The sequence below is a fragment of the Vibrio sp. A1-b2 genome, assembly GCF_021726015.1.
Classification (GTDB): Bacteria; Pseudomonadota; Gammaproteobacteria; order Enterobacterales; family Vibrionaceae; genus Vibrio; species Vibrio diazotrophicus.
Window position 1 is genome coordinate 85,501 of record NZ_JAKKCI010000004.1, and the last position, 115,343, is coordinate 200,843.

100 protein-coding genes, 5 tRNA genes and 1 riboswitch (2 of these 106 only partly in view) are annotated in these 115,343 nt (G+C 43.9%); of the genes, 49 read left to right on the forward strand and 56 right to left on the reverse strand.

The window, feature by feature from the left end:
- The 4 genes from L3V23_RS10505 to L3V23_RS10520 form a co-directional block, all read right to left on the reverse strand.
- Window positions 1-58, reverse strand: a tRNA-Tyr gene (locus tag L3V23_RS10505); it reaches 127 nt to the left of the window's first position.
- 104 nt (window positions 59-162) lie between these two features.
- A tRNA-Tyr gene (locus L3V23_RS10510) sits at window positions 163-247 on the reverse strand.
- 104 nt (window positions 248-351) lie between these two features.
- Window positions 352-436 (reverse strand) — tRNA-Tyr (locus tag L3V23_RS10515).
- 104 nt (window positions 437-540) lie between these two features.
- Window positions 541-625: transfer RNA gene (locus L3V23_RS10520), tRNA-Tyr, on the reverse strand.
- A 286-nt stretch (window positions 626-911) separates the two neighbouring features.
- On the opposite strand from L3V23_RS10520, the gene L3V23_RS10525 reads away from it, so the two are divergent.
- The gene (locus L3V23_RS10525) at window positions 912-1,970 is read left to right on the forward strand and encodes an efflux RND transporter periplasmic adaptor subunit (RefSeq protein WP_237292311.1); all 1,059 of its coding nucleotides are present in this window, start codon (window positions 912-914) and stop codon (window positions 1,968-1,970) included.
- Window positions 1,970-5,077 carry a vibriobactin export RND transporter permease subunit VexH gene (vexH, locus tag L3V23_RS10530; RefSeq protein WP_237292312.1) on the forward strand — a complete coding sequence of 1,036 codons (3,108 nt, stop codon included), beginning with the start codon at window positions 1,970-1,972 and terminating at the stop codon, window positions 5,075-5,077. The genes L3V23_RS10525 and vexH overlap by 1 nt, the downstream gene beginning before the upstream one ends.
- Window positions 5,078-5,174: 97 nt before the next feature.
- On the opposite strand, the gene L3V23_RS10535 is transcribed toward vexH, so the two are convergent.
- Window positions 5,175-5,774, reverse strand: coding sequence for a YitT family protein (locus L3V23_RS10535; RefSeq protein WP_102953737.1), 600 nt, complete (start codon window positions 5,772-5,774; stop codon window positions 5,175-5,177).
- A gap of 347 nt (window positions 5,775-6,121) precedes the next feature.
- On the opposite strand from L3V23_RS10535, the gene glyA reads away from it, so the two are divergent.
- Complete coding sequence (gene glyA / locus L3V23_RS10540) at window positions 6,122-7,372, forward strand: serine hydroxymethyltransferase (RefSeq protein ID WP_102953738.1); 1,251 nt, start codon at window positions 6,122-6,124, stop codon at window positions 7,370-7,372.
- A 103-nt stretch (window positions 7,373-7,475) separates the two neighbouring features.
- Here glyA and L3V23_RS10545 read toward each other — a convergent pair whose 3' ends face one another.
- From L3V23_RS10545 to leuS, 13 genes are all read right to left on the reverse strand, one after another.
- Window positions 7,476-7,808, reverse strand: coding sequence for a hypothetical protein (locus L3V23_RS10545; RefSeq protein WP_042486494.1), 333 nt, complete (start codon window positions 7,806-7,808; stop codon window positions 7,476-7,478).
- 136 nt (window positions 7,809-7,944) lie between these two features.
- Window positions 7,945-8,910 carry a lipoyl synthase gene (gene lipA / locus L3V23_RS10550; protein WP_102940238.1) on the reverse strand — a complete coding sequence of 322 codons (966 nt, stop codon included), beginning with the start codon at window positions 8,908-8,910 and terminating at the stop codon, window positions 7,945-7,947.
- Window positions 8,907-9,575: a lipoyl(octanoyl) transferase LipB gene (gene lipB, locus L3V23_RS10555; RefSeq protein WP_237292313.1), complete on the reverse strand. Its 669-nt coding sequence runs from the start codon at window positions 9,573-9,575 to the stop codon at window positions 8,907-8,909. The genes lipA and lipB overlap by 4 nt, the downstream gene beginning before the upstream one ends.
- Before the next feature lie 190 nt (window positions 9,576-9,765).
- A complete protein-coding gene (gene ybeD / locus L3V23_RS10560) occupies window positions 9,766-10,044 on the reverse strand; it encodes a DUF493 family protein YbeD (RefSeq protein ID WP_042486486.1) in 279 nt (92 codons plus the stop codon).
- A gap of 269 nt (window positions 10,045-10,313) precedes the next feature.
- Window positions 10,314-11,489, reverse strand: a complete 1,176-nt coding sequence (locus tag L3V23_RS10565) for a serine hydrolase (RefSeq protein WP_042486485.1) — start codon at window positions 11,487-11,489, stop codon at window positions 10,314-10,316.
- An 88-nt stretch (window positions 11,490-11,577) separates the two neighbouring features.
- Window positions 11,578-12,366 (reverse strand): septal ring lytic transglycosylase RlpA family protein, encoded by a 789-nt coding sequence (locus L3V23_RS10570; protein WP_102953742.1) that lies wholly within the window; start codon window positions 12,364-12,366, stop codon window positions 11,578-11,580.
- Window positions 12,366-13,487, reverse strand: a complete 1,122-nt coding sequence (gene rodA, locus L3V23_RS10575; RefSeq protein WP_042486480.1) for a rod shape-determining protein RodA — start codon at window positions 13,485-13,487, stop codon at window positions 12,366-12,368. The genes L3V23_RS10570 and rodA overlap by 1 nt, the downstream gene beginning before the upstream one ends.
- A complete protein-coding gene (gene mrdA, locus L3V23_RS10580; protein ID WP_102953743.1) occupies window positions 13,487-15,370 on the reverse strand; it encodes a penicillin-binding protein 2 in 1,884 nt (627 codons plus the stop codon). Before mrdA ends, rodA begins: the two co-directional genes overlap by 1 nt.
- Window positions 15,371-15,376: 6 nt before the next feature.
- Window positions 15,377-15,847 carry a 23S rRNA (pseudouridine(1915)-N(3))-methyltransferase RlmH gene (gene rlmH, locus L3V23_RS10585; RefSeq protein ID WP_042486506.1) on the reverse strand — a complete coding sequence of 157 codons (471 nt, stop codon included), beginning with the start codon at window positions 15,845-15,847 and terminating at the stop codon, window positions 15,377-15,379.
- Window positions 15,848-15,849: 2 nt separating this feature from the next.
- On the reverse strand, window positions 15,850-16,167 hold the full coding sequence (rsfS, locus tag L3V23_RS10590; protein ID WP_042486474.1) for a ribosome silencing factor: 318 nt from the start codon (window positions 16,165-16,167) through the stop codon (window positions 15,850-15,852).
- Window positions 16,168-16,233: 66 nt separating this feature from the next.
- Window positions 16,234-17,259, reverse strand: a complete 1,026-nt coding sequence (holA, locus tag L3V23_RS10595) for a DNA polymerase III subunit delta (protein ID WP_237292314.1) — start codon at window positions 17,257-17,259, stop codon at window positions 16,234-16,236.
- An 8-nt stretch (window positions 17,260-17,267) separates the two neighbouring features.
- Complete coding sequence (gene lptE, locus L3V23_RS10600) at window positions 17,268-17,900, reverse strand: LPS assembly lipoprotein LptE (RefSeq protein ID WP_237292315.1); 633 nt, start codon at window positions 17,898-17,900, stop codon at window positions 17,268-17,270.
- 106 nt (window positions 17,901-18,006) lie between these two features.
- A complete protein-coding gene (gene leuS / locus L3V23_RS10605) occupies window positions 18,007-20,583 on the reverse strand; it encodes a leucine--tRNA ligase (RefSeq protein WP_237292316.1) in 2,577 nt (858 codons plus the stop codon).
- A 122-nt stretch (window positions 20,584-20,705) separates the two neighbouring features.
- On the opposite strand from leuS, the gene L3V23_RS10610 reads away from it, so the two are divergent.
- The gene (locus tag L3V23_RS10610) at window positions 20,706-21,176 is read left to right on the forward strand and encodes a zinc ribbon-containing protein (RefSeq protein WP_102940228.1); all 471 of its coding nucleotides are present in this window, start codon (window positions 20,706-20,708) and stop codon (window positions 21,174-21,176) included.
- A 63-nt stretch (window positions 21,177-21,239) separates the two neighbouring features.
- Here the strand turns inward: L3V23_RS10610 and lnt are convergent, their stop codons facing one another.
- From lnt to miaB, 5 genes are all read right to left on the reverse strand, one after another.
- Window positions 21,240-22,760, reverse strand: a complete 1,521-nt coding sequence (gene lnt / locus L3V23_RS10615) for an apolipoprotein N-acyltransferase (protein WP_237292317.1) — start codon at window positions 22,758-22,760, stop codon at window positions 21,240-21,242.
- Between the two features lie 44 nt (window positions 22,761-22,804).
- Complete coding sequence (corC, locus tag L3V23_RS10620; RefSeq protein WP_042486459.1) at window positions 22,805-23,704, reverse strand: CNNM family magnesium/cobalt transport protein CorC; 900 nt, start codon at window positions 23,702-23,704, stop codon at window positions 22,805-22,807.
- A gap of 73 nt (window positions 23,705-23,777) precedes the next feature.
- Entirely contained in the window at window positions 23,778-24,242 is a 465-nt protein-coding gene (ybeY, locus tag L3V23_RS10625) for an rRNA maturation RNase YbeY (protein ID WP_102965406.1), read from the reverse strand.
- Entirely contained in the window at window positions 24,239-25,345 is a 1,107-nt protein-coding gene (locus tag L3V23_RS10630) for a PhoH family protein (protein WP_237292318.1), read from the reverse strand. The genes ybeY and L3V23_RS10630 overlap by 4 nt, the downstream gene beginning before the upstream one ends.
- A 67-nt stretch (window positions 25,346-25,412) precedes the next feature.
- A complete protein-coding gene (gene miaB / locus L3V23_RS10635) occupies window positions 25,413-26,837 on the reverse strand; it encodes a tRNA (N6-isopentenyl adenosine(37)-C2)-methylthiotransferase MiaB (protein ID WP_042486452.1) in 1,425 nt (474 codons plus the stop codon).
- Between the two features lie 302 nt (window positions 26,838-27,139).
- On the opposite strand from miaB, the gene L3V23_RS10640 reads away from it, so the two are divergent.
- Entirely contained in the window at window positions 27,140-28,291 is a 1,152-nt protein-coding gene (locus L3V23_RS10640) for a 2-octaprenyl-3-methyl-6-methoxy-1,4-benzoquinol hydroxylase (RefSeq protein WP_237292319.1), read from the forward strand.
- Between the two features lie 109 nt (window positions 28,292-28,400).
- Here the strand turns inward: L3V23_RS10640 and crr are convergent, their stop codons facing one another.
- From crr to cysZ, 5 genes are all read right to left on the reverse strand, one after another.
- Entirely contained in the window at window positions 28,401-28,910 is a 510-nt protein-coding gene (crr, locus tag L3V23_RS10645) for a PTS glucose transporter subunit IIA (RefSeq protein WP_042486447.1), read from the reverse strand.
- Window positions 28,911-29,015: 105 nt separating this feature from the next.
- Window positions 29,016-30,740 (reverse strand): phosphoenolpyruvate-protein phosphotransferase PtsI, encoded by a 1,725-nt coding sequence (ptsI, locus tag L3V23_RS10650; RefSeq protein WP_042486444.1) that lies wholly within the window; start codon window positions 30,738-30,740, stop codon window positions 29,016-29,018.
- Window positions 30,741-30,880: 140 nt separating this feature from the next.
- Window positions 30,881-31,138, reverse strand: a complete 258-nt coding sequence (locus L3V23_RS10655; protein ID WP_042486442.1) for an HPr family phosphocarrier protein — start codon at window positions 31,136-31,138, stop codon at window positions 30,881-30,883.
- A 296-nt stretch (window positions 31,139-31,434) separates the two neighbouring features.
- Entirely contained in the window at window positions 31,435-32,403 is a 969-nt protein-coding gene (cysK, locus tag L3V23_RS10660; protein ID WP_042486437.1) for a cysteine synthase A, read from the reverse strand.
- 170 nt (window positions 32,404-32,573) lie between these two features.
- Complete coding sequence (gene cysZ / locus L3V23_RS10665; protein WP_237292320.1) at window positions 32,574-33,317, reverse strand: sulfate transporter CysZ; 744 nt, start codon at window positions 33,315-33,317, stop codon at window positions 32,574-32,576.
- 238 nt (window positions 33,318-33,555) lie between these two features.
- Between cysZ and zipA the strand changes: the two genes are divergently transcribed.
- The 5 genes from zipA (at window position 33,556) to cueR (ending at window position 39,328) form a co-directional block, all read left to right on the forward strand.
- Window positions 33,556-34,413 carry a cell division protein ZipA gene (zipA, locus tag L3V23_RS10670; protein WP_102953752.1) on the forward strand — a complete coding sequence of 286 codons (858 nt, stop codon included), beginning with the start codon at window positions 33,556-33,558 and terminating at the stop codon, window positions 34,411-34,413.
- A 63-nt stretch (window positions 34,414-34,476) separates the two neighbouring features.
- Window positions 34,477-36,486, forward strand: a complete 2,010-nt coding sequence (ligA, locus tag L3V23_RS10675; RefSeq protein WP_237292321.1) for an NAD-dependent DNA ligase LigA — start codon at window positions 34,477-34,479, stop codon at window positions 36,484-36,486.
- A 487-nt stretch (window positions 36,487-36,973) separates the two neighbouring features.
- On the forward strand, window positions 36,974-37,978 hold the full coding sequence (gene chiP / locus L3V23_RS10680; protein ID WP_042486426.1) for a chitoporin: 1,005 nt from the start codon (window positions 36,974-36,976) through the stop codon (window positions 37,976-37,978).
- 76 nt (window positions 37,979-38,054) lie between these two features.
- On the forward strand, window positions 38,055-38,861 hold the full coding sequence (locus L3V23_RS10685) for a hypothetical protein (RefSeq protein ID WP_237292322.1): 807 nt from the start codon (window positions 38,055-38,057) through the stop codon (window positions 38,859-38,861).
- Window positions 38,862-38,923: 62 nt separating this feature from the next.
- Complete coding sequence (gene cueR / locus L3V23_RS10690) at window positions 38,924-39,328, forward strand: Cu(I)-responsive transcriptional regulator (RefSeq protein ID WP_237292323.1); 405 nt, start codon at window positions 38,924-38,926, stop codon at window positions 39,326-39,328.
- A 63-nt stretch (window positions 39,329-39,391) separates the two neighbouring features.
- Here the strand turns inward: cueR and L3V23_RS10695 are convergent, their stop codons facing one another.
- The 5 genes from L3V23_RS10695 to L3V23_RS10715 all read right to left on the reverse strand — a co-directional run bounded on the left by L3V23_RS10695 (window position 39,392) and on the right by L3V23_RS10715 (window position 43,884).
- Window positions 39,392-39,841, reverse strand: coding sequence for an NfeD family protein (locus tag L3V23_RS10695; RefSeq protein ID WP_042486418.1), 450 nt, complete (start codon window positions 39,839-39,841; stop codon window positions 39,392-39,394).
- Window positions 39,838-40,767, reverse strand: coding sequence for an SPFH domain-containing protein (locus L3V23_RS10700; RefSeq protein ID WP_102962772.1), 930 nt, complete (start codon window positions 40,765-40,767; stop codon window positions 39,838-39,840). Before L3V23_RS10700 ends, L3V23_RS10695 begins: the two co-directional genes overlap by 4 nt.
- A 159-nt stretch (window positions 40,768-40,926) precedes the next feature.
- Entirely contained in the window at window positions 40,927-41,781 is an 855-nt protein-coding gene (locus tag L3V23_RS10705; RefSeq protein ID WP_102986587.1) for a co-chaperone YbbN, read from the reverse strand.
- Between the two features lie 342 nt (window positions 41,782-42,123).
- The gene (locus L3V23_RS10710; protein WP_237292324.1) at window positions 42,124-42,951 is read right to left on the reverse strand and encodes an SDR family oxidoreductase; all 828 of its coding nucleotides are present in this window, start codon (window positions 42,949-42,951) and stop codon (window positions 42,124-42,126) included.
- 18 nt (window positions 42,952-42,969) lie between these two features.
- Window positions 42,970-43,884, reverse strand: a complete 915-nt coding sequence (locus tag L3V23_RS10715) for a TIGR01777 family oxidoreductase (RefSeq protein ID WP_102965414.1) — start codon at window positions 43,882-43,884, stop codon at window positions 42,970-42,972.
- Between the two features lie 205 nt (window positions 43,885-44,089).
- Between L3V23_RS10715 and L3V23_RS10720 the strand changes: the two genes are divergently transcribed.
- Genes L3V23_RS10720 through yfcE form a run of 5 tightly spaced genes read left to right on the forward strand, consistent with a single transcriptional unit; the run spans window position 44,090 to window position 46,992 of the window.
- Entirely contained in the window at window positions 44,090-44,824 is a 735-nt protein-coding gene (locus tag L3V23_RS10720; RefSeq protein WP_042486403.1) for a DUF1538 domain-containing protein, read from the forward strand.
- Complete coding sequence (locus tag L3V23_RS10725; RefSeq protein WP_102965415.1) at window positions 44,821-45,630, forward strand: DUF1538 domain-containing protein; 810 nt, start codon at window positions 44,821-44,823, stop codon at window positions 45,628-45,630. Before L3V23_RS10720 ends, L3V23_RS10725 begins: the two co-directional genes overlap by 4 nt.
- Window positions 45,620-45,970: a P-II family nitrogen regulator gene (locus tag L3V23_RS10730; RefSeq protein WP_042486396.1), complete on the forward strand. Its 351-nt coding sequence runs from the start codon at window positions 45,620-45,622 to the stop codon at window positions 45,968-45,970. Before L3V23_RS10725 ends, L3V23_RS10730 begins: the two co-directional genes overlap by 11 nt.
- On the forward strand, window positions 45,967-46,374 hold the full coding sequence (locus L3V23_RS10735; RefSeq protein WP_042486393.1) for a CBS domain-containing protein: 408 nt from the start codon (window positions 45,967-45,969) through the stop codon (window positions 46,372-46,374). The genes L3V23_RS10730 and L3V23_RS10735 overlap by 4 nt, the downstream gene beginning before the upstream one ends.
- A 45-nt stretch (window positions 46,375-46,419) precedes the next feature.
- On the forward strand, window positions 46,420-46,992 hold the full coding sequence (gene yfcE / locus L3V23_RS10740) for a phosphodiesterase (RefSeq protein WP_237292325.1): 573 nt from the start codon (window positions 46,420-46,422) through the stop codon (window positions 46,990-46,992).
- Between the two features lie 41 nt (window positions 46,993-47,033).
- On the opposite strand, the gene L3V23_RS10745 is transcribed toward yfcE, so the two are convergent.
- Genes L3V23_RS10745 through L3V23_RS10755 form a run of 3 tightly spaced genes read right to left on the reverse strand, consistent with a single transcriptional unit; the run spans window position 47,034 to window position 48,737 of the window.
- Window positions 47,034-47,312 carry a SelT/SelW/SelH family protein gene (locus L3V23_RS10745; protein WP_102953763.1) on the reverse strand — a complete coding sequence of 93 codons (279 nt, stop codon included), beginning with the start codon at window positions 47,310-47,312 and terminating at the stop codon, window positions 47,034-47,036.
- Window positions 47,313-47,319: 7 nt separating this feature from the next.
- Complete coding sequence (locus L3V23_RS10750; RefSeq protein ID WP_042486386.1) at window positions 47,320-47,835, reverse strand: regulatory protein ToxS; 516 nt, start codon at window positions 47,833-47,835, stop codon at window positions 47,320-47,322.
- Window positions 47,832-48,737, reverse strand: coding sequence for a transcriptional regulator (locus L3V23_RS10755; RefSeq protein ID WP_102965418.1), 906 nt, complete (start codon window positions 48,735-48,737; stop codon window positions 47,832-47,834). Before L3V23_RS10755 ends, L3V23_RS10750 begins: the two co-directional genes overlap by 4 nt.
- A gap of 291 nt (window positions 48,738-49,028) precedes the next feature.
- Between L3V23_RS10755 and htpG the strand changes: the two genes are divergently transcribed.
- The 3 genes from htpG to hemH all read left to right on the forward strand — a co-directional run bounded on the left by htpG (window position 49,029) and on the right by hemH (window position 53,083).
- A complete protein-coding gene (gene htpG / locus L3V23_RS10760; protein ID WP_102965419.1) occupies window positions 49,029-50,933 on the forward strand; it encodes a molecular chaperone HtpG in 1,905 nt (634 codons plus the stop codon).
- Between the two features lie 345 nt (window positions 50,934-51,278).
- Window positions 51,279-51,923 carry an adenylate kinase gene (gene adk, locus L3V23_RS10765; protein ID WP_042486378.1) on the forward strand — a complete coding sequence of 215 codons (645 nt, stop codon included), beginning with the start codon at window positions 51,279-51,281 and terminating at the stop codon, window positions 51,921-51,923.
- Window positions 51,924-52,126: 203 nt separating this feature from the next.
- Window positions 52,127-53,083, forward strand: coding sequence for a ferrochelatase (gene hemH / locus L3V23_RS10770; protein WP_102965420.1), 957 nt, complete (start codon window positions 52,127-52,129; stop codon window positions 53,081-53,083).
- Between the two features lie 64 nt (window positions 53,084-53,147).
- Here hemH and L3V23_RS10775 read toward each other — a convergent pair whose 3' ends face one another.
- Window positions 53,148-54,536 (reverse strand): peptide MFS transporter, encoded by a 1,389-nt coding sequence (locus L3V23_RS10775; RefSeq protein ID WP_102962763.1) that lies wholly within the window; start codon window positions 54,534-54,536, stop codon window positions 53,148-53,150.
- 309 nt (window positions 54,537-54,845) lie between these two features.
- Here L3V23_RS10775 and rfaH point away from each other — a divergent pair, with 309 nt between their 5' ends.
- On the forward strand, window positions 54,846-55,343 hold the full coding sequence (rfaH, locus tag L3V23_RS10780; protein ID WP_042486358.1) for a transcription/translation regulatory transformer protein RfaH: 498 nt from the start codon (window positions 54,846-54,848) through the stop codon (window positions 55,341-55,343).
- A 62-nt stretch (window positions 55,344-55,405) separates the two neighbouring features.
- On the opposite strand, the gene asnB is transcribed toward rfaH, so the two are convergent.
- The 4 genes from asnB to nagA all read right to left on the reverse strand — a co-directional run bounded on the left by asnB (window position 55,406) and on the right by nagA (window position 61,345).
- Entirely contained in the window at window positions 55,406-57,070 is a 1,665-nt protein-coding gene (gene asnB, locus L3V23_RS10785; protein WP_102953769.1) for an asparagine synthase B, read from the reverse strand.
- 233 nt (window positions 57,071-57,303) lie between these two features.
- Window positions 57,304-58,890 (reverse strand): cation:proton antiporter family protein, encoded by a 1,587-nt coding sequence (locus L3V23_RS10790; RefSeq protein WP_102953770.1) that lies wholly within the window; start codon window positions 58,888-58,890, stop codon window positions 57,304-57,306.
- 101 nt (window positions 58,891-58,991) lie between these two features.
- A complete protein-coding gene (locus tag L3V23_RS10795) occupies window positions 58,992-60,206 on the reverse strand; it encodes an ROK family protein (protein WP_102953771.1) in 1,215 nt (404 codons plus the stop codon).
- A 2-nt stretch (window positions 60,207-60,208) separates the two neighbouring features.
- Entirely contained in the window at window positions 60,209-61,345 is a 1,137-nt protein-coding gene (gene nagA / locus L3V23_RS10800) for an N-acetylglucosamine-6-phosphate deacetylase (RefSeq protein ID WP_042486342.1), read from the reverse strand.
- Between the two features lie 480 nt (window positions 61,346-61,825).
- On the opposite strand from nagA, the gene nagE reads away from it, so the two are divergent.
- The 9 genes from nagE to purF all read left to right on the forward strand — a co-directional run bounded on the left by nagE (window position 61,826) and on the right by purF (window position 76,037).
- Window positions 61,826-63,400, forward strand: coding sequence for an N-acetylglucosamine-specific PTS transporter subunit IIBC (gene nagE, locus L3V23_RS10805; protein ID WP_042486339.1), 1,575 nt, complete (start codon window positions 61,826-61,828; stop codon window positions 63,398-63,400).
- A 238-nt stretch (window positions 63,401-63,638) separates the two neighbouring features.
- Window positions 63,639-65,309: a glutamine--tRNA ligase gene (gene glnS / locus L3V23_RS10810; RefSeq protein WP_237292326.1), complete on the forward strand. Its 1,671-nt coding sequence runs from the start codon at window positions 63,639-63,641 to the stop codon at window positions 65,307-65,309.
- A 233-nt stretch (window positions 65,310-65,542) separates the two neighbouring features.
- Complete coding sequence (locus L3V23_RS10815) at window positions 65,543-69,970, forward strand: FimV/HubP family polar landmark protein (RefSeq protein WP_237292327.1); 4,428 nt, start codon at window positions 65,543-65,545, stop codon at window positions 69,968-69,970.
- Between the two features lie 173 nt (window positions 69,971-70,143).
- Window positions 70,144-70,938, forward strand: coding sequence for a tRNA pseudouridine(38-40) synthase TruA (gene truA, locus L3V23_RS10820; protein ID WP_102962757.1), 795 nt, complete (start codon window positions 70,144-70,146; stop codon window positions 70,936-70,938).
- A gap of 209 nt (window positions 70,939-71,147) precedes the next feature.
- Window positions 71,148-72,074, forward strand: coding sequence for an acetyl-CoA carboxylase, carboxyltransferase subunit beta (accD, locus tag L3V23_RS10825; protein WP_042486327.1), 927 nt, complete (start codon window positions 71,148-71,150; stop codon window positions 72,072-72,074).
- A gap of 44 nt (window positions 72,075-72,118) precedes the next feature.
- Entirely contained in the window at window positions 72,119-73,384 is a 1,266-nt protein-coding gene (gene folC / locus L3V23_RS10830; protein WP_237292328.1) for a bifunctional tetrahydrofolate synthase/dihydrofolate synthase, read from the forward strand.
- Complete coding sequence (locus L3V23_RS10835) at window positions 73,385-73,936, forward strand: SPOR domain-containing protein (RefSeq protein ID WP_102953775.1); 552 nt, start codon at window positions 73,385-73,387, stop codon at window positions 73,934-73,936. It begins immediately after the preceding gene.
- A 62-nt stretch (window positions 73,937-73,998) separates the two neighbouring features.
- Window positions 73,999-74,490: a CvpA family protein gene (locus tag L3V23_RS10840; protein WP_042486318.1), complete on the forward strand. Its 492-nt coding sequence runs from the start codon at window positions 73,999-74,001 to the stop codon at window positions 74,488-74,490.
- A 35-nt stretch (window positions 74,491-74,525) separates the two neighbouring features.
- Entirely contained in the window at window positions 74,526-76,037 is a 1,512-nt protein-coding gene (gene purF, locus L3V23_RS10845; protein WP_042486316.1) for an amidophosphoribosyltransferase, read from the forward strand.
- A gap of 131 nt (window positions 76,038-76,168) precedes the next feature.
- Here purF and L3V23_RS10850 read toward each other — a convergent pair whose 3' ends face one another.
- Both L3V23_RS10850 and rnt read right to left on the reverse strand, forming a co-directional pair.
- Window positions 76,169-77,494: a Na+/H+ antiporter family protein gene (locus L3V23_RS10850; RefSeq protein WP_237292329.1), complete on the reverse strand. Its 1,326-nt coding sequence runs from the start codon at window positions 77,492-77,494 to the stop codon at window positions 76,169-76,171.
- 29 nt (window positions 77,495-77,523) lie between these two features.
- Entirely contained in the window at window positions 77,524-78,177 is a 654-nt protein-coding gene (rnt, locus tag L3V23_RS10855; RefSeq protein ID WP_042486311.1) for a ribonuclease T, read from the reverse strand.
- A gap of 258 nt (window positions 78,178-78,435) precedes the next feature.
- Here rnt and L3V23_RS10860 point away from each other — a divergent pair, with 258 nt between their 5' ends.
- Entirely contained in the window at window positions 78,436-79,320 is an 885-nt protein-coding gene (locus tag L3V23_RS10860) for an OmpA family protein (protein WP_102953776.1), read from the forward strand.
- Between the two features lie 82 nt (window positions 79,321-79,402).
- Here L3V23_RS10860 and gloA read toward each other — a convergent pair whose 3' ends face one another.
- The 8 genes from gloA to rsxA all read right to left on the reverse strand — a co-directional run bounded on the left by gloA (window position 79,403) and on the right by rsxA (window position 86,504).
- The gene (gloA, locus tag L3V23_RS10865; protein ID WP_237292330.1) at window positions 79,403-79,819 is read right to left on the reverse strand and encodes a lactoylglutathione lyase; all 417 of its coding nucleotides are present in this window, start codon (window positions 79,817-79,819) and stop codon (window positions 79,403-79,405) included.
- Window positions 79,820-79,853: 34 nt separating this feature from the next.
- On the reverse strand, window positions 79,854-80,489 hold the full coding sequence (gene nth, locus L3V23_RS10870) for an endonuclease III (protein ID WP_237292331.1): 636 nt from the start codon (window positions 80,487-80,489) through the stop codon (window positions 79,854-79,856).
- Between the two features lie 157 nt (window positions 80,490-80,646).
- A complete protein-coding gene (locus L3V23_RS10875) occupies window positions 80,647-81,351 on the reverse strand; it encodes an electron transport complex subunit E (protein ID WP_102953779.1) in 705 nt (234 codons plus the stop codon).
- A complete protein-coding gene (rsxG, locus tag L3V23_RS10880; protein WP_237292332.1) occupies window positions 81,351-81,980 on the reverse strand; it encodes an electron transport complex subunit RsxG in 630 nt (209 codons plus the stop codon). The genes L3V23_RS10875 and rsxG overlap by 1 nt, the downstream gene beginning before the upstream one ends.
- Before the next feature lie 9 nt (window positions 81,981-81,989).
- Entirely contained in the window at window positions 81,990-83,036 is a 1,047-nt protein-coding gene (rsxD, locus tag L3V23_RS10885; RefSeq protein ID WP_237292333.1) for an electron transport complex subunit RsxD, read from the reverse strand.
- Window positions 83,036-85,327, reverse strand: coding sequence for an electron transport complex subunit RsxC (gene rsxC / locus L3V23_RS10890; protein ID WP_237292334.1), 2,292 nt, complete (start codon window positions 85,325-85,327; stop codon window positions 83,036-83,038). The genes rsxD and rsxC overlap by 1 nt, the downstream gene beginning before the upstream one ends.
- Window positions 85,328-85,335: 8 nt before the next feature.
- The gene (rsxB, locus tag L3V23_RS10895; protein ID WP_042486242.1) at window positions 85,336-85,923 is read right to left on the reverse strand and encodes an electron transport complex subunit RsxB; all 588 of its coding nucleotides are present in this window, start codon (window positions 85,921-85,923) and stop codon (window positions 85,336-85,338) included.
- Entirely contained in the window at window positions 85,923-86,504 is a 582-nt protein-coding gene (gene rsxA, locus L3V23_RS10900; RefSeq protein WP_042486237.1) for an electron transport complex subunit RsxA, read from the reverse strand. Before rsxA ends, rsxB begins: the two co-directional genes overlap by 1 nt.
- A gap of 308 nt (window positions 86,505-86,812) precedes the next feature.
- Here rsxA and L3V23_RS10905 point away from each other — a divergent pair, with 308 nt between their 5' ends.
- Window positions 86,813-87,112 carry a PTS transporter subunit EIIB gene (locus L3V23_RS10905; protein ID WP_042486233.1) on the forward strand — a complete coding sequence of 100 codons (300 nt, stop codon included), beginning with the start codon at window positions 86,813-86,815 and terminating at the stop codon, window positions 87,110-87,112.
- A 21-nt stretch (window positions 87,113-87,133) separates the two neighbouring features.
- Here the strand turns inward: L3V23_RS10905 and L3V23_RS10910 are convergent, their stop codons facing one another.
- A complete protein-coding gene (locus L3V23_RS10910) occupies window positions 87,134-88,138 on the reverse strand; it encodes a substrate-binding domain-containing protein (RefSeq protein ID WP_042486231.1) in 1,005 nt (334 codons plus the stop codon).
- Between the two features lie 381 nt (window positions 88,139-88,519).
- On the opposite strand from L3V23_RS10910, the gene L3V23_RS10915 reads away from it, so the two are divergent.
- Window positions 88,520-90,637: an alpha-galactosidase gene (locus L3V23_RS10915; protein ID WP_237292335.1), complete on the forward strand. Its 2,118-nt coding sequence runs from the start codon at window positions 88,520-88,522 to the stop codon at window positions 90,635-90,637.
- A 95-nt stretch (window positions 90,638-90,732) separates the two neighbouring features.
- On the opposite strand, the gene L3V23_RS10920 is transcribed toward L3V23_RS10915, so the two are convergent.
- Window positions 90,733-93,057 carry a glycoside hydrolase family 9 protein gene (locus tag L3V23_RS10920; protein ID WP_237292336.1) on the reverse strand — a complete coding sequence of 775 codons (2,325 nt, stop codon included), beginning with the start codon at window positions 93,055-93,057 and terminating at the stop codon, window positions 90,733-90,735.
- Window positions 93,058-93,496: 439 nt separating this feature from the next.
- Here L3V23_RS10920 and L3V23_RS10925 point away from each other — a divergent pair, with 439 nt between their 5' ends.
- The 8 genes from L3V23_RS10925 (at window position 93,497) to fbpC (ending at window position 103,874) form a co-directional block, all read left to right on the forward strand.
- On the forward strand, window positions 93,497-94,195 hold the full coding sequence (locus L3V23_RS10925; protein ID WP_052404605.1) for a family 16 glycosylhydrolase: 699 nt from the start codon (window positions 93,497-93,499) through the stop codon (window positions 94,193-94,195).
- 249 nt (window positions 94,196-94,444) lie between these two features.
- Window positions 94,445-95,590: a glycoside hydrolase family 5 protein gene (locus L3V23_RS10930; protein ID WP_237292337.1), complete on the forward strand. Its 1,146-nt coding sequence runs from the start codon at window positions 94,445-94,447 to the stop codon at window positions 95,588-95,590.
- Between the two features lie 269 nt (window positions 95,591-95,859).
- Window positions 95,860-96,486: a response regulator transcription factor gene (locus tag L3V23_RS10935; RefSeq protein WP_102940170.1), complete on the forward strand. Its 627-nt coding sequence runs from the start codon at window positions 95,860-95,862 to the stop codon at window positions 96,484-96,486.
- Between the two features lie 2 nt (window positions 96,487-96,488).
- Window positions 96,489-98,051, forward strand: coding sequence for a signal transduction histidine-protein kinase/phosphatase UhpB (uhpB, locus tag L3V23_RS10940; RefSeq protein ID WP_102953786.1), 1,563 nt, complete (start codon window positions 96,489-96,491; stop codon window positions 98,049-98,051).
- Between the two features lie 92 nt (window positions 98,052-98,143).
- A complete protein-coding gene (gene uhpC, locus L3V23_RS10945) occupies window positions 98,144-99,466 on the forward strand; it encodes an MFS transporter family glucose-6-phosphate receptor UhpC (RefSeq protein ID WP_237292338.1) in 1,323 nt (440 codons plus the stop codon).
- Between the two features lie 103 nt (window positions 99,467-99,569).
- Window positions 99,570-100,604 carry an ABC transporter substrate-binding protein gene (locus L3V23_RS10950; RefSeq protein ID WP_102953788.1) on the forward strand — a complete coding sequence of 345 codons (1,035 nt, stop codon included), beginning with the start codon at window positions 99,570-99,572 and terminating at the stop codon, window positions 100,602-100,604.
- 106 nt (window positions 100,605-100,710) lie between these two features.
- Complete coding sequence (locus tag L3V23_RS10955; protein WP_102953789.1) at window positions 100,711-102,807, forward strand: iron ABC transporter permease; 2,097 nt, start codon at window positions 100,711-100,713, stop codon at window positions 102,805-102,807.
- Window positions 102,808-102,818: 11 nt separating this feature from the next.
- Window positions 102,819-103,874, forward strand: coding sequence for a ferric ABC transporter ATP-binding protein (fbpC, locus tag L3V23_RS10960; RefSeq protein ID WP_102953790.1), 1,056 nt, complete (start codon window positions 102,819-102,821; stop codon window positions 103,872-103,874).
- Window positions 103,875-103,968: 94 nt separating this feature from the next.
- Here fbpC and L3V23_RS10965 read toward each other — a convergent pair.
- A tRNA-Asn gene (locus L3V23_RS10965) sits at window positions 103,969-104,044 on the reverse strand.
- Window positions 104,045-104,670: 626 nt separating this feature from the next.
- Here L3V23_RS10965 and uvrB point away from each other — a divergent pair.
- The 3 genes from uvrB (at window position 104,671) to luxU (ending at window position 108,728) form a co-directional block, all read left to right on the forward strand.
- Complete coding sequence (uvrB, locus tag L3V23_RS10970) at window positions 104,671-106,701, forward strand: excinuclease ABC subunit UvrB (protein WP_042486208.1); 2,031 nt, start codon at window positions 104,671-104,673, stop codon at window positions 106,699-106,701.
- 270 nt (window positions 106,702-106,971) lie between these two features.
- A complete protein-coding gene (luxO, locus tag L3V23_RS10975) occupies window positions 106,972-108,372 on the forward strand; it encodes a quorum-sensing sigma-54 dependent transcriptional regulator LuxO (RefSeq protein WP_042486207.1) in 1,401 nt (466 codons plus the stop codon).
- Window positions 108,372-108,728, forward strand: coding sequence for a quorum-sensing phosphorelay protein LuxU (luxU, locus tag L3V23_RS10980; RefSeq protein ID WP_102965609.1), 357 nt, complete (start codon window positions 108,372-108,374; stop codon window positions 108,726-108,728). The genes luxO and luxU overlap by 1 nt, the downstream gene beginning before the upstream one ends.
- A 99-nt stretch (window positions 108,729-108,827) precedes the next feature.
- Here the strand turns inward: luxU and yvcK are convergent, their stop codons facing one another.
- Window positions 108,828-109,718 carry a uridine diphosphate-N-acetylglucosamine-binding protein YvcK gene (gene yvcK, locus L3V23_RS10985; protein WP_237292399.1) on the reverse strand — a complete coding sequence of 297 codons (891 nt, stop codon included), beginning with the start codon at window positions 109,716-109,718 and terminating at the stop codon, window positions 108,828-108,830.
- A 250-nt stretch (window positions 109,719-109,968) separates the two neighbouring features.
- A riboswitch (molybdenum cofactor riboswitch) is annotated at window positions 109,969-110,118 on the forward strand.
- On the opposite strand from yvcK, the gene moaA reads away from it, so the two are divergent.
- The 7 genes from moaA to udp all read left to right on the forward strand — a co-directional run bounded on the left by moaA (window position 110,106) and on the right by udp (window position 114,467).
- Window positions 110,106-111,095 carry a GTP 3',8-cyclase MoaA gene (gene moaA, locus L3V23_RS10990; RefSeq protein WP_237292339.1) on the forward strand — a complete coding sequence of 330 codons (990 nt, stop codon included), beginning with the start codon at window positions 110,106-110,108 and terminating at the stop codon, window positions 111,093-111,095. Its footprint overlaps the riboswitch before it by 13 nt.
- Before the next feature lie 77 nt (window positions 111,096-111,172).
- Entirely contained in the window at window positions 111,173-111,679 is a 507-nt protein-coding gene (gene moaB / locus L3V23_RS10995; RefSeq protein ID WP_102965440.1) for a molybdenum cofactor biosynthesis protein B, read from the forward strand.
- Between the two features lie 12 nt (window positions 111,680-111,691).
- On the forward strand, window positions 111,692-112,171 hold the full coding sequence (gene moaC / locus L3V23_RS11000; RefSeq protein ID WP_102962741.1) for a cyclic pyranopterin monophosphate synthase MoaC: 480 nt from the start codon (window positions 111,692-111,694) through the stop codon (window positions 112,169-112,171).
- Window positions 112,168-112,413 carry a molybdopterin synthase sulfur carrier subunit gene (moaD, locus tag L3V23_RS11005; RefSeq protein ID WP_102953795.1) on the forward strand — a complete coding sequence of 82 codons (246 nt, stop codon included), beginning with the start codon at window positions 112,168-112,170 and terminating at the stop codon, window positions 112,411-112,413. Before moaC ends, moaD begins: the two co-directional genes overlap by 4 nt.
- A gap of 1 nt (window position 112,414) precedes the next feature.
- Complete coding sequence (gene moaE, locus L3V23_RS11010) at window positions 112,415-112,870, forward strand: molybdopterin synthase catalytic subunit MoaE (protein WP_102965441.1); 456 nt, start codon at window positions 112,415-112,417, stop codon at window positions 112,868-112,870.
- A gap of 155 nt (window positions 112,871-113,025) precedes the next feature.
- Complete coding sequence (locus L3V23_RS11015) at window positions 113,026-113,442, forward strand: CBS domain-containing protein (protein WP_042486187.1); 417 nt, start codon at window positions 113,026-113,028, stop codon at window positions 113,440-113,442.
- Window positions 113,443-113,708: 266 nt separating this feature from the next.
- Complete coding sequence (gene udp / locus L3V23_RS11020; protein WP_042486185.1) at window positions 113,709-114,467, forward strand: uridine phosphorylase; 759 nt, start codon at window positions 113,709-113,711, stop codon at window positions 114,465-114,467.
- A gap of 81 nt (window positions 114,468-114,548) precedes the next feature.
- On the opposite strand, the gene L3V23_RS11025 is transcribed toward udp, so the two are convergent.
- On the reverse strand, window positions 114,549-115,343 hold the 3' portion of the coding sequence (locus L3V23_RS11025) for a hypothetical protein (protein ID WP_042486183.1). The gene runs 12 nt beyond the window's last position; the window shows 795 of its 807 coding nt (coding positions 13-807); its start codon lies beyond the right edge, outside the window; its stop codon occupies window positions 114,549-114,551.

A 115,343-nucleotide genomic window follows, 5' to 3' on the forward strand; every position in this document is an offset into this window, starting at 1 on the left:
CGAAGGCGGAGCCGGCAGATTTACAGTCTGCTCCCTTTGGCCACTCGGGAACCCCTCCAGGGTGTTTTCCTAATCTTTTACAAGAGAAGGCTTGAATGAAGTTTTCCCAACGCATCAATCAAGTTTTGCTCTCATGAGAACTTATCGTCGCATAAGAAAATATGGTGGAGGGGGACGGATTCGAACCATCGAAGGCGGAGCCGGCAGATTTACAGTCTGCTCCCTTTGGCCACTCGGGAACCCCTCCAGGGTGTTTTCCTAATCTTTTACAAGAGAAGGCTTGAATGAAGTTTTCCCAACGCATCAATCAAGTTTTATTCTCGAGAGAACTTATTGTCTCAAAAGAAAATATGGTGGAGGGGGACGGATTCGAACCATCGAAGGCGGAGCCGGCAGATTTACAGTCTGCTCCCTTTGGCCACTCGGGAACCCCTCCAGGGTGTTTTCCTAATCTTTTACAAGAAGAGGCTTGAATGAAGTTTTCCCAACGCATCAATCAAGTTTTGCTCTCACAAGAACTTATCGTCTCACAAGAAAATATGGTGGAGGGGGACGGATTCGAACCATCGAAGGCGGAGCCGGCAGATTTACAGTCTGCTCCCTTTGGCCACTCGGGAACCCCTCCAGGGTGTTTTCCTAATCTTTTACAAGATAAGACTTAACTGACGTTTTCCCAACACATCAATCAAGTGCGGAGCGCATATTATCAAACTCGGACTTTGTGTAAACCCTTTTTTTGTCTTTTTGAATTGAATGCTGGCTTTTTGGGCAAAGATGGCCGTAATTCCCCATTTTCTTTTTGAAATAGTGGTTTGAAAAGGAGATGGAAATATCAAATTTACGTTCCTTTACGTTTCCACGTGCTATAACTCGTTATAATAAAAGTTCTTTCTTATATGCTGATGTGGTTTATGAAAAACGTTTCGATTCTTTCTGCTGTTCTTGCTATTGCCTTATTAAGTAGCCAAGGCGCTGTCGCTGCGGGGCCAAGAAGTGCACCTGCTATCTCTGTCGTCACTGATTTAGTGCAAGTTCATCAAATCTCTCAATCACTTGCTTTAGTTGGCAAATTGGAAGCTGAACAGTCAGTCATTATTTCGCCAGAAGTGGCAGGGAAAGTAGACGTTATTGCGGTCAAAGCCAATCAGGAAGTAAAGAAAAATCAATTATTGGTGCAGTTATCTGACGAAAAAGCTCGTGCTTCTGTCGCCGAAGCAAAAGCGTATTTGCGTGATGAAAAACGTAAGCTGGCCGAATACGAGCGTTTGTTAAAGAGAAGCGCCATCACTCAGACTGAAATTGATGCTCAGAAAACCAGTGTTGATATTGCTCAGGCGCGCTTAGAAGCGGCAGAAGCGAACTGGAATGATCTTCATATCAAAGCCCCATTTGCTGGCACTGTAGGTTTTATCGATTTCAGCCGAGGTAAGATTGTCAGTACCAGTACTGAACTGATGACGTTAGATAACCTTTCATTAATGCAGTTGGATCTTCAGGTTCCTGAACGTTATTTGTCGATGCTTTCTAAAGGCATGAAAGTGGTTGGGACAACACATGCTTGGCCGGGCAAGACATTTGAAGGCGAAGTGGTTGGTATCGATACTCGTGTAAATACTGAAACGCTGAACTTAAGAGTGCGCATTCATTTTTCCAATGCTGGTGGCTTACTTAAACCGGGAATGTTGGTTTCAGCGAACTTAGCTTTCCCAGCAATTGAAGCACCGATTATTCCGGTTCAGGCTCTCGAATACTCTGGCACCAAGCGTTATGTTTATGTTGTGAACCAAGAAAACAAAGCGGTTCGAACAGAAGTGCTTCTAGGCGCTCGTGTTGAAAACCAAGTGGTGATTGAGCAAGGACTAGATATTGGTGAGAAAGTGGTTGTTCAAGGTATTGTTAACATGCGTGATGGCGCTAAAGTGTCCGAAGTGACCGCAGAGGGCCTGCCAGTGAACAAGGATGACAACTAATGTTGATCTCTGATGTTTCTGTAAAACGCCCAGTTGCCGCGCTAGTTTTAAGTATGCTGCTGTGCGTGTTTGGCTTTGTCTCTTTTACTAAGCTTGCTGTGCGAGAAATGCCGGATATTGAAAATCCGGTTGTTTCTATTTCAACCCGATATCAAGGCGCTTCCGCGACCATTATTGAAAACCAGATTACTTCTGTTCTGGAAGAACAGTTAACGGGTATCAGTGGCGTCGACGAAATTACATCAGTGACTCGTAACGGTTCGTCTCGTATTACGGTCACCTTCAACCTTGGTTATGACCTGAATACCGGCGTCAGTGATATTCGTGATGCGGTTGCGCGGGCTCAGCGCTCTTTGCCTGAAGGGGCGGATGACCCTCTGGTGTTTAAGAACAATGGTTCTGGCCAAGCTTCTATGTACATTAACTTGAGTTCATCGACGATGGACCGAACTCAGTTAACCGATTATATGGAACGAGTTCTGGTTGACCGCTTTAGCCTGATTTCGGGCGTCAGCTCTGTGGACGTCTCTGGCGGTTTGTACAAAGTAATGTATGTACGATTGCAACCAGAATTGATGGCGGGGCGGGGTGTGACCACTTCAGATATTTCAGCTGCATTACGTCGTGAGAATATCGAAAGCCCAGGAGGTCAAGTTCGTAACGATTCTACGGTGATGTCGGTTCGTACCGCTCGAACTTATCAAAAGCCGCAAGACTTCGAGTACCTAGTGGTTAAACGCGTTAACGGATCGCCGATTTATCTCAAAGATGTGGCTGATGTATTTCTAGGCGCTGAGAATGAAAACTCGACGTATAAAACAGACGGTGTCGTGAACGTGAGCATGGGGATTGTTCCTCAGTCAGATGCTAACCCGCTGGAGGTGGCGAAACGGGTTCATCAGCAGGTCGATAACATTCAGAAATTCCTGCCTGAAAACACCAAGTTGGTGGTGAACTACGACTCAACCATCTTCATTGAACGCTCTATCGAAGAGGTATACAGCACCTTATTTATTACTGGTGGTCTGGTTGTTTTAGTGCTCTATATCTTTATCGGTCAGGCTCGCGCGACATTGATCCCTGCGATTACTGTACCTGTATCCTTGATCTCTTCTTTTATAGCTGCCTATTACTTTGGCTTCTCTATTAACCTCATCACCTTGATGGCACTGATTTTGTCGATTGGTCTGGTTGTGGATGACGCTATTGTGGTGGTGGAAAACATCTTCCACCATATTGAGCAGGGCGAGAAACCTTTGCTTGCTGCCTATAAAGGCACACGTGAAGTAGGCTTTGCTGTTGTTGCCACGACCTTAGTGTTGGTGATGGTGTTCCTGCCAATCTCGTTTATGGATGGAATGGTCGGTTTGCTGTTCACTGAGTTCTCGGTGCTGCTGGCAATGTCGGTGATTTTCTCGTCATTGATAGCACTGACCCTCACGCCTGTGCTGGGCAGTAAGATTCTTAAAGCAAATGTGAAACCGAATGGTTTTAACCGCTTTGTTGATAAGTTATTCGCAAAACTGGAATCGGCTTATCGCACTATGCTGCGTTTTGCTTTGCGCTTTAAATGGTTTGCTCCTCTAGTCATTCTTGGCTGTATTGGTGGCAGTTACCAGTTTATGCAGAGTGTTCCCGCGCAACTGACGCCGTCTGAAGACCGTGGGGTTATCTTTGCATTTGTACGAGGCGCAGATGCAACCAGTTACAACCGTATGTCTGCCAATATGGACTTAGTGGAAGCTCGATTGAAACCTTTGCTTGGGCAAGGCTTCTTAAGATCGTTCAGTATTCAGTCGCCAGCATTTGGTGGTAATGCTGGAGATCAGACGGGTTTTGTCATTATGACGCTGGATGATTGGAATCAGCGCAGCATTACTGCTCAAAACGCACTGGGTGAGGTAAGAAAAGCATTAGCAGGCATTCCCGATGTCCGTGTGATTCCATTTATGCCCGGTTTCCGCGGCGGTTCCAATGAGCCGGTACAGTTTGTACTTGGTGGCTCAGATTATACTGAGCTCAAAGAGTGGGCTGAGAAACTAGAAGCGGAAGCGGAAAGCTCAACCTACATGACGGGCGTGGATATCAACTATTCGGAGAAAACGCCTGAGCTGGTGGTGACGGTTGATAAACAAAGAGCATCGGAACTGAATATCAGTGTGCAAGATATTTCGGATACGCTGGAGGTTATGCTGGGTGGTAAGGCGGTTACAACCTTCGTCGAGCGTGGTGAAGAGTATGATGTTTATTTACGCGGTGACGAAAACAGCTTCAATAATGCTGCGGATTTAAGCCAAATCTATATGCGTACTGGAAACGGCGATCTTGTCACTCTGGATACCGTCACCAAAATCGAGGAAGTGGCGTCGGCGATTCGCCTGTCGCACTACAATAAGCAAAAAGCGATTACCATTACTGCGAACTTAGCCGATGGGGCAACCTTAGGTCAGGCTCTGGACTTTATGGATCAAAAAGCTTTGGAAATATTGCCAATCGACATCTCCGTCAGCTATTCCGGTGAGTCTAAAGACTTTAAGGAAAACCAGTCGAGTGTTGCGGTTGTATTCGCACTAGCCTTGTTGGTGGCTTACTTAGTGCTTGCCGCTCAATTTGAAAGCTTTATCAACCCAATGGTAATTATGTTTACTGTACCTATGGGCGTATTCGGTGGTTTCCTCGGCCTATTTATTATGGGGCAGGGGATGAACGTATATAGTCAAATAGGTATGGTGATGCTGATTGGTATGGTGACCAAGAACGGTATCTTAATCGTTGAGTTTGCCAACCAGTTGCGTGACCGTGGAGTTGAGTTTGAAAAAGCGATTGTGGATGCTTCTGCGCGACGCCTTCGTCCTATTCTGATGACAGCATTTACAACTCTGGCTGGTTCTATTCCTCTGATTGTCTCTACTGGCGCTGGTTATGAAAGTCGTGTGGCTGTGGGTACGGTTATTTTCTTTGGTATGGCATTCGCTACCGTGGTTACCTTGTTTGTTATTCCTGCAATGTACCGTTTAATTTCAGCGAAGACACAAGCTCCGGGGCATGTTGAAGCGGAACTGAACAGAGAGTTGGGGCACGATAACAAAGGCCGAACAACTCACTAAGCCCGTTTCCTTGAAGCCAAAATCAAAAAGCCCGCAAAATAGCGGGCTTTCGTTTTTCAATTCTTGTTCAACTTCGTCTAATTGTCTTTCACGGTGTCTAGATATATTTCACCGAGTAACGCGAAGGCTTATGGTTCATCGCTAATACGATGTTGAGTACAACAGCACCTGCGATAGACAAGATAATAATTGACGGTGTTAAGAAGAACAGCGAAGTAAACACAATGATGCAATCTAAAACGAGTTGTGTTTTGCCCACCGAAATGCCGAACTTGTCCTGAATAAACAGACATAGCACGTTAAAACCACCCAAGCTTGAGCGGTGGCGGAACAGAATCAGCATGCCTAAGCCTGTCAGTAGGCCGCCAGCTAGAGCGCAGTAGGCGGGATCAACGTGTTCGATAGTGATGAAATTCGACAAGTGATCAGTAAAGACAGAAACCAAAGCGCAAGAGATAGCCGTGTTGATCGAGAACCTAACCCCAAAGCGTTTCCACGCAAGCAGGTAGAAGGGCATGTTGACGAAGAAGTAGAGTGCGCCGAAGCTCCAAGGGAATACATGCGTCAGTAAAAGTGCTAAACCCGCAGTACCACCTGTGATCAAATTGGCTGCTTTTAGAAAAAATAGTCCCTGAGACACGATAAAGGTGCCAGTGAAGATCGCTACCCAATCTTCCTTCCGTGAATGTGTTTCCATTTAAGATGCCATTAATTGCTAAAAAATAAGTAATTGGTAAAGAATAAGTGGATACTAATTAAAACCTGATTTTTTCGGTAGCTAGCGAACAAAAATTAGGGTAAACCTATGTAATCCCAAATTTACATAGTGTAAAGAAAATGTAGACACTCATCTTAAATGCGCAAAAGATGAGCGGTGTTGTCAATCAACATGAAAAAACTGCATGATAATTTCTGTAATTTGGGCTTTATGATATAAATCAAATTATGTAGAATGCGCGCCATATTACGGTGACGAAAACGTTTGCTTTTGGTCGTTGTGTGGTTTTTTGCTACTTTCAGTCAAATCTGAGTCAGGAGATACAGATGCTTAAGCGTGATATGAACATCGCTGATTATGATCCGGAGCTATACGCTGCCATTCAGGAAGAAACTCTTCGCCAAGAAGAGCACATTGAACTTATCGCTTCAGAAAACTACACCAGTCCGCGTGTAATGGAAGCTCAAGGTTCTCAGCTAACAAACAAATACGCTGAAGGCTACCCTGGCAAGCGTTACTACGGCGGTTGTGAGTACGTTGATAAAGCGGAATCTCTAGCAATTGACCGTGCATGCCAGCTATTTGGCTGTGAGTACGCTAACGTTCAGCCACATTCTGGCTCTCAAGCAAACAGCGCAGTGTACATGGCTCTTCTAAACCCAGGTGACACTGTTCTAGGTATGAGCCTAGCGCACGGCGGTCACTTGACTCACGGTTCACCAGTAAACTTCTCTGGTAAACACTACAACGTGATTCCTTACGGTATCGACGAAGCGGGTCAAATCAACTACGACGAAATGGAAGCTCTTGCTCTTGAGCATAAACCTAAGATGATCATCGGTGGTTTCTCAGCTTACTCACAAATCGTTGATTGGAAACGCATGCGTGAAATCGCTGACAAAGTCGATGCTTACCTGTTTGTTGATATGGCACACGTTGCTGGTCTGATTGCTGCGGGTGTATACCCAACGCCAATCCCACACGCACACGTTGTTACTACTACAACTCACAAAACACTAGCAGGCCCACGTGGCGGTTTGATTCTTTCAAACGCTGGTGAAGAGATGTACAAGAAGCTGAACTCAGCAGTATTCCCTGGCGGCCAAGGTGGTCCTCTAATGCATGTTATCGCTGGTAAAGCGGTAGCGTTCAAAGAAGCTATGGAACCTGAATTCAAAGCTTACCAAGAGCGTGTTGTTAAGAACGCAAAAGCAATGGTTGCTCAGTTCCAAGAACGTGGTTACAAAATCGTTTCTAACAGTACCGAAAACCACCTGTTCCTTGTTGACCTAATCGACAAAGACATCACAGGTAAAGAAGCGGATGCAGCTCTAGGTGCAGCGAACATCACTGTAAACAAAAACTCAGTGCCAAACGATCCTCGTAGCCCATTCGTCACTTCTGGTATCCGTGTTGGTACACCTGCAATCACTCGCCGTGGTTTCAGTGAGGAAGATGCGAAAGCATTGGCTAACTGGATGTGTGATGTTCTAGACAACATCAACGACGAAGCGGTTATCGAAGCAACAAAACAAAAAGTGCTTGATATCTGTAAGCGTCTACCAGTTTACGCTTAATCGCTTGAACATATGGAAAAGGCCTGCAATGCAGGCCTTTTTTACATCTTTAAACTGGCGAACTCATTGGCTATATAACATCGCCATAGAACTGTAGTTCGTTCTATTTAGCCATGCTGATCAAAGTGCCGGATTTGCATTTGAACATGTAGTATTTGTTGCTTTCGGTAAACTTACCTAAGCCTTCACCATCACAATATTCAATATTAATCTCACGCATCACTTCGAGTGTATCTTCACTTGCCAAAGCAAACTTAGAACCATCTGAACAGACAATGCGAACTTTGCCATCGTCGCTGACAGAGTAGATATCGACTTCTGTATTACATAACTCGAAAGAAGCTTCGCGGAAGTTGTCTGTCTGAGAGTTCGAAGAACAACCGGCTGTAATTGCTGCTGTTGTCAGAGCGAAAGCGAGCATCGTTAAATTTTTCATTATCATTGTCCTTCATGATTTAAGAGTCAGTGGTTAGCCTATAAAACTATTTGCATCTATTCAATCATAGACACAAAAAAGGCGACATATCCGAAGACATATCGCCTTTTCATTGATTTAGTTGTTCAAGTATTGATTACTTTACTTCTAAACCTTGCGCTTGCATATCTGCGTGGTAAGAAGAACGCACAAACGGACCACAAGCCGCGTGAGTGAAACCAAGCTCTAGCGCGATATCTTTTAGCTCATCAAACTCTGCTGGTGGAACGTAACGTTCAACCGGCAAATGGTGACGGCTTGGCGCTAGGTATTGGCCTAGGGTTAGCATAGTAACGCCGTGAGCACGAAGGTCTTTCATCACTTCGATGATCTCTTCTTTTGTCTCACCTAGGCCCATCATCAAACCTGATTTTGTTGGAATCTCTGGATGCTGCTCTTTGAATTTTTGTAGCAGTTGTAGTGACCACTTGTAATTCGCGCCCGGACGCGCTTTACGGTACAGGCGAGGCGCTGTTTCCAAGTTGTGGTTGAACACATCCGGCGGGTTGTCTTTCAACAAGTCCAGCGCTACATCCATACGACCACGGAAATCAGGAACCAAAGTTTCAATACGAATATTTGGATTCAAAGCGCGAATTTCACGGTTACAGTCAGCAAAGTGCTGTGCACCACCATCACGAAGATCATCACGGTCTACAGAGGTGATAACCACATACTTCAGTTTCATATCACTGATGGTTTTCGCTAGCTTTTTCGGCTCATCGGCTTCAGGAGCAACAGGGCGACCATGGGCAACATCGCAGAATGGACAACGACGTGTACAAATTGCACCTAAAATCATGAAGGTCGCTGTACCGTGGTTGAAACACTCAGCCAAGTTAGGGCAAGACGCTTCTTCACAAACAGAGTGCAGGTTGTTCTTACGCATTGCTGATTTGATGTCTTGGATACGTTGGCTGTCTGCTGGCAGCTTGATCTTCATCCACTCAGGTTTACGCAAGATTTCTTTTTGTTCTGTCGGCATGTTCTTTACAGGAATCAGTGCCATTTTATCAGCGTCACGGTATTTGACGCCTTTTTCCATTTGAATGGGTTTGCTCATACTTTGTTACCGATTGAGGGTGCTTCAGTGCTGAATTCGACATGCTCGTAGCCGAATAGCGGTACGAGTTCTTGGATTAATTGTTTTTCTACTTGGTGGATATCTGCCGGGCCAACTAAGTTGCTTACTTGTACCATTTCCATGCCTTGGTAACCGCAAGGGTTAATTCGCAAGAATGGAGTGAGATCCATATTGACGTTTAAAGCTAGCCCATGAAATGAACAGCCTTTACGAATTCGTAGACCAAGTGAGCAGATTTTTCTTCCGTCAACGTAGACACCCGGAGCATCCGGACGCGCTGCAGACGAAATATTGTAAGCTTTCAGAGTATTGATAACCAAATTTTCAATATCCGTTACCAGATCTCTAACACCTAATTTTTTGCGTCTTAGGTTGATCAAAAAGTACACCACTAACTGACCCGGACCGTGATAAGTCACCTGACCGCCACGGTCACTTTGTACAACCGGAATATCACCTGTGTTGAGCAAGTGTTCAGCTTTACCTGCCTGACCCTGTGTAAATACTGGGTTGTGTTCGACAAGCCAGACTTCATCACGAGTCTCTTCGTCACGCTGATCGGTAAATTCATGCATAGCCTGCCAAACTGGATGGTAGTCTTGTCGACCCCATTGTCTGACAACAAGCTGGTTATCTAGTGTCATATTCCGTCAGTGGTTGTGAAAATTTTGGTGATTATAAACGCCTTAAGAGCGAGGAACTACTCATAGAGGGCATTTTTTTGACCATAATTTAAGTAATGTTTTCTTAACGGTTTGATAAATATAAAGAAAGCAGCTTAATGCTGCTTTCAAAAATATTTTAATTGATATCGAATTATTTGATTTGGTTCAGTTAAAGAACCATGCGTACAATTTCAATATCACCCAGTTCTTTATACAGGGTTTCCACTTGCACGATAGAAGTGGCGGTAATGGTCACTGACACTGAGTGATAGTTACCTTTCGCACTAGGCTTAACTCGTGGGTTGTAATCGCCAGGAGCGTGGCGTTGAATTACTTCCAGTACAAGCTCAGGTAATTCTGGTTTTGCATGGCCCATCACCTTGTAGGTAAAAGAACAAGGGAACTCAAGCAGGTCTTTTAATTTTGCATCAGAGTTGATGGTCAACATATTGGAAACTCCAAGTTTGGCATTCGATTAAGCGGTGCGGAATATTACAGCCTATCGACGTGGATCTCAAGTGAACAAAAAAGCCGCATTACTCTTCCTATTTGAAACTGCAGTGGCGTTGGCCGCACTCGTTCGCCCCAATCACATAGTTATCTATGCTTATGGGGACTCACTTATTTGCCGCCTACCTGCAGTTCCAAGTAGTTTGAGTAAAAAGCAGCTTCCCTGTCAAATTACTAAAATACTATACCCAATTGCTAGAATTGGTATTAGAACAAGCCTTTGAATAGTAGAACAATGTAGTCCCATAGGCGGCTGAACAAGCTACCTTCATTCACATCTTCTAGAGCTAATAGAGGGTACTGAGCAACATCTTCATTGTCTACTTGGTAGTAAAGCTTACCAACTACATCACCTTTCTTAATTGGGGCTTTTAGCTCTTTTTCAAGTACAAAGCTTGCAGTTAGGTTTTTCGCTTGACCACGTGGAAGAGTTACATAAGTGTCTTCATCAACGCCTAGAGCAACAGTTGACTTGTCACCCATCCAGATTTGTTCTTCAACAAAGGTTTCACCTTTCTTATGTGGTGCAACGGTTTCGAAGAAACGGAAGCCGTAGCTTAATAGCTTCTTGCTTTCAGATTTACGAGCATTCGCATCTTTAGTGCCCATTACAACGGCTACAAGACGCATCTTACCTTCAGTTGCTGAGCTTACTAGGCTGTAACCAGCGTTCGATGTGTGACCTGTCTTGATACCGTCAACGTTCATGCTCTTATCCCATAACAGACCGTTACGGTTGTACTGAGTGATGCCGTTGTAAGTGAATTTTTGCTCAGAATAAAGTGCGTATTCATCTGGCACATCACGAATTAGCGCTTGACCTAGCAGAGCCATATCGTGAGGTGTTGAGTAGAGATTTGGATCGTCTAGACCGTGTACGTTCGCGAAATGCGTGTTGGTCATTTTCAGAGAACTTGCCCAAGCATTCATTAAGTCTACGAAAGCATCTTCTGAACCGGCGATATGTTCAGCCATGGCTACACAAGCGTCGTTACCAGACTGAATGATAATACCTCGGTTCAGGTCACTCACTTTTACCGTGGTGCCGACTTCGATAAACATCTTAGAAGAGTCTGGGAAATTTTTAGCCCACGCGTTTTTACTAATCACGACATCGTCATTAGGAGAGATATTTCCACGCGCGAGTTCTTGGCCGATAACGTAGCTCGTCATCATTTTGGTCAAACTTGCAGGAGACAGCTTTGTGTCCATCTCTTTTTCAGCCAGAATCTTACCTGAATGAAAATCCATCAGAACATAGCCTTTTGCGGCGATCTGTGGTGCGTCTGGCATAACTATAGGTGCAGCTGCGGCTGTGAATGAGATAAGAGTAGAAAGCGCAGTGGACGACGCCAGAACAGAATTTAGAATCAATTTTTTCATGGTAAATGCGTGTTATCTAGTTGGTTTTGTATATCTTAACAGAAACGACTATTCAAACCAGAGCCGATATGCCTTGGCTCGTCAGTCATTACTGTGCAACTTGGTACTTTTTAATAAATGCGGTTTCGTAACCTAAGGACTTTACACGCTCTAATGTTTCTTGAGTCAGCGTATAGTCAGTAAAAGGGCCTAAAACAGCCCTATGGCTACCATTACCACTATCGATAAAACTTTGCACCGATAAGCTTTGTCCCAAATTTTGCGATAAAGTTCGAACTCTTTCTTCACTTTGTGAAGAAGCGACTTGAATTATATATCGTGGATCTGATTTTTTAACTTGGTTTGTCAGTGGTTTATCTACTTTGATGACTTCTATCGAGACGTTAGCAGTGCCTGTTTTAATTACATCTAACTTGTAAGCCGCCGCATAGCTTAAGTCAATAATTCGACCAGAATGGAATGGCCCGCGGTCATTGACTCGAACTATGGCTGTTTTATTGTTATCAAGATTCGTCACCTTAACGTAGCTAGGTATTGGCAGTGTTTTATGTGCAGCACTCATTGAGTACATATCATAAATCTCGCCGTTGGACGTAAGGTGTCCATGAAATTTTTTACCATACCAAGATGCTTGGCCTTGTTCTTTAAAGCCATCGGTATTTTTAACTATCTGGTATTTTTGACCACGTAATGTGTAGTCCTTATTCCCGCCTCGGCTATAAGGCTCATATTGTGGGTGTGCATCTTCAATATGTTCTACCGAAATTGGGGTATTGGGTGCTACATCATCTTTAATATCGTAGCGGCCGCCGGAGCTCGAACAGCCAGCTAAGATCATCAACACTAACAGCGGGAAAAAGAACGCTTTTAATTTCATCAAGTCGCCTTTGAAAATGCTTTTCTGTGAGTGTGAACCGACATTAAGATACCGAAGCCAGCCATTAGGGTAACCATAGATGTCCCGCCATAACTAATCAAAGGAAGAGGAACACCTACCACTGGTAGAATGCCACTTACCATGCCAATATTCACAAACACGTAAACAAAGAAGCTAAGAACAACACTGCCTGCCATCATGCGGCCAAAAGCAGTTTGAGCATTGCTCGCCAAATAGAGACCTCGTCCGATAATAAATAGATATACAGATAGAAGTCCTAAGATGCCAATCATGCCCCATTCTTCGGCGATAACTGCAAAGATAAAGTCAGTATGTCGCTCTGGGAGAAATTCTAGCTGAGATTGAGTGCCGTGCAGCCAACCTTTGCCTGAAATACCACCAGAACCGATAGCAATTTTACTTTGGATAATATGATAACCCGCGCCTAGTGGGTCGGACTCCGGGTTGAACAGTGTTCGTACGCGGACTTTTTGATACTCCCGCATCAGGAAAAACCACAATACAGGGATGAAAGCGCCTACGCCCACTGCCGCTGCAATGATAATTTTCCAACTGATACCAGCAAGAAAGATAACGAAGATACCCGATGCTGCAATCAATATTGATGTGCCTAAGTCTGGTTGCTTGGCAATCAAGATGGTAGGGACTAGTACCATCACAATCGAAGCAACCAGTGTTCGAAAACTAGAAGGTAGTGGACGCTTACCCACATAGCGAGCAACCATTAGCGGTACCGCCAGTTTGAGCAGTTCCGATGGCTGGAAACGCACAAATCCCAAGTTTAACCAACGCTGTGCGCCCTTGGAAGACTCACCGAAAAAGAGCACGCCTAAAAGCAAAATAACGCCCGCAAAATAAAGCAGGGGCGCCAGGCTTTCATAAGTTCGTGGCGATATCTGCGCTAGAGCAATCATGACGGTTAATGCCAATACCATGCGCATTGCCTGACGATCCATCATCGCCATACTCTGTCCACTGGCGCTGTACATAACCATGAGCGCAAAAACAAAAACGACTAAAATACCAATCAACAAAGGTAGGTCAATGTGGAGTCTTTCAAATAGAGCCCGACTTTGTCCGGTTGAAGGATCCAGTTTCATTATTCTTCGTCCTCTTGAGCACCCATTATGATGTGATCGAATATGTGTCTAACCACTGGTGCACCATTGGTTGAACCACCACCGGCGTTTTCTAAAACGATGGTAACAATTGCTTGGGGATCATCAACTGGAGCGAAACCAGTAAATAGTGCGTGGTCGCGTAAGTGTTCTGCCAGTTCGTCTGCGTTATATTCTTGTCCTTCCGCTAAACCAAATACCTGAGCAGTACCTGATTTACCTGCACTTTTGTATTTTAGATTCTGGAAAGCTCGTCTTGCTGTCCCTTTTTTACCGTGGTTTACCAGATACATACCTTCGATTGCCATTTCCCAGTATTTTTTAGGAACGCCGGTAATTGGCGGGTAGCTGACATATTCCGCCTCTTTCTGACGAGTGAATTCTTCACCGTTATTGATGGTTGAACGGAGTAAATGAGGCGCCCAAACTTCACCATGGTGAACCAATACAGAGGTCGCTTTGGCGATTTGCATTGGTGTCGCCGTCCAGTAGCCTTGGCCAATACCAACAGGGATCGTATCACCCTGATACCACGGCGTGCGATGACGAGACATTTTCCATTCTCTGGTTGGCATGTTCGCTTTACTTTCTTCGTAAATATCGATGCCTGTATAGTCACCAAAACCGAAGCGCATCATCCAGTCAGACAAACGGTCAATGCCCAAATCGTAAGCAATTTGATAGAAGAAGGTATCGACCGACTCTTCAAGTGCTTTGATGATATCGACTCTCCCGTGTCCCCAGCGCAACCAATCGCGGAATGGGCGTGTGGTTGAGTTAGGAATCTTCCAATAACCTGGGTCATTTCGGGTGGTATTGGGTGTAACCACGCCTTCTTTCAGGGCAGAAACCGCAATAAAAGGTTTAACAGTCGAACCCGGAGGATAAATACCTAGAGTTGTTCGGTTAACCAGTGGACGGTTCTTATCGTTCAACAGGCTACTGTATTCTTTACCGGAGATACCATGGACAAAGGCGTTAGGATCGTAGCTAGGGCTTGAGACCATCGCCAGAATGCCGTTGTCTTTTGGATCGAGAACAACCGCCGCTCCACGCCTTCCATCCAGCAGTTTGTGCACGTAAAGTTGTAAGTCGATATCTAGGTTAAGAACAATATCTTTGCCGGGAATTGGCGGAACATATTTGAGCGTGCGGATTATACGGCCACGACTGTTCACTTCAACTTCTTGATAGCCTGCGGTGCCGTGAAGTGTGCTTTCATAATAGCGCTCAATACCCAGTTTGCCGATATCACGAGTTGCTTGGTAGTTGGCAACTTGTTCGTCTCTTTCAAGGCGCTCGATGTCTTTATCATTGATGCGTGAAACATAGCCGATAACGTGAGTCAGCACTTCGCCATAAGGGTAGTAGCGTTTCAAGCTTGCAGTAACGGTAACGCCGGGAAATTTATGTTGTTGTACTGAGAATTTTGCAACCTCAGTTTCTGTTAACTGAGTCAGTAAAGGTACTGAGTTAAAACGACGAGAGTGGCGACGCTCTTTCTCAAACGTCGCTATTTTTTCCGGCGTTATTTCGAGGAATTCTTGCAAGCGAGCGATGGTGCCGTCGATATCTTTCACTTGCTCTGGCGTGATCTCCAAGTTAAACACAGGACGGTTTTCTGCCAATAGGCGTCCGTTTCTGTCGTAGATTAAACCTCGATTTGGCGCGATAGGAACAACTTTAATTCGGTTATCGTTAGATCGAGTTTTATAGTCTTGGTATTGGTTGACCTGAATGTTGTAAAGGTTCGCGATAAGAATGCCCATCATGAACACTATGCCAACAAACGAGACCACAGCACGGCTTTTAAAAAGCCGTGCTTCAGCAATGTAATCTCGAAACGGGTTACTCTTACGTAACATCGATGCCTATTCTCGGTGATATGGATGGTTGGCAGTGATACTCCACGCCCGATACAAGCTTTCGGCCATGACGACGCGAACTAACGGATGTGGCAAAGTTAAAGGTGATAAAGACCAGCTTTGTTCAGCCGCCGCTTTACAAGCTGGTGATAACCCTTCTGGACCGCCAATCAAAATGGATACGTCTCGCGCGTCTAGCTTCCAACTTTCGAGCTGGCCAGCAAGTTGCTCTGTATCCCAGCGCTTACCGGGAATATCGAGGGTAACAATTCTGTTGCCTTTTGGCACGGCAGCCAGCATAGCTTCGCCTTCTTTTTGCAGTATTCTTGCAATATCAGCGTTTTTGCCGCGTTTTCCAGCTGGGATTTCAACTAACTCAAGTGGCATGTCGTGAGGGAAGCGACGGCGATATTCTTGAAAGCCTTCTTCAACCCATTTAGGCATTTTAGTGCCAACGGCAATAAGCTGAATTTTCACCATTAGCTCCAAAGTTTTTCTAGTTGGTACATTTCACGCTGTTCTTCCTGCATGACGTGCACCATGGTTGTCCCCATATCGACAACAACCCATTCACCTTCGTTTTCACCGTCCATACCGAGCGGGTCGAAACCGATTTTCTTCGCTTCACTTGCGACGTGATCAGCAATCGATGAAACGTGACGTTTTGAAGTGCCAGTGCAAATGATCATGTAATCCGTCACACTTGATTTGCCTTGTACGTCTAGGGTGATGATGTCAACGGCTTTCATGTCGTCAACTTTATCTGCAAGAAAGGTATTTAATTCTTCGCGTTGCAAGGGGTATTCCTCTGAAATGGTCTATTGGTACTATTTTTACTATTTAGGCGCGCAGTATAACACTGTTTAAATTGGCAAAGGGATGTTTGCCTGAGGTACGGCGAACTCTACGCTTATTTGATGAAGAAGTGGCCAGCATGGCTGCTCGTATTGAGTTTTAGCCAAGACTTCAATTTGAGCAAGTAATCTAATTAGGTGCTGCAACTTGCTGAGCGATAGTCTTTGCAGAGCCTCTGAATACAATGGGCGTTTATTCTGCCAGACGCGGTGTTTGTCAAAAACAGCACCTATCCCGATGGTGTTAAGTTGCTGTTTCATTTGCAGTAACAGAAACAGTTCCTTTTGCAAGGTACGCATCAAAATGATTGGTTCAATTGCTTCCGCTTCAAGTTGACGCAGAATTCTTTGTGCACGGTTGGCTTTACCTTCAAGCAACGCATCCATCCAATGAAATGGCGTGAAATGGTTATGTCGATCAAGTGATTCCTGAAGGCGAACAAGGGTTAACTGGCCATCAGGATAATTGAGTGCCAGTTTTTGCAAGCTTTGCATCAACGCAAATAAATTGCCTTCATGCCATTGTGCCAGCATCTGAACCGCTTCGGCATCAGGGGTTAAACCCAATGTGCGGCAACGAGCCATAACAAACTGCGGTAAGCGAGATAATTCGGGTGTTAAGCAGTTAACCAGACAGCCGTTTGCCATCAGTGCTTTAAACCAAGCCGTGTTTTCTTGAGCTTTGGTCAGTTTATTGCCCATGACAATCAAAACAATATCTGGATTGAGGTAATCAGAAACAGTCGCTAGAGATTTAGACAAGGCGGCATTAAGTCCTGATTCTGCAATCTCCAGTACGATAATTTGTCGGCTACTGAATAGGCTCAAGGACTGGCAGCAGTCATAAACTTGCGTCCAATCCAAATTGTTATCGACCGTAAAGTGATGCTTTTCTTCAAAGCCTTCACTGTGAGCTTTGGTTTCTATCGCTTTGACCGATTCTTGAGTCAGCAGTGGCTCGCCACCAAAGATAAGATAAACGGGCAATAACGATCTTTGTAACGAATCGGCAAGTTTATCGGCGTAAACTCTCATTGTTTCAATTACTCAGCAGTTGTTTGAGCCGACGGCTCTTGGTGAGTTTCGATAGTGTCAATGAGATACGATTCGTTTGTCGCAGGTATTTTAGCTGGCTCTTCAGCTTCTGAAATTTCATCCATAGTACCAGCCTGAATCGACGCTTTTAGTCGACCCATTTGGCGAACGATTTGTGTCGCGGCCAGTTTACGCATTTCGCCTTCAATCATGTCGCGCTCAACAGATTTCGCTAAAGCCGTAAGAGGGTTATCTAAGTAACTACGCGTAACACTAGTTGAAAATGTTTTAGTGCCCAATTCTGGAATGGTCACTCTGTAACTTGCAACGAAGGTTAGCTCAATTTCCGCTGCACGGGTTGTTTGGTAGAGCGATAGTGTACGTTCGCCTGTACCTTCGCTAATCAAATGAATATTAGGTACATCATCAGCTGGCTGTACGATTTCAATTTCATTCATGCGTAATTGACGTGTCACTATGCGAGTAAAGTTACTGTACTGGTCGTAACTGGTAATAGACAGTTTGCTCAGTTCATCTGGCACATCGTAATCACCGCGCAAGTGAAAGCCGCACGCACTCAGTAAGGTCGCAGAGAGGAAAACCAGTGACAATTTCAAGAAAGATGAACATGTAAAACGCATGGGATTATTATTCTCGTTAGATTACTTATGTTAGAACACAAAGGTTTATGTTCTAACATAAGTAAACAGGGCACAAAGCCCTGTTTACAGACAACATAAGTACGAATTAGTTCGCTACGATATTCAGCAGCTTACCAGGAACGTAGATAACTTTACGTACGGTTAAACCTTCAGTAAATTTCACTACGTTTTCGTCATTTAGACCAAGCTCTTCGACTTGCTCTTTAGTCGCATCAGCAGCCACGGTGAGTTTGCCGCGCAATTTGCCGTTTACCTGAACAACGATCAGTTTTTCATCTTCCACTAACGCTGCTTCATCGAACGTAGGCCATGATGCACTATCAATCTCTGATTCGCCAAGAGCTGTCCACATTTCAAAACAGATGTGTGGTGCGATAGGGTAAAGCATCAGCGTAATCGCTTTTACTGCTTCGTCCAAAATTGCACGATCTTGTTCTGATTCCTGTGGTGCTTTAGTCAGCTTGTTCATCAGTTCCATGATTGCTGCAATTGCCGTGTTGAACGTTTGGCGACGAGCGATATCGTCCGTTACTTTTGCAATTGTTTTGTGAACATCACGACGAAGTGCTTTTTGGTCTGCACTTAGTGCGCTGGCATTAACAGCTACAGCTCCACCTTTCGATGAGTGCTCACGAGCCAGTTTCCAAACACGTTTTAGGAAGCGGTTAGCGCCTTCAACGCCAGATTCTTGCCATTCAAGAGTCATGTCTGCTGGAGAAGCAAACATCATGAACAGACGTACTGTATCTGCGCCGTATTTATCAACCATCTCTTGTGGGTCAATACCGTTGTTTTTCGACTTAGACATTTTGATCATGCCTGAGTGTTCAACGCTGCGACCTTGGTTATCTACTGCAGAAGTAATGTTACCTTTACCGTCACGTTCAACTTTCACTTCAGTTGGTGAGATCCACTCTTTTGTGCCTTTTTCGTTTGTCAGGAAGAAAGCATCAGCCAGAACCATGCCTTGGCAAAGTAGCTGCTTGAATGGCTCGTCAGACGTTACATAACCCGCATCACGTAGCAACTTGTGGAAGAAACGAGAGTACAACAAGTGCATACACGCGTGTTCAATACCACCAATGTATTGGTCTACTGGCAGCCAGTAGTTTGCTTTTTCTGGATCTAGGATGTCATCTGCTTGTGGAGAACAGTAACGAGCGTAGTACCAAGAAGACTCCATGAATGTATCGAATGTATCGGTTTCACGTAGTGCTGGTTCGCCGTTGAAAGTGGTTTTTGCCCACTCTTTGTCTGCTTTAATTGGGCTGGTAACGCCATCCATAGTCACGTCTTCAGGCAGAATCACTGGTAGTTGATCTGCTGGAACAGGATGAACTTGACCATCTTCAGTCGTCACCATTGGAATTGGCGCACCCCAGTAACGCTGACGAGAGACACCCCAGTCACGTAGACGGAAGTTTACGGTTTTAACGCCTTTACCTTCTGCTTCAAGTTTCGCAGCAATAGCGTTAAATGCTTCTTGGAATTCAAGACCGTCAAATTCACCTGAATCGAACAATACCCCTTTTTCTGTGTATGCCGCTTCAGAAATGTCTAGCTCGCTACCATCAACAGGTTTGATTACAGGAACAATGTCTAGACCGTATTTAGTGGCAAATTCGTAGTCACGTTGGTCATGTGCTGGTACTGCCATCACAGCACCTGTTCCGTAATCCATCAGTACGAAGTTTGCTACGTAAATCGGTACTTCACGACCGTTCAATGGATGAATCGCAGTAAGGCCCGTCGCCATACCTTTCTTCTCCATTGTCGCAAGTTCTGCTTCTGCAACTTTGGTGTTTTTACACTCATCAATGAAAGTCGCTAGCGCTGGGTTGCTTGCTGCTGCTTTCGTTGCTAAAGGATGACCTGCAGCGATAGCTACATAAGTTACGCCCATCAGTGTGTCTGGACGAGTGGTGTATACTTCGAGATCTTGAGCTTCATCTTTTACTTCAAACTTAAGCTCAACACCTTCAGAGCGACCGATCCAGTTGCGCTGCATGGTTTTAACCATTTCTGGCCAACCTTCAAGCTTGTCTAGATCGTCTAATAGCTCTTGTGCGTATGCAGTGATTTTAATGAACCACTGAGGAATTTCTTTTTGTTCAACTGGAGTATCACAACGCCAACAACAACCATCTTCTACCTGTTCGTTAGCCAAAACAGTTTGGTCGTTTGGACACCAGTTTACTGAAGATGTTTTTTTGTAAACCAAGCCTTTTTCGTAAAGCTTAGTGAAAAACTCTTGTTCCCAACGGTAGTACTCAGGACGACAAGTTGCGAATTCGCGATTCCAGTCATAGCCAAAACCCAGCAGTTTAAGCTGGTTTTTCATGTATTCGATGTTTTCGTATGTCCAAGGTGCTGGTGCTGTCTTGTTTTTTACTGCAGCATTTTCTGCTGGTAGACCGAACGCATCCCAACCGATTGGTTGCATAACGTTCTTGCCTTGTAAACGTTGGAAGCGAGAAACAACATCACCGATAGTGTAGTTACGAACATGACCCATGTGCAGTCGACCACTAGGGTATGGAAACATAGACAGACAGTAGAATTTTTCTTTGTTTGGGTCTTCACTTACAACGAAAGTCTTGTTGTTATCCCAGTGCTGTTGAACTTTTTGTTCAATATCTTGCGGGTTGTATTGCTCTTGCATCGATGATATCCGGTTCTCTTGGAATTTGTGAGTTCAGTTTGAACAGACTCTTATAGATCGACATAGAATACATAAAGGAGCACAGCACAACAATAGCCAATCCGATTTGAAAGAGAGGTCTTATGCCAAAACAAAAATCTGGTTATGAAGCATTACTGAAAGATGTCGTTGAAACTCTCAAGCATAGCCGTGAGGAAGTCAGCCATATTGTCGAAACTTCTGGCAAAATTGTCAGTGCGGCTAATGATCTAACTAAAGATGAATTATCCCTTATTTCTGAATATGTTAAGTCAGATTTAAAAGAATTCGCTGAAAGTTATGAAGAGAGTAAAAGTGGCCCATTTTACCTGATGATTACCGACTCCATCTGGCAAGGCTTGCTTGATATCACCGACAGAACCAAAGTGGAATGGGTGGAGCTGTTTCAAGATCTAGAACACCAAGGTTTGTATCATGCAGGAGAGATGATAGGGCTTGGAGTGCTGGTATGCGAAAGTTGCGGTCACAAGGTGCAATATAACCACCCTTCAGAGATAGTTCCGTGCATTCGTTGTGGGAATAAAGTGTTTGGACGCTTACCACTGAAACCTTAGCGAACCTTGTATCTTCTTGAGGTAATAATACAAAAGAGCCTTAAGGGCTCTTTTGACGTTTAATTAATGACGGTTCTTTCGTTGGAGAATCAAGCCTAAGGCTAATCCGAGCAACGCCCACAAGTAAAGCGGCCAGCTACCAAACCTATGGTAAGGTGTTTGTCCGCGAGTCGGGGTCACGTCCGCTTTAAGCACACCTGTTTCAAACTGAGGGATCTGCTTGATGATGTTGCCTCGGTAGTCCGTCACTGCGGTTACACCATTGTTGGTGGAACGAACGACAGGTTTACCCATTTCTAACGCTCTCATTCGAGCGATTTCCATATGTTGCAATGGACCAATGGACTTACCAAACCAAGCATCGTTAGACAGCGTCAGGATGAAGTCGGTATCTTCATTGACGTTTTCTCGCACTTGCTCGTTGAAAATAATTTCATAACATAATGCGGAAGCGAACTTATGACCGTTAACGTCGATGTTTGGTTGAATGTAACTGCCTCGGCTAAACGAAGACATAGGTAAGTTAAAGAAAGGCGCAATCGGCCTTAGAACCTCTTCAAATGGCACAAATTCACCAAACGGAAGCAGATGGTGTTTGTTGTAGCGTCTCGCTGTCTCATACTGATATGCAGGGTCATTGGTTCCACCGAGAGCTAACACACTGTTATAGAAAGCTTTGTTTTCGTCTTGATTAAGAATACCAAGGATAATGCCGCTGTTATTAGCTCGAGCAAGTTCATCAAGACTTTTCAAATAAGAAGGCAGCTCATATTCAAAAGCGGGTACGGCGGCTTCTGGCCAGATGATAATGTCAGCGTCCCAATTCTCTCGGCTAAGATCCGTGTACTTCATTATGGTCGGCCAGCGATGAGAAGGTACCCATTTCAGTGCTTGTTCAATATTGCCTTGAATTAAAGCAACCTTCGTTGAACGATCGGCTTGTGGTGTGACCCAATGCGCAGAGCGCAAACCGTATCCAGTGGCAAAGATAACGGCAGGAATTATCAACAAAGACCAAGACTTATTGATAAACGAATACGCCAAACAGCCAGAGCACACCAAAACAAGTAGTGTCAGAAGCTCTACGCCACCAAGGGGAGCAAAGTTAGCGAGTGGGCTTTCGATTTGACTATAGCCTAACCACAGCCATGGGAAGCCCGTCATAACCCAACCACGTAACCAGTCAAAGATGAGCCAAAGAATCGGTGCGGCAAGCAGTACTCGAGTTCGGCTATTTGTTTGGAAATAACGATTCAGTACCCATCCGAACAAAGCCGAATAGATTGCCAGATAAGCGACTAAGAGCACCATCAAGAAGATGCTGGCGATTTTAGGCATGCCACCAAAGGTATCAATACTGACATGAACCCAGCTAATCCCGGTGGCAAATTGTCCGATTCCCCACAAGTAGCCTATCCATGCGCCTTGTTTTGCAGACTGTTTATGTAGAAGAAGTAACAGCAGAGCCGGACTGATAAAGGCGAGCGGCCAAATTTGATATGGAGCGAAAGACAGGGTAGTGAGAGCGCCAGCAAAAGCGGCCGCAAGCGGCCGCATCAGGCGATGAGTAAAGTTATTATTCATCTGCTACTTTTAATAGACTCTTAGTTGGTAAGAGACAAAAAGAATTATTCTTCAGTAATTTCAGGCATCGATTCCAAATCTGGAATGGTGACCTGAAGCTGGATAACCCGACGGCTATCAGCTGCGGTAACTTTAAAGCTGTAATTGCCAATTTCAACCACTTCGCCGCGAGTCGGTAAATGACCAAATGCCGTCATCACCATACCGCCGACCGTATCTACTTCGTCATCACTGAATTGTGTTTTGAAAGTATCGTTGAAATCATCAATCGTCGTCAGCGCTTTAACGGCGTAAGTGTGTTTGCTTAGCTTACGAATTTCCAGCTGTTCTTCGTCATCTGTCTCGTCTTCGATTTCGCCGACAATCTCTTCAAGAATGTCTTCGATTGTAACAAGGCCAGAAACGCCGCCGAATTCATCAACAACAATCGCCATGTGGTAGCGTTCCTCACGGAACTCTTTTAGTAGACGGTCTACCCGTTTACTTTCAGGCACGACGACTGCTGGACGTATCACCTCTTCGATATCGAAGGGAGTACTATTGGAACCTAAATACTTGAGTAAGTCCTTCGCTAGCAGAATACCTTCAACATGGTCTTTATCTTCACTGATCACCGGGTAACGAGAGTGCTGTGCATCGGTGATAAGTGCAATCAACGTATCGAGATCGTCGGTACGTGAAATTGTGACCATTTGAGAGCGAGGGATCATAATATCTCTGACTCGCATCTCTGAAATTTCCATAACACCTTCGAGCATGTCGCGGGTGTCGTGGTCAATTAAGTCATTTACTTCAGAGTCTCGAATCACATCAACCAATTCTTGGCGATCTTTCGGCTCTCCCTGAAACATTTGACCCAGGCGTTCAAAGAAGGACTTTCTACTCGGACCTTCAGACTTTTCTTTTTTGCCTTCGTTAGAAGGGGGCGAATTGTCTTCGTTCATTATTTCTCAAATTATTAACGCTACCAAAGTGTGGTAGCTCACAAATAAATATAAGGCCAATTTGACCTTATATTTACACTTTTTCTGCCAAATAGGGATCTTCAAAACCCAATTTTTGCATCAATTCTGTTTCGAGTGACTCCATCTCTTCGGCTTCGTCATCCTCGATATGGTCATAACCTAACAGATGAAGGCTTCCATGTACAACCATATGCGCCCAATGTGCTAGCAGTGGTTTGTTCTGCTCACTGGCTTCTTGTTCAACCACTTGGCGACATATGACTAAATCACCCAGCAGATCCAGCTCCATCCCCGGAGGTGCTTCGAAGGGGAAGGAGAGAACATTAGTCGGTTTATCTTTACCACGATAATCCATGTTGAGTTGGTGGCTCTCTTCGCTATCGACGATGCGAATAGTCACTTCAGCTTGCTCTTGAAATGGAGTGATCGCCGCTTCTAACCAAGTGGCAAAGTTCGCTTCACTAGGTAAGCCGTTTTCATCTTCAACGGCTAATTGTAAATCGAGTTTAATACTCATTGTTGGTCAGACTCTTTTATGGATGAACTAAGTTCTTCTTTCTGAAGTTCAAGCAGTTTAGACTCACGCTCTTCTCTACGACGTTTTTCGTACTCTTTACGCTCTTTCTGATCTTGTGCTTCCCATTTCTCATAAGCGTTAACAATACGAGCAACAACTGGGTGGCGAACCACATCGTCAGCAATAAAGAAGTTAAAGCTAATTTCTTCTACTTCACTTAATACTTCTACCGCATGACGAAGGCCGGATTTCGCACCGCGAGGTAAGTCGATCTGGGTAACGTCACCCGTGATCACTGCGCGAGAGTTGAAACCGATACGAGTCAGGAACATTTTCATCTGTTCAACGGTCGTGTTCTGGCTTTCATCAAGAATGATAAATGCATCATTCAGAGTACGACCGCGCATGTAAGCGAGAGGAGCAACTTCAATAACGTTACGTTCGATAAGCTTTTCTACTCGCTCAAAACCAAGCATTTCAAACAGCGCATCGTAAAGAGGGCGCAAATAAGGGTCGACTTTCTGGCTTAGATCGCCTGGTAAGAACCCCAATTTTTCGCCAGCTTCAACCGCTGGACGAGTTAGCAGGATACGACGAATCTCTTGACGCTCTAACGCATCAACGGCCGCTGCTACCGCAAGGTAAGTTTTACCAGTACCTGCTGGTCCAATACCAAATGTGATGTCATGAGTGGCCATGTTCATCAGGTACTGCGCTTGGTTTGGTGTGCGAGGTTTGATAACGCCTTTCTTGGTTTTCACAAACACTTCTTTGCCGTGAGTAAACTCTTCAGCGACGTCTGTGTTTTGCTCTAACACGCCGGATTCTTTAATCGCGAGGTGAATTTGTTCCGGTTCAATATCTGGAATTTCACCACGAACAGGTGCGGTATCAACATAAAGAGATTTGATGATATCAAGTGCTGCTGCCGTCGCATGAGGTTTACCCACAATGGTAAAGAACTGGCTGCGATGATTAATTTCAACGCCTAAACGACGTTCTAAATGCTTGATGTTGTCATCGAAAGGACCGCATAAACTGGCAAGTCGGCGGTTATCAGAAGGTTCGAGATTGATCTCTAGGGTAACAATTTTATTGCTCAAATTAGCCTCTCAGTATGGTCATATCAAGGTGTCCGATTTCGACCGGACACCTTATGACTGTTAAAGCTTATGGAGTAAACGTCGCTACTCCTAGCTCATCTTCACGTTTTGTTTTTGCCATCATTTCTGATGGAGAAGTGACAACGCGAAGGTTCATTTCTTTTTCTGTACGAATCAGTTCACCACGAAGTGAGTTCGGGAATACATCAACGATTTTCACGTCAACGAATTGACCGATTAAATCTGGTGAACCTTCAAAGTTTACAACACGGTTGTTTTCTGTACGACCACGAAGTTCCATCAGATTCTTCTTAGAAGTACCTTCAACCAGAATGCGCTGTTCTGTATCCATCATTAAACGAGAATAGCGCATTGCTTGAGAATTGATCTGCTGTTGTAGCTCATATAAGCGATCTTTTTTCTCTTGCTCAGTCAGATCACATGGGTAATCCGCTGCTGGCGTACCCGGACGAGGAGAGAAAATGAAGCTAAAGCTCATATCAAAATCCACTTCGCGAATCAGTTTCATTGTGTCTTGGAAATCTTTATCTGTTTCGCCTGGGAAAGCAACAATGAAGTCAGAACTGATCTGAATATCAGGGCGTGCTTTGCGTAGTTTACGGATAATAGACTTATATTCGATTGCGGTGTGCGGACGCTTCATCATCGTCAGAATGCGGTCACTACCGCTTTGAACTGGCAGATGAAGGAAGCTCACTAGCTCTGGCGTATCTTCATAAACAGCAATAATATCGTCAGTGAACTCAAGCGGGTGGCTTGTGGTAAAGCGAATACGGTCAATACCATCGATGGTAGCTACTAAGCGCAGAAGTTCAGCGAAAGAACAAATAGTACCGTCATGCATTGGGCCACGGTATGCGTTTACGTTCTGACCTAACAGGTTTACTTCACGTACGCCTTGCTCTGCAAGCTGTGCAATTTCAAATAGCACGTCGTCCATAGGACGGCTAACTTCTTCACCACGAGTGTATGGTACAACGCAGTAAGTACAGTATTTTGAACAGCCTTCCATGATTGATACGAAAGCGGTTGGCCCTTCAGCGCGAGGCTCAGGAAGACGGTCGAATTTTTCGATCTCTGGGAAGGAAATATCCATGACAGGTGCTTTGTCAGTGCGAGACTGTTTAATCATCTCTGGCAAACGGTGTAGCGTTTGTGGGCCAAAAATAACGTCTACGAAAGGAGCTCGTTCGCGAATGTGGTCACCTTCTTGAGTTGCCACACAGCCACCGACGCCGATCACAACGCCTTCTTTTTTGTCTTTCAGCGTTTTCCAACGACCAAGCTGGTGGAAAACTTTCTCTTGTGCTTTTTCACGAATCGAACAGGTATTAAGTAAAAGTACGTCTGCTTCTTCTGGATCTTCAGTCAGCTCATAGCCGTTGGCAGCGTTAAGCAGGTCGGCCATTTTAGATGAATCGTATTCGTTCATCTGGCAACCCCAGGTTTTAATTAGCAGTTTCTTACTCATTTTCACTTTCGCTCGTGTTAATTCTTAAATAAATCTTGAACGTTTTAGAGAGTGTAAACCCTTTGTGTATTCAAAGGTAAACAGCTCTCAGCTCAAATTATAGCCGCCATCTCGGCGGTAAGCCGCGTATTGTACTGCTTTAAAAAGTCACTGACTAGTGATTGGGTGAAATCTCTTAAATCCATTGCTACATCAGGCTTTTTACCCTGTTAACTCTAAGGTTTTGTGACAAAAACGTTCGCAAAAAAAGTGCTGTTCCGTACAATAAGCCACGTTAACGAATTGAGATAATAGTTGGAAAGATGAACGATTTTGACATTGTTGTGATAGGTGGTGGCATGGTGGGTGCCGCAACTGCGATTGGTTTTGCGAAACAGGGCCGGAAAGTCGCAGTTGTAGAAGGTGCAAAGCCGCAGACGTTTGAACCTTCTCAAGCGATGGACGTTCGTATTTCTGCTATCTCGCAGACTTCCGTTAATTTATTGGATTCACTGGGAGCATGGGAAAGCATTGAGGCCATGCGTGTGTGCCCTTACCGCCGTCTGGAAACTTGGGAACATCCTGAATGCCGAACTCGCTTCTCAGCTCAATCACTAGGCTTAGAACAGCTAGGCTATATGGTTGAAAACCGAGTTATTCAGCTGGGCTTATGGAGCAGTATGGAAACGTATTCGAACATAACCCTGTTTTGTCCGGATAAGTTATCCAATATCCAGTTCGGCGAGAGACAATCCATAGAGCTGGATTCGGGCGCTCAATTGGTTTGTGATTGGGTGATTGGTGCAGATGGTGCTAACTCGCAAGTCCGTGCTAGCGCTAATATTGGTGTAACGGCCTGGGATTATCGTCAGCACTGCATGTTGATTAATGTTGAAACTGAAAAGCCACAACAAGATATTACTTGGCAACAGTTTTCCCCATCAGGCCCTCGCTCATTTCTACCATTGAATGGCAATCAGGCTTCTTTGGTCTGGTATGACTCTCCAAGTCGCATAAAACAGTTAGGCATGATGACAAATGAACAACTGAGACTGGAAATTCTTAACCACTTCCCGCAAGAGTTAGGGGATATTAAGGTTCTACAGAAAGGTTCTTTTCCATTGACGCGTCGTCATGCTCAGACTTACGTAAAGAATCATTGTGTATTGGCGGGCGATTCAGCGCATACCATTAATCCGCTAGCGGGGCAGGGAGTTAACTTGGGTTTCAAGGATGTCGCCACATTACTGGATTGCACCAATACTTTAGAAGAGCTAACGACAGGTGCGTTTCGCAGTTACGAACGCAAAAGAAGACCTGACAATTTATTGATGCAGACGGGAATGGATTTCTTTTATAAGACGTTTAGCAATGACATCCCACCGCTCAAATTTGCTCGCAATGCTGCATTAAAACTGGCGGAACAGGCAGGTCCTGCGAAAGAACAGGTACTACGTTACGCGTTGGGTTTGTAGATGGATCTCAATTCACATTGGTAGGTATTTCAATACCAAACGCAAGATACAAAAAACGCTGCACTAGGCAGCGTTTTATATTCAACGAACTAACTATTTCTCTTTCGAGTTATTTAGTTACGCGAAGAACGGCAGTTTCACCAACAGAAACAGTACCAGAAAGCTTGTTCAGCTCTTTGATTTCGTCCATGTTAGAGATAACAACTGGAGTTAGAGTAGATTTTGCTTTTTCTTCTAGTAGAGCTAGATCGAATTCAATGATAGTGTCGCCCACTTTCACTGATTGACCTTCTTCAGCAATACGTTTGAAGCCTTCGCCTTTAAGTTCTACTGTATCGATACCGAAGTGAACGAATAGTTCAACACCATCATCAGACTCGATAGAGAATGCGTGGTTAGTTTCGAAAATCTTACCAATAGTACCATTTACTGGAGCAACCATTTTGTTGCCAGATGGCTTGATAGCGATACCGTCACCAACGATTTTCTCAGCAAACACGACATCTGGCACATCTTCGATGTTTACGATTTCACCAGAAAGTGGTGCGATGATTTCAATTGCACCAGCGTCAGCGCTGTCATCAGAGACTAGCTTTTTCAGTTTGTCAAACAGACCCATTGTGTCATGCTCCTAACGTTTTAAAATATTCTGTCGAAGTATAGTATACCAATCAAAAACAATAGACGACTACTTTTAGTCGTCTAAATCATTGGTATTCACAGATTATTGTGTTTTTTCAGCGATGAATTTTTCAACGCATGCTTCGATTTCTGCAGCAGTTGGTAGAGAAAGCGCTTCCTCAGCCATTGCTTTAACTTCTGCGAAGTTAGAGTTACGAACAACTTTTTTCACTTTAGGGATAGAAATACCGCTCATTGAGAACTCATCTAAGCCCATACCTAGTAGAAGAAGTGTTGCGCGTTCATCACCTGCTAGCTCACCACACATACCAGTCCATTTACCTTCTGCATGTGATGCATCGATAACTTGTTTGATAACAGTTAGTACTGCTGGAGACAGTGGGTTGTATAGGTGAGAAATCATCTCGTTACCACGGTCTACCGCTAGTGTGTACTGAGTCAAATCGTTAGTACCGATAGAGAAGAATGACACTTCTTTCGCTAAGTGGTGCGCAATTGCAGCCGCTGCTGGCGTTTCAACCATTACACCGATTTCGATGCTTTCATCAAATGCATGACCTTCTTCGCGAAGTTCTGCTTTGTATTCTTCGATGGCTTCTTTAAGAGCACGGATCTCTTCAACAGAGATAATCATCGGGAACATGATACGAAGTTTACCGTGTGCAGATGCACGTAGGATACCGCGTAACTGGTCACGTAGAATTTCACGACGATCCAAGCTGATACGTACTGCACGCCAGCCTAGGAACGGGTTCATCTCTTTTGGTAGATCCATATATGGTAGATCTTTATCACCACCGATATCCATAGTACGGATAATGACAGCTTGACCTTCCATTGCTTCTGCAACTTCTTTGTAAGCTTGGTACTGCTCTTCTTCAGTAGGAAGAGACGTACGATCCATAAATAGGAATTCTGTACGGTACAGACCAACACCTTCGCCGCCGTTGCGTAGGATACCGTCACAGTCTTTCACTGTACCGATATTGCCGCATACTTCTACTCGGTGTCCGTCTAGAGTCTCAGCGTGAAGATCTTTAAGTTTCGCTAGCTCTTCTTTTTCATCGATGAAAGCTTGCTGTACCTTTTCTGCTTCAGCTAATTCAGCAGCAGTTGGATTAACAAAAATCTTGTTGTTAATTGCGTCAAGAACCAGCATGTCACCGTTCTTAACTTGTTTAGTAATATCGTTGGTACCTACAATCGCTGGAAGTTCTAGAGAACGAGCCATGATTGAAGTATGAGAAGTACGACCGCCGATATCACATGCGAAACCAAGCACGTAATCAAGATTGATTTGCGCAGTTTCAGAAGGTGTTAGGTCATTAGCAACTAGGATAACTCGCTCATTGATGTTAGCGAGTGAAACTACATTGATGCCTAGTGCGTTCTTAACAAAACGAGAACCGATATCACGGATATCTGTTGCACGCTCTTTTAGGTATTCGTCGTCTAGAGACTCAAGCGCAGAAGCTTGCTCTTCGATAACAGTGTAAATAGCGTTATCTGCTGACAGCTTATCGTTTTTGATGAGTGCTAAAATTTCTTCTTCTAGCTCTTCATCTTCAAGCAACATGATGTGGCCTTCAAAGATGGCTTCTTTTTCTTCACCAAACGTTTCAAGCGCTTTTTGCTTGATTACTTCCAACTGTGCAGAAGCTTTGTTGCGAGCGTCGTAAAAACGAGCAACTTCAGATTCTACTTGATCGTCAGAAATGGTGTTTGTATTTAGGACAATTTCATCTTCTTGAAGTAGTAGTGCTTTACCGATAGCAATACCTGGAGATGCTAGGATACCTGAAATCATAGCTTTACCTTAAATTGGTCAACTGTAAACGGGAGATAAATGGACGCAGGCGCTAAAGATATTTTTAGCTTATTCTTTGAATAATATCCAACAAAGCCACTTTGGTTGTCCAAAATGGCTTTGAATTGGAATAGACCTGATTAGTGAAGTTGGTCCATTAGTGCTACTAGGTGGTCAACAGCTTTTTGAGCTTGAGGACCTTCTGCAGAGATAGTTACTACAGTGCCTTTAACTAGACCTAGTGTTTGAAGCTTGAATAGGCTCTTAGCACTAGCACTTTTGCCGTTAGAAGTAACAGTGATATCCGCATCGAAAGCTTTAGCTTCTTTAACGAATTGTGCCGCAGGACGAGTGTGAAGACCGTTTTCTGCAGTAATTTCTACTTTCTTCTCGTACATGTGATATACCCCAATAATTTATTTTTTGTAAGTTTATTAACCAGTTTTAGCTTAACCTTAGAAGCGCGTTTCTGCTAGCAGAGTAACGTGCTTTTCGTGTTAGAACTGATACTGATCTAAAATTCGTCAATCGTATTGCCTGTGAGTTGGCGATTACCATTGAACTGGAATTTTTATTGCTTCTTTATTTTGAAGCTAAAAATAAAACAGGGTGATATTACCAAAGGTAGAAATAGGATCAACAAAAAAGCCCCATCAAGGGGCTTTTTTAAATGAAAAATTGATTTAACCACATATTACTGTTGGTTTTCTTTTTCCGTGAAAATGCCAGCAAATAGGGCTGTACTTAGGTAACGTTCACCTGAACTTGGCAGTACAGTTACAATTGTTTTTCCTTCAAATTCAGGGAGTTCAGCCAAACGGTTAGCTGCAACGACTGCTGCACCTGAAGAGATACCTGCAAGGATACCTTCCTCTTCCATTAGGCGACGAGCCATATCAATTGCTTCGTCAGAAGTTACTGTTTCAACGCGGTCAATTAGGTCTAAATCTAGGTTACCTGGGATAAAACCAGCACCGATACCTTGAATTTTGTGTGGAGCAGGCTGAATTTCATCACCCGCAAGCGCTTGAGTTATGACTGGAGATTCGGCTGGCTCAACAGCAACAGAGATAATTGCTTTACCTTTTTCACCTTTAATGAAACGGCTTGTACCTGTTAGCGTACCACCAGTACCTACACCTGCAACGAACACATCAACTTGGCCGTCAGTCGCGTCCCAAATTTCAGGGCCTGTGGTTTTTTCATGGATCTGAGGGTTTGCTGGGTTGTTGAATTGTTGTAGAAGCAGATACTTTTCTGGGTTGCTTGCAACAATTTCTTCCGCTTTAGCAATAGCGCCTTTCATGCCTTTTGCTGCTTCAGTCAGCTCTAGATTAGCACCTAGTGCTTTAAGTAGTTTACGACGCTCTAAGCTCATTGACTCAGGCATAGTCAGTGTCAATTTGTAACCGCGAGCAGCAGCAACAAACGCAAGAGCAATACCAGTGTTACCACTTGTTGGTTCTACTAATTCAACGCCAGGCTTAAGTGTACCTTGTTTTTCTGCTTCCCAAATCATGTTGGCACCGATACGGCATTTAACGCTAAAGCTTGGGTTGCGAGATTCAATTTTCGCTAATACTTTTCCTTTGCTGACTTTATTTAGTCGTACTAGAGGAGTGTTGCCAATAGTAAGAGAGTTGTCTTCGTAGATTTTGCTCATTGTTATATTCCTTCATTACGCATGTTTGGGTATCGGTATAACGATACGTTAGCGGATACAAAAAGAGCATATGTGCTCACTTAAAAAGGTAAAAGGATTAAATCGTTATATCTTATAGATAGAAGAGATCTTTCAGCAGTTTACCTAACTTAAGCGATGACATTGCCTTATTAACTTTTGTAGTTGCGTTTAAATTCATTCACCCACATCGCGGTTGCGCCGCAAACAGCGACAGGCATTACGATTAGATTAATAATAGGTATAGTTGTAAGAAAAGCGACCAGAATACCGAAGCCATAAGCTTTGCTTTGTTTTTGTTTCAAACTGTTTCTCATGTCCTGAAAGGACACTTTGTGGTTATCAAACGGGTAATCACAGTATTGAATGGCAAGCATCCAAGCAGTGAAGATAAACCATGCAAAAGGGCCTATGGTTTGCCCAACAGCAGGAATCAATAGCAGGATGAATAACCCAAGCGCTTTAGGTAATACATAAAGCAGCTTTCGCCATTCGCGAGCCATAATTCGCGGAACGTCTTTGACGAAATCTAACACTCCGTCATCATTCACTTTGTCTCCAATCATTTTCTGTTCTACTTTTTCAGCCAGTAACCCGTTGAACGGTGCGGCAATAAAGTTAGCTAATGTGCTGAAGAAGTAAGAAAACGTTGCAAGAATCGTAAGTACTAGCAGCGGCCACAGAATGTAGCTTAGCCAAGATAGAAAACTAGGAATGTGACCCATCCAGCTGTTAATCCATTCATCTAAGTGGATGAAAAGATAATATAAGGCTCCGCCTACTAATAAAATGTTGGCCAGCAGTGGTAGAATCACGAAACGTCGAATGCCGGGTGATACCGCCAGTTCGAATCCGTAGAAAAAATAACCCAAGCCTGAGCGCTGTTTCAAATGCATAGCTTATTCCGTGTCTTATTAAAGTGTCATAAGGATGAGCATTCTATTGTAACCAAGCTAAATCAGAATGAAAGAATGCTAAAAATCTCATTGTTATCTCAACTTATAACATTAAGTTGTTCTAAATCGGGGTAGAGTTTTGGTAGAGTATCTGGATATAAGAAATTTTGCCTCTGGTTGACGTTCTTAGAAAGCGTGAAATTCAGGACATCAAAAATCGAGAAACCGAGAGTTTAAGATGCAGGAATTGCGATTCGTACTCATTATTGTTGGCGCGCTAGCGATAGCCGCTTTGCTATTTCATGGTCTGTGGACCAGTAAGAAAGAAGGGAAATCCAAGTTCGGTGATAAGCCACTTGGTAAATTAGAGGTTGAACAAGAAGATACAGTACCTTCTCGTGCATTTGCTCCTGAAGATGACTACGAGATCATTCGTAAGGATCGTAAAGAGCCTGATTTTGGTTTGTCCGATACTGCAACTGAAGCTGATCCTTTGATTTCTGATTACGAACCAACCGTTGATGCTACAACTGCTATTAATACTGTTGAAGATGAGATGGAACTTGATGTGCCTTCTATGGTTGTTGAGAAAGACAACGATGAGGCAGTGACTGATTCAGTAACTGAAGAACAGCCTTCAGCAACGGATAACAAAGAGCCGAAATCGGATGAAATGGAAGTCATCGTTCTAAATGTCCATTGTGCAGGTAACGAACCGTTTGTGGGTACTAAGCTGTTCGATAGCATGCAACAAAACGGTCTACTTTACGGTGAAATGGATATCTTCCATCGCCATGCTGATATGTCTGGAACGGGCAAAGTGCTCTTCAGCGTTGCAAACATGATGCAACCTGGAACACTAAAGCACGATGACCCAGCGGAGTTTACGACTAAAGGTATTTCATTCTTTATGACTTTGCCTTGTTTCGGTGACCCTGCTCAGAACTTCAAGTTGATGTTGAAAACAGCACAGCAAATAGCAGATGATCTGAGCGGTAACGTACTGGACGATTCTCGTAACATGATGACTCCAGATCGATTAGATGCTTATAGAAAACAAATTCAAGATTTTAAGATCAAAGCTGCTCAGCAGTAAGTGAACAGTTATTATTAAAAGGCTCCAAGTCGGAGCCTTTTTTCATGATTCGAGAGAATAAGAATGCAAAACGTAGAGCAAAGACTAAAAGAACTAAGAGAAACGCTACATATTCACGCGATTCGCTATTACGTTGAAGATGATCCGACCATTCCTGATGCCGAATATGACCGTTTAATGCGTGAATTACTCGATTTAGAGGAAGCTCATCCAGAGTTAGTTACTGCTGATTCGCCAAGCCAACGAGTAGGTGGAATGCCATTAAGTGGGTTTGAACCTGTGACCCATGAAATTCCGATGTTGTCTTTGGACAATGCATTTGATGACGATGAGTTAAACGCATTTAATCGTCGAATGGGTGACCGTGTTGCTGCTGCCAAGCAAGCTGAATTTTGTTGCGAGCCTAAGCTCGATGGTCTTGCGGTTAGCCTGCTTTATGAAAATGGCGTTTTAGTCAGAGCAGCTACTCGAGGTGATGGCGCTACGGGCGAAAACATCACTGAAAACGTGCGCACTATAAAGTCTATTCCTTTAAAACTGCAAGGTGATTCATGGCCGTTACGCATAGAAGTGCGTGGCGAAGTGTTTATGCCAAAAGCGGGTTTTGAACGCATGAATGAGCTTGCGGTGAAAAAAGGTGAAAAGGTATTTGTTAACCCTCGAAATGCAGCAGCAGGGAGTTTACGTCAGCTTGATTCACGCATTACGGCAAAACGTCCTTTAGCTTTTTATGCATACAGCGTAGGTGTGATTGAAGGCGGAGAGCTTTCATCGAGTCACTACGATCGCTTTATTCAATTGAAAGGCTGGGGGCTACCAATGTGCCCGGAAACCAGGAGAGTTCAGTCTCTTGATGATGTAAAAGCTTATTATCAAGATATTTTGCAGCGTCGATCTGAGCTACCTTATGAAATTGACGGTGTTGTGATCAAGCTGGATGATATTGCGCTTCAGGAACAGCTTGGTTTTGTTGCTCGTGCACCACGCTGGGCAATTGCGTACAAATTCCCTGCTCAAGAAGAAATGACAATCTTGAACGATGTCGAGTTTCAGGTCGGTCGAACAGGCGCGATTACGCCAGTAGCTAAATTAGATCCAGTATTTGTCGGTGGGGTGACAGTCAGTAATGCAACCCTACACAATGCCGATGAAATTGAGCGTCTAGGCGTGAAAGTTGGTGATACCGTTATTATTCGCCGCGCCGGGGATGTGATTCCTCAAATTGTATCTGTTGTGCAAGAGTTACGTCCTGAAAGCGCTCGAGAGATTATTTTCCCTGTTACTTGCCCTGTCTGCCAATCAGCGGTTGAACGTGTGGAAGGCGAAGCCGTTGCGCGTTGTACTGGCGGATTAGTCTGTCAAGCGCAGCGCAAAGAAGCGCTCAAGCACTTTGTATCCCGCAAAGCTTTGGATGTTGATGGGTTAGGTGACAAAGTTATCGAACAACTGGTAGATAAAGAAATGGTGGTGACCCCTGCTGATTTATTTAAATTACGAGCAGGTGAGCTAACCATTTTGGAACGCATGGGGCCAAAATCGGCGCAAAACATCGTCAATGCGCTTGAGAAATCCAAGCAAACTACACTACCACGCTTCCTCTATTCGCTGGGTATAAGGGAAGTTGGTGAAGCGACAGCGTTGAACTTAGCTCAATACTTCTCAAATCTAGGGGCGATTAGCCAAGCTTCGGTGGAGCAGTTAATCGCAGTACCTGATGTTGGCAATGTGGTTGCTAATCATATTCACAGTTTCTTTGCCCAAGAGAACAACAATAAAGTGATTCAGGAATTGATTGAGCTTGGTGTTGAGTGGAGTGATATAGAACCTCAAAGCGAAGACGCCCCTCAGCCATTGGCAGGAAAAGTGGTTGTCCTAACAGGCTCTCTGTTGCAACTTTCTCGCAATGATGCCAAAGCCGCTCTTCAGGCTTTAGGTGCGAAAGTGACAGGAAGTGTTTCCAAGAATACAGATATACTTTTTGCGGGCGAAGCGGCTGGCTCGAAATTAGCAAAGGCGCAAGAGCTTGGTATTGAGATTCGCAACGAACAAGATTTGTTAGACTTAATGAAGTAACAACAGTTATTTATCAAAAAGCCTCTGTAATTTATTACTGAGGCTTTATTTTTATGCGTAAAATAACTTTAAACATATCCGTTACAACCGCAACTCTCTCCCCCAGTCTGTCAAATGTAACAGTTTGCATCTTTATGAAATCTTCTTGAAAAATATGCGATGTAATTCAACTAATATAAAATTGAATTTATTTAAGTGTTTGTTTTTAAATTAAATATGTATTTGTTTCATATTGTGTATTTGAGATTGAGATCTCGATCACTTACTCGATTAAAGTTTGCTCAAGTTCATATTTTTTTAGTCGAAAATTAAGTTCTCATTGATGTTTTACTCCATAAAGTTAGTCTAGTTGCATGAATGTACTCGTGCATTCAGAGTTTTTAGAGCGAAGTTAATCGCATTAAAGCTCGAAATATAAGTCTTCTCTTCGGCGGCCAACTTAAGAGAGACGAAACAAACAGCTATGTCTATTTTTAGGAGTTTTTCCATGGAAAAAGTATTTAAACGCACGCTTATCGGTGCGGCAGTCGCTATCGCTTCAACTTCGGCATTCGCAGAAGGCGAAACAGGTCAAATCGGCGTACTTTCAGATTTTAATGTTCAAGCATACGGTGTTGCGGCTATCTCTGCATTCTATCAAGAAGATGGTAATGGCTATGACTATGAGAACGAATCGCGTATTGGTTTCCGTGCTAGCAAAGATATGTTTGATAACGTTAACGTATTCATGCAAATCGAATCAGGTTATGTAGGCGAAGATGGTAAAGGTTCTACACTTGGTGCTCGTGACACTTTCTTAGGTTTGCAAGGTGACTGGGGTAAAGTTCGCTTCGGTCGTATGCTAACACCTCTATACGAAATCGTTGACTGGCCATACTCAAACCCAGGTCTAGGCCGTGTGTTTGACTGGGGCGGTGACGTTAAAGCTCACTATGACCGTAAAGGCGATATTGCACGCTATGATTCACCAGCATTTGGTGGTTTGACTTTTAATGCGTCTGTTGGTCGTGGTGATAAAGATGTAGATGGCTCGAACCACGTAGGTTTCGGTGTTCACTATAATGTTGCTGATATAGTGACATTACATGGTGGCTATGAGTCGAATTCAAAATACAATGGCACAGCCTTTGATTCAACAGCATACATTGTTGGTTTTGAACTGCCTCTACCTGCTGGTTTTGGTTTAGCTGGTGCTTACAAGTTTAGTGAAGGTGAGTCTAAAACTGTTGCTGGTCAGGAAGGTGAGCAGGGTCAATACTCTATCATCGGTCAATACTGGAACGGCCCATGGGGCGTGAAAGTAGGTTACGCGGCTAACCTAGATTCGGAAGTGGCTAGCACCAAGCAAAACGATGACGATGAAGTTTTGTCTGCTCAGTTAATGTATGTGAAGAACGGTTTTGTTCCTTACCTACGTGTGGGCCAACATGACGCTTACAACTCTGACGACAAGAAAGCATTTGTACGTATAGGTATGGAGTACGGCTTCTAATCGTAGCTAATTACCTTTCTTAATAAAAACGCCGGCCTAGTGCCGGTGTTTTACCTAGCTCCCAAGGATAATAAGTATGAAGAAAAATAAAACATCATTGATAATTTCAACTGTGTTGATTCTAAGTGGCTGCAGCACTTTAGATAGTTCTAGTACATTTGATGATGTCGCGAGCTCGGTCAAAGAGAGACATAACTATGTTCAGGTTGTCGCAAAAGAAATTATGCCGGATACCAAAGCGGTTACCGGTGCTGATGTTGTAAAATCTTCACTCTTCTATGTTGGCAATTATGCAAAAGAAGCCAATGCAGATGTAAAAGGGTCGTATGTTGATATGAGTGTTACAACATTTAAAAGCTACGACCGTTTCGATAACGTTACTGTGAGTAATGAAAGCAATTCTATTGTTGATTATCGCCCTGTAGCGGAAACTTGTACTGAGCATTGTACTGTTACCCAGTGGTTCCAATTCCCTTTGAGTGAAGAAAAAATATCCCAGTTCACAGGCGATGAAGTTGAGTTCACCTTAGCTTCTAAGACTGACAAGAATGTTGTGCAGTTCTCTGTGCCTAAAGCCTATTTTGAAGCGGTAAAAAATGAAGCGGCTTATGCAATGAGTAAACAACCTCAGCAAGTCGTTCCGGTCACCACGCTACCAGCCGAGATTAAGAGTCAATCTCAAGACATGGTTCAATACTGGTTCAATGAAGGTACCGCTGAAGAGCAAAAACAATTTGCAGACTGGGCGTTCAGCCAAAGAACGTCTGTCACGAACATGATTAAGACCGATAATAAGCCCATGGAAATGATGGCTTATTGGTATGACAAAGCAAGCAAGGCTGAGAAGTCAGAAATCTTAGCTTGGTTAATTCGTCAGGAGTAATTGCTATTTCGACTAATTAGAGGCATGGTTTAACCATGTCTTTTATTAGTAATAGTTGAACAATGAACATCAGTGAAGTCTCAAAAAAGACAGGTCTGACAGCTAAATCGATCAGACTGTATGAAGAAAAAGGGTTAATTAAACCGCCACATCGCTTGGACAATGGCTACCGAGATTATCATGACCAACATGTCGCCGATCTCAACCTGATTGCTCGATGTAAGGGTGTTGGTTTCAGTCTGGATGAGTGTAAAGCGATGCTCAACTTGGCCAATGACCCTGAAAGAAGTAGTTTCGCGGTGAAAGAAAAAGCACAGCAGAAGCTAAAAAATGTTGAGCAGAAGCTGAAAGAGCTGACCGTTATAAAACAGCAATTGGAACTATGGATTCAGGAATGCCCCGGTGATGAGGGGAGTGAATGTCCGATCATTGACGATTTGAAAGGACAATGCTGTAAAACGAAATAATGCAAGCCAACACATAAGCTGTAGGCTTGCATTTTTTGTTTTTAGACAAAGGTTTACTTTTGTTTAGATTGGTTCAACTTTCACGACAATACCATCTACATGGATAACTTTGACTCGCGTTCCTGCTTTTAGCGGCACATCGCATTCTGCTGTCCATGTGGTGTCACCCAGAATCAAGCGAAACTGACCGGCTTCAACATCCTGTTCAACAACCGAAGTTTTGCCGATGAGTTGCTTGTCTTTCTGATTAAGTTCTCTGTGCGCATCGTCTTCCTTGTCTGTAGAGAGTTGCTTCCTCCACCATAACCAGGTGGTGATTAATGAGAAACTCGCGAATGACATCCATTGCAGTTGCCAACCAATCGGTAGGAAAACGACAACAACTCCCACAATAAGCGCCGAGATCCCCAACCAAAGAAAATACCCTGCGGTTCCAATCAGTTCGACGGCTAACAGACATAAGCCAAGAGCTAACCAATGCCAATGGTTTAGCTGAGTTAAAAATTCAATCAAGAATCAGCCTCTTTTTTGTTGGTTTGTTTAAACATTTCGGCAATACCAGCCACGGAACCCATCAAGCCAGTTGCTTCTAGCGGAAGCATAATGATTTTGCCATTCTCTGCCTGACCGATAGCTTTTAGAGCGTCAGTATATCCTTGTGCAATGAAGTAGTTCACCGCTTGCATATCACCTTGTGCGATGGCTTGAGAGACCATTTCTGTCGCTCTTGCTTCTGCCTCAGCTGCACGCTCACGGGCCTCTGCCTGTAAGATGGCTGCCTGCTTTTCACCTTCCGCTTTTAGAATTTCAGATTGTTTTTGACCTTCTGCTTTCAATATTTCAGCTTGGCGAACACCTTCAGCTTCTAATATGGAGGCTCGTTTCATCCGTTCTGCCTTCATTTGCGCATTCATGGCTTCTGTCAAATCGGTTGGTGGCTGAACATCTTTGATTTCTATACGTGTGACTTTAACGCCCCAAGGGTTAGTTGCTTGGTCAACAATTGACAGCAGTTTAGTGTTGATCATATCTCGCTGACTGAGCATCTCATCAAGTTCCAAAGAACCCAGTACAGTACGCATGTTAGTCAAAGTCAGGTTACGAATCGCGTTTTCTAAATCGTTGACTTCATAAGCAGCTTTAGCGGCATCGATGACTTGAACAAAGCAGACCGCATCGATTACAACATTTGCGTTGTCTTTACTGATGACTTCCTGAGCTGGAATATCAAGCACTCGTTCCATCATATTGATTTTACGGCCAACTTGATCGATGAACGGAATAATGATGTTGAGCCCCGGCTTTAGGCTATGAGTGTAACGGCCAAAGCGTTCTACCGTCCAGTTGTTGCCTTGAGGTACGGTTTTAACTGCTGAAAAAATAAAAACAATTGCTAGAAAAACAAACACACCGATAGCAATGAGTGAATCAAAAGCCATAACACATGTCCTTAATAAGTTAATTATGTAAGAAGGGATGGAAACTCCCTAAATGCAGTGTGTGGTATAGAGAAGAATTGAACAATATTTAGGCATGGGTTTTGTAGTAAAGTTCAGAAAAAAGGCAGGTATTATTAACCTGCCTATCTATAGTGCTGACTAGTAAAGAAGTGAGTATAACTGACGGCGATATTTGCTTGCGATGCTATTGCCTTGGCCTATAGCACTGAGTATGTCCATAAATGTCTTTTTCATCTCTCCATCTAAGGTATTCAGATCCGATTTTAGGAATCGCCATAATAGTTCTAGGGCATCTTCATCTCGTTTAACTTGATGATACTGAGTGGCCAGTTCAACTGCGATTTTTGCATCTTGAGGGTTTTCTGATAATGCCGCTTCTAATGCTTGAATTTCTGGGCTGTTAGACGCTTGATCATGCAGCTCTAGTTTAGCCATTAAGCTTTTGTAGTAACCGTCTTGATATTCCAATGGGATGAATTCCAGCTCAGCTTTTGCCGCTTCTATCTGACCTGATTCAATAAAACAATCAGCAAGAGCAAGTTTTACATCGCCTTTACTTTTTAGTTCTTCTGGCAGTGAAAGAAGCAGAGGAAGAGCTTGTTGGTGTTGTTGTGCTTGCACCAGCTCTAATGCTTGGTTCAGCGTCATTTCGTCTTGGCTAGGTAAATGACGGTTAAGCATTTCTTTCACGACTTCAATTGGCTGAGGTCCACCGATACCATCAACAGGCTGACCATTGATAAATAAAGCGATAGTCGGTAAAGACTGAACACCAAATTGGGCAGCAATCTCTTGTTCATCCTGACAGTTCAGCATTGCTAGTGTAAATACACCATTGTATTGCTGAGTGAGTTGTTGCAGCGCCGGAATCATCTGCGCGCTTTCTTGGCTTATCGGCGCCCAAAAGTAAAATAGAATTGGAGTAGATGCTGAACTTTCGAGTACCTGACGAAAGTTTTGTTGATTAACGTCAACGATAAATGGTGACTGCATGGACATTCCTTTTCGCTCCTGAATCTTGAGCACTGTAGTATGTACTTTACATTGGGGCACTATGAAGAATTTCAAGCCACTAATTACAAGATGAAGGCTAGAATAGAGAAACAAAAACGCCACCTATTGGTGGCGTTTTTGTTGATATAGCAGGGTATTAGAGCGTCACAATTAAAATGAGTGCAATACAAATACCAAGCCAATTACACTGGTTTAATGTCATAGATGAACTCAACACACCTTACTCAATACAAATAATTTGCTTAATATCTGCGCAGTATCAATGGTAAATGTTGCGAATAAATGACAATTCTATTTTTAACAAAAAAGTTTTGATTAATTTCACGCCGCTTTGTAGAGCAATTTGTCCAACATCGCGCCGGGTAACACTCGCTTTAAAATTGCCGCAACTTTGGTTGGTGTTGTTACCCTATAACGTAATTTTGGCTTGGCAGACTCTAAAGCATGGATCAAAGGTTCTAAGCAGGCCTCTGGGGGAAGTACGAAACGATTATTGGAAGTCCCTTTAGCTAAACGAGCCAACTGAGCTTCATATTCAGAGTGATGAACACTCTCTTGTATGTTTATCCATTGTTTAAATGCTTGTAATGCATTTGCTCTAAATTCAGTTTCTATTGGTCCCGGTTCAATAATGCTAATTTTTATGTTGGTATGTCTTAACTCAAGACGGAGAGTATCTGTCCAACCTTCTAGAGCAAACTTCGAGGTATTATAAGCGCCTCTGTATTTCATGGCGGCAAAACCTAAGATCGAGCTGTTTTGTACAATGCGCCCATGTCCTTGTTGGCGAAAGTGAGGCAGTAGCGCTGTGGTTAGTGTATGCCAACCGAATAGGTTGGTTTCCAGCTGCTGGCGTAATGCTTGGGTCGGTAAATCTTCTAATGCACCTGGTTGACCATAGGCGCCGTTGTTAAATAAAGCGGAAAGCTTGTGGTTTGAAAGTTCAAGTGCTTGTTCTACCGCTTGTTTAATACTCGCTTCATCAGCCAGATCGAGTTGGATACAGGTTAGTCCTTCGTTGTTGAGCCTTTGTACATCTTGTTGTTTTCTGCAAGACGCAATCACTTGATACCCTCGTTTATGCAAGGCGTGAGCCGCCATATAACCTATGCCCGAAGAGCAACCTGTGATTAATATTGAATGCGTCATGAATATTCCTAAATAAAACTAATTGGCGTACTGAAGTAGGTTTTTTAGTGCGGGTTCAATGTGGGAAAACTGAAACTGGAACTCTAGCTCAGTCAGTTTTTTGGGCTTTGCACGCATGCTATCAATCAACAGTTCAGAAGCTTCACCCATGAGTAATTTTATCGCCCATTTAGGCGTGAATAAAAAGTGCGGGCGTTTAATTGCAGAGGCTAAACATTGGCTAAACAGTGCATTAGTTGCAGGGTGTGGAGCGCATAAGTTAAATGCACCTTGAGCATGCTCTGTCCTCAACAAGAACACAATAGCCTGCACCATGTCTGTCATATGTATCCAAGGGACATATTGTTGTCCAGAGCCAATAGGACCGCCTAATCCCAACTTATATGGTGGGAGCATTTTCTGTAGTGCGCCACCCGCGGGGGAAAGCACGACACCCGTTCTCAATAAGCATACTCTTGTCCTGTCTGATTGCGCTCTCAGAGCAATTTGTTCCCATTTGTCACACACTTGATGGGAAAAGCTTTGATGGTGGACATGCAGACTTTCGTCAAAAGGATGAGACTGTTGGTCTCCGTAATAACCGACGGCAGAGCCACTGATCAATACTGCTGGTGGTTTGGTGCTGGCATGAATCAGCGACACCAGTTGCTCGGTAATGTCCCACCGACTGCGGCATATGCGTAACTTTTGTTTTCGGCTCCAGCGTTTATTGGCAATGGGCTCGCCAGCCAAGTTGATTACTGCATCGAAATGATTGAGGTCTTGTAAATCAAGCAAAGAGTTAATGAAGTTGAGATTGCCACTCCGAATATGACTTAACTGACGCTTTGCATTTTCTGTGTTGCGCGTTAATACGGTTACTTGTTCGGTCATCAGTAGCTTTAACAATTCACGCCCGATAAAACCAGTTCCGCCAGTGATAAGTATATTCATAGCCTCTCCTTTGCTACCTAAGTATAGGCAGTATCTACAAGCTCATTCGCAGCACAGCTGTTGTTACCAGAGTACGAGATCCAGTGAGAACTTCCAATACACTGTTTTTACTTGTGATAATTTTTTACTCAGCCCTGTACCTAGGTCACACCAACTTTAGGGTTCTTTTGCCATGATGAGTCATAACAATTGTTATGGGGGAAATATGTCAGGATTGACAGCACTATTTAAAGCGATGTTAGCGAGTATGCGAGACCTGATGCCAATCGTGATGGTTATAGCCTTTTTTCAATTGTTTGTTTTACAAGATGTTCTACCTAATTTCTTAAGCGTTTTATTTGGACTGGTCCTTGTCGTTTTGGGGCTTACTTTTTTTATATTTGGTTTAGAAATGGGGCTGTTTCCGATAGGGGAATCGATGGCTCAAGCGTTTGCTCGCAAGGGTAGCGCATTCTGGCTGCTGGCATTTGCGTTTTGTCTTGGCTTCGGAACGACGATTGCTGAACCAGCACTTACCTCCATTGCAACAGAAGCCGCCAAAGTGGCCGCCGAAGGAGGGATGATTACACATTCAGAGCAAGAAATGGAAAGATACGCTAACGGACTTAGGCTAACCGTTGCTTTATCTGTGGGTATTGCCATTGTGATAGGAGTCATTCGCATCGTTAAAGGCTGGCCGATTCATTACATGATAGCGATAGGTTACATTGGAGTTGTGGTAATGACAGCTTTTGCTCCACCAAGCATCATCGGTATTGCCTACGATTCTGGTGGTGTCACTACTTCAACCATTACTGTCCCCTTAGTCACAGCGCTGGGGATTGGTCTTGCTTCTGCTATTAAAGGCAGAAATCCGATGCTTGATGGATTTGGTCTTATCGCGTTTGCCTCTCTATTGCCGATGATTTTTGTCATGGTATTCGGCATGGTGATGACATGATTTCACTTGGCACTTTTTATTCCACACTCATATCCACTCTTCAGGATGTCTTTCCGATAGCCGTGATCATTGCAGGCTTTCAATTTGTTGTTTTGCGTAAACCACTCGCGAACCCAATGAGAGTGTTAATCGGATTCGCCTATGTGATTTTGGGTCTTACTCTGTTCCTTCTAGGGCTGGAGTTTGCGTTATTTCCTTTAGGGAAAACCATGGCGATGCAATTAACCTCGCCCGACTTGCTGACCGAATACCGGTTGAGTATTGGCGAAAAATTGCAATGGGTTGATTACTACTGGGTATATTTGTTTGCTTTCAGCATTGGTTTTAGTACCACCATTGCTGAACCTTCGTTGATAGCCGTTGCTATCAAAGCAAATCAGGTATCAGGTGGTGCAATATCGGTCAATGGTTTGAGAATGGCTGTGGCGCTGGGTGTTGCGGTAGGTATTACCCTTGGCTGTTATCGGATTGTGGTCGGAGACCCCATTCATTACTACATTATCGCCGGGTACATTGTGGTGGTGATTCAGACCTTTTTCGCACCTCAACTGATTACCCCTTTAGCTTATGACTCTGGAGGTGTAACGACTTCCACTGTAACCGTCCCGATTGTTGCAGCATTGGGACTTGGGCTGGCTTCGACAGTTCCAGGACGAAATCCGATGATTGATGGTTTTGGTCTTATCGCATTTGCCAGCTTATTTCCTATTATTTCGGTAATGGGATATGCACAAATTACTCAGTGGCTTAATCGAAAATCTGAGTGCACAGATGCAACTAGAAAGGAGAAAGACAATGCGGTTTAAGTTAATTCTGGCATTTGTCGAAGATGCAAAAACGGACTTAGTGCTTGATGCCGCAAGAGAAGCGGGGGCAACTGGCGCTACGGTTATTAATAACGCGCGAGGTGAAGGTTTAAATAAGAAGCGAACGTTTTTTGGTTTGACTTTAGAAGTTCAAAAAGACGTTATCTTGTTAGTTGTTGAAGAGCATTTAGCTCGGCATATCCTCGAAACAATCAATGAAGTGGGCGAATTTGATGCGACTTCAGGGCAGGGCATAGCTATTCAAATTGATATTGAAGATGCCGTAGGTGTAGCGCATCAGGTTGAACGTTTAACGAAAGTGGTGGAGGAAAATCTATGAATCGAGAAGACAAAGTTCGCGTCAGAGATGTTATGGCGGGCACGTATGTAATGGTTGATGGATTGACCACGGTATTTGAAGGTATATGCCTTGCTAAAAAGCATCAGGTGAAAGCCCTTATCGTCGATAAACGCCATGAAGATGATGAGTATGGAATTGTGCTGATGAATGACATCGCCAAAAAAGTTCTGGCGAAGAATCGCTCGCCTAAGCGAACCAATATTTATGAAATTATGACCAAACCAGCGCTGTCTGTTTCGCCAGATATGAATGTGAAATATTGCGCGCGCCTGTTTGAACGCTTTGGTATAAGTCGAGCGCCAGTCATTGACGGAGGGAGAATCATTGGCATGGTGAGTTATAACAATATTGTGGTGAATGGCATGGTAAGAGATGACGACTAGTTGCTAAACCATTAAACTTATGTGGTTTTTGCTATGAGGTCTACGATGAAACTGTTTTTTGCTTCCGATTTGCACGGTTCTCTTCCTGCAACTGAAAGAGTCTTGTCTTTGTTTGAGCAATCAGAGGCGACAACGCTCGTCTTGCTAGGAGACCTTTTAAATCATGGACCTCGTAACCCGATACCTGAAGGATACAACCCAGCAGCTGTAGCGGAGCGACTTAATCACTATGCTGACAAAATAGTAGCCGTACGAGGTAACTGTGATAGTGAAGTTGACCAGATGTTGCTGTCATTTCCGATGATGTCTGACTACGCATGGGTGATACTTGAATCTGGACAAAGAATCTTCCTCACTCACGGCCATCTTTACAACCAAGAAAATTGCCCTGCGATGGGGCAACGTGACATTCTGGCTCACGGACATACCCATATTCCATTTGCTCACGAGTGGGAAAAAGGCTTTTTCTTCAATCCGGGATCAGTAACTTTCCCAAGAAATGGCTTTGCACCCAGCTATGGATTATTCGAAGAAAACCAGCTTATGGTTAAGTCTCTTGATGGTGGTGAAGTGATTGCTCAAGCAGACATTTCAAAAGAAACTGTTGACCCGTCCTGATATGGTTTGAAATAAAAGAAGAGCTCAAATGAGCTCTTCTTTTATTTTCTGTCTGAGTGGCCTAAGTCACGTTCAGGATCAATAAGATCTCTAACGCGCTGTTTTAACTCTTTTGCTTCTGGGAAACCGCCATCTTTCTTGCGTTCCCAGATCTGTACCCCGTTACAGAAAATCTCATATCTGCCGCCTGTATCTGGGTGGAGCGATACGGTTTCAATTTCTTCACTGAATGTGTGCAAAAGCTCTTGGCTTATCCAAGTTGCTCTTAGCATCCAGTTACATTGGCGACAGTAAAAAATGTCTATTTTTGCTTTGTCCATATGTTCCTTAGTTGCTGAACAGTACGGTTGAACCGTGGTTCAAGCTTGTTAGCAGCAAAGTCTTGTTATTGACAATATCAACACGTCGGCTTTGCTGAGCTTCCATTTTGAAAAACTGCGTTGCCAATTCAAGTTCTTCTTTGGTGAATTCTTGGTTCTGGCTTTGTGAAACATTCCTAAACTTAGTTGGCGAAACCAATAAGTAGTTATCGCTGACATCCCACTTACCTGTTTCCGAGATATTCATGATGTTCTGCGGGTCATCATTGTTTGCATATAAAATTACATTAGACACACGCACATAGGTACCATTAGGTAAATATTTCACATTTGAAGAAATATCGACGCGACGTAATGGGCCTATAGGCTGATGAGTGGTTGTGTTCTCAATCAAAGTGACCGTTTCTGATTGCCACTCTCTTGAAGATAATTCCTGTTCAATTTTTAAATCACTTCCCCAATAGAGCCAACTGCTGAATGCTACTGAAACAATGCTCATCACTACCGCAATTCTTCTAATCATGATGACTTACCTCGCTGGCAAACTTTGTTTATTTCATCTTGATTCGCCACAATTTTTAACGTGATGTTGGCTGATGAATACTCAGGTTTATGGATGTAATTCAAAGTCAGCACATCATTGTATCCGCCAGTTGCAATAACTTTATCGAGAGCAAATTCGCCTTGGTACAGGGTTATGTATTGATTGATACACAGTTCGATAGAAGGTAACCATTCCGTTATGTCAGGGTGGTTTTGGGGCGTGTCTACCACGACACCTTGGTAGCTCGCGAGCCTTCTGAATTCGGACTGAGTAGGATTAGTAAACATCACTGCAAATATTGGTAGCAGCACTGAGAATAAGAACAACAGCTTAGTCACTAGATCAATCGATTGCTTAGGCGTAACAGGTTGCTGTGCAGCTGCAGTTACTTCGTCATCATGAGATACACTATTGTCTGTCTCCATATGTGTTACAACTTCAAGCTGAGCAGCTTGATCTGAAACATCACTACGGTTTTCTTGTCCATCCCACTCAAGATTTTCTGGTTCGTTGACATCAGCACTTACGTCGAACTCGGAAATATCTGTGACTGTAGAAATTAATTGATACCCACGCTTAGGCACAGTTTTCACAAACTGTGGCGACTTAGTGGAATCCTTAAGCTGTTTACGCAGGGTAGAGATAGCTTGAGTTAAGCTGGAATCATCTACTTCAAAGCCTTGTTCTCTCCAGACGAAATCATACAGTTCGTTACGAGAAACGACTTCATTTGGGCGCTGGCAGAATAGAAGTAGTATTCGACTTTCATTGCTGCCCAAACGAACAAGTTCATCGTCAAAAATATTATCAATCAGAGTGTTGCTGATTGAATCGAAAGTAAATCTGTCTCCGAGAAGAAATTTATTGCCTATGCCCGTCATCGATATCTTCTTCATTTATTTTTAGAGTCTTAAATCACGGCTAACTGGAGGATAGTTTCCATGCTAACGAGTTAAGGAGGAGTTAAGACTGCAATGAATATTTATCTTCCTTGATATAAAACTGTGCCAAGCATAATCAATAAAAATAAAAAAAACAGTGTTTTTTGGCCATGCTGACCTTGAATTTACATTCGCCGACCCTACTTATTTAGCAAATTGGTTATCTTTCTAGTCTGGCTAATTTTTGTGCAATGTGACTGGAAATCTCTAATGTGATGTTATGGAGCTAAAATGAGCGAAACAACGACAGCAAATAAAGAAACACGTGGCTTTCAATCGGAAGTGAAGCAACTACTTCATCTTATGATTCACTCTTTGTATTCAAACAAAGAGATCTTCCTACGTGAGTTGATTTCTAATGCTTCAGATGCTGCAGATAAGTTGCGTTTTCAAGCATTATCAAATCCAGATCTTTACCAAGGTGATGCAGATCTTGGCGTTAAACTGTCATTCGACAAAGAGACAAAAACGATAACGATCTCTGATAACGGTATCGGTATGACTCGCGAGAACGTGATTGAGCATTTAGGTACTATCGCGAAATCCGGTACGGCGGAGTTTTTCTCTAAGCTTTCTGAAGAGCAAACCAAAGATTCTCAGTTGATCGGTCAATTCGGTGTTGGTTTTTACTCTGCATTTATTGTTGCTGATGCGGTAACGGTTCGCACTCGTGCTGCTGGAGTAGCAAGTAGTGAAGCGGTTCAATGGCATTCGAAAGGTGAAGGTGAGTACACGGTTGAGTCAATTGAAAAGGCAAGTCGTGGTACGGATATCATTCTTCATCTTCGCGAAGAAGGTGAGGAGTTCCTTTCTGAATGGCGTCTTCGCGATGTGATTTCAAAATACTCTGATCATATCGGTATTCCCGTCTTTATTCAGACTGAAGAGCGTGATGACGAAGGTAAAGAGACAGGCAACAAGAAGTGGGAACAAATCAACAAGGCGCAAGCACTTTGGACTCGCAGCAAATCTGATATCACAGATGAAGAGTATCAAGAGTTCTACAGACATGTATCTCATGATTTCGCTGAACCACTCGTTTGGAGCCACAATAAGGTTGAAGGTAAGAACGATTACACCAGCTTGTTGTATATTCCTTCTAAAGCGCCTTGGGACATGATGAACCGCGACCATAAGTCCGGTCTGAAACTGTACGTCCAACGTGTGTTTATCATGGATGACGCAGAGCAATTTATGCCGTCTTACCTACGTTTTGTTCGTGGTTTGATAGATTCAAATGATCTGCCGCTAAACGTTTCACGCGAAATCCTGCAAGATAACAAGGTTACTCAATCTTTACGTAATGCATGTACTAAGCGTGTACTTACTATGCTTGAACGTATGGCAAGTAATGATGCCGAGAAATATCAGTCTTTCTGGAAGCAGTTTGGCCTTGTGATGAAAGAAGGCCCTGCTGAGGACATGGCAAATAAAGAGAAAATTGCCGGCCTACTGCGTTTTGCTTCGACAGAAGTGGATTCTTCAGAGCAAACTATTGGCCTTGCTTCTTATGTTGAACGAATGAAAGAAGGTCAAGACAAAATCTACTACTTGACGGCGGACAGCTATGCGGCAGCTAAGAATAGCCCACACTTAGAACAATTTAAGTCTAAGGGTATCGAAGTTATTCTGATGTACGATCGCATTGATGAGTGGTTGATGAACTACTTAACAGAGTTTGATGGTAAGCAGTTCCAGTCAATCACTAAAGCGGGTCTAGACCTAAGTAAGTTCGAAGACGAAGCAGAAAAAGAGAAGCATAAAGAGACGGAACAAGAGTTCAAGTCAGTTGTGGAGCGTATTAAAGGCTACTTGGGTGACCGAGTGAAAGATGTGCGCACTACATTCAAGCTTGCGACTACTCCTGCGGTTGTTGTAACAGATGATTTCGAAATGGGTACGCAAATGGCGAAGCTTTTGGAAGCGGCCGGTCAGGCTGTGCCAGAAGTTAAGTACATCTTCGAGATCAATCCTGACCACGCTTTGGTTAAGATGATGTCTGACGAGCCAGATGAAGAAGCATTTGGACGCTGGGTGGAAGTGTTACTGGGTCAAGCAATGTTGGCTGAGCGCGGCTCTATGGCTGATCCTTCTCAGTTCTTGACGGCTATGAACAAACTTCTGACTAAGGTTTAATAATCTTAATGAACAAAAAGCTCGCGAAATGCGGGCTTTTTTATTGAAAAGTGAGCTAACGTCGTTTATTTGTGTCGATTTGTGTTAAACAAGCTCGAGGTTTGAGTGCCTAGTTGCATTCTTTAGTCTTAGATTCGCCTGAGAGACAAATTTATGTGATAGAATGCGAAGCTTGAATATGGTTATCAACGCGTGTATTTTGCACGCCAGCTTGCATTCGCTAGCTGTATCAACTGTTATACCGAAACTTACCGTTCCCCTATCAAGGATGTTCCTCAAGAGGATCTTGCCCTAAAGGATATAGTGAGCTTCGGTATAAATATTATTTTCTAAAGAGGATTAAACATGCGCATCATTCTTCTAGGTGCTCCAGGTGCTGGTAAAGGTACACAGGCTCAATTCATCATGGAGAAGTTCGGTATTCCACAAATTTCTACTGGTGACATGCTACGTGCCGCTATCAAAGCAGGTACAGAACTTGGTAAACAAGCTAAATCTGTTATCGATGCTGGTCAGCTAGTTTCTGATGAAATCATTCTTGGTCTAATCAAAGAGCGTATCGCGCAAGATGATTGCGAGAAAGGCTTCTTGTTGGACGGTTTTCCACGCACTATCCCTCAGGCTGATGGCCTAAAAGAAATGGGTATCGATGTTGACTACGTGATTGAATTTGACGTAGCTGACGATGTAATCGTTGAGCGTATGGCTGGTCGTCGTGCTCACCTTGCTTCTGGCCGTACTTACCACGTAGTGTACAACCCGCCAAAAGTTGAAGGTAAAGATGACGTAACTGGTGAAGATCTTGTTGTTCGTGATGACGATAAAGAAGAAACAGTACGTGCACGTCTAGGTGTATACCACAACCAAACAGCGCCACTTATCGAGTACTACGGTAAAGAAGCTGCAGCGGGTAACACTAAGTACCTGAAATTTGACGGTACTAAGCAAGTTGCTGAAGTTAGTGCTGATATCGAAAAAGCATTAGCTTAATAGATAATACCTATTATCAAAATTTTTAATAATTTTGTTATAGTTAAGCGGCCGAAAGGTCGCTTTTTTTATACCCAAACGACTTGAAGCTACAGCAGTGTTATCTACGTACATTCGAGTAAATGCATCTCAAGTTAATTGGGGTATACACCCATTTTCTTTAAGTCTTAAGCCGGAATACTAGAAATAGACAAAAGGACGCTATGAAAACTATAAAAAAACAAGGTGTCTTGTTAGCCAACTTAGGTACACCTCAAGCTCCCACAGCCGTTGAAGTTAAACGCTTTTTGGCTGAATTTCTTCATGACAAACGTGTTGTCGATATGAGTCGCTGGTTGTGGTGTCCGCTTCTGCACGGAATCATTCTTCCGATTCGCTCTCCTAAAGTAGCAAAGCTGTATCAGTCGATATGGTTTGATGGTGGCTCACCTTTGATGGTGTACTCACAGCAACAACGTGACAAGCTGCAATCATTGCTGGATATTCCTGTTGAGTTAGGAATGACTTACGGCGAACCAAGTCTAAGTAGTGGCTTAGATAAACTTCTGCAACAAGGCGTTGAAGAGGTTACTGTTCTTCCGTTATATCCTCAGTATTCATCGTCAACGACAGCTGCTGTCTTTGATGCGCTGGCAAAAGCGATAAAAGGCATCCCAACCATGCCTCAGCTTACGTTTGTCCGTGATTACTACAGTCACCCTCTCTACATACAAGCGCTCGCGAGCAGCGTTCGCGCATCATGGGAACAAAATGGTCAAGGAGACTTATTAGTTTGTTCCTACCACGGTATTCCTAAGCGATACGCCGATAATGGTGATGTTTATCCTCTGCATTGTGAAGAAACGACTCGCCTTCTTGCAAAAGAGCTGGGGTTAGCTGAAGAAAAAGTACTGATGACTTACCAATCTCAGTTTGGTAAGGAAGAGTGGTTACAGCCATACACCGACAAAACGATGGAATCACTGCCTGAAAAGGGTATTAAGAAGCTTGATATCATCTGTCCGGCATTTTCTGTCGATTGTTTGGAAACTCTTGAGGAAATAGCAGGAGAAAACAAAGCGCTGTTTATAGAAGCTGGTGGTGAGACGTTTAATTACATTCCATGTCTGAATGCAGATGATGCTCACATTGAGATGATGAAAGCACTTGTAACGAACTAAGTTCGAATGTTTCGAGAAACAAAAAGGACCACATCAAGTGGTCCTTTTTACTATTCAAACAGTATTAAGCTGGTTGTACTTCAGCTTGCTTCTCGTCAGCTTCAGTCTCAACATAGCCTTCTGCTCCGTGCATCCAAAATACTAGCTTGTTTGCAAACAGCAGTAGAATGACACCAGAGACAGTTGCAGTAACCGCAATACCACTGAAGATGGCCATTGCGCCTAACTCACCGACATGAGAGCCAACATAGCCAGCAACGTAGTTTGCAATCGCGTTACAACCAAACCATGCACCCATCATTAATGATGCAAGACGTAGTGGAGCCAGCTTAGTTACTAGTGATAAACCGATTGGAGATAAACACAGTTCGCCCAAGGTATGGAAGAAAAATGCACCCACTAACCAAAGCATCGATGTTTTAACTGTGGTGTCTCCGCCTTGTTGCAGTACCGCACCAACCATACATAGGAACCCAAGCGCTAAGAAGAACATCGCAAGAGCAAATTTAACGGGAGAGTTAGGTTCACGTTTGCCCAGTTTTACCCAGAAAACAGCTAGTACGGGTGCTAGAGTAATAATAAAGAATGGGTTAAGTGACTGGAACCAAGCCGCAGGTATTTCAAAGCTACCAATCATACGATCGGTGTATTGCTGGGTGTAGATGTTCATCAGACCACCGGCTTGTTCAAAGCCAGCCCAGAACACTATGGTAAACAGACTCATGATTAAGATGACTTTAATACGGTCAAATTCTTCTTTCGTAAGCGGCTGCTTAGTCTGAGACTTGTTTTTTTCCATTGCACGTTTAGCAGCTGGCACTCTACCGATATCACCAAGCCAAGATTGAGCAAGAGAGATTTGCATTACTAAACTGATAAGCATGCCGATACCTGCCGCGACAAAACCTGCTTTCCAACCGAAAGAGTTTGTTACTGAGCCTGCGACAACACCAGCAAGTAGAGCACCAATGTTGATACCCATATAGAAAATGGTAAAAGCACCATCACGACGATGGTCGCCTTCTTGGTATAAGTCACCAACCATTGTTGAAATATTTGGCTTAAACAGGCCGTTCCCAGCAATCAGCAGCCCAAGACCAAGGTAAAAAGAGTGCATTGGTGAAATACCAATCGCCTCAGCTGGCATTGCTAGGGTGAACTGACCAATCGCCATCAATGCACCACCGATCAGAATTGAACGGCGTTGACCAAGATAGTTATCCGCTAGGTAGCCGCCGATAAGTGGAGTGATGTATACCAAGCCAGTATAGATACCGTAAAGATCGAGAGCGTCTTTTGTTGACCAACCCATACCTCCGTTAAGAGTCGCGTCAGTCAAGTAAAGAACTAGAATCGCTCTCATTGCATAGTAGGAGAAACGTTCCCAAAGCTCTGTGCTAAATAAAAGGAATAAGCCACGTGGGTGACCAAAAATTTGTTGTTGGTTTTGCATATTAGATACTAAAGTCATCATTATATTTTTAGTGGCCGATAGATATACATTGGTCATTAAGATATTTCAAATGATTTAATTTTGTAAATTAGTATGTTTGTTGGGCTTTCTCTCTGGTTGGTGTTATTAATTCAGGATATTTGAAAAAGCTATCATTTGTGAAAACTAATTTTGCGCTGGGGGTCTTTAGTCAGGAGTAGTGCTTGTTATCTCGTCAACTGAGAGAGGAGGTGTGATTGTTTGCGTCTTTAATCATGACTATACATAGTCATAGTGATAGCATTGCCAAAAAAATTATTGGTTAAGAATATGAAACGTTGGTATCTACTTTATTGTAAACGAGGTGAGCAGCTTAGAGCGAAAGCTCATCTGGAAAATCAAGGCGTTGAGTGTTATTACCCGGAAGTCACGATAGAAAAAATCATGCGAGGAAAGCGTCAATCAGTGAAAGAACCGCTTTTTCCTTGTTATATGTTCGTGCGTTTTGATTTTGAAGCAGGCCCCACTTTTACCACGGTTCGATCAACTCGAGGAGTGGCTGATTTTGTCCGCTTTGGTAGTCAACCTAAAGAGTTACAGGGTGATCTGATTTATGAACTTAAACAGATGGATACCAGTGAGCAAAGTTTGACTGCGTCTAAAGTACCTACGCAAGGACAAGTTATGAAAGTGACAGGCGGTCAATTTTCCGGAATAGAAGCCATTTATCAAGAATCGGATGGGGAAACTCGATCATTAATGCTGATTAAACTCATCAACCAACCAGTAGTGATGAGTATTGATAACAAAGATTTAGATCTTAAGTAAAGTTACTCAGCATGTTCATACAACAAAAAGGCGCTCTAGGCGCCTTTTGTCTTTCTTGAAGCTTAGTAAGCTTCGTTGTGAACCGCTTTGACTGCACGGCCTGATGGGTCGATACAGTTTTTGAATGATTCGTCCCATTCAACTGCTTTTGCAGAAGAACACGCCACTGAAGGACCACCCGGAACACATTGAGCCGCTGACTCTAGAGGGAACAACTCCTCAAAAATTTCACGATACACATAGCCTTCTTTGGTTGTTGGCGTGTTGTATGGGAAACGGTATTGCGCGGTTTCCATTTGTTGATCGGTTACTTTCGCTTCAGCAGTTGCTTTTAGCGTGTCGATCCAGCTGTAGCCTACGCCGTCAGAGAATTGCTCTTTCTGACGCCATGCGATGGATTCAGGCAGGTAGTGTTCAAAACACTCGCGAAGGATGTGTTTTTCCATCTTGCCGTTGCCACACATTTTATCGGCAGGGTTTAGACGCATTGCTACATCAATAAACTCTTTATCTAGGAAAGGCACGCGACCTTCAACGCCCCATGCTGCAAGCGATTTGTTTGCACGTGCACAGTCAAACATGTTTAGTGCAAGCAGCTTACGAACGGTTTCTTCGTGGAACTCTTGAGCGTTTGGTGCTTTGTGGAAATATAAATAGCCACCAAAGATTTCATCTGCACCTTCACCAGAAAGAACCATTTTAATACCCATAGCTTTGATCTTACGTCCCATGAGGTACATAGGGGTAGAAGCACGGATGGTTGTGACATCGTAGGTTTCAATGTGGTAAATCACATCACGAATTGCATCAAGACCTTCTTGAATGGTGTAAGTCATCTCGTGGTGAACAGTACCAATTTTCTCAGCTACTTCACGTGCTGCTTTAAGATCCGGTGCACCTTCAAGACCTACTGCGAACGAGTGAAGTTGTGGCCACCAAGCTTCAGATTTTTCATCATCTTCGATACGCATAGCAGCATAGCGCTTCGCTACGGCTGAAGTGATGGATGAATCCAAACCACCAGACAGAAGAACACCATATGGTACGTCTGTCATTAATTGACGCTTAACAGCAGCTTCTAGTGCAGCTGTCAGTTCTTCTTTGCTCGTAGAGTTACCACTTACCGCTGCATATTCGTTCCAGTCTCGCACGTAGTAACGCGTTGGCTCTTTGTCTTGAGAACTGTAGTAGCTACCTGGAGGGAACTCGCTCAGGGTCTTACATACAGGAACCAGCGCTTTCATTTCAGAAGCAACGTAGTAGTTGCCGTGCTCATCTTGACCTTGGTATAGCGGGATAATACCGATGTGGTCACGACCTACCAAGTACTCGTCTTTCTCTTCATCGTAAAGAACGAAAGCAAAGATACCGTTGAGTTCTTCAAGAAGATCCGCGCCTTTGTCTTGGTATAGTGCCAAGATTACCTCGCAATCTGAGTCTGTTTGGAACTCGTATTTACCTTCGTAACGAGCACGAATTTCTTTGTGGTTATAAATCTCACCGTTTACTGCAAGGATAAGTTTCTTATCAGGGCTGTATAGAGGTTGTGCTCCACTATTTAGACCAACAATAGCCAAACGCTCGTGTGCCAGAATAGCTTTGTCAGATGCATAGATACCGGACCAATCAGGACCACGGTGGCGGAGTTTTTTCGACATTTCCAATGCTACTGGGCGTAGCGCAGCCGCATCACTTTTGATGTCCAAGATGCCAAAGATAGAACACATACAACTTCCCTTAGTAAACGAGTTTTAATCAGATGACTCCAATTTGCCATTTTGATTAAAAAAAACAACCCATGATTGGTAAATAGTTTAAATAAACTTGCTATGAGTGAATTTTATTTATCAAAAGGTTTGCTTTGGTGGATGGGGTTTAAATAATGATGAAAAAAACACCGCTTGGAATAAAAAAAGAGCACTTGGTGCTCTTTTTCTTTAAGTGGATGAATGGATTAAGGCTAGTGTTTTACAAATTCAGGCTTCAGTTGTTCACAGACATGGCGAGCAAAACCAGAGCCGGCTTCTCGATAGATGTTAAATGCTGCGTGCGCGCCTTTTTCGAGAAGGTTATCTAACTGATCTGGATATTCTGCAATAGCTGCAATTTGTCCGTTGAATGAGCGCTTTTTCAACTGCTCTAGAGCGATCTGGTTCGCCTGATGGTGTGGCATTGCTAACAGCACCATTTTAACGTTACCAGTATCTAGTATCCTTTCCCAAAAGTCGGGGTCGGTGGCATCTCCAGAGATCACGTTTCGACCTTCGTTTCTGTGCTCCTGAGCCGTATCTTCTCTTAGCTCAACGCCTAAACAGATATTGCCATAGCGTGAATGGAACTCATCGTAAGCACCAGTGCCGATACGTCCCATTCCAAGAATGATCAGTTGAGAGCTGCCCGGATTGATAAACCTATCTCTGATATTTATTCGTTCGGCGGTTTGCTCTTTTAACCAATGAGCTGAGTAATGGTAGATCTCGTGTCCTTTACGCACAATTGGAGCGGTGACTATAAAGGATAGGGGCACCGAAATGGCTAAGGCGACAAGTATGTCCCCTGATAACCAGCCCATTTTAAATGCCAGTCCGCCGACGATCAGGCCAAACTCACTGAAGTTGAACAGAGAAATGGTCGCGAGCAGTGACGTTCGGACACGGAAGCGGAACTTGTTTAACACTAAGAAGTACAACACGCCTTTGAGTGGAAGCAACAGTAGCAATAATAGAGAGAGTAAGAAGCCTGTGACAGTCGGTTGTTCTGATAAACCAATGTTCAAGAAGAAGCAGACCAAGAACAACTCTTTCATATTAAACAGTGATTTTGAAAGCTCTGAAGCTTTAGTGTGTCCGGCTAACATCATGCCTAGAATGAGGGCGCCTAAATCCGGCTTCATGCCAACGAACTCAAATAAGCCTGCCCCCACAACTAAAGCAAAGAAAATCCCCGCCAAAACGAGCATTTCACCATGTCCAACCCAATCAAGTACTTTGAAAAACAAAGGACGTATCAATGGGAGCAAGAAAAGAGCAAGTGCATACCACTCTGGAATTTTACCTGTTGAAACCGTTAAGAAAATGACGGCAAAGATATCTTGCATAACAAGAATGCCGATGGCGATGGTGCCATAGGTAGCATTCATTTCTCCCTTTTCTTGAAGAGATTTTACGGCAAAAACGGTACTTGAAAAGGAGAGTGCAAAACCAAGTAAAATAATGCTTGAGATTGAAACGAGTGCGAGACTGTCTAATCCTAGATATTTGAAACCAATAAGAACAATACTAAATACTGCTGTTGATAATAGATTATGTATCGTTGCCCCTGCCCAGATTTCTTTTGCCAGCAGTGTTTTGATATCCAGCTTCAAACCGATAGTAAACAGCAGTAGCGTAACCCCGAGGTCGGCCAAAACGGAGATAGTCTCGTTTGATTCAAAACCAAAAGCGTGTAACGCAAAGCCGGCGATAAGAAAGCCCACAAGGGGAGGGAGATTGCACTTTAGCGCAATAAAACCAGCGATAAATGCCGTTGTAATTAGAATAATTTCCATTGGTAATATTTGCTTCCCAGAAATAAAAAGGCTGTGTCTAATTAATAGACGCAGCCTCGTATTATAGGGTAATCAGTTGCTTATACCAATGTGGATAAGTCCTAATCTTCCAGAAGTTTTTGTAACAATACACCATTCAACATTGCACGCTTGATCATAGCAAATGCGCTTAATGTTGGCTGTTTATCTAACAGTGAAGCTTCAATGGGTAAGTTAGTATGGAACGATTTGAGAGACTGATTCTCTACATTTCGTTGAATCGCTGGGAACAGAGTGTCTTTTGCTTCTGTAATCGCGCCAGCAATAATGATTTTTTGTGGGTTAAACAAGTTAATGGTAATCGCAATCGCTTTACCTAATTGATTCCCGACACGCACTAAAGCTTGTTGAGAAAGCTCATCGCCGTTATTGGCGTGCTCACATATATCATGAATCGTAATACCATCGACTTGAGACAAGCTGGATTTATATCCTTGAGCTATGAGTTTATTCACACGATTGACGATCGCAGGGTTTGCTGCAACGGTTTCTAAGCAACCAAAATTGCCACATTGACATTGGTCACCCAATGGATCGATTTGTATATGGCCAATTTCACCCACGTTGCGATTGAAGCCTAAGAATACTTGTCCATTGACTATGATGCCCGCACCTGTACCTCGGTGAACACTGACCAATATTGAATCCTGACAATCCTGACTGACACCAAAATAGTGTTCAGCCAATGCCATTCCTCTAACATCGTTACCAACAAAACATTCTACGTGGAAATTGTCTTTGATGATTTCACCGAGCGGTAAAGCATCAATCTTGACATTTGGCATATATTCAACAACACCAGTTTCTGGGTTAACCAAACCTGGTAAAGCGATACCAATCGCGATGAGCTGGCTAATAGAAGAGGTATGTTGATTAGTGAAATCTTTAAGATATTTGAGAAGGCCATCCACCAACTCAGTCTGACTGGTATAGAGAAACTCTTGAAAATCCGAAGCGATCTCTTTCGCTCCCAAGTCAAATAGACTGAACTGAATGTAGTCGCGTCCTAGGCGTACTGCAATAGAGTGAAACGGAGCCACTTCAGTGGTCAAAGATATTGCTCTTCGACCTCCTGTAGAAGCTTGTTGGGCGACCTCTTTGATAAGGCCGCGCTCTAGAAGTTGGCGGGTTATTTTTGTCACACTTGCTGGAGCAAGCTGACTCACATCGGCAACCTGGATTCGAGAAATAGGACCTTGCTGGTCTATTAAACGATATACTGCAGCGCTGTTCAGCTGCTTGACTAAATCTACGTTACCTATTTGTCCGCCATTCATTATTACTTATGCTCGTATTGTCCGTTAACCACAGTCGCTTTTACATTGAAGTCACGGTCAAAAACAGTCAGGTTGGCAATCATGCCGTTCTTAATACGACCCAATTTATGGTCAACCCCAATTGCTTTTGCTGGATACAAAGTAGCCATTCTCAGTGCTTCATCTAAAGCGATGCCGACATGCTCAACCGTATTTTGAACTGCTTCAATCATTGTAAGGGCTGAGCCACCAAGTGTGCCGTTTTCATCGATACACTTGCCATCTCGGTAATATACTTTCTTACCGACAAAAATAAAGTAATCCATCTCCGCGCCTGCAGGAGCTGTGGCATCTGTCACTAATACGAGCTTTTCGCCCTTGATTTTATGCGCGATACGGATGTTTGCGTAATCCACGTGGAAACCATCAGCAATAATACCTGCGTAGACTTCTGGTGTGTCAAAGATAGCACCAACAACACCAGGCTCACGGCCTTGCATTGGTGTCATTGCATTAAACAAATGCGTTGCGAAAGTAATACCTGCTTCAAAGCCTTTACGAGCTTCTTGATAGGTGGCGTTTGTGTGACCAATTGATACCACAATGCCTGCTTGCGCCAGTTTTTCAATATGTTGAGGGTTATTGTTTTCTGGCGCCAACGTTACTTTAGTAATGACATCACTGTTCTGACACATGAAATCGATCATTGCTTCATCCGATTCGCGAATAAAGTCAACGCTATGAATACCTTTTCTTTCGATATTCAAATACGGACCTTCTAGGTGAAGACCTAAAGAGTGGTGGCTGTACTTTTGGCGGTAGTCACGCTCTGCTGCGATAGCTTGACGCATGTTTTCATCAGAGGAGGTGATGAGAGTGGGTAAGAAGCTTGTACAGCCTGATTTAAGGTTAGCTTGGTGCATCGTATGGATTGTATCTGCCGTTATTTCATCGTTGAACATAACGCCACCACAGCCATTGAGTTGTAAGTCAATAAAACCCGGGCTTAGGTTTGCACCATTGAGATCTTTGCGCTCTATGTCACTCGGAAGATTTTCTTCAGGGATAATAGCGTGAATTGTATCAGCATTAATGACAACAGCATGGCCAGTTAGTACATCGCTGCCTGTGTATACTTTACAGTTAGTTAGTGCGTACATAATTAACGAATCCTCGTCGATAGACATTCTATAATTTTAGGAGCGATAAGCTGATATGGTCTCTAAAGAGTATGGTACGAACGGACTCTTTGCTAACTTTTATCAAATCGCGAAATATCTTTGTGCTCAGCAGTCACTCAAATGGTGCTTCAAGCTGATTATTCGGTACTATTTTTGTTCTGGTTTTGTCACCGGAAAATAGGTTTATTAGCAGCTGTAATCTCTTTTGCTATAAGACATTACATCACTTATTTATTAGACGAATAGTACCGTTAAATTCATGTTTTTTTATATTGTAAAATAAGTTTTATGATCTCGCTAGCAAAAACCTCGAATTATGCTGCTCTGAGGTGATTACGGTCACAATTGATGAGCTTTTAATTTGCGGAGCAAAATTATTGTCATACACTGATTATGACTAAATTGGGCGACTAAAATAAGTTTGCCGATATTTATAAAATCCTATAGGGGGAACTTACGGTGAATATTCTTGGATATGCGCAAAAGTTAGGTAAAGCATTGATGCTACCTATCGCAACGCTACCTGTTGCAGCGATCTTATTACGTCTAGGTCAGGGCGACCTACTAGACATTCCATTTATGGCAGAAGCAGGTGGTGCGATTTTTGGGCAACTACCTCTTCTATTCGGCCTTGGTATCGCAATCGGTCTTTCTAAAGACGGTTCTGGTGCTGCTGGTCTAGCTGGTGCAGTTGCATACTTCGTACTGACAGCAACAGCAAAAACAATTGATCCTTCAATTAACATGTCGTTCTTCGGCGGTATTTTTGCAGGTATCATCGCGGGGCACGCTTATAACGCTTTTCACGCTACTCGTCTTCCAGAATGGTTAGCGTTCTTCTCTGGTAAGCGTCTTGTACCTATTATGGCAGGTCTGTTTGCACTGGTTGCAGGTGCAATCTCTGGTGTTGTATGGCCAAGCATCCAAGGTGGTCTTGATACTCTAGCTCACGCAGTATCAACTTCTGGTTCAGTAGGTCAGTTTGTTTACGGTACTCTTAACCGTGCTCTAATTCCTGTTGGTTTGCACCACGTGCTTAACTCATACTTCTGGTTCGGTATGGGTACGTGTCAAGAAATCGTGGTAACGGGTGCTCAAGCGGCTGGTCAAGCACTACCTGCATTACAAAAATTATGTGTGGATCCATCTATTGCTAAAGCTCTAGTGGTTGGTCAAGAGCACACATTTAACTTCCAAAATGCAGTGAATCCTGAGATCACAGCTGTTGTTAAAGAAGTGACTGAAACAATGAAATCTGGCGACCTACACCGTTTCTTCGGTGGCGATAAGAGCGCTGGTGTATTCATGAATGGCTTCTTCCCAATCATGATGTTCGGTCTACCTGGTGCAGCACTAGCTATGTACTTTGCAGCTCCTGTAGAGAAACGTCATCAAGTTGGTGGTGCATTGTTCTCTGTAGCATTCTGTTCATTCCTAACAGGTATCACAGAGCCTCTAGAGTTCATGTTTGTGTTCCTAGCACCTGCACTATATGCAATGCACGCAGTGTTTACTGGTCTAGCTCTAGTTGTTGCTAACATGTTTGGTACGCTACACGGCTTTGGTTTCTCTGCTGGTCTAATCGACTTCGCACTAAACTGGGGTCTAGCAACTAAACCTGTAACTCTACTTATCATTGGTCTAGCGTTCTTCGCTCTATACTTCTTCACATTCACATTCGCAATCCGTACTTTCAACTTGAAGTCACCAGGTCGTGAAGATGATGATGAAGCTGTTGCAGCACCTTCTAGCTCAAGTGGAGACAAGAGTGATCTAGCGCGCCAATACCTAAAAGCTCTAGGTGGTCACGAAAACCTAACCACTATCGATGCTTGTATTACACGTCTACGTCTAACACTGAAAGATCGTTCAGTAGCTGACGAAGCTGTATTGAAGAAACTAGGTGCTAAAGGAGTGGTTAAGCTTGGCGAAAACAACCTTCAAGTTATCCTAGGCCCACTAGCGGAAATCGTTGCGGGCGAAATGAAAGCAATCAGCGCGACTGAAGATCTATCTGGTGTGAAACTGCCATAATAGATTAAATTCTTTAGCTGAAATGAAAGCCTTCGCTATATGCGAAGGCTTTTTGCTTTGTAAGACGTTGGCTACAGAACAAGCGAAGTAAATATTATTTCCTAATAAATCCGCAGTTTTTATTGTGAAAATGCCCAGAATTGTGGATCATTGAACGCAATATTTCTGTGGATTGCGGCTAATTTGGCCCAGACAGGAAAACTTTCTGCCAGTATTAAATTATTTTGAGGTGCTATAGATGAGTGAAGCTGAGGCTCGTCCATCGAACTTCATTCGCCAAATCATAGATAAAGATTTAGCGGATGGTAAACACACTAGCGTGCATACTCGTTTCCCGCCAGAGCCTAATGGTTATCTGCATATCGGTCACGCGAAGTCGATTTGTTTGAACTTTGGTATCGCTCAAGACTATCAGGGCCAGTGTAACTTACGTTTTGATGACACAAACCCAGAGAAAGAAAACATCGAATACGTAGAATCAATTAAGAAAGATGTAAGTTGGCTGGGCTTTGAGTGGTCTGGTGATATTTGCTATTCATCTGACTATTTTGACAAGCTGTACGAATATGCGCTGGAGCTTATCAACAAAGGTTTGGCTTATGTTGAAGAGCTGACTCCAGAGCAGATCCGCGAATACCGCGGTACTTTGACTACACCAGGTAAACACAGCCCTTATCGTGATCGCAGCGTAGAAGAAAACTTAGCTCTATTTGAAAAAATGAGAGCTGGTGGCTTCAAAGAAGGTGAAGCATGTCTGCGTGCTAAAATCGATATGGCTTCGTCATTCATCGTAATGCGCGATCCAGTGATCTACCGTGTTCGTTTTGCTGAGCATCATCAGACGGGTGACAAGTGGTGCATTTACCCAATGTACGACTTTACACACTGTATTTCGGATGCGTTGGAAGGTATTACGCACTCTATCTGTACTTTGGAGTTCCAAGATAACCGTCGTCTGTACGACTGGGTGCTGGATAACATCACTATTGATTGCCATCCTCGTCAGTATGAGTTCAGCCGCCTGAATCTAGAATACACAGTAATGTCTAAGCGTAAGCTAAACCAACTTGTGACTGAGAAATTGGTTGAAGGTTGGGATGATCCTCGTATGCCTACCATTTCTGGTTTACGTCGTCGTGGCTTTACTGCTGCTTCTATCCGTGAATTCTGTAAGCGTATCGGTGTTACTAAGCAAGACAACATGATTGAGTTCAGTTCACTTGAATCATGTATTCGTGACGATCTAAACACTAATGCACCACGAGCAATGGCTGTATTGGACCCTGTAAAGGTTGTTATCGAAAACTTCGATGCAGAGAGTGTTGAAGTTCTGAATCTTGCTAACCATCCAAACAATCCTGATATGGGTTCTCGTGATGTACCATTTACCCGCGAAATCTGGATTGAGCGTGAAGACTTCCGCGAAGAAGGTAACAAGAAATACAAGCGTTTGGTGTTAGGTAAAGAAGTTCGTCTACGCGGCGCTTATGTCATCAAGGCAGAGCGTGTAGAGAAAGACCAAGATGGCAACATCACAACGATATACTGTACTTACGATCCTGCGACTCTGGGCAAAAACCCAGAAGACGGCCGTAAAGTGAAAGGTGTTATCCATTGGGTGTCCGCTGATAAAGGTTTACCTGCTGAATTCCGTCTTTACGATCGTCTATTTACTGTACCTAATCCAGCAGCAGCTGATGATTTCGCTGCAACGATTAACCCAGAGTCACTGGTTAAGGTGAATGGTTTCGTTGAACCTAGCCTTGCGACAGCAGAAGCTGAAGTGGGTTACCAGTTTGAGCGTATGGGGTATTTCTGTGCAGACAACAAAGATTCAACGCCTGAATCTCTAGTGTTCAACCGTACAGTTGGCCTACGTGATACTTGGGCTAAAATCGAGTCTGAGTAATATCTGACAAAGTAAAACGATGCAAAAGCCAGCTTAAAGCTGGCTTTTATTTTTTGAATCGTCATTATGGTATCGGACGTGAGTAGCAAAAATGGATTTTTAGTGTGAGATTGCTGCGATTATTACGGTACGAACACATTTTTTGCGTTATCTCCTATAGTTTTGCTCCTCTTATCCGATATATTTAACAGATTGTTATCTTTATTAATTCATAGCACCTAGCTGAGCCTTATATGCGTCAATTTTTTAAACGCCTGTTACTGCCAATCGCTGTAGCGGCCGTGACTCAGACTTCTTTCGTTAGTGCAGAGAGTATTCGCCTTATTGGTCCGACTGGCGAAGTTCAGTCAGCGCCGCAATATAGTAGTGATATTGTCCGTAATCGAACAACAGCAACGGCAGAGCCTTCACAGGTTATTGGCCCTACTTCTGAAAAAGACACGTTATGGTCGATTGCGTCACGTATACGTCCCTCAAACCAAGTATCTGTACAGCAGACTCTACTGGCAATTTATCGTTTAAATCCTCAAGCGTTTGAAAATCAAAATATTCATAGCCTAATTCCTGGTAGTACATTACGCATTCCTTCTCTTGCTCAAGTGAGCAGTGTTTCAACGGAAGAAGCGGTCAAAGTGATGGCTGCGCATAAAGCTCGTCTCGCGCAACAGCCTGCTAAGCCAGCAACACCCGTCGTAAACACTCCAAAAGCAGAACCGAAACCGACAGTACATGTGAAACCAACCGCTGTTGCTCCTGCTGAAACACAGACACCAGAAGCCCAAGTAACACCAACAGAGCCTGTCGTTGCAGAAAAGCCTGTTGTGGAAGCGAAAAATGATGGCAGTATGAAAGCGTCATCAGCCGACCAAAATGAAATTCAGGCACTGGAAGAAAAGAACCACAGACTGCGTTTGATGCTCGCCGAAGTACAATCTGAAGTGAGTGGTTTAAAACAAGAGTTGGGCGATGAAAACCGCATTCGTTCTGAAGTTGAAAAACTGCTGGCTGAAGAGAGAATTAAACGCGAAGAAATGCAACGTCTCGCACCGTCTAAGTTGGATGAATTATTAGCGAACAACTGGATGGTAGCAGGGTTAGCTCTTATTCCGGGCTTATTAATCGCCTTACTCGTAGTGCTATTTTTAGGACGTCGTTCGGGTTCAAATCAAGCGTCAAATTCACCTACTCAAGAAACAGTACTTAATGCGAATTCTAGTGCTGAAGCTGCTGCTCCACTAGCGGTTGGTGATCAGTCGCTTGAAGATTTAGATGATGAGTTGCTTCTGGACGATGACCTGTTTGGCAGCATGGATGACAACGACTCACTCTTTGGTGAAGAGAAGAAAGAAGAAACATCAGAAGAAGATGACGGTGATATTTTTGCTGGCCTAGACGAGAGCGATTTAGACTTCGACTTAGAGGGTGAAGACGGCGAAGATTTATTTGCTGCTATTGATGACTCAGGCGACCTTGATACTGACTTTGGTGATTTGTCTTCTGGTAATAACGACATCACTGTCAATGGGGATGAGAAAGCTCTTGGTTTGGAGGAAATGGAACGCGCTCTAGACCAGGCATCACAAAACTATGATGAAGACGACGAGATCGGCTTTGACCTATCTGATGATGGTGAAATGTCGCAAGCCGATATCGAATCTTTGTTGGCTGCGGATGATTCTGAAGAGCTGGATTCACCTTCTCTTGACCAATCTATGTTGGATGAACTTTTTGCTGCACAAGAAGATGATGAAACAAGCTCAGAGTTGTTAGATTTCGACAGCTTGCTAGATGAAGAAAAGTCCCAAAGTAATCCGGATCCAGAGGCGGCTAAGTTCACTTCAGATGAAGAGTTAGACGACTTATTTGCAAACATAGAAGCTCAGGCTGACTTGGAGTCTTTAGAGGCGAATGCAAAAGATGAGACGGCATTACTAGACGAGTTGCTGTTAGAAGATGAAGAAGACGAGCCTGAAATTGAAGCTAATAGCACGGCGCTGCTAGACGAGCTTTTAAATGAAAACGGTTTTGACGAAGCTGATTCTGAACAAAATGTCGCCGATGAGATGATGCTGGAACTGGATGAACTGCTGGGAGATAGCGGTGATTCAGATATTCCTGAGATTGATGAAAACAGTACTGATCTGCTCGATGATTTTGTCGGCGAGCTTAGTGAAGAACCGACAGGTTACGAAGACTTCTTGGCTGATGAAGTCACTTCAGAATCGGAAGACACAGAAGAGAAAGATGAAAGTTTAGAGCTTTTTGATGAGCTGCTGACCATCGAACAAAACGCGGAATCTGAAGAACTGGTTGAAGATTTCAATAGTGCAAACTTCATTGACGACCTTATTACCAATGCACCTAAGTCTGATCCGTTACTGGATGAAGAGTTTGAATCTATTTCAGCACTGAATGAAGACGACTTTGATCTGGATGACTTCGAGTTCAATCCGGAGATTGAAGGTGGAGAGAAGTCGGAAGAAGAGCAAGCGGAAACGGAAATAGAGCAAGAGCAAGTTGTTGCGAATGAATTCGGTGTTCCACAAGATGACGATTGGGTTTTTGATGGCCTAGAAACAGAAACAGAAACAGAAACAGAAACAGAAACAGAAACAGAAACAGCGGATATTGAATCTGAAGCCGCAGAAACGGAAGCTTTTGAAACGCAAGACGAAGCGGAACCTGCTGAGGTTTTGGCAGAAGAGTCTGAGTCTGAACAGCCAGAGCAAAATATTGCCGCTCAATTCGATGAGGTAGATCTTCCAGAGTACACCGAAGAAGACGCGCTGGCAGATGTTGAATCTGAAGTAGCAGAAACGGATGCTCTGGAAACGCAAGACGAAGCGGAACTTGCTGAGGTTTTAGCAGAAGAGTCTGAGCCTAAACAGACAGAGCAAAATATTGCCACTCAATTCGATGAGATAGACCTTCCTGAGTACACAGAAGAAGATGCGCTGGCGGATGTTGAATCTGAAGTAGCAGAAACTGAAGCTCCAGAAGCGCAAGACGAAGTGGCACCTGCTGAGGTTTTGGCAGAAGAGTCTGAGCCTGAACAGCCAGAGCAAGACTTTGCCGCTGAGTTCGATGAGTTAGATCTTCCAGAGTACGCAGAAGAAGATGCGCTGGCAGATGTTGAATCTGAAGCAGCAGAAACGGAATCTCCTGAAGCGCAAGACGAAGTGATACTCGCTGAGGTTTTAGCAGAAGAGTCTGATTCTGAATTGCCAGAGCAAGACATTGCAGAGGCATTCGACGAGTTAGATCTTCCAGAGTACACAGAAGAAGCGCTGGCAGATGTTGAATCTGAAGCAGCAGAAACGGATGCTCTGGAAACGCAAGACGAAGTGGCACCAGCTGAGGTTTTGGCAGAAGAGTCTGATTCTGAATTGCCAGAGCAAGACATTGCAGGGGCATTCGACGAATTAGATCTTCCAGAATACACAGAAGAAGATGCGCTGGCGGATGTTGAATCTGAAGTAGCAGAAACTGAAGCTCCAGAAGCGCAAGACGAAGTGGCACCTGCTGAGCTTTTAGCAGAAGAATCTGAGCCTGAACAGTCAGAGCAAGACATTGCCGCTGAGTTCGATGAGTTAGATCTTCCAGAGTACGCAGAAGAAGATGCGCTGGCAGATGTTGAATCTGAAGCAGCAGAAACGGAATCTCCTGAAGCGCAAGACGAAGTGATACCCGCTGAGGTTTTGGCAGAAGAGTCTGATTCTGAATTGCCAGAGCAAGACATTGCAGAGGAATTCGACGAATTAGAGCTTCCAGAATACACAGAAGAAGACGCGCTTGCGGATTCTGAGTTCGCCGAAGAGTCAGACTTACCAGAAGCCGCTGCAGAGCTTGCGGATGTAGAAATTAATGATTCTGATCTGCCTGAATATACGGAAGAAGATGCTTTAGCGGATATGTTCTCCCAAACGGATGAGCTGTCGGATGAATCAGAAGACGATCATTTAGATGATTCTTCACTGTATGCAGAAGCTGAGCCGGAGACAACAGAAGTTAATCTCAGCGATGTTTCTAAACAAGAGTTTGATGAACAAGCGCTGTCCGATTGGTTGTCTGATGAAGATCGAGCAGAAACAAGCTTTACCTTTGATAAGCCTATTGATGCGAAGTCCGTTGACAGTGCCGGTATGGACATTGACGCCATGCTGGAAATGGGCGGAGAAGATTGGAATGGCTTTAATTTAACGCCTGATCAAAAAGCGACAATACCTGACGAAGTACCAGAGACTGAGAAGGACGTGTGGCATCCTGAGATTCAGGTCAAAGAGCCAGAAGTTGCCCAAGAAAACTGGGGTAATCAGGAAGAGTTTGCTGAATTCGAGCCTGCTAGTCGTCAATTTATGACTATCGACGATTTAATGGCTCAGGTTGAAAATGATGATGGCAGTACTCTTAATCTTGATAATGAAGAGTTAAAGCTAGATGTCGGCCTCAACGAGTTCCCAGATGTGATTGGTGATGTCGGTGATATCGATGTAGACAGTAATTCAGAAGCCGCAGGCAAGCTGGATTTGGCGAAAATCTACATTGAGATGAACGATGATAAAGGTGCGATTAAGCTACTCGAAGAAGCGATCGTGGATGGTAGTGATGAGATAAGGCAGCAAGCGAAACACCTTATTGATGTCATTAACGGTCGAGTGTAAACAGTAATAGTAAAAGAGGCAGCATTGGCTGCCTCTTTGTTTATTCAGCTATCTTAAATAGCAGGTATGATCTTACCGTTGTAAGCATTTTGCGGGTTAGAAATCTTAAGCGATTGATATTATACTGCCCGCCCCAAGGTCTTTAGACCTATAGTTTTTAAGAGTGATACACCATGAGAATAGCGTTGGGTATTGAGTATGACGGTACTCATTACTTTGGTTGGCAGCGTCAAAGAGAAGTCGCAAGTGTTCAAGAAGAGCTAGAGAAAGCTCTGTCTGTCGTCGCCAACCATCCTGTTGAAGTTCAGTGTGCAGGACGCACAGATGCTGGCGTACATGGCACTGGGCAAGTAGTGCATTTTGATACAACAGCGACACGCAAAATGGTTGCTTGGACGATGGGAACCAATGCGAACTTACCGAAGAATATCGCGGTGCGTTGGGCAAAAGAAGTGCCTGACGAATTTCACGCTCGCTTCACAGCAACAGCACGTCGCTATCGCTACGTGATTTATAACCATGAATTTCGTCCGGGTATATTGGCTTCTGGTGTGAGTCACTATCACGGGGAACTTGATGCAGAAAGAATGCATCAGGCTGGTCAATATTTGTTGGGTGAGAATGATTTCACGTCATTTAGAGCTGTTCATTGCCAGTCACGTAGTCCGTGGCGTAATATTATGCACTTAAATGTTACCCGCCATGAACGTTACGTAGTGATTGATATTAAAGCGAATGCTTTCGTTCATCACATGGTTCGCAACATTACTGGTAGCCTTATTGCTGTTGGTCGTGGTGAGAAGGAACCAGAGTGGATCCAGTGGTTACTGGAAGCGAAAGATCGCACATTGGCAGGTGCAACCGCAAAAGCGGAAGGCTTATATTTGGTGTCTGTGGATTACCCACAAGAGTTTGATTTACCTCAACCACCTTTAGGGCCGCTATTTTTACCTGATCATTTGAACTAATGTTGAACTAAAGTGTAGTAATTGGCTCAAAGTTATCAGTTGATTAGCATTCAAAACGAGCAGAATTAGGTGTGTGGGGCTGGTGCAAGAAATAGGTACAACCAGTTTTTTGTCTACAGTTGGCATTTTCTATGCTTTAATCCCCACGCATTATTGTCGAATTTAAATCTTTCGCATTGAGCGGGAGAGCACAGAGTAAAAGGTCTTCTATGAGTTGGCTTGAAAAGATTTTAGAAAAAAGCAACATAGTTACTTCACGTAAAGCATCGATTCCTGAAGGTGTTTGGACGAAGTGTACATCTTGTGAGCAGGTACTCTACCACGCAGAACTTGAGCGCAACCTCGAAGTTTGTCCTAAGTGTAATCATCACATGCGTATGAAAGCGCGTCGTCGTCTTGAAACATTCTTAGATGAAGACAATCGTCAAGAGATTGCACAAGAGCTTGAGCCTCAAGATAAACTGAAATTCAAAGATTCTAAGCGTTATAAAGAACGTCTTGCAGCGGCACAAAAGAGCAGCGGCGAGAAAGACGCTCTTATCGTTATGAATGGTGAACTGCACGGTATTCCACTTGTGGCTTGTGCTTTTGAATTCTCATTCATGGGCGGTTCTATGGGCTCGGTTGTAGGTGCTCGTTTTGTTCGTGCCGTTGAATCTGCAATTGAAAGAAACTGTGGTCTAGTATGTTTCTCTGCAAGTGGTGGTGCTCGTATGCAAGAGGCTTTGATGTCTCTAATGCAAATGGCTAAAACCAGTGCGGCGTTAGAGCGCTTGTCAAACAAAGGTCTACCGTTCATTTCGGTAATGACTGACCCAACAATGGGTGGTGTTTCTGCAAGTCTTGCAATGCTGGGTGATATCAACATCGGTGAGCCAAAAGCACTGATCGGTTTTGCTGGCCGTCGCGTTATCGAACAAACTGTACGTGAAGATCTTCCAGAAGGTTTCCAACGCAGTGAATTCCTGCTAGAGCACGGTGCGATTGATATGATCGTAGACCGCCGCGAAATGCGTCAACGCATTGCTGGCTTACTAGCGAAGATGACCAACCAAAAATCTCCACTCGTAGTTTCTGTGAACGATGCTCCACAAGAGGAAGCATATTCAGTACCAGAAGCGAAGAAAAAAGGGTAAAGTAGGCGCTAACTAAACCAAAGAAAACAATGGTTCTACGTTAGATGAAACAAAACCCAATTCCTCAAGCCACATCCCCACTGTCGATGTGGCTTGATTATTTAACCCATATTCATACTTCTGCAATTGATTTGGGCTTAGACCGCGTTCAAGCGGTGGCTAACAAAGCCTCTCTCACTAAACCCGCTCCAACCGTTATCACTGTTGCCGGAACCAACGGCAAGGGTTCTACCTGTGCGTTAATGGAAAGTATTCTTCTGGATGCTGGTTATTCGGTCGGTGTCTACAGTTCTCCTCACCTTATCAGCTACAACGAACGTGTACGTATTAACGGCGTTGATGCTCGTGATGAACGACACACAGAAGCTTTTGCTTATATTGAACAACAGCGTGGCGAGATCAGCCTAAGTTTTTTTGAATTCGGAACATTAGCGGCTCTTCGCATTTTCCTAACTGAAAAAGTCGATGTTGTGCTGTTAGAGGTCGGCCTTGGTGGTCGTCTAGATGCGACTAACGTGGTTGATCACGATGTATCGGTTATTACCAGCTTAGCGAACGATCATGTTGACTGGCTGGGTGACGACATCAATGTAATCGGTTTTGAGAAAGCGGGTATTTTCCGCTCAGGCAAGCCTGCTATTTGTGGTCAGCCTAAGCCTCCGTCAACAGTTGCCGCTCACGCCGATGATATTGGTGCGGATTTCTATCAGGTTGGTATCCAGTTTGATTATGAAAAAGTGTCAGACACGGTTTGGCAGTGGAGAAGCGGGCCTTTTGATCTCACCGATCTGCCAGTGCCAACTCTTCCTCTTGCTAATGCCGCAACGGCGTTGATGGCTCTGGGATGTTCAGGTTTAGAAGTCAGCGATGTCAATATTGTCGAAGGTCTGCGCAAAGCGAAATTGGCGGGACGCATGCAACGTATTAGCGATAAGCCAATAATATTGCTTGATGTGGCTCATAACCCTCATTCTGCAGAGTATCTCGCTAGCCAGATTCGTACTCAGTTCCCTGAGCAAACCGTACATATGGTGCTTGGTATGCTGCATGACAAAGATATTAAGTCCACCATTGATGTGCTTAAACCGCTGGTCAAGCATTGGTATCCAGCTTCTTTGTCTGGCCCGAGAGCGGCTTCTGCGAGTGAACTGTGCCAGCACCTTGAACAAGGTCAGGTTGAGTATGCAAACCCTGTTAGTGCATTTGAAAGTGCGATGACAAGTGTTACGGATGGTGATGTCATAATCGTTGCTGGGTCTTTCCACACAGTCGGTGAAGTGCTTGAGCACTGGAAAAATAAAGGAGCGTAAATGGCGAGTAAATTTCAAAGCCGTTTAGTAGGTACTATTATTTTGGTAGCGATAGGTGTCATCGTTTTGCCTGATGTTCTTGATGGCAAAAAAATGCACTATCAAGAAGAGATCACAAGCATTCCGATCAAGCCTGAGCTTAATAGTGATGTAGAAAAGTTCGAAATACTTGAGCCTGTTGAAGATCAAGCTGCTTTACCTGAGTCTCCAGTTTCTGTCACTGAACAAACGACTCCGTCTTCAAACTCTTCCGCGAAAGTCGATAAACCGATGGAAACCGTCGTCAAAGAAGTACCTGAGAAAAATGACTACCAAGACAGCGCGTGGATCATTCAGTTGATGGCATTGAAGAACGCAGAAAACGCAAAAAACGTTGTGAGTGATTTACAAAAACGCGGTTATCAAGCTCACACAAAACAAGAAAACGGTTTTACAAGAGTGATCATCGGACCTGATGTCTCAAAAAGTAAGCTTGAGAGACAACTACTGGAATTAGAGAAAGTTACAGGTTCAAAAGGTCAATTGCTCAAATTTAAACCACTAAACCCATAAGAAAACGTTTGCGTCGCGTTTTTTTCTGTTAAAATGCGCGCCAACTTAAGATGTAAGAACTCATGAATTGGTTAGATATTGTCATTTTAAGTGTGATCGGCTTGTCAGCTTTGATCAGTTTGGTACGTGGCTTTGCGAAAGAAGCCTTGTCATTAATTATCTGGTGTGGTGCATTTTTTATTGCTTCACAGTACTACGCAAAACTGGCGGTGTACTTTACCAACATTAAAGACGATTTGATTCGCAACGGCGCCGCCATTGCTGCACTTTTTGTAGCAACTTTAGTGGTGGGGGCGATTGTGAATTATGTGATTTCGCAATTGGTTCAGAAAACAGGTTTATCAGGTACGGATAGAGTCTTAGGCGTTGTATTTGGCGCATTACGTGGGGTTCTAATCGTAGCGGCAGCTCTGTTTTTTGTGGATACCTTTACTGCATTACCAAGCTCAGAGTGGTGGAAGAGCTCGCAATTAGTACCGGAATTTAGCCGTGTGATTGCGCCTCTCTTCGAACACATACAAGCAACATCAAGTTTTCTATCTGACGCGATATAACGCGTCAGTTACTGACGCAAATCGAGGAATAAGACATGTGTGGTATTGTTGGAATCGTGGGCACAACGCCTGTAAACCAGTCTATTTATGACGCTTTAACGGTATTGCAGCATCGTGGCCAAGATGCCGCTGGTATTTGTACCATAGATAGCAATCGTTTTCGTCTGCGCAAGGCGAACGGTTTAGTAAAAGATGTCTTTGAAGCCAAACACATGCAGCGTCTTCAAGGTTCTGTGGGTATTGGGCACGTTCGTTACCCAACTGCAGGCAGCTCAAGTGCATCTGAAGCTCAGCCTTTTTACGTAAACTCTCCATTTGGTATCACGCTTGCTCATAACGGCAACCTAACCAATGCGAATGTTGTACGTGAAAAGTTATTCGAAAAAGATCGTCGTCATATCAATACCACTTCAGATTCTGAAGTACTGCTAAACGTATTGGCGCATGAGATTGATACTGTAAGAGGTAATGTTACTTCTGAAGATGTCTTCCGTGCAGTGGCAAACGTGCATCGCACTATTCGTGGCGCATACGCAGTAACCGCTATGATCATTGGTCACGGTATGATTGCGTTCCGCGACCCACATGGCATTCGTCCACTTTGCCTTGGTAAGCGTGAAGTGAATGGTCGTACTGAGTACATGGTTGCGTCTGAATCGGTAGCACTTGATGCTGTAGGTTTTGACTTTGTACGTGATGTTGCACCGGGTGAAGCTATCTACGCAACGTTTGAAGGCGAGCTGTTCACTAAGCAGTGTGCTGATAGCCCAAGTCTTACTCCATGTATTTTCGAGTTTGTTTATTTTGCTCGTCCAGATTCATTCATCGATAAAATCTCTGTTTACAGCGCACGCGTTGAAATGGGTAAACGTCTTGGTGAGCGTATTAAGAATGAGTTTTCTGACTTGGATATTGATGTTGTTATTCCAATTCCAGAAACGTCAAATGATATCGCGCTGCAAATCGCTCAAGCGATTGATAAACCATACCGTCAAGGTTTCGTGAAAAACCGTTATGTTGGCCGTACATTCATCATGCCGGGTCAACAGCTACGTAAGAAATCGGTTCGTCGTAAACTGAATGCTATCCGTTCTGAATTTAAAGATAAGAATGTACTGCTTGTTGATGACTCAATCGTGCGTGGAACGACGTCTGAGCAGATTATCGAAATGGCTCGTGATTCTGGTGCAGCGAAAGTTTACATGGTATCAGCAGCGCCTGAGATTCGTTTCCCGAACGTATATGGGATCGATATGCCAACAGCAAACGAGTTGATTGCTCACGGCCGTGATAATGCAGATATCTGTAAACAAATCGGTGCTGATGCACTTATCTTCCAAACTCTCGAAGATTTAGAAGATGCAGTGCGTGCAGGTAACCCTGATATCGCTAAATTTGAAGCTTCAGTATTTAACGGTGAGTACGTGACAGGTGACATCGACCAGCAATACCTAGACTACCTAGAATCGATGCGTGGTGATGATGTTAAGGCACAACGTGAAATTCAGGATCTAGCAAGTTTAGAACTGTACAACGAAGGTGCTTAATTACTTTTACCGTTAGCATTTTGACGTTGATAGTCAGTTAATAGCAAAAAGGCTTCCCGAGGGAAGCCTTTTTAATGTCTTGCGTTTTATCAACCCCACCATTTCAGTATGTGGAGTTGAAAGCAAATCGGTTAAAGCACCATTGCCGCAATCCAACCAAATGCAACTAACGGCAAGTTGTAGTGGAGGAAGGTCGGTACAACGGTTTCCCAAATGTGCTCATGCTGTCCATCGGCGTTTAGACCAGAGGTTGGACCTAAGGTTGAATCAGAAGCTGGTGAGCCAGCATCACCCAATGCAGCAGCAGTACCAACGAGTGCTACGGTTGCCATCGGAGAAAAACCAAAAGCGATACACAAAGGCACATAGATGGTCGCGATAATTGGAATGGTTGAGAAAGACGAACCGATACCCATAGTCACCAGCAAACCCACTACAAGCATTAGTAATGCTGCTAAAGGCTTGTTGTCACCAATACTGGTTGATAACGCGCTAACAAGAGATTCAACACCGCCAGTATTTTTCATTACAGCGGCAAAGCCTGCTGCAGAAATCATGATAAAGCCGATCATTGCCATCATGTGAACACCTTTGGTGAACACATCGTGCGTCTCTTTCCATGCGATAACACCGCCGAAAGTAAACACCATAAAGCCCGCTAATGCACCGATGATCATTGAACCTGTTGCAAGTTGAACCGCTAGTGCAACCACGATACCGACAGCAGCAATGCCAACGTGTTTCTTGTCGATTTCGTTCGCTTGATGATGAACAACAGTCAGCTCTGTTTCTTGATACTCACGCGGTTTGCGGTAGGTGAAAAATACCGCAATCAATAGACCAGCAATCATACCAATAGCAGGTAGTAACATCGCCATAGGTACCTGACTCGCTGTGATGTTTTCCAGGCCGTTTTCACGTAGGTTCTTAAGCAGAATGTTGTTGAGGAAAATACCGCCAAAACCCACAGGTAGCACCATGTAAGGAGTGATCAGACCAAAGGTAAGAACACAGGCTACTAAGCGACGGTCTAGCTTGAGTTTTGCAAATACGCCTAATAGAGGCGGAATTAAAATTGGGATAAATGCAATGTGTACCGGAATGACGTTTTGTGAAGAGACGGCCATCAACAGCAAAGCAATCAGAACAGCGTATTTCAATCCGGTTGTTGCCGCACCATGCTCTTTGCCATGTATACGTTTGATCACGCTCTGGGCTAACAGGTCAGTGATACCAGATTTAGAAATCGCAACAGCAAACGTCCCCAGCATTGCGTAGCTAAGTGCGATAGTCGCACCACCACCAAGGCCGCTTTCGAAAGCTGCTACAGTATCATTTAAGCTCATACCTGCCACTAAACCGCCAACAATGGCGCTGAAGGTTAGGGCAACCACAACGTTTACGCGCATCAGTGCTAGAAGCAGCATGACGCAAACGGAAATGACTACAGGATTCATATAATTCTCAATTCAAGTCGTGTTTGGTTTTAGTTGTTTTCTTGGTTATCAACAGCAGGCCAGCCACCAAGAGCTTTCCATTTGTTGACGATTCCGCAGAACAGCTCTGCAGTTTTTTGTGTATCGTAAAGCGCTGAGTGTGCTTCACGATTGTCAAATTCCATTCCAGCTGCTTTACACGCTTTGGCGAGTACCGTCTGTCCGTAAGCAAGACCACTTAACGTAGCGGTATCAAAAGTGGCAAAGGGATGGAAAGGAACGCGTTTAAGTTTACTGCGCTCGCTTGCTGCCATAACAAAGCTATGATCGAAGTTGGCGTTGTGCGCGACGATGATCGCTCGGCTGCAATCAGAGTCTTTCTGCTCTTTACGAACCAGCTTGTAGATCTCTTTTAGCGCATGATCTTCAGACACTGCGCCACGAAGTGGGCTAAATGGGTCATAGATGCCAGTGAACTCGAGTGCCGCTTTTTCTAGATTGGCACCTTCAAAAGGCTCAACATGAAAGTGAATGGTAGAAGCAGGTTGCAAATCGCCGTTTTCGTCCATACGCAAAGTCACTGCGCAAATCTCTAATAAAGCATCGGTTTGGGCATTGAATCCAGCGGTTTCAACGTCAATTACGACAGGAAAATAACCACGGAAACGCTCTTTTAATGTCTTTGCTTCTTTTAAATCAGTCATGCTGGCTCTAGTTATTGTGACAAGGGCGGCATTATTGCATGTTATGACTATAAGAAAAACCTGAGCACTCTATTTAGAAGGAATTAATTGGTCCACTATTCGGTGGTATCAATTTAGGCTTAATTATCGGTTCTCAATCGATTTGAGATTAAAGAGTTAGGGGTAAGCTGGCGAGATTTTTGCATTACTCTGTTCAGATTTACGTTGGTGGCAATGTGTCGCCACGATGACATGCAGTATTAAGAGATAAAAGTCCTTATGAATAAATGGCTTGTGACAAGTTTAGCCGCTGCCACTCTATTGACGCCTGTTGCCGCTTCGGCACTAGAAAAGCGTTATGTGGCAACGCCACAGCAGTCCACTTGGCAGATGGTGGCGAACACACCACTCGAGTGTCGGCTTGTTCATCCTATCCCCAATTACGGCGATGCGGAGTTTTCTGCGCGTGCCAGTAAGAAAATGAATTTGGACTTTGAACTGAAAATGCGCCGCCCGATGGGGGACACACGTAACGTAAGCCTAGTTTCAATGCCGCCAGCATGGAGACCGGGTGAAAGCGCTGACCGCATCACTAATATTCAGTTCTTTAAACAGTTTGATGGTTATATTGGTGGCCAATCGGCATGGACACTATTAAGTGAACTGGAAAAAGGCCGTTATCCGACATTCAGTTATCAGGATTGGCAAAGCCGTGATCAACGCATTGAAGTGGCGCTCTCTTCAGTATTATTCCAAGCTCAATACAACGTATTCAGTGACTGTATTGCCAATTTACTGCCATACAGTTTCGAAGATATCTCGTTCACGATTCTTCATTACGACCGCGGTAACAGTGTCGATCTGAACAAAGCGTCTCAAAAGCGTTTAGAACAGATTGCCGAATACATTCGTTATAACAAAGATATCGACCTAGTGTTGGTAGCGGCTTATACAGACTCTGCAGACAGCAAAAACGAGAGCCAAAGCCTGTCGGAGAAACGCTCGGAAAGACTGCGCAATTACTTTAAGTCACTCGGTTTGCCTGAAGACAGAATTCAGGTGCAGGGCTTTGGTAAACGTCGTCCAATTGCCGACAACGAATCGCCAATAGGCAAAGATAAGAACCGCCGTGTGGTGATTTCACTCGGTCGTACGCAAGTTTAGTACTGAACTGTCGCTTTAAAGAGATAAACAAAAACACCGCCATCTGGCGGTGTTTTTGTTTATCGTCAGTTTAAAAGAAGGTTTAACCTTCTAGGCCTGCACTTGCTTGGCGGTTTTGGATAAGTTCAATCATGTAGCCATCTGGGTCTTTCACAAAAGCGATGTGTGTTGTACCGCCTTTTACTGGACCTGGCTCGCGAGTAACATTGCCGCCAACCGCTTTAATTGCATCACAAGTTGCGTAGATGTCGTCTACGCCGATAGCGATGTGACCGAAACCTTTACCTAGGTCGTATTCTTCTACACCCCAGTTATAAGTGAGCTCAATAACGGCGCCTTGTGACTCATCACCATAACCAACGAAGGCTAGAGTATATTTGTACTCAGCATTTTCGCTTTTACGTAGTAACTTCATACCCATTACGTTGGTGTAGAACTTGATAGACTTGTCTAAATCACCTACGCGTAGCATGGTATGTAGAACACGGTTGTTTGACATTTTGGACTCCTAGCTTTCCGGGTAAATTTTATATTTACAGTTCTGTTTTCGAAGCGAACTCACACAGGTCTTCAATTATGCAGCTCCCACAGCGAGGGTTGCGTGCGATACAGGTGTATCGACCATGCAAAATCAACCAGTGGTGAACGTCTAATTTGAATTCTGCGGGAACGACTTTCAGTAGTTTCTGTTCGACATCATCGACAGTTTTTCCCATTGCAAATTTGGTGCGATTGGACACTCGATAAATGTGGGTGTCCACAGCGATGGTTGGCCAGCCAAATGCCGTATTTAAAACGACGTTTGCTGTTTTTCGGCCTACACCGGGTAACGCTTCCAGTGCTTCTCTGTTTTCGGGAACTTCACCGTTGTGCTTATCAAGCAAAATACGGCAAGTTTTAATCACGTTCTCTGCTTTCGAGTTAAACAGACCTATGGTCTTGATGTACTCTTTAACGCCATCAACGCCCAAATCAAAGATGGCTTGGGGTGTATTGGCGACGGCATACAACTTGTCCGTCGCTTTATTCACACTCACATCTGTCGCTTGAGCGGACAACAGAACGGCGATGAGCAGTTCGAATGGTGAATTCCAGTTGAGCTCCGTTTCCGGCTTTGGATTGTTTTCTCTCAGTCGCTCGAGAATTTGTCTTCTTTTATCTTTATTCATTGCTCTGCGCTGTTTCCAGTCTTTTATACTCTTCCTACTTGATGTCGCAGCGGTGTTGGCTACGTTCGCTCACCCCAATTACATAGTTTATCTATGCTCATGGGGATTCACTCACTTGCCGCCTACCTGCAACACCAAGTAGTTTGAGTATAGTTTTTCATGAGGACGATACGTTGGTGACTCGTGCTCGTTCGATAGTTGGTTTTTCTTGTTTTGGCTGACGCGCCGCAAGCTGCTTATCAATCACATTTTTGAGAGCAATCAACAGACCCACGCCGAAAAACGCGCCCGGAGGTAATAGAGCAAGTAAGAAGCTGCTATCAAAATGGAAAATTTCAATTCTCAATACCTTTGCCCAATCGCCCAGCAGCAGATCAGCGCCATCGAACAAGGTGCCGTTACCGATAATTTCTCGCATAGCACCCAGAACAACCAGTACTGAAGTCATGCCTAGCCCCATCCACAAACCATCTTGGGCGGAAGGCAGCACATCATTTTTTGATGCAAAAGCTTCTGCGCGACCGATGATAATACAGTTAGTCACGATGAGAGGGATGAATATGCCGAGTGACAGATACAACCCGTAAGCGTAAGCATTCATCAGCAGTTGCACGCAGGTTACCAACGACGCAATGATCATCACGAATACTGGAATACGCACTTCTTTAGGTACGTAATCACGAACCAATGATACGGTCACGTTGGAACCGACTAAAACCAGTAAGGTTGCGATGCCTAAACCAAGTGCGTTGGTTACGGTAGAAGAAACAGCAAGTAGTGGGCACAAACCAAGCAACTGTACTAAGGCGGGGTTGTTTTCCCACATGCCGTTTTTCATCAATGCTTTATGTTCATTGTTCATTACTGATCTCCGCAGTTATAGGTTTGTTTCGCCAGTGCTTCACGATTTTGATTCACGTAAGTCACGGCGTTCTTCACTGCTTTCACCACAGCTCGTGGAGTAATCGTTGCACCGGTAAACTGATCAAATTGTCCGCCATCTTTACGGACTTTCCACTGTTCCTCGTTGTCTGCTGTTACAGATTTACCTGTAAAGTTGAGTATCCAGTCAGTGATTCTAAGGTCAATTTTGTCACCCAGCCCCGGAGTTTCGTTATGTGCCAGAACTCGGGTACCAGTAATCGTGCCATCATTTTTAATGCCGACAATGACTTTAATCGCACCGTTATAACCATCGGGAGCAATAGCTTCGATCGCTATTGCACTAGGCTGGTCGTTCAGTGTCGCCACATAGGCTGGCATTGAATTATCTGTGCCAAGTGCTGGGTCATTAATCAAGATGCACGATTGTGACAGTTCGTTATCGTGCAGCTTTTTAGGAATCACTTGGTTTAAGATCGACAACAACTGAATCTTCTCTTGCTTCTTGATTTGCGATTCAGTCAGTTGATGAGTCAGTGCTACGACACCTGTCGATAAGCAGGCAAAAGTAGCAAGGATGAGACCGTTTTTTCTAATTGCGGTTAGCATAATTGCTCCTTAGTGCCCGTAAGTACGAGGTTTAGTGTAGTAGTCGATTAACGGTACGCACATGTTAGCAAGCAAAACAGCAAATGCCACACCGTCAGGGAAACCACCCCAACTGCGAATGATAAACACCATAGCACCGATGAATGCGCCAAACACTAAACGTCCTTTCACTGTGGTAGAGGCCGTAACCGGATCTGTTGCAATGAAAAACGCGCCCAACATGGTTGCACCAGACAACAGATGAACTAATGGTGAGGCGGTTGTACCCGGTGCGAACAGGGTCGCTAATGTGCTCATCACCAACAAGCTCGCGATAAAAGCAACAGGGATATGCCAGTTGATGACTCTTAGTCTCAGAAGAACAAGTCCACCAGTCAAATAGGCAAGATTGACCCATTCCCAACCAATGCCAGCTAAAGAACCGAACTGAGGCTGAGACATTACTTCAGATAAAGTGTGACCTGCTTTGAGCGAAGTTTTCACTGAGTCCAATGGTGTCGCCATCGTCATTCCGTCAATACCAGTTCGAACTTGCTGCAGCGATAAACCGTCGGAGTCGAAACCAGTAAAGATCAGAGAAAACGAGTCACTAAAAGAGATGCCATCTGCACCTAGCTGATGTGGCGCTATCCAGCTTGTCATCTGAACAGGGAAGGAAATAAGCAAAACCACGTAGGCTACCATTGCTGGGTTAAACGGGTTTTGACCAAGCCCACCGTAAAGATGTTTTGCAATCAAAATAGCGAAGATAAGACCGATAACCACAATCCACCAAGGTGACATTGGTGGAATGGCAACGGCCAATAACCAAGCGGTGACAATGGCACTGTGGTCTCTTAATGCAAGATGAGCAGGGCGTTTACGTAGCTTCATCACTGCCGCTTCAAATGACAGCGCGACAATAACTGCAAATCCCAACTGGATTAAGGTACCGAAACCGAAGAAATAGGTCTGGGCAAATAAGCCCGGTAGTGCGCACAACGCTACCCACTTCATTAAATCAGAAGTGCTGCGTTTAATATGAGTATGTGGGGAACTAGCTATAAAGAAAGCCACTAGTTATTCTCCTCGGTATTTTTGTTTTGTTGCTCTGCTTTACGAGCCTTCGCTCGGGCGATAGCTGCTGCAACCGCTGCTTTTTTCGGGTCGTTAGACGTTTCCGCTTCAGCTTGAGCTTTTTCTTCCGCAGGTGCGGATTCTTGCTGCGCTTTACGAGCTTTGGCACGAGCAATCGCTGCTGCAACTGCTGCTTTTTTCGGATCTCCAGACGTTTCAGCTTCAGCCTGAGTTTCTTCTTCAGCAGGCGCGGATTCTTGCTGCGCTTTGCGAGCTTTGGCTCGGGCGATAGCTGCTGCAACTGCTGCTTTTTTCGGATCGTCAGAAGTTTCAGTTTCAGCTTGAGTTTCTTCTTCTGCAGGTGCGGATTCTTGCTGCGCTTTACGAGCTTTGGCACGGGCAATCGCTGCTGCAACTGCTGCTTTTTTCGGGTCTTCTGAAGTTTCTGTTTCAGCTTGAGCTTTTTCTTCAGCAGGCGCGGATTCTTGCTGCGCTTTGCGCGCTTTAGCTCGGGCAATAGCCTCAGCGACGGCTGCTTTTTTATCGTTAGCTGGTGCTTCAGATGTGTCGGTTTGTTGCTCTTTTTCTAACTTACGTTCACGAGCCTGACGCTTGCGCTCTTCCCGCAGTTTGATCATCTCAGCGTTATCAGGTTCAGCTGCGCCTGTTTTTGCTGCTTCTGCTTGTTTTGCTTTCGCTTTGGCAATAGCGGCGGCAACGGCTGGTTTAACCGCCGAATCGGACGTCGCTGTTGCTTGTTCTTTTTGTGCTTTCACGCGCGCAATGGCAGCAGCAATCGCGTTTTCACCATCGCTGGTGGTCATTTCTTGACGACGGTTTTCTGCTGCTGCTTTAAAGCGATTTTCTCTTTCCGCTTTATCGCGTTCCATACGCTCTTTTTTCTCTTCGAAGCGAATTTTTGCGCGCTCAGCCGCTTCAGATTCCTGCTTGCGAATACGGATTTCTGCTTTGGCTTGGCGATAGTATTGAACCAGTGGAATTTCACTAGGGCAGACGTACGCACATGCGCCGCATTCAATACAATCTTTTAAGTGCAGTTCTTCACACTTGTCGAATTCTTCTGCTTTTGCATGCCATTGAAGCTGCTGTGGGAGAAGGGATGCAGGGCATACTTCAGCACATTGACCACAACGAATACACGCCATCTCATAGGCTTGTGGAGCAATTTCCTGACGCGTCGGAGCGAGAATACAGTTGGATGTTTTGGTCACTGGCACATTGGCATGCGGCAGGGTAAAGCCCATCATTGGGCCGCCCATGATCAGACGCGGAAGCTTTTTATCAGCCTGATAGCCAAACTCATCAAGCAGTGCCTGAACGGGCGTGCCAAGCAAAGCCCAGACATTCTTCGGCTTTTTAAAACTGTTACCAGTGAGTGTAACGACACGGCGAATTAGCGGTTCGCCATCGACAACGGCTCGTTTGATGGCTTGCATAGAACCGACGTTCTGCACCATCAAACCTATATCAGCAGGGATTTGACCGTTGGGTACTTCAAGATTGGTTAAGAGCTTGATCAGCTGCTTTTCACCACCTGACGGGTATTTGGTTGGAATAACACGAATAACTATGTCTTTATTCAACGCCGCATTTTGCAGCGCTTCAATCGCTTTCGGTTTGTTATCTTCAATACCAATAATGGTCAGTTTTGGTTTTAGAATGTGTTCGACAATGCTGATGCCTTGAATGATCTCTTGAGCGTTTTCTCTCATAAGAACATCGTCAGCGGTAATGTAAGGTTCACACTCAGCAGCATTAATGATCAGAATGTCAGTGCGTGACAAACCTGATTGAATTTTCTTTGCTGTCGGGAAGCCGGCACCGCCCATGCCTGAAACACCCGCTTGGCGGATGATTTCAATCAGCTCATCAGGTGAGTATTGAGTAAAATCTTCAATGCTTGCCTTCTCAATCCACTCATCTTTTCCGTCAGTTTCAATAACGACGCACAATTCAGCAAGACCGGAAGGGTGCGCTGTTGTTCTCGGTTCGATCGCTTTTACAATGCCAGATGTTGGAGCATGAATGGGCAACATAAATGTCGAGGTATATTGGGTTAATGCCTGACCTTTTTTAACGCTGTCGCCAACACTGACCAGTAGATCGCCCGGCTTACCGATGTGCTGCTTAAGAGGCAGTACAAGTTCACTTGGAATACTAGCCTGAGCTATAGCGGATTGATTCGATTGTTGTTTGTTTTCTGGTGGGTGAATGCCGCCCGGAAATGTCCACAGGCTACCCGTTCTGATTTGTTCGATTAATGACAACATATGAATCCTTAATCCCCGCTGTTTTGCTGAGTGGTTGCAGCGTTTGTAACATCAACCACAGGAATCGCATTTAGCTGCCATTTCCAAGTCTCAGTGGTTGTTGCAACAGGGATCATTTCAATACAGTCTGTAGGGCACGGAGCAACACAGAGATCGCAACCCGTACACTCATCTTTAATTACGGTATGAAGTGCTTTGGTACCGCCAACAATCGCGTCAACAGGGCAAGCCTGAATACACTTGGTGCATCCGATACACATATCTTCATGAATAAAAGCAACGGTTTTGACTTTGCTATCGAGATCGTGTGCGGACTCTTGAACGTCAACGCCCATTAAGTCGGCTAATTTTTCGATCGTTTGCTGACCGCCCGGAGGGCATTTATTGATTTGGTCACCATTGGCAATCGCTTCTGCGTAAGGACGACAGCCTGGGTAGCCACATTGACCGCATTGGGTTTGTGGCAAAATAGCATCAATTTGGTCAACGATAGGATCGGCTTCAACTTTGAAGCGGATGGAGGCAAAGCCCAAAATAGCGCCAAAAACGGCAGCAAGTACCGCGATAGCTAATACTGCAATTAATATCGTACTCATTACAACTTCACCAATCCGGTAAAGCCCATAAAGGCAAGCGACATCAAACCAGCCGTGATCATGGCGATAGATGCGCCTTTGAATGGTGCCGGTACATCTGCTACATGAATACGCTCACGCATTGATGCAAACAGGATCAATACCAGTGAAAAGCCCACAGCAGCGCCGAAGCCGTAGATGATCGACTGTATGAAATTATGGTTTTCGTTGATGTTAAGTAATGCCACACCTAAAACTGCACAGTTAGTGGTGATGAGAGGCAGGAAGATACCTAACAAACGATAGAGTGTCGGGCTGGTTTTGTGCACCACCATTTCGGTAAATTGAACCACCACCGCAATCACGAGGATAAAACTCATGGTGCGTAAGTATTCAATACCCAATGGTTTAAGGATGTAACTTTCTACAAGATACGAACATACGGAAGCCAAGGTTAAAACGAACGTTGTCGCTAACCCCATGCCAATTGCAGTCTCTAACTTTTTGGATACGCCCATGAAAGGACACAAGCCCAAAAACTTTACCAGTACAAAGTTGTTCACCAGCACAGTGCCGACTAACAACAAAAGATATTCGGTCATAATTATATAATGTCTTCGTTCCGATCTCGGTATTATCCTGCTTTGCGTAGTCAATAACAACCAACCAAAGATAAGGTTTTCAATTTAAGAATAAAAAAAGTTTAAACTTTACACGCTAGATTGAACTCGTAGCCCGAATTCGCGTAGAACTCTCAGTTATGATGTTCCTATGTATTGCATGACAACATGTTCAGAAAACACTGATTGTTCTGTATGTGTGACTAAGGTGTAATTTAGGTTCATGTACTTACAGTGTAGGGTTATTTATTGTATTTACTGCAAATCATCTTATTTATCGGCAGGTTTTTATGATTGATAAAATTCGTCAGTTTTTTAATTTTTTAGTCAGAGTAAACCCGAACATTGGTCAGGAAACTGACGGCATCGTAAAAGCTGTAGGCGGACTAGAGAACATCGTCCATTCGGGGGCGTGTGCGACTAGATTAAGATTGCAACTTAATGATTCCGCTCTGGTTGATGTTGACTACTTAAAATGCAACGGAGCTTTTGGTGTCGTTCTGCTGGACAAAAGCAACGTGCAAATTATCTATGGAGTAAAGGCGAACAACTATGCTCAAGAGATAGATGCTCGCCTTCAAGCACTTTAGATAAACCTGATAGGGCAGAGCTTATTGCGCTCTGCCTACTGAGGAACGACGAACTAAGGTCGGCATAAACAGTTTGCACTCTGAGCGTTCTACGTTCTCATTATTTGCCAGTTGCAAAGAAAGTTTCACCGCTTCGTTTGCCATTAATTGAATGGGATAACGAATAGTGGTGAGACGCGGGTAAACAAAGCGAGCCATGTGTCCGTCATCAAACCCAATTACGGACATCTCTTCAGGAATACGAATGCCATTTTCTTGAAGCAGCACCAAACAACCTGCCGCCATATAGTCGTTATAGGTAGAGACCGCAGTAATGTCGGTATTTTTTGCCATCAGGTTGACCATTGCCTGCTCGCCGCCAAGCTCGTCGGGCTCACCGTACTCCACATACTCATCTCTCGCTTCTATACCGTAATCGCGCAGTGCATCAAAGTAACCTGCTAGTCGGTCGTGGGCATCATCAATATTATGGCTAGAGGCAATATAACCAATGTGTTTATGCCCATTTTTAATCAGATACTCTGTAGCGATATAAGCCCCTTTACGGTTATCTAATGCGATACAGCGCGAAGCGATGTCAGGCACAACACGGTTGATCAGCACCATACCGGGTACTTCTTTCGCAAGTTTTGTCAGCTCCTGATCGCTCATGCCTTTGCTATGCAGCACAAGCGATTCACAGCGGCTGTTAATTAACAGATTGATAGCGTTACGCTCTTTTTCTGCATCATGATAGCCGCTACCAACCAGTAGTTGCTTTTCCTGTTCACTGGCGATGGTATCAATTGCTTTCACCATGATGCCAAAAAAAGGCGCAGACACATCACTGACCAAAACGCCAATGGCATTGGAAGATTTGCTTACCAGTGCGCGAGCATTTGCATTCGGGCGATAGCCCAGCTTTTCCATTGCGGCTTTAACCGCAATGATGGCGGTTTCGCTGGTGTGCGGGGCGTTATTAATGACGCGTGAAGTGGTCGCGATGGATACACCCGCTTCCCGTGCAACGTCTTTTATGGTCGCCATAGTGATATTTACCTTAGGTTTCTAAGAGAACGTTTAGTACTTATGCCATACAAGCTTAAGTTGTTTTGCTTAAGTGATTTCAGCGGCTCTCTGAACATGATTCTACTGTTTGTGAAAATGTTTTCAGGTTCTAAGACCTTAGCTGGCACTCATTAAATATCGGTTATTTAGACAACTCAAGTGCTTAAAGCCTAACTACTGCGCAAGCTCAAGCTTTTAAGCTTGTTTATGGTCAGCATTTCTCAAACTCCATACTTTCTAACAAAAATAGCGAAACCTGTAGATGCATGGAAACGTTTCCATGATTATGGCTTTAATCACAGAAAGTTTTTCAGTTTTGCTTATGATATCGGAAATTAAAAGGTTTGAAGGGAACAGACAGTGACGGAGCCAGTATTAATTAACTTAACCGGTAAACAGAGCCAGATCATCGTTGAGGTCGGAGAGTTTGCAGAGATTCTCTATTGGGGCAAACCCGTTCAAGGTGCTTTGGAAAACTATAGGAAGAGTTTGTATCGTCCTGTGCCTTTTGGTCGCCTCGACAAAGATGTTTCAATGACATTAAGCCCAGAATTGGGGCGTGGTGTTTTCAGTAGCCCGGGTGTCGAAGGGCATCGCGACGGCTTGGACTGGGCTCCGGTCTTTGTTGTTCAGCAAATAGTAGAAATTGACACCGGGGTGCGTATTGAAAGTGTTGATGAACTGGCAGGTTTGTCGCTGACGACGGAACTGTGTTTAGACGCTGATGACGTGGTGAAAACCCGTCATACTTTAACCAATTTAAAGGCGGGTGTTTATCAGGTTAATCGCTTAGCCAATACTTTACCTTTACCTACTAGAGCCAACGAACTGATGACATTTTTTGGCCGCTGGGTTCACGAGTTTCAAACTGCTCGCCAGCCTTTAATGCATGGTGGTTATCAGCAAGAAAACCGTCGCGGACGCACGTCTCATGAACACTATCCGGCATTGATTGCAGGCCAGCAGCATTTTGATGAATTGCAGGGTGATGTGTGGGGCTTTCATTTTGCTTGGAGCGGCAACCACCGCATGCGCGCGGATGTTAAGGCCGATGGTCGTCGTCTTGTGCAAGCTGAAGTGATTTATTTCGCTGGTGAAGTGTCATTAGCGCAGGGAGAAAGTGTCACATCGCCATGGCTTTATGCCAGCTACAGCGATAAAGGTCTGAACGGCATGAGTCAGCAGTTCCACGCTCATGTACGTCATCGTATTTTACCGAAAGAGTTTGTAGCAAAGCCTCGCCCAATTCACCTCAATACGTGGGAAGGTATCTATTTCAACCACGATCCCGAATACATTATGTCAATGGCAACTCAGGCGGCAGCCATGGGTGTCGAACGCTTTATTATTGATGACGGTTGGTTTAAAGGTCGAAATGACGATAAAGCTGCGCTGGGTGACTGGTTCCTTGATGAAAGGAAATATCCTCAAGGCCTCGCTCCAGCTGTTGAGCATGTTAATCAACTCGGTATGGAATTTGGTTTGTGGTTTGAACCAGAAATGATCAACAAAAATTCCGACCTTTACAGGCAGCATCCCGATTGGTTGCTGGCTGTGGAAGGGTATGAGCAGCCTACAGGACGCAATCAGTATGTGATTGATCTGCAAAACCAAGAGGCCTTTGACTATCTGTTTGAGCGATTAGATCATTTTCTTTCCACTTACAATATCGCTTACATCAAATGGGATATGAACAGGGAAGTGGTTCAGCCTGCTCATGGGGGAATGGCCGCGGCTCATAAGCAAACGCAGCGTTATTACCAGCTGGTGGATAAAGTTCGCGCTAAGCACCCGAATGTGGAAATTGAATCCTGCGCAGCAGGTGGTGGCCGTATTGATTACGAGGTACTGAAAAGGACTCATCGTTTCTGGGCGTCTGATAACAACGATGCTTTAGAGCGTCAGACCATTCAGCTAGGAATGAGCTATTTCTTCCCGCCTGAAGTGATGGGGAGTCATATCGGTGCTAGCCATTGCCACAGTACACGTCGTCGCCACAGTATTGAATTCAGAGGCTTAACGGCTCTGTTTGGTCATATGGGTATTGAGCTAGACCCGGTAAAAGAGAGCAAAGAAGAGAAGCAAGGTTTTGAACACTATGTGAAGCTACACAAAGCGCTGCGCCCATTGTTGCACAGCGGAACAACTTGGCGGATTCCAAGTGAGGATAAAGCGCATCAAATTCATGCGGTGGTATCGCAAGACAAATCACAAGCTGTGGTATTGGTTTCTCAGCTCGCTATGCCAACGTATTCATTAAGTGGTCATCTTCGTATTGTCGGATTAGACCCAGAATCAACTTATCAAGTATCAGTGATTGATAAGCCGGAGAACTTCAACCACATTGTGGCTTGCCAACCTGAATGGACTGCATCTGGTTGTGAAATGTCTGGTGAGTGGTGTCAGAACGTCGGCCTAACCATGCCAATTCTTGACGCAGAAAGCGCAATCTTGATTGAACTGAAACGCGTGAGTTAGACATTTCTATTGATAATCGATAAATAAAATAAGCCGAAAATAGGATTTATTTTCGGCTTATTAACTTAATGATTATTTGATTGCAGAACCGTTAATTACTGAACTGTTTCGTCTAAGAAGCTCGCAGCCCAAAAGAATGGAGCATTCCAGTTAATCGTAATTTCATTCAGTGTCCACGCACCAATATCATCTTTCCAACAAGTCTGCCCAATACACTTGCCCTTCATTGACGCCGCAACAGGGTCACTGAAGTTGATTGAATTTGGACCTCCAGACATGACACCAGGAGCGACTATCGGCGAATTGCTGTCCGCGGAATGTGCCCAAAAACGGTGATGTGGATTGGTAAGTGGGCGGCTACCGTAGCCTGAAACATAAGATTGGTCCAAAGCGTTACGTCCTAAGATGTAGTCCATCGCATTGATGATGCCATCTACGTACTTTTGATCTTTGGTGAAATCATAAGCAACTCCCATGAAGATACTGCGATTCATTAAGTTTGAATTTGAACCCCATGGGTACTCTTTTGTGCTGTAAGGAATTTGATAGCCTTCACTCTCAATAGACTGGTAGTAAGCATCCGCAGTTTTGATAATGTTAGCGCGCGCTTTTTCTATCTCTTTTTCCGGTAAGCTATTTGGAACAATCGCAAGAGACAAAGTTCCTGCAGCGCTCACTCCTTGCCAGTAGAGATCTCCGGTCGCTTCAATATCTCCTTTCGGAGTTACGAGATAATAAGGTGATGATAGAACTGCCTTTTTGTACTCTTCTTTCCCTGTTGTGATAAATAATTCTGCTGCCGCCCAGTAAAACTCATCGTCTAGCTGAGTATCATCATAGGGACCGGAGCCGACAAAGTTGTCGTAGGCATACACGTTTTTATGCTGATTGGCCGCTTTCCATGCTTTTTCTGCAGAAGTTAAGCAGCGCTTGGCGTAGCTTGCATCCAGATCTTGCCAAACTCGAGCACATTGAGCGGCAGTTGCAGCCAAATTAAGTGTAGCGGCGGTTGTTGGATAGCTCAGGAAGCGATCACGTGGATCTTTGTGAGGAGGTAAAGGCATTCCCGTCCAAGCATCATCTGCGACCTTATGAAAAGCCATACCACTGGCATCAATTTCCGTTAGCTTCAAATGATCCAGTTGGTTGGATTGATCGCCAACAGGAACCGAAACTTTGCTGTTTTCAGGCGCTTGCATTGACATCATGAAGTCCATCATCCAGCGAGATTCATCGAGAAGATCGTTGAAGTTGTTTTTGTTTTCCGGAAGTTTGGCTTTTCCATCCGCAAAAGCGTTAGCACGGGCGGCCAGTTTTTCTCTTTCGTAGTAATTGGTCAGTGTCCACAATGAAATACCACCGTTTACTACGTACTTCCCATGATCGCCCGCATCATACCAGCCTCCAGTGACATCTAATGATAGGTCACAACCTGGCCACTGATTGCCCTTTGCATCGGTTTTATTAAAACAAGTAACGACTTCTGGCTTGTGTCCAGCTGGGCGAGCGAGATCGGCTCTTTGAACAAATTCAGGGAGAATATCAATACCGCTTCGTTGCTGATAGAAGAAAGAGAGCGCGTCATACTTCATATTGCTATAGATGGCGTTATCAATGGCAAATGGATGGCTCTGGTGCCCGTCAACTTCCAAGATCGCTTTCTTCGTCGGAGTTTGCACGCTGCTGAAATCGATTAATTGAACGTGTTCACCAGAGGCTTTATTTAAGCCAAATGGAATCGTCTGACCTTTAGCGATTAGCTTCTTGTCAGCGTCTAACAGCTTCCAATCCATAGGTGATGTTTCTTTAGTAACAACCGTTGCGTGTTTAGGGCCACGGACAAAGTAGCCGACTTGGTTGACTCTAACGCTAGCAAGGTCGCTTTCTTTAACATATTGAGGTCCGGTTAAAGATACATTTTTGACGCAAACTGTTGTTGGTGTTTCCGTTCCCATTTGAAATTGAAACTGCACACTATCGTCATCACCAGATGGCTTGAATGAAAACTCAAACGGTTTCAACTCTTGATTGAGATAAATATCCTTAACAAAATGGTTGGTGTATGGCGCGCCATTATGTTGTACGAGCGCTTTGACGTTTATTGACTGCTTCGCTAACGCACTAAATTTTAGATGGTAGTCTTCGCCCTTTTTCAAGGCCAGTCCTGATTGTCCAAGGATAACATCCCAAGGGTTACTTCCCCTTTTGGTAAACGTTATACAGCCCATTTCATCGATAGCCTGTAAATCAGCTCCTGCTGCCCACCAACCGTCTGTACCCTGTGAAAAGTTGCCATTAGTGATGAGCTCTTCTTGACCCATGCTGGTATTATTTGCCGTAGTTTTCTCAACAGCACAGCCACTAAGTCCAATAAAACCACAACTAACAATAGCAACGACACCTAGCCGTTTTTTATTCATTTTAACCTCGTGAAATTTTATCAATACAAATAGAAATCTTTGTTCTCGTCGTGAACCCTTGTGGGGTAGAAATGTATTTTTAGCTTTTAAATTTGGATTTTTATAACACGACATGTCTATGAATATTACAAGTGGCATTCATGTGTATTTGGCAATGGTTTTCAACGATATGTTTATTTTGTTTGCTAGTTAAATAATTTTACTAGCTCCAAGAAACTATTTCATGACGAAGAAGGAATTGTGATAGTGCCTATTGTTTCAAGTTTTCATAAATGACTTGTTTGCGATTTTCATAGATAGGTATAGACAAATTTTAAGAAATCATTCTAGAGTTATTCCTGAAATAAAAGAGGAAACAAAGATATTTTGCTGTTGTGCTTTGTTCTTGAAAACTATGAAGTTATACATCGGGTATATTATCCTAGCTAAGAGATTAACCATGAACACTATTCTACGAAACTGTAGTTATGCGGTGCTACTTAATATTTTGTTTGCTTCTTCCAGTTACGCTTTGAATTGGAGCGGGATGAACTGGCTTGTTTCTGATGGTTGGAAAAATGGGGGAAGTGAGTTTGATTGTACATGGAAAGCACAAAATATTTGGCGCGAAGCTGACTTATTAATTATGCACGCAAAGTCAGAGTCTTATGGAAAGAGTTGCTCTGAAATTCGAACCGATCAATATGTCCGACGTGGTCGCTATGAAGTCGAAATGCAGGCAGGTGCTGTACCTGGGACTATAAGCTCCTTTTTTACTTATGCGGGAGAAGCTGGCACATACAGTCATTATGAAGTGGATATTGAGTTAATGGGAGGAACCAATTTACTGCACACTAACGTATGGATTGGCGGCCAACAGTTTCCTCTAGACATTGACTTGGGGCAGTATGGTATGTCGATTTGGAGCATGGAAAAATATGCATTTACGATCGACGAGTATGGTGTGACTTGGGAAGTATTCAGCCGCTATCAAAATAGATGGGTTCAAGTTCGAAGAGCGAATCAAAAAGTTTCAGACTATATGCAAATTTTTATTAATAACTGGATAAGCGCCAATCCTCAATTCCCACCAAGCTATTACAATGGTTATCCTGTATATGCCAAATATAAAACAGTTAGATTTATTCCATATGAGTAACGCCTAGCGTGAAAATAATCAACTCCAAGGTGGGTGTTTATTTTTGTTTATATTTTAAATGAAAGAATGCTAAATAATTACTGTTGTTAAGACATCCAAATATTATTGATGGAACATTGCCATTCACAGGCTTCACATAAGTCCTACTTCTATGGAGGTAGGGCTTAGTTATTTTTAGAGTATTGAAGTGATGCATGATGAACGTGATCTTTAGGGGAACGCTTTTTTATGAGTTATAGAATAAAAATAATGAGTACCGCGGCTTTTAGTCTCTTCGCCGTTGCGGGGTGTGGCTCAGATATAAATAATTTCAAGCTAAGTGAGCAATCTGTTGTGTTAGAAAAAAGCTATTACACAGATATGTATCACTGGAATAAAAGCAAAGGGCTGAGCAACACGCTACTTGGACGGGGCATTAATATGGGAAATTATCTGGAATCTCCCACTTACGAAGGAGAGTGGAATAGTAACCTGACCATTAAGGCGAGTGATTTTAGAAACATCAGTCAATCAGGTTTTTCAAGTGTAAGGATTCCCATCCGTTGGAGCGCGCATACACTGCCTAGCGATCCCAACACTATCGATGATGCTTTCATGTTACGGGTTCAAGAGGTGGTTGATCAAGCAATCCAAGAAAACTTAAAAGTAATTATTAATACCCATCATTTTAATGAACTATTTTATGACAAAAGAGATTATAGCTATCAGCGTACACGGCTATTAAAGTTCTGGCAGCAAATATCTAACCGTTTCCCTATCAGTCAATACGGAGAGGATCAGCTGATTTTTGAATTTCTAAATGAACCTCATGAAGACGTTGGAGTGAGAGAATGGAATAGCCTAGTTGTAGAGTTAACCAATCTTGTTTGGAATAAGAATGCTAAAACTCAAAATAACGCTCTTGGGCAACGTAAGGTCATGATTGGAACTGCGGATTGGGGCGGTGTGGCGAAACTGCCATATCTTCGACTTCCGAGGGCGGCGAATCCCAAGAACACAATCATCACTGTACATTTCTACGAACCGTTTAAATTTACTCATCAGGGAGCTTCATGGGTTGAAGGCACCGATGCATGGATCGGTACTCGTTGGTTGGCGACACAACCCCAGCGTAAAGTGCTACTCGATTACCTAAATGTTGTAGATAAATGGAACGCGGCACCAAACCGTGGATTTGAAATAAATATTGGTGAGTTTGGGGTATACAGCCTATATGCTCCGCCAGAGGATCAGCAAGCTTGGACTGCATTCATTACAAGGGAAGCAGAAAAGAGAGGGTATAGCTGGAATTATTGGGAGTATAGCTCCGGTTTTGGTGCTTACGACCCACATTCCGGGCAGTGGCGAAAAGCACTACTTGGTGGATTAATACCAGAAGACGTGGATAGTCTTTGAGTTGTTACCGCATTGTCTAAGAATGTCATTGATTTTGCGAAAGAGTTTACCAAGCTTATTTAGGAGGTCTTAATACACTTATAACCGTTGTCTAAATACTGATTGGGGATTTTGGAGCGCTTTAAAACTTGGAAAATTGAATCCTTGTCGATTCTGCAACTAATAGAAATAATTACGCTGTGCATTACGTCTCGATAACATAATGTAATACCCGATAGACTGCTATTCAATATTCAGAGTGTTAACACAAGTTATATAAGTAAACAGCGATGATAAAAATAGCTTTGATTGACGATCATACTATCGTGCGTTCCGGATTTGCTCAGTTACTGAACCTAGAACAAGATATTGTTGTAGCTAGTGAATTTGATAGCGCTAAGGATGCCTTCCATACATTAACTCAGACTCCTGTGGATGTGGCTGTTATCGATATATCCATGCCTGACGAAAATGGCTTGAGTCTTTTGGAAAGGCTTCGTCGGAGTGATCCTGCGTTTAAAGCTATAATTTTAAGCATCTACGATTCTGCATCTTTCGTAAAGAAAGCGCTTGATGCTGGTGCGCAAGGTTACTTGTCCAAGCGCTGCGGCCCTAGTGAACTAGCAAGCGCAATCCGCACTGTTGCATCAGGTAAGCGTTATTTGTGCGCTGATGCACTGATTAATCTTAGTAATCCAGATATCAACAATGTTTTGGTAGAGCTGACAAAACGTGAGCTAGAAGTATTCGACCAATTGATTAAGGGAAAAGAAGTCAAAGAAATTGCACAGTCACTCTTTCTTAGTCACAAAACGGTTCATGTTCACCGAGCTAATATCCTTAGCAAATTAAACCTAACTAACAACGTTGACTTAATCCGTTTCGCCATTCATCACCATTTGCTTGCTGAAGGCTGAGTATGTCTGGAGTTGTGTTCAACTTATTATTCAGCTTTTTACTCTACAGTATCACTCAGTTTAGTTTATGGAATATTAGTCAGTATTTAAGTCAAGCTCCGTTACACGCCTATTTGTTGTTTCCAACTGGACTTAGATTGGCTGCTTATCTCTTGGTGAAGCCTAATTACATCTGGGTGTTGTTGGTCAGTGATTTACTACTTGCAGGCGCTATTTGGGCGTACTTGCCAACGGAGGCGGACTCGGTATTGTTGTTGATGCCGTTTGTTGCTTGGGCCACAGTAACTTTTGCTCGCCAACGTTGGCAACACATTTCTCTTTACTGGCAAAAGTTGTTGTTGATCGTTGCGTTGGTTGTCGTGCACAGCGCAGCCACAGGACTAACGTTTGTAATGCTTGGTAAACCTCTTCGCATCAACGCAGATACGATAACCGCAGTTACAGTCGCATCCCTAACTGGCGGCATTGTATTAACACCGTTTTTGTATCTGGTGGCAGATTATCTACGTCACCAAACTTGGTCACCATTGACACCGCAGCTCATACATCAGGATGTGAAATTACAGCCAAAGATGTTGGTTTGGAGCCTATTTTTCTTTTCATCGGGATTGCTGGCGGAGCTTACTCTGCTTGACCAAATGAAGCCATTTGCTCTGTTGATCATCATGTTACCGACAATATTTCTGGCTTATCGTTATGGATGGCAAGGCGGAGTGTTGGCAAGCAGTCTAAACAGTATATTGCTTGCTACAGCAAGACAGCTCAGTGGCTCATTTGAATCCGATCAGGAGCTGTTGATCTTTATGTCCAGCCAGGCCTTGATTGGTCTGGGCTTAGGTATTGCTATCAGTCGTCAACATCAATTATCTATGTTGCTCCAGAAAGTTAACCAAAGACTGGCTAGGGAACTGGCGGTAAAGCAAAACCTTGCACGTCAGTTAGTTTCCGTCGAGGAACAAATTCGTAAATCAGTGGCTAGAGAGTTACACGATGAAATCGGCCAAAACATCACAGCCATCCAGATCCAATCCATGTTGGCTCAACGCCTAGCTGAAGACGAACAAGCTAGAAGTGCAGCGACGAGCATTCAATCTTTGGCCATGAGAGTGCATCACTCAACCAGACAATTGTTGAAGCAACTAAGGCCACATATTCTTGATGAACTGGGGTTAGAACACGCAATTCGCCAATTGATTCAGGAAATGCGTTTCACTGAACAGGGTATTCAAGTTGGTCTAAATATTGGTGTGGACCCACAAAAGCTAGATGACACCACCAGTGTGACACTGTTTCGTATTGTTCAAGAACTTCTAAACAACGTTTCCAAACACGCCAAGGCTCGTAATGTAAACATCAGCTTGTTCCCGGGCAGTGACATGGTTCTGGAAGTAAAAGATGATGGTATAGGCCTTCCTGAAGACTGGCGCATCCGTGGGCAAGGAATTAAAGGGTTGACTGAACGAGTATCCGCACTTGGAGGTAGTCTTAAACTAACCACTTCATCTAATCCTGGTGGCACTCGTATTATTGTTAACCTACCCACAAAATCGTTACCAACAGATTAGAAACTAGGAATATTTCCTAGATGAATACAAATCCTTCTCATGTTTTTCCCTCTCCTTCTCTTTAGGATCAGATTTAACAAGGACAAACAAGCATGAACATTGTGCCGACACAAACCAACAGCACAAACATGGACACCGATCAGGCTTATCGTTATTGGCGCATTCGGTTGATGGTATCCATGTATGTCGGATACGCGGTTTTTTACTTTACCCGTAAAAGTTACAACTTTGCACTACCAGGGATGTTGGTTGACTTAGGGATGGATTATTCCGACTTTGGTCTATTAGGTACCATGTTCTATTTAACCTATGGTGTTTCTAAGTTTGTTTCTGGCTTGATGATAGATCGTTCCAGATCTCGATATTTTATGGGATTGGGTTTGATAGCTACTGGTATTGTAAATATCGCTTTTGGTTTTAGCTCTTCATTACTTGCGTTCACATTGCTATGGACGATAAACGCGTTTTTTCAGGGGTGGGGGTGGCCAGCATGCGCCAAAATACTAACCAGTTGGTATTCACGAAGTGAGCGAGGGTTCTGGTGGTCAATTTGGAATACCTGCCACAACCTTAGCGGAGCTTTGATTCCTATCACAATTGGTTTTATTAGTTTGAATTTTGGCTGGCGCTATGGGTTTATCGTCCCTGGTTGTGGTGCTGTATTAGTTGGCATTTGGCTATGTTACCGCATACAGGAAAAACCGACCCATATTGGATTACCTTCCGTTGGTCAATGGCGCAATGATTCACTTGAGTTGGAACATGAAAAGGAAGGACAAGGACTGTCTTTCAATGTAGCAGTCTATCGCTATGTGCTGACAAACCGTTACATATGGCTGCTGTGTGGGTCATATCTGCTGGTATATGTCGTGAGAATTGCAATTAACGACTGGGGTGCTTTGTACCTAGTGGAACGGCATTCCTATGACGTCTTGAGTGCAAATAGCGCGGTTTCCATGTTTGAAGTGGGTGGTTTTTTGGGCTCGCTATTTGGTGGTTGGGGTTCTGACCGATATTTCCATGGTAATCGTGCACCGATGAATTTGATTTTCGCCTTGGGTATTTTTGCTTCAGTTGCAGCACTGTGGTTAACCCCAGTGCAGCATATAGGATTTCTAGCTGGATGTTTTTTCTGTATCGGTTTTTTTGTATTTGGCCCACAGATGATGATTGGTATGGCCGCCGCCGAATGCGCTAGGAAAGACCTAGCTGGTACGGCTACCGGATTTATAGGCTTATTCAGTTATCTCGGCGCGGCGCTTGCGAGTTATCCAATGTCTCTCGCTATCGAGCATTGGGGGTGGGAAGGATTTTTCTGTTTGATTACTGCGGCGGCAGCTGTGATTAGTTTACAACTGCTTCCTTTTATAAAGGCTCAGCAACCGAATTCGGACGATGAGCTACCAATATCATGAAAGCTTTACTATCTAACAACGTGACAATGCTTCTAATGGTGACCTGATTGGCTTCTTGCCTGATCAGGAATTCAGGCAGGCATTAATAAAGAGGGAAAAACCAATGATTGTAAAAGCAAAACGTACGCTGCTCGCTCTAAGTATCCTTGGCTCTGTTATGGCAACGCCCGTCGCTCAAGCTGAAGGGCGGCTTGTAGTCTACTGCAGTGCCACTAACGCCATGTGTGAAGCCGAAACCAAAGCGTTTTCTGAAAAATTTGATGTTAAGACATCATTTGTTCGCAATGGATCCGGTAGTACACTTGCAAAAATTGATGCGGAGAAGAATAACCCTCGTGCCGATGTCTGGTATGGCGGTACGCTTGACCCACAATCGCAAGCTGGCGAAATGGACCTACTACAGGCCTATAAATCTACCCAGCTTGAAAACATCATGACAAACTTCCGAGATCCAGCTAAACGTAAAGGAAACTACTCATCTGCAGTATATATGGGTATTTTGGGGTTCGGTGTTAATACTGAACGGCTTGCCCAGAAAGGGGTTCCTATTCCGCGTTGTTGGAGTGATCTCACCAAACCAGAATACAAGGGAGAAATTCAGATAGCTGACCCTCAAAGCTCTGGAACAGCATACACAGCATTGGCGACCTTTATTCAACTTTGGGACGAGCCAAGTGCATTTGAGTACTTCAAGCAACTAGACAAAAACGTTTCTCAATACACCAAATCTGGCGTTACCCCGTCTCGCAATTCGGCACGTGGAGAAATCGCAATCGGTATTGGCTTCCTACACGACTATTCTCTTGAACAGTCAAAAGGCGCTCCGTTGGAGCTGATTTCACCGTGTGAAGGAACCGGTTATGAAATTGGCGGAGTGAGTATCATCAAAGGTGCTCGAAACTTAGATAACGCCAAATTGTTCGTTGACTGGGTACTGTCGAAAGAAGGTCAGGAATTGGCTTGGAAACAAGGCGAGTCGTTCCAAATTTTGACGAATACTCAGGCTGAACAATCACCTAATGCGTTGAATCCAAAAGAACTAAAGTTAATTAACTACGACATGGAAACCTACGGTTCATCCGACGAACGTAAGCGTCTAATTACCAAATGGGTAAACGACGTCAAAATGGGCAACTAACCTCCCTAGTATTTCTGACCGTCATTTGACGGTTTTTATCACCTGACATTCAGTCTGCCAGTATTGGGTGGGCAGGCTGAATGCAACTCAAAATAAAGGTTCCATAATGAACGAGCGAACTCAAGCATTGAACCTCGCGAACAGCCAGCCACGGCGAATAGATGCTGTATTTTACTGGCTTGGCGTTGTGTTCTTTAGTTTTATTCTTCTGCCATCCTTTGCTTTGGACTATGGTCTGTTTGAATCAACCTCTGACGAATTTTATGACGCCATGGGGTGGAGTTCTCTGAACATATCTTGGTTCTGGTTTAGTTTGCCAGCGTTTCTAGCAATTCGTCCGCTTCAGCCATTAGGCCGCAATCATAAAGTTCGTCACTACATTGATATTGGTTATTCAGTGTTCTGCATGCTTGCAATACTCGCTAGTTCTTGGCTCACTCATCAAGGGTTAGGTTATTCCACAATACTTCTGTTTGTTGGGTTGGGAGCCGTGATGACAATCGCTTTTGCCCGACTAGAGTATTTAGGTGGTGATCATTTCGTCATTGGTTCTCTGATTAGCATCATTTTGCTAATTGCTATTTTTATCATTTTTCCGAGTGTTGCGATTTTTCTACCCATGTTTAAAGATGACATGGGGTTGTGGACCGCATGGCAGTTTATGGAGATTCTCACACAATCTCATACTTTGTCCGTGATTCGTAATTCTATTGTTCTTGGAACTGCAGTAGGTGTTGGAGCTACTTTCTTCGGTTTGATATTCGCTATCTATACCACTCGTATTGCAAGACGTTCAGCCTTTATTGCTAGAGTGTTTTCAATACTGCCAATTGTTACACCTCCTTTCATCGTAGGTCTTGGTGTCACTCTAATGCTAGGTCGGTCTGGTTATATCACTGAACTAATGGTCGAGTGGTTTGGGCTTCAAAAGACCAATTGGTTATATGGTTTTACAGGCATTTGGCTGGCTCAGGTACTTGCTTTTGCACCTATGTCATTCATGATTTTGGATGGAGCTTTGAAGTCACTACATCCGTCATTGGAAGAAGCATCTTATACTCTGAAAGCCAACCGCTATCAGACATTTTTTGGCATCATTCTTCCTTTATTGAAACCTGCTCTGGCCAACTCATTCTTGATTATTTTCGTGCAGTCTCTTGCAGACTTTAGTAACCCTCTGGTGCTTGGGGGAAGCTTTGATGTTCTAGCTACTCAGATCTATTTTTATATTGCTGGTGCTCAATTAGATTATGCCTCCGCCAGTACGCTTGGTTCAGTTTTGCTACTGTTCTCTCTTGCAATATTTGTCGTACAGTATCTTTGGATAGGTCAACGCTCTTACGTGACAATCTCAGGCAAAGCTTATCGTGGCGATGTGCAGGAAATGCCAGCATCTCTCAAGCTAGGAGTCACCATTACCCTCTACATATGGATGGTGTTTAATGTGCTTCTATATGGAAGCATCTTCTTCGGTAGTTTCACGGTGAACTGGGGGGTTGATTACACTCTCACGTTGCAAAACTACATCAACCTATTTGGTAATGGTATGTCTGATGGTGCTTGGCCTTCACTTATCACAACGATGATTTATGCTGGAGTCGCGGCTCCTATCACAGCATTATTTGGTTTACTGATTGCTTATGTTGTTGTTCGCCAACAGTTTTACGGCAAAAAGGTCATCGAGTTTTCAACCATGCTATGTTTTGCGGTTCCCGGAACTGTGGCTGGTGTGTCTTATATTCTGGCATTTAATGATGCGCCAATCTATCTCACAGGAACGGCAGCCATTGTCGTGATTTCTATGGTAATGCGAAATGTTCCCGTCGGGATTCGTTCTGGCATTGCTGGACTTGGACAGCTCGACAAGTCGCTCGATGAAGCCTCTTTGAGCTTGCGTGCAAGTTCTTTACAAACCATTCGTCATATCATTTTGCCACTGTTGCGCCCAGCGATTTTATCGACACTGGTTTACAGTTTTGTGCGCGCAATGACAACTGTGAGTGCCATTATTTTCCTAGTTACACCCGAAACCCGTGTTGCAACATCGTATATTCTGAATCGAGTCGAAGACGGAGAATACGGAATTGCTATTGCTTATGGCTCCGTCCTTATTGTGGTGATGTTAGCCATCATATTGTTGTTTGATCTGCTGGTCGGCGAAGCTCGTATATCTCGCTCAAAAGCCACTAATCAAGATTCTTAGGAGATATCATCGTGGAAAAACAAAACTTCGTTGTACTGAAAAATATCTGCAAACGGTTCGGCAGCAACACCGTTATCAATAATCTGGATTTGGAAATAAAGAAAGGTAGTCTTGTCACACTGCTTGGCCCATCAGGTTGCGGTAAAACTACAGTCTTACGTTTAGTCGCGGGGCTAGAAAAAGCAACTAGTGGTCAAATCTTTATTGATGGGGAAGATGTAACTGAACGTTCAATACAGCAACGGGATATCTGTATGGTGTTTCAATCCTACGCCCTATTTCCTCACATGTCTTTGTATGAGAACGTCGCTTATGGACTAAAAATGCTTAAGCTACCCGCAGAAGAAATTCGCCAGCGAGTTGATGAAGCTTTGAAAATCGTCGATCTGGAAGGTATGGGTGAACGTTTTGTAGACCAAATATCTGGTGGGCAGCAACAGCGAGTGGCGCTCGCCCGCGCTTTAGTTCTCAAACCTAAAGTACTGTTATTTGATGAGCCTTTGAGTAACTTAGACGCTAATTTACGCCGTAGCATGCGTGAAACGATTCGAGAGTTACAAAAACGCTTCGACATCACTTCTCTATATGTAACACACGATCAAGCAGAAGCATTCGCTGTTTCTGATACTGTGATTGTCATGAAAAGTGGTGAAATCATGCAGATTGGTTCACCTCAAGAGCTATACAAATCACCGAAATCAATGTTTATGGCGAACTTTATGGGAGAGGCAAACCTATTTCAGGGGCATTTTGATGGTGAACGCATCCATATTAATGGCTATTCTATTGACGCTGACCCAGATGCAACATTAGGCAAGACACATGGTGAATACCAGATTGGCGTTCGCCCTGAAGCAATTACTTTGAACACACAAGGCGAAAACAGCCAAGCGTGTGAAATACTGAAGTTCGCTTATATGGGGTCAATGTATGAAGTCACGGTGAGATGGCACGAACAGGAACTGCTATTGCAACTCAACTCCGCACAGTTTAGCCACGAATTGACCAAACATGCTTATTTAGAATTTAATCCAAGAGGTCTGTTCTTACTTCCTAAAGAGGGCTAGAAAGTTTGAGGTCAAGTAATTAAACAGCAGTAAAAAGCAATTAAATGTGATAGATACAAAAAAAGACGTCCTAGGACGTCTTTTTTCTTGAATTTGGCTCCCCCTGCAAGACTTGAACTTGCGACATACGGATTAACAGTCCGCCGTTCTACCGACTGAACTAAGGGGGAATTGCTTAGTGCGGTGCGGATGTTACTTAGAGGGACGGGGAGTGTCAACCTTTACACTAAAAAATTCAGCTAATTTTTTTCAAAAAAAATAGTTTACTTTTCTGTACCCCTTATGGGTATTACGCTGGATTTACTTATCCACCAAATTTGTGGATAAGTGTGTTGATGAAACTTGAGCAATCATTTGAAGTGGTTTCATTTAAGTGAAAACTCTAAATGTAATCGATTGTATAATTTATCTAACTTAATGATTTTGCTTTTATAAATCTTGTTATCCACTGTTTTTTCTAACGGTTCTAAACTGCGAGAGAAAGGTCAATTTAATGTCAAGATTGGAAATTTTGGGGAAAACCAGTGGATTATTATTTGGGTATTTTAGATGGGTATAACTCGGTGGGGCGACGATATTAACAAACTTTTTAGATTGATGCGAACGTTATTTTTTAGCCGTGGTAGATCTGAAACACAAGTTCGATTCGTAGTTATGAAACTGTTTCATGAGTGCTTATCAATGGGAAAGAATCGCATATAAAGTTTTCGCAATGGTAAATAACAATTATGACTTGCCATGCTGTAAGGCAAGCAGCGACAATAGTTCCTCGTTCAGACTGTAGGAAGAAAGTGTAATGAGTAAGGCGTTTGAATTGGTATCACACTATCGCCCATCCGGTGATCAGCCTAAAGCCATAGAGCAGCTTTTAGAAGGAATTGAAGCTGGACTTGCACATCAAACCCTGTTGGGTGTTACGGGTTCTGGTAAAACGTTTACCCTAGCGAATGTCATTGCTCGATCACAACGACCGACGATTTTACTTGCGCCGAATAAGACGCTTGCAGCTCAGCTTTATGGCGAGATGAAAGCTTTTTTCCCTAATAATGCCGTTGAATACTTTGTTTCCTACTACGACTATTACCAGCCTGAAGCTTACGTGCCGACGACGGATACTTTCATAGAGAAAGATTCATCTGTTAACGCTCATATTGAGCAAATGCGTCTTTCTGCTACCAAAGCGTTGCTGGAGCGCAAAGATGCCATCATCGTGGCTTCTGTTTCCGCGATTTACGGTCTGGGTGACCCTGATTCCTACTTGAAGATGATGCTTCATTTACGCCGAGGAGATGTGATCAATCAGCGTGATATGCTGCGTCGGTTGGCGGAGCTTCAGTATTCCCGCAATGATGTAGCGTTTGAGCGCGGTCAGTTCCGTGTGCGCGGTGAAGTGATTGATATTTTCCCTGCTGAATCTGACCAAGATGCGGTGCGCGTGGAAATGTTCGATGAAGAAGTCGAATGCATCAGCTTATTTGATCCGCTCACTGGTGCGATAAAACAGCGAGACTTACCGCGTTTTACGGTCTACCCGAAAACTCACTATGTCACACCGCGCGAACGCATTCTCGAAGCGATTGAGAGTATTAAAGTTGAACTCGAGTCGCGCCGTAAGTATCTGCTTGAAAATAATAAACTGCTGGAAGAGCAGCGTATTACTCAGCGGACACAATTTGATATTGAAATGATGAACGAGCTAGGTTTCTGCTCGGGTATCGAAAACTACTCTCGATTCTTGAGTGGACGCAACGAGGGTGAGCCGCCACCGACACTTTTTGATTACTTGCCACATGATGGTTTATTAGTGATTGATGAATCCCACGTTACTGTTCCGCAGATTGGCGCAATGTTTAAAGGTGACCGTTCGCGTAAAGAGACGCTGGTGGAATTTGGTTTCCGTTTACCTTCTGCTCTGGATAACCGACCGCTTAAATTTGAAGAATTCGAAGCACTGGCACCGCAGACGATTTTTGTTTCTGCGACGCCGGGTAATTATGAGTTAGAGAAATCGGCGGGTGAAGTGGCTGACCAAGTGGTTCGTCCTACAGGGTTATTGGATCCTGAGCTCGAAGTTCGTCCTGTGGCTACTCAGGTTGATGATCTGTTGTCCGAAATTCGTATCCGCTCTGCAAAAGATGAACGCGTACTTGTCACTACGTTGACTAAGCGTATGGCGGAAGACCTGACCGAATATCTCCATGAACATGGTGTTAAGGTACGATATCTTCATTCGGATATCGATACAGTGGAAAGGGTCGAGATCATTCGAGATTTGCGTTTAGGCGAATTTGACGTATTGGTGGGGATTAACTTGTTGCGAGAAGGTTTGGACATGCCAGAAGTGTCTTTGGTTGCGATTTTGGATGCGGACAAAGAAGGCTTCTTACGTTCAGAACGTTCTCTGATTCAGACCATTGGTCGTGCTGCTCGTAACCTTGAAGGTCGAGCCATTCTTTATGCTGACAGCATTACGAAGTCGATGAAGAAAGCGATGGATGAAACCAACCGTCGTCGCGAAAAACAGCATGCTTATAACGAGGCCATGGGGCTTAAACCACAGGCGCTAAAACGTAATATCAAAGATATTATGGAAATCGGCGATATTGCGAAATCTCGCAAACAGAAATCAAGTAAAGTGGTTGCGCTGTCTAAAGTCGCAGAGGATGCGGCTAACTATGGGTCTTTAACTCCACAGCAATTGGATAAAGAGATCAGTAAGTTAGAAGGTCAAATGTACAAGTATGCACAAAACCTTGAGTTCGAGATGGCGGCGAAAACACGTGATCAGATTGAAGAGTTAAGAAAGCAATTTATTGCGAACTCTTAGCCATGGATTCTGAGCTACAGTCAGATAAAAAAATAGCCAATAGAAATCGTCTCTATTGGCTGTAATTTCGTGAATATTGTATTCACTAACAACGTCAGTTGGCTAGGTGACCCGTTAGGGTCATTAAGTACCAAGCATTTAGCGTGCCAAGTATAAAATACCATTTTTGTTCAATTCTCATACTAGTTGTATGGTTTAGTCCTTGTTTGTTTGCAAAATGCAACTTCTAATGCAATCATGAAGCAAAATGCAAAAATAAATGGCTAGGTTATGCAACACAATTACACACCACAAAAAGCAAAATACTTATTGATGGTGGAAGATACAGTGTCCGTGGCGGCATTGTATCGTTCTTATCTCACTCCACTTGAAATAGATATCAACATAGTAGGGACGGGGCGCGAAGCAATAGAAAGCATCGCCGCACGTGAGCCTGATTTAATTCTTCTCGACCTTCGATTACCAGATATGACAGGGATGGACGTTTTGCATGCCGTAAAACAGAAATCACCTGATGTTCCAGTTATTTTCATGACTGCGCATGGTTCGATTGATACTGCGGTTGAAGCCATGCGCCACGGGGCTCAGGACTTCTTGATCAAGCCTTGTGAAGCGGATCGACTGCGTGTCACCGTGAACAACGCTATTCGCAAAGCCAGCAAGCTAAAAAATGATGCCGATGGCCTTAATAATCAGAATTATCAGGGCTTTATCGGAAGTAGTCAGACCATGCAGGCGGTTTATCGCACCATAGACTCGGCCGCGACCAGTAAAGCGAGCATTTTTATTACCGGAGAAAGTGGTACAGGTAAAGAAGTGTGTGCTGAGGCGATTCATGCGGCGAGTAAACGCGGTGACAAACCGTTTATTGCTATTAACTGCGCTGCGATTCCTAAAGATTTGATTGAAAGTGAGTTGTTTGGTCACGTGAAAGGTGCCTTTACAGGTGCCGCGGCTGACCGACAAGGCGCAGCCGAATTAGCAGACGGTGGCACACTATTTCTCGATGAGTTGTGCGAGATGGATCTAGAATTGCAAACAAAACTGCTGCGCTTTATTCAGACGGGCACATTTCAAAAAGTCGGCTCTTCTAAGATGAAAAGCGTGGATGTACGATTCGTTTGTGCAACCAACCGTGATCCATGGAAAGAAGTGCAGGAAGGGCGTTTTAGGGAAGACTTATATTACCGTCTCTATGTTATACCATTGCATCTGCCGCCTTTGCGTGAACGCAGCGATGACGTCATCGAAATCGCTTATTCGCTGTTGGGTTATATGTCTAAAGAAGAAGGCAAAGGTTTTGTTCGCTTGTCTCCTGAAGTGGTAGAGCGCTTTAAGCGCTATGAGTGGCCAGGTAACGTTCGTCAGTTACAGAACGTATTGCGTAATGTAGTGGTTCTTAATGAGGGTAAAGAGATTACCCAAGAGATGTTGCCTCCACCGTTGAACTTACCTCAGGAACGTGTTGAACCCGTTGACATGCCGATGAGCGGCCCTATTACCGTGCATGAAATCTTTCCTCTTTGGATGACGGAAAAACAGGCGATCGAAAAAGCGATAGAAGCTTGCGATGGCAACATTCCAAAAGCGGCGGGCTATTTGGATGTCAGCCCTTCAACGCTCTACAGAAAACTACAAACGTGGAACGAGAAAGAGAAGGAAAGTCGATAATTATGGACGTGTTAAACCAAAGCAAGATAGAGAAATTAGCAAGAGAAATTGGGGAAGAGAACGTACCAATGCTCCTTGAAATTTTTCTTGGTGAGCTAGTAGCCTATCAGCAAAGTTTAACCAGCAATGAGGTTGTTGATAAAACTCAATACCTTAAAGATATCAGCCATGCATTAAAGAGCAGTGCGGCGAGTTTTGGTGCCGATCGACTTTGTGCTAAGGCAGTCGACATTGACGCTAAGGCAAAATTAGGTGAGCAATTTGATGAAGCAGTAGAAACGGCGAATATGGTTGATATTCTTAACCAGACTCACGGATACTATCAGCAGTTGATTGTAACAAGCAGTTGTGACTAATCAGTGATTGTTAGTTGTTACCGATTATCGGTAGTTTTTTAGCACCACTGAGGCCAACAATCGTAGCCGCAGTCGTGAACCATAAACTCAGTCAGCTAATTAACTGTTCAACTGCTCTTCAATTGCGAGGCGCAACTTGTCTCGATCATGACGCCAATCGCGGTTTGGTGATGCCAAATTGCGAGTCACGCAGTTCCAATTGTCTTTTAAATCTGAGTGTTCTTTCGGGCCGATCACCACATCAATCTTACGATTTTTACAAGCGCGTTCGCACCATTCCAGCTTCTGTTTCAGGCTCATACGACCCGCAGGGCCGTATTCAGGTGATAAGTTCTCAATAAAAATCACCTTTGCCTTTTGGTTGTCAAAAATAGCCTGACCGATTTTAGGCAGAAGTAGTGGTGGCATTATGCTGGTAAGAAAACTGCCGGGACCAAGAATAATTGCATCGGCTGCCGCAATCGCCTCGACTCCCTCGAACGTTGCCGCAACCTTTGGTTCAAGGTCGAGTCGCAATAAGTCGTCTTCCATCTCATCTACGCTGGTTTCACCCGTTACCCATTTGCCGTTTGTTGCTAATGCAGTGAGATCGGATGGATGTTCTGACATAGGAATAATGTTCACATCAACTTTCAGCATGGTGCGGATAAGATTGATTGCGTCCAATGGACGAACCGAGAGGTTATCCAGTGCAGTTAGCATCAGGTTACCGAGGTTATGACCATCAAGCTCGCCGCTGCCTTTAAAGCGGTATTCAAACATCATCGAGCTGATGGAAGGGTCGGTAATCAACTGGTTAATGCAGTTACGCGTATCACCCCAAGCAATTCCGCCTTGGCAGTGGCGAATTCGCCCGGTCGAACCGCCGTTGTCCGTAGTTGTTACAATACCTGTTGCGTTAGAACCGAAATGCTTTAACGCTGCCAAAATTCGTCCTAAACCGTGGCCGCCGCCAATAGCGACCACTTTTTTATCTTTATATAAGTTCATCATCTTTATTCTTCTAATATTTGATAAAACCTTAGCCGATGGAAGTTAAGTTGTGAATGTATTGCCCATCAACAACCCCAAGGGGCTTGGGTGTACTAGAATGTATAGGATATTGAAAACGACATATACTTATTTAGAGGTAAATTAGGACTTTGGTTTTCTTTTGCAACTGATTTACTAGAAAGATGATGCGTTTTTCAGTATTTTACAGCCAGTAGTCGCTGATTAGATAAGCGTTCAGCTTTCTAGCCGGCTGCCATAACTCCGAGCTTTTTCATCTAAGTCACTTGAGACTATTGATAGTGATATGGTTAAAAAGCCAGTGGCATATTGTCACGAGGGCATAAGTGGAAATGTTTATGCCTCCCGTATTTGGAAAGGTGTTCCGTGGCGCAACAATTCGAAGATAAATTCCAGCGTAAATTTTATTATTTACGTCTGTCAGTTACCGATGTTTGTAACTTCAAATGTACTTATTGCCTGCCTGATGGTTATAAACCTTCGGGGAGCAGAAACTCGTCTTTTTTAACCCTTCCAGAAATCCGTCGCGTGGTGAATGCTTTCGCTGATTGTGGTACTTCCAAAATTCGTATTACTGGTGGTGAGCCTACATTACGTAAAGACTTTACCGATATCATCCGCTTGGTTGCCGATAACTCAAATATTAAGAAAATAGCCACCACTACCAATGGTTACCGGATGGAAAAAGGGGTTGCGGATTGGAAAGACGCAGGCCTCACGCATATCAATGTTAGCGTCGATAGTTTAGACCCGAGAATGTTTCATCAAATCACGGGTGAAAACCGCTTTCATCAAGTCATGGCGGGCATCGACCGCGCGTTCGAAGTCGGTTATGAACAGGTCAAAGTGAATGTGGTGTTGATGAAAGATCGCAATCACAACGAACTTCCTCTGTTTCTTGAATGGATCAAACACCGCCCAATCCAACTGCGTTTTATCGAACTGATGCAAACGGGTGAAATGGACGATTTGTTCGCTAAACATCATATCTCTGGAGTCACAATCCGTAATCAGCTTATTGCCAACGGCTGGATTCTAAAAGCGAGAGAAAACAATGATGGTCCCGCACAGGTCTTTGTGCATGCAGATTATCAGGGCGAAATCGGTCTTATCATGCCTTACGAAAAGAACTTCTGTGAGAGTTGCAATCGACTCAGAGTGTCTGCGCTCGGCAAACTGCATCTTTGTCTTTTTGGCGAAAAAGGTCTAGAGCTCAGAGATTTGCTTCAAGAAGACGCACAGGAAGCCGAGTTGATCGAACGTATTCAAATGCAGCTACAGAACAAATCCGTCAGCCATTTTCTTCAGGAAGGAAATACAGGCATGACTCCGCATTTAGCGTCTATTGGTGGTTAAAGCCATTTCGAAGGCTAGAAATCATCGTGGTTAATCAGATTTAAATTAACGAATAATAATTGAATTAAGGTGAGCAAATGGGTCACGCAGAAAGCAAATTTCAACCAGCGAACATCGCAGTGTTAACCGTTTCAGATACACGTACAGAAGAAAATGATACCTCAGGTCGCTACCTTGCTGAGCAACTTCAGGAAGCAGGGCATCACCTAGCAGACAAACAAATCGTTATTGACGATATGTACAAAATACGTGCGGTGGTTTCACAGTGGATTGCTGATGAAAAGGTTCAGGCAGTATTAATCACAGGTGGTACTGGTTTTACTTCGCGCGATAGCACTCCTGAAGCGTTAAAGCCTCTATTTGATAAAGAAGTAGAAGGTTTCGGAGAGCTGTTCCGCTTGGTTTCTTATGAAGAAATTGGCACTTCTACTATTCAGTCTCGCGCTGTGGCTGGTTTCGCAAACCATACGGTTATTTTTGCGATGCCTGGCTCAACAGGAGCTTGCCGTACTGGCTGGACGAAGATCATCAAACAGCAGTTAGATGCCAGCCATCGTCCATGTAACTTTATGCCGCATTTATAAGAGTGAGGGACAATGACTCAATTCACTCACATTAACGCTTCTGGTGAAGCCAACATGGTGGATGTTTCTGCAAAGGCCGAAACGGTAAGAGAAGCGCGCGCAGAAGCTTTTGTTCACATGGCACCAGAAACGCTGCAACTGATCGTATCGGGTCAGCATCACAAAGGTGATGTGTTTGCCACGGCACGTATTGCCGGTATTCAAGCAGCCAAGAAAACATGGGATTTAATTCCGCTTTGCCACCCGTTACTGCTTTCAAAAGTTGAAGTTCAGCTAGAAGCGATTGAATCGGAAAACAAGGTTCGTATTGAATCAGTATGCAAACTCGCTGGCAAAACCGGTGTTGAAATGGAAGCGCTAACCGCGGCTTCGGTTGCAGCACTGACGATTTACGACATGTGTAAAGCTGTGCAGAAAGATATGGTAATTGGGCAAATTCGCTTGTTAGAAAAGACGGGCGGTAAATCGGGTCATTTTAAGGTAGATGTATGATTAGTGTTTTGTTTTTTGCCCAAACAAGAGAGTTAGTGGACTGCGATGGTTTGTCACTTGAGCATGAGTTTGATTCGGTTGAAGCATTGCGAGCACATCTTGCGGCGCAATCGGACAAATGGGCACTGGCATTAGAATCCGGAAAATTGTTGGCTGCGGTTAACCAATCAATTGTACCGATGGATTCTGAACTTAAAGATGGCGATGAAGTCGCTTTCTTCCCACCGGTAACTGGAGGTTAATATGAACAGCTATGTATCGGTTCAGGTAGAAGACTTCTGCGTCGCTCAAGAGTATGAAGCGCTTTCGTCGGGCACAGATGCCGGTGCGGTCGTGACCTTCATTGGTAAAGTTCGTGACATGAACTTAGGTGACCATGTGACAGGACTGCATTTAGAGCATTATCCGGGTATGACGGAGAAATCTCTTAACGAAATCTGTGATGAAGCGAAATCACGCTGGCCACTATTGCAGTTGAGATTGATTCACCGTATTGGTGATTTAGATATCGGCGATCAAGTCGTCTTCGTCGGTGTCAGCAGCGCTCATCGCTCTGCCTCTTTTGAAGCGTGTGAATTTGTCATGGACTATTTAAAGACCAAAGCCCCTTTCTGGAAAAAGGAGCGTACAACCGATGGCACTCGCTGGATTGATTCAAGAGACTCAGATGCCAAAGCTGCTCAGCGTTGGGTGAAGTAGAGTTATCGCTGTTCCAAAGGTAAGAACGACAGATTTTTACGTAGCCATAGGTTGCAACAATCAAAAAATTGGTGAATCCCATTTAGTAAAATCAAGAAATTAGTCAACACTTAGATTAACAGCTACCTTTAAATAAGGAACCTAAGGAGACTGAAATGGATTCACTAAAAGTAAAAGATTACATGACCGTTAAAGCGGTGACCTTTACTCCTGATATGCCTTTGTCTGCTGCGCTCGATAAAGTGATTCGTTCCGATCACTTGGGCGGGCCCGTTATTGATGATAAAGAACGCGTAATTGGCTTCCTTTCAGAACAGGACTTGCTCGATAAACTGGTCAAAGTGAGTTACTTCTGTCAGGACACACATATTGTCAGTGACTGCATGTATAAAGAAGTGCTCTCTGTCTCTCCGGAAATGTCGATCATTGAGTTGGCCGATATGATGAAAGTCGGAAAGCCTAAAGTTTATCCTGTTATAGATAATGGCAAGTTGGTAGGGATTATTACGCGGCGTGATGTGTTAAGAGCAATAGGTAAAAACTTAGCCAATTGTTTTAAACATCAAGTATAAAAAGCAACCTCCTTATTCCATACCATCAATGTGATTTTCTCTCTTCAAAGCACAGTCAAGCGCTGTGCTTTTGAGTTTTCCCTTCAGCGCGCATATTAACCACTCAATAAACAATAAGTGATCTGTATCACTTAAATGTGAAACGAATGCATATCTTGCTTTTAATGGTGTGATTCCTATCACTCTATAGCTTTTAATACTGAGCTAAAGTTGTCCTGTACCTATTTATATTTATGAGCTGAATAAGCCGCATGAAGGAGCAACCTATGTCTCAAGCAGTATTCCACCTTGGTGTTACCGAAGCTGATCTTAATGGCGCAACGTTAGCGATCATTCCTGGTGATCCAGCGCGTGTACAAAAAATTGCAGAGTTAATGGATAACCCAGTATTTCTTGCAAGCCACCGTGAATACACGCTTTATCGCGCAGAACTTGATGGCAAGTCTGTTGTGGTTTGTTCTACTGGTATCGGTGGCCCTTCAACTTCTATTGCTGTAGAAGAGTTAGCTCAGCTAGGTGTTCGTAGCTTCTTGCGTGTAGGCACAACAGGTGCAATTCAACCACACGTTAATGTTGGTGACATGATTGTGACCACAGGTTCTGTTCGTCTTGATGGCGCAAGCCTTCACTTTGCTCCAATGGAGTTCCCAGCGGTTCCTGATTTCGATGTTGCGATCGCAATGAAACAGGCTGCGGAAGAGAGCGGTGCGACGGTTCACATGGGTATTACTGCTTCCAGTGACACTTTCTACCCAGGTCAAGAACGTTACGACACATTCACAGGTCGTGTTGTTAAGCGTTTCCAAGGTTCAATGAAAGAATGGCAGGAAATGGGCGTACTAAACTTTGAAATGGAATCAGCAACTCTGCTTACTATGTGTGCAAGTTCTGGTTTGAAAGCAGGTTGTGTCGCTGGTGTTATCATCAACCGTACTCAAAAAGAAATTCCAGATCACGCAACGCTGAAAGAAACAGAAGCTCGCTCAATCAAAGTGGTAGTAGAAGCCGCTCGTAAGATGCTTTAATTCTCTCTATTCGCAGCTTAACTGCGTAGAGAATGCTTGAATTTAAACGCCATACTGTTCGCAGTATGGCGTTTTCGTTTATTAAGCGACGACCAGTTTTGGCAAAGGGATGTAAAGACTCTCACTGACATCCGCCAGCATTTGGTCATAAACGTGCGCAATGCTCAGCGAGACATCTGAAGTTAGTTGATATAGCTGCTCCTGAGGAATATCAAAGGCCGGATTCTCGTGCAGCTCGCTTAGTATATGCATTGCTTTTGAACAGGCTGGTGATGCAATGGACAACGGACTGATCAACGCCAGTTGATTCAGTTTGCGGCGCAATAGGTCACAGTAATGACGCAAACGTGCGGAACCATCTTGGGTATGCATATCTTCAATTGAAATACGTAGCTGGGTCAGAGTGTCCATAGAGTCAATCACTTGCTGCCAGTTCATATGGTACTCTTCACTCAAATCTTCTCGGTTTGATTCCACTAACCAAGCCAGCATGACTTCGTCCATCAAAAACATACAGTGTCGAATGGCTTTGCCGTGCATCATTTGGTTGCGGGCAATGCTTCTGTCCTGCCAGTTATTCATCAGAGCTTTCAATTTAAGCTGCAAAACACGATACATAGGCTTGCTATCGAAATGCGATGTTGAAATCAGATGGTTCGATTTCTCATGCAGTAAATCTTGCAAATGGCTAAGCTCTGCTTCTCTTTTTTCTCCGAACATCAGTGCATGATGAGTGGCACTGCGGTGTTGTCGGCTCAAATATAACAGCTGGCGAAGATCGATCAGAAGCTCGTACTTGCGCTGCAAAGTCGATTCTCTTTGCTTAGAAAAGTAGAACATCAAACCAAGTATGCCGATAGAGATCAGCATTGAGAT

Bases quoted from the DNA above. Each gene is read 5' to 3' on its own strand.
- uhpB (WP_102953786.1), top strand. From the start codon at position 96,489: ATGTCTGGAGTTGTGTTCAACTTATTATTCAGCTTTTTACTCTACAGT.
- cysK (WP_042486437.1), bottom strand. From the start codon at position 32,403: ATGAGCAAAATCTACGAAGACAACTCTCTTACTATTGGCAACACTCCT.
- cueR (WP_237292323.1), top strand. From the start codon at position 38,924: ATGAACATCAGTGAAGTCTCAAAAAAGACAGGTCTGACAGCTAAATCG.
- L3V23_RS10750 (WP_042486386.1), bottom strand. From the start codon at position 47,835: ATGATTAGAAGAATTGCGGTAGTGATGAGCATTGTTTCAGTAGCATTC.
- L3V23_RS10610 (WP_102940228.1), top strand. From the start codon at position 20,706: ATGCCAAAACAAAAATCTGGTTATGAAGCATTACTGAAAGATGTCGTT.
- moaE (WP_102965441.1), top strand. From the start codon at position 112,415: ATGAACAGCTATGTATCGGTTCAGGTAGAAGACTTCTGCGTCGCTCAA.
- L3V23_RS10715 (WP_102965414.1), bottom strand. From the start codon at position 43,884: ATGAATATACTTATCACTGGCGGAACTGGTTTTATCGGGCGTGAATTG.
- purF (WP_042486316.1), top strand. From the start codon at position 74,526: ATGTGTGGTATTGTTGGAATCGTGGGCACAACGCCTGTAAACCAGTCT.
- ybeY (WP_102965406.1), bottom strand. From the start codon at position 24,242: ATGAGTATTAAACTCGATTTACAATTAGCCGTTGAAGATGAAAACGGC.
- yfcE (WP_237292325.1), top strand. From the start codon at position 46,420: ATGAAACTGTTTTTTGCTTCCGATTTGCACGGTTCTCTTCCTGCAACT.
- adk (WP_042486378.1), top strand. From the start codon at position 51,279: ATGCGCATCATTCTTCTAGGTGCTCCAGGTGCTGGTAAAGGTACACAG.
- L3V23_RS10775 (WP_102962763.1), bottom strand. From the start codon at position 54,536: ATGCAAAACCAACAACAAATTTTTGGTCACCCACGTGGCTTATTCCTT.
- asnB (WP_102953769.1), bottom strand. From the start codon at position 57,070: ATGTGTTCTATCTTTGGCATCTTGGACATCAAAAGTGATGCGGCTGCG.
- L3V23_RS10700 (WP_102962772.1), bottom strand. From the start codon at position 40,767: ATGGCTTTTGATTCACTCATTGCTATCGGTGTGTTTGTTTTTCTAGCA.
- L3V23_RS10745 (WP_102953763.1), bottom strand. From the start codon at position 47,312: ATGGACAAAGCAAAAATAGACATTTTTTACTGTCGCCAATGTAACTGG.
- L3V23_RS10920 (WP_237292336.1), bottom strand. From the start codon at position 93,057: ATGAATAAAAAACGGCTAGGTGTCGTTGCTATTGTTAGTTGTGGTTTT.
- holA (WP_237292314.1), bottom strand. From the start codon at position 17,259: ATGAGAGTTTACGCCGATAAACTTGCCGATTCGTTACAAAGATCGTTA.
- ybeD (WP_042486486.1), bottom strand. From the start codon at position 10,044: ATGTTGACCATCAACTCTGATGCAAAATTAAAAGACCTGCTTGAGTTC.
- L3V23_RS10850 (WP_237292329.1), bottom strand. From the start codon at position 77,494: ATGAATCCTGTAGTCATTTCCGTTTGCGTCATGCTGCTTCTAGCACTG.
- glyA (WP_102953738.1), top strand. From the start codon at position 6,122: ATGCTTAAGCGTGATATGAACATCGCTGATTATGATCCGGAGCTATAC.
- L3V23_RS10525 (WP_237292311.1), top strand. From the start codon at position 912: ATGAAAAACGTTTCGATTCTTTCTGCTGTTCTTGCTATTGCCTTATTA.
- chiP (WP_042486426.1), top strand. From the start codon at position 36,974: ATGGAAAAAGTATTTAAACGCACGCTTATCGGTGCGGCAGTCGCTATC.
- rfaH (WP_042486358.1), top strand. From the start codon at position 54,846: ATGAAACGTTGGTATCTACTTTATTGTAAACGAGGTGAGCAGCTTAGA.
- uhpC (WP_237292338.1), top strand. From the start codon at position 98,144: ATGAACATTGTGCCGACACAAACCAACAGCACAAACATGGACACCGAT.
- L3V23_RS10950 (WP_102953788.1), top strand. From the start codon at position 99,570: ATGATTGTAAAAGCAAAACGTACGCTGCTCGCTCTAAGTATCCTTGGC.
- L3V23_RS10570 (WP_102953742.1), bottom strand. From the start codon at position 12,366: ATGAAATTAAAAGCGTTCTTTTTCCCGCTGTTAGTGTTGATGATCTTA.
- vexH (WP_237292312.1), top strand. From the start codon at position 1,970: ATGTTGATCTCTGATGTTTCTGTAAAACGCCCAGTTGCCGCGCTAGTT.
- ptsI (WP_042486444.1), bottom strand. From the start codon at position 30,740: ATGATTTCAGGTATCCTAGCATCTCCAGGTATTGCTATCGGTAAAGCA.
- accD (WP_042486327.1), top strand. From the start codon at position 71,148: ATGAGTTGGCTTGAAAAGATTTTAGAAAAAAGCAACATAGTTACTTCA.
- L3V23_RS10790 (WP_102953770.1), bottom strand. From the start codon at position 58,890: ATGGAAATTATTCTAATTACAACGGCATTTATCGCTGGTTTTATTGCG.
- L3V23_RS10835 (WP_102953775.1), top strand. From the start codon at position 73,385: ATGGCGAGTAAATTTCAAAGCCGTTTAGTAGGTACTATTATTTTGGTA.
- moaB (WP_102965440.1), top strand. From the start codon at position 111,173: ATGGGTCACGCAGAAAGCAAATTTCAACCAGCGAACATCGCAGTGTTA.
- L3V23_RS10705 (WP_102986587.1), bottom strand. From the start codon at position 41,781: ATGCAGTCACCATTTATCGTTGACGTTAATCAACAAAACTTTCGTCAG.
- L3V23_RS10730 (WP_042486396.1), top strand. From the start codon at position 45,620: ATGCGGTTTAAGTTAATTCTGGCATTTGTCGAAGATGCAAAAACGGAC.
- htpG (WP_102965419.1), top strand. From the start codon at position 49,029: ATGAGCGAAACAACGACAGCAAATAAAGAAACACGTGGCTTTCAATCG.
- L3V23_RS10655 (WP_042486442.1), bottom strand. From the start codon at position 31,138: ATGTACGAGAAGAAAGTAGAAATTACTGCAGAAAACGGTCTTCACACT.
- L3V23_RS10910 (WP_042486231.1), bottom strand. From the start codon at position 88,138: ATGGCGACCATAAAAGACGTTGCACGGGAAGCGGGTGTATCCATCGCG.
- L3V23_RS10875 (WP_102953779.1), bottom strand. From the start codon at position 81,351: ATGAACAATGAACATAAAGCATTGATGAAAAACGGCATGTGGGAAAAC.
- rsxG (WP_237292332.1), bottom strand. From the start codon at position 81,980: ATGCTAACCGCAATTAGAAAAAACGGTCTCATCCTTGCTACTTTTGCC.
- truA (WP_102962757.1), top strand. From the start codon at position 70,144: ATGAGAATAGCGTTGGGTATTGAGTATGACGGTACTCATTACTTTGGT.
- nth (WP_237292331.1), bottom strand. From the start codon at position 80,489: ATGAATAAAGATAAAAGAAGACAAATTCTCGAGCGACTGAGAGAAAAC.
- moaC (WP_102962741.1), top strand. From the start codon at position 111,692: ATGACTCAATTCACTCACATTAACGCTTCTGGTGAAGCCAACATGGTG.
- L3V23_RS10685 (WP_237292322.1), top strand. From the start codon at position 38,055: ATGAAGAAAAATAAAACATCATTGATAATTTCAACTGTGTTGATTCTA.
- zipA (WP_102953752.1), top strand. From the start codon at position 33,556: ATGCAGGAATTGCGATTCGTACTCATTATTGTTGGCGCGCTAGCGATA.
- cysZ (WP_237292320.1), bottom strand. From the start codon at position 33,317: ATGCATTTGAAACAGCGCTCAGGCTTGGGTTATTTTTTCTACGGATTC.
- rsxC (WP_237292334.1), bottom strand. From the start codon at position 85,327: ATGTTGTCATTAATCGAACAAATCAGAACGGGTAGCCTGTGGACATTT.
- moaD (WP_102953795.1), top strand. From the start codon at position 112,168: ATGATTAGTGTTTTGTTTTTTGCCCAAACAAGAGAGTTAGTGGACTGC.
- L3V23_RS10720 (WP_042486403.1), top strand. From the start codon at position 44,090: ATGTCAGGATTGACAGCACTATTTAAAGCGATGTTAGCGAGTATGCGA.
- L3V23_RS10545 (WP_042486494.1), bottom strand. From the start codon at position 7,808: ATGAAAAATTTAACGATGCTCGCTTTCGCTCTGACAACAGCAGCAATT.
- L3V23_RS10795 (WP_102953771.1), bottom strand. From the start codon at position 60,206: ATGAATGGCGGACAAATAGGTAACGTAGATTTAGTCAAGCAGCTGAAC.
- lipA (WP_102940238.1), bottom strand. From the start codon at position 8,910: ATGAGCAAACCCATTCAAATGGAAAAAGGCGTCAAATACCGTGACGCT.
- luxO (WP_042486207.1), top strand. From the start codon at position 106,972: ATGCAACACAATTACACACCACAAAAAGCAAAATACTTATTGATGGTG.
- rnt (WP_042486311.1), bottom strand. From the start codon at position 78,177: ATGACTGATTTAAAAGAAGCAAAGACATTAAAAGAGCGTTTCCGTGGT.
- hemH (WP_102965420.1), top strand. From the start codon at position 52,127: ATGAAAACTATAAAAAAACAAGGTGTCTTGTTAGCCAACTTAGGTACA.
- rsxB (WP_042486242.1), bottom strand. From the start codon at position 85,923: ATGAGTACGATATTAATTGCAGTATTAGCTATCGCGGTACTTGCTGCC.
- glnS (WP_237292326.1), top strand. From the start codon at position 63,639: ATGAGTGAAGCTGAGGCTCGTCCATCGAACTTCATTCGCCAAATCATA.
- uvrB (WP_042486208.1), top strand. From the start codon at position 104,671: ATGAGTAAGGCGTTTGAATTGGTATCACACTATCGCCCATCCGGTGAT.
- folC (WP_237292328.1), top strand. From the start codon at position 72,119: ATGAAACAAAACCCAATTCCTCAAGCCACATCCCCACTGTCGATGTGG.
- L3V23_RS10935 (WP_102940170.1), top strand. From the start codon at position 95,860: ATGATAAAAATAGCTTTGATTGACGATCATACTATCGTGCGTTCCGGA.
- L3V23_RS10955 (WP_102953789.1), top strand. From the start codon at position 100,711: ATGAACGAGCGAACTCAAGCATTGAACCTCGCGAACAGCCAGCCACGG.
- rodA (WP_042486480.1), bottom strand. From the start codon at position 13,487: ATGAAACTGGATCCTTCAACCGGACAAAGTCGGGCTCTATTTGAAAGA.
- L3V23_RS10640 (WP_237292319.1), top strand. From the start codon at position 27,140: ATGAACGATTTTGACATTGTTGTGATAGGTGGTGGCATGGTGGGTGCC.
- L3V23_RS11015 (WP_042486187.1), top strand. From the start codon at position 113,026: ATGGATTCACTAAAAGTAAAAGATTACATGACCGTTAAAGCGGTGACC.
- L3V23_RS10735 (WP_042486393.1), top strand. From the start codon at position 45,967: ATGAATCGAGAAGACAAAGTTCGCGTCAGAGATGTTATGGCGGGCACG.
- udp (WP_042486185.1), top strand. From the start codon at position 113,709: ATGTCTCAAGCAGTATTCCACCTTGGTGTTACCGAAGCTGATCTTAAT.
- crr (WP_042486447.1), bottom strand. From the start codon at position 28,910: ATGGGTCTGTTTGACAAACTGAAAAAGCTAGTCTCTGATGACAGCGCT.
- lipB (WP_237292313.1), bottom strand. From the start codon at position 9,575: ATGACACTAGATAACCAGCTTGTTGTCAGACAATGGGGTCGACAAGAC.
- ligA (WP_237292321.1), top strand. From the start codon at position 34,477: ATGCAAAACGTAGAGCAAAGACTAAAAGAACTAAGAGAAACGCTACAT.
- yvcK (WP_237292399.1), bottom strand. From the start codon at position 109,718: ATGAACTTATATAAAGATAAAAAAGTGGTCGCTATTGGCGGCGGCCAC.
- L3V23_RS10925 (WP_052404605.1), top strand. From the start codon at position 93,497: ATGAACACTATTCTACGAAACTGTAGTTATGCGGTGCTACTTAATATT.
- lptE (WP_237292315.1), bottom strand. From the start codon at position 17,900: ATGCGTTTTACATGTTCATCTTTCTTGAAATTGTCACTGGTTTTCCTC.
- gloA (WP_237292330.1), bottom strand. From the start codon at position 79,819: ATGTCAAACAACCGTGTTCTACATACCATGCTACGCGTAGGTGATTTA.
- L3V23_RS10860 (WP_102953776.1), top strand. From the start codon at position 78,436: ATGAATAAATGGCTTGTGACAAGTTTAGCCGCTGCCACTCTATTGACG.
- L3V23_RS10930 (WP_237292337.1), top strand. From the start codon at position 94,445: ATGAGTACCGCGGCTTTTAGTCTCTTCGCCGTTGCGGGGTGTGGCTCA.
- rsxA (WP_042486237.1), bottom strand. From the start codon at position 86,504: ATGACCGAATATCTTTTGTTGTTAGTCGGCACTGTGCTGGTGAACAAC.
- L3V23_RS10725 (WP_102965415.1), top strand. From the start codon at position 44,821: ATGATTTCACTTGGCACTTTTTATTCCACACTCATATCCACTCTTCAG.
- L3V23_RS10755 (WP_102965418.1), bottom strand. From the start codon at position 48,737: ATGACGGGCATAGGCAATAAATTTCTTCTCGGAGACAGATTTACTTTC.
- L3V23_RS10905 (WP_042486233.1), top strand. From the start codon at position 86,813: ATGATTGATAAAATTCGTCAGTTTTTTAATTTTTTAGTCAGAGTAAAC.
- miaB (WP_042486452.1), bottom strand. From the start codon at position 26,837: ATGAGTAAGAAACTGCTAATTAAAACCTGGGGTTGCCAGATGAACGAA.
- mrdA (WP_102953743.1), bottom strand. From the start codon at position 15,370: ATGTTACGTAAGAGTAACCCGTTTCGAGATTACATTGCTGAAGCACGG.
- nagA (WP_042486342.1), bottom strand. From the start codon at position 61,345: ATGTACGCACTAACTAACTGTAAAGTATACACAGGCAGCGATGTACTA.
- L3V23_RS10565 (WP_042486485.1), bottom strand. From the start codon at position 11,489: ATGAAAAAATTGATTCTAAATTCTGTTCTGGCGTCGTCCACTGCGCTT.
- leuS (WP_237292316.1), bottom strand. From the start codon at position 20,583: ATGCAAGAGCAATACAACCCGCAAGATATTGAACAAAAAGTTCAACAG.
- L3V23_RS10840 (WP_042486318.1), top strand. From the start codon at position 73,999: ATGAATTGGTTAGATATTGTCATTTTAAGTGTGATCGGCTTGTCAGCT.
- corC (WP_042486459.1), bottom strand. From the start codon at position 23,704: ATGAACGAAGACAATTCGCCCCCTTCTAACGAAGGCAAAAAAGAAAAG.
- L3V23_RS10815 (WP_237292327.1), top strand. From the start codon at position 65,543: ATGCGTCAATTTTTTAAACGCCTGTTACTGCCAATCGCTGTAGCGGCC.
- L3V23_RS10535 (WP_102953737.1), bottom strand. From the start codon at position 5,774: ATGGAAACACATTCACGGAAGGAAGATTGGGTAGCGATCTTCACTGGC.
- L3V23_RS10710 (WP_237292324.1), bottom strand. From the start codon at position 42,951: ATGACGCATTCAATATTAATCACAGGTTGCTCTTCGGGCATAGGTTAT.
- lnt (WP_237292317.1), bottom strand. From the start codon at position 22,760: ATGAATAATAACTTTACTCATCGCCTGATGCGGCCGCTTGCGGCCGCT.